We start from the raw sequence: 114,440 nt of genomic DNA on the forward strand, positions 1-114,440 counted from the left end.
GCGCCCACCGGTGGGGTAATCAGCCCGATGCCCAGGTTCACCAGCATGATCATGCCGAACTGCACCGGGTCCACGCCGATGCCGAGGATGACCGGCATCAGGATCGGCGTCAGGATCAGGATCAGCGGCGCCATGTCCATCACGGTGCCCAACAGCAGCAACATCACGTTGATGCACATCAGGATCACGTAACGGTTGTCCGACAGGGTCAGGAACATCGTGGTGATCTTCGCCGGGATCTGCATCAGCGTCATGATGTAGCCGAAACTGGCGGCAAAGCCGATCAGGATCATCACGATGGAGATGGTGCGCACCGTGCGGTGCATCAGCTTCGGCAGTTCGCGCCACTTGTAGTCGCGGTAGATGAACATGGTCACGAAGAACGACCACAGCACTGCGATGGCCGCCGATTCGGTGGCGGTGAAGATGCCCGACAGAATGCCGCCGAGGATGATCACCATCGCCATCAGGCCCCACAAGGCCTCGCCGACGATTTTCAGCGCCTGGCGCATCGGGATCACTTCGCCCTTGGGGTAGTTGCGCTTTTTCGCGAAGATCAGGCACAGCACCATCAGGCAGGCGCTCATCAGCAAGCCCGGTACGATGCCTGCCATGAACAGCGAGGCAATCGAGACCGTGCCGCCGGCGGCCAGGGAGTAGAGCACCGAGTTATGGCTTGGCGGGGTGAGCAGGGCTTGTACCGAACCACTGACGGTCACGGCGGTGGAGAAGTCCCGCGGATAGCCCTTGCGTTCCATTTCCGGAATCAGCACTGAGCCCACCGAGGCGGTGTCGGCCACCGACGAACCGGAGATCGCGCCGAAGAAGGTCGACGCGACGATGTTGACCAGCGACAGGCCGCCGCGCACGAAGCCCACCAGCACACCGGCACACGCCACCAAGCGGCGGGACATGCCACCTTCGGCCATGATCGCGCCAGCCAGCACGAAGAATGGAATGGCCAGTAGCGAGAACTTGTTCACCCCGCCCGCGACCTGGATCATCACGGCCTGGAACGGGATGTCGATCCACCATGCACCGATCAGGGCGGCAGCGCCCAAGGCGTAGGCGACCGGCATGCCGATCAGGATCAAAGCGATAAAACTGCCCAGCAGAATCAGAGCGTCCATTAAGCGGCACCTTCACTTTCTTCAACCAGGTCGAATTGCACGACCCGCCGTTTGCTCTGGTCACCGAGCAAGAGTTTTTCCAGGACAAAAACCAGCGTCAGCAAACCGCCCAGGGGAATCGGCAAATAGGTCACGCCAACTCGTAGACCCGGCAGGGAAGCCATGAACTGGTTCCAGGTGGACATGCACAGCTTGAAGCCCCAGACCGTCATGAAGATGCAGATCATGGCCATGAGCAATTGGGAAAAAATCGACGCCGCGGATTTCAGGTGCGGTGGCATGCGGTCGGTGGCCATGGCCACGGCCATGTGCGCACCGGCGCGGTAACTGGCGGCGGCACCAATGAAGGTGAACACCATCATCAGCAGGATCGCCGTGGGCTCGGGCCAGCTCGAGCCGGAACCCAGCACGTAGCGGGCGAACACGCCCCAGGGAATCATCAGGGAAATCGCCAGGACGGAAAGGCCGGCAACCCAGATGCACGTCATGTAGATCTTATCGTTGATACGCAGCAGCAAATTCTTCATCGGGTTCCACCGTAACCGGGCACGCCTTGGGCATCAGGCGCGCCGGGCCTTTTCATGAATACAGAACGGGAGGCGTTACTGAACGGCTTCGATACGCTTGATCAGGTCGGCGTAGGGCGCGCCGTACTTGGCCCGAACGGGGGCGGTGGCGTCGTAGAAGGGTTTCTTGTCGACAGCGATGAACTCGACACCCGCGGCCTTGAGTTTTTCTTCGCTGGCCGTTGATTTCTGGTCCCACAACGCGCGCTCTTCGGCCTGGGCAGCCTTGGCGGCCTTCCTGACCATCGCCTGTTGATCCGGGGTCAGTTTTTCCCAGGTGATTTTCGACATCACGATCGGCTCTGGCAGGATCAGGTGGCCGGTGAGGCTGTAGTACTTGGCGTTTTGGTAGTGGTTGTGTTCGAGCAGGGTCGGTGGGTTGTTTTCCGCGCCGTCGATCACGCCGGTCTGCAGGGCGCTGAAGATTTCACCGGTGTCCATCGCGATACCGTTGGCGCCCATGGCGTTCATCATCTCGATGAACATCGGGTTGCCTTGCACACGGATCTTCATGCCCTTGAGGTCTTCGAGCTTGCGCACTGGCTTCTTGGTGTAGATGTTGCGCGTGCCGCCGTCCATCCAGGCCAGGGCCACCAGGCCGAACTCGGAGTTGGTGATCCGGTCGAGGATCGCATCGCCCACATCACCATCGATGACGGCGCGCATGTGGGCCTGGTCGCGGAAGATGAACGGCATGTTGAACACGTTCACATCCGGCACCACAGGACCGACGATACCCAGGCTGACCCGGGACATCTGTATCGCGCCGACTTGCATCTGCTCGATGACTTCCTTCTCGGAACCCAGTACGCCGCCTGGGAAGTATTTGAAGGTCAGCTCGCCGTTGGTCTCTTTGGTCAGGGTCTTGCCCATGCTTTCTTCGGCCACCACGGTGGGGTAGCCCTTGGGGTGGATGTCGGCGATCTTGAGCTCAAGGGCATGGGCCGCCTGGGCCAGGAAGGCCAGGGGGAGGGCTGCGATCAGAAGCGTGCGTTTGAAATTCATGGTCAATCTCCAGTTTGTTGTTTTTTTTATGGCTCATTCAGCAAAGCGGTGAAGCAGATCATTTCGCGGCGTGTTTCAGCCCTCCGAAAACCGGTTCAGCCAGGCCTTTGACACCGGGGTTCAGCGCGAACACGCCACCGGCCAGGGATTGCGGGTCGTTGTCGTCACCAGGGCGGATCGAGGTCACGAAAAGGGTGTCCAGGCGGCTGCCACCAAAGGCGCACATCGTCGGTTTCTTTACCGGCACCGCCAGCGACCGATCCAGGCGGCCATCCGGGGTGAAGCGATGAATGAGGCCGGCGTCGTTGGCGCAGATCCAGTAGCAACCCTCGGCGTCAACCGCCGCGCCGTCCGGGCGCCCGGCCAACGGCATCATGTCGACGAACAACCGCCGGTTGGACGGCGTGCCGCTGTCGATGTCGTAATCGAAAGCCCAGATTTGCTGGACCAATGGGTGTGAATCGGAGAGGTACATCGTCCGCCCGTCCGGGCTGAATCCCAGGCCGTTGGGCACGATGAAACCGCTCAGTTGCGCCTCGACCGGGCTGCGTTGCCCGGCTTCATAGCGGTACATCCGGCCTTCGTCAGCGTTGGCACCCATGTTCAGCACCATGCTCCCGGCCCAGAAACGGCCCTGGCGGTCGCAGCGGCCATCGTTGAGGCGCATGTCGGTGCGGCTGTGCTCGACGCTCGCGCACAGTTCGCTGTCCAGGCTGCCGTCATCATTGGGGTGCAGGCGAAAGAAACCGCTCTCCATGCCCGCGATCCAACCGCCGTCCTGGTGACGGGCGATGCAGGCAAGCATTTCCGGCGTTTCCCAGCCCTTGAGCTGACCGGTCCCGGCGTTCCAGCACTGCAAGCCACCACTGGGAATGTCCACCCAGTACAGGGCGTTTTCCTCGGGGACCCACACCGGGCTTTCCCCGACGGCGTTGCGTGCATCGACAATCAATTCGGCTTGCATGGTGATTCCTTAATGCGTTCGTATCCCATGGAAAACAGGCGAATCAGTCATCGAACGGGCCGGCGGCGACAAAGGCACCACCCTGGTAAATCCTCGCCGGATCATCGGCGGCCGGCATCGGCTGGGCTTCGATCTTGGCGCGGAAAATTTCGGAGCTGTCCTTGGGCTGGTAGCCCAGGTGCGCGGCCTGGCTGTTGTCCCACCAGACGTCACGATTCGCAGACACGCCGTAGACCACGGTGTGGCCAACGTTCGGGGTGTAGAGCGAGCATTCGATCAGTTGGGTGAGGTCGTCGAAACTCAGCCAGGTGCTCATCATCCGGCGGTTTTGCGGTTCGGGAAACGACGAGCCGATGCGGATGCTCACGGTCTCGATGCCGTAGCGATCGAAGTAGAAACTGGCGACGTCTTCGCCGTAGGACTTGGACAGGCCGTAGTAGCCATCCGGGCGACGCGGGGAGAGGGCGTCGAGGGCCTGATCCTGCTTGTAGAAACCGATGACATGGTTGGAACTGGCGAAAATCACCCGCTTGACGCCGTGCTTGCGGGCGGCTTCATAGATATGAAACACGCCGCTGATGTTGGCACCGAGGATTTCTTCGAACGAGCGCTCAACCGAAACACCGCCGAAATGCAGAATGGCATCGACACCTTCCACCAATTGGTGCACGGCCTGTTTATCGGACAGGTCGCACGGCACCACTTCTTCGCTTTCATCGATGGCCGGGGCCATGTCGGCGATGTCCGACAGGCGAATGTGGCGGGCGAAAGGCTTGAGGCGTTCACGCAGGACTTTGCCCAGGCCTCCGGCGGCACCGGTCAGCAGCAGGCGATTGAGGGGGCGGCGAGTGTGTGTCGTAGTCATGAAGTTACCTGAGCAAACAGTGAGAGGTATTAGTTGTTATAGGTTGTCGTATGACTGTGGGGAATATCCTTATCCTTCCGCTACCTTGTCAACGTTTGATCGACGAAGCGCTCTAAACCGAGGTCCTTGCCGCGCTACGATCCCCTGTGGCGAGGGAGCTTGCTCCCGCTCGGCTGCGCAGCAGACGCCGTGTTTCGCAACCTTATGGGCCTGCTTCGCAGTCCAGCGGGAGCAAGCTCCCTCGCCACAGGTGATTCGGTTTATCTCAACAAAGCGCTTCGCCCCACGGTGCGCGCTTGCTGCTTACAACAGCGACAGCGGGTAGCTGATGAAGATACGGTTCTCGTCGAATTCGTTGGTGCTGTAATCCCGACGAATCGACGCGTTACGCCACTTCACGTTGAGGCTTTTCAGCGCACCGCTCTGCACGGTGTAGGCCAGTTCGGTTTCGCGGCCCCATTCCTTGCCATCGTCGACGGTGGCGGTGTGCACGTTGTCGCCGCTGATATAGCGGTTCATCAACGTCAGGCCCGGTACGCCGACGGCGGCGAAGTTGAAGTCGTGGCGTACTTGCCAGGATTTTTCCTGGGCGTTGTCGTAGCTGGAGTTGTAGCTGTCGTTCGCCAGCGTGCCGCCGCTGGTGCCGTTGACGCGCATCCAGGCGTCATCGCCGCTGAGTTTTTGCAGGCCGACGTAGAAGGTGTTGCCGCCGTACTTGGCCGAGAGCATGGCGAAGGCGGTTTTGTTGTCCAGGTCGCCGGCCAAGGCGTTGCCGTCTTCCTTGCCGATGAAGTAGCCGAGGTTGGCGCCCAGGGTCCAGTCGCCGATGGGCTGGCTGTGGGTCAGGTTGAAATACTTTTGCTGGTAGATGTCGGACAGTTCCGAGTACCAGACGCCGACCTGGGTGCGTTTTTCGTTGAAGGCGTATTCGCCGCCGCCGAAGTTGAAACGGTCGGAGGTGAACGCGCCCCGGCCGTTCATCGACATGTCTTCCATGCTCGCGTCGTTGCGCGGGCTGTTGGCGCGGAACTGGCCACCGTACAGGGTCAGGCCGCTGATTTCGGTGGAAGTCACCTGGCCGCCACGGAAGGTTTGCGGCAGGGAACGGCCATCATCGGAGCGCAGGATCGGCAGCACCGGCATCCACTCGCCGACCTTCAATTCGGTCTTCGAGACCTTGCCCTTGAGGGCCACGCCCAGGCGACCGAAGTCATCGGCAGGACGACCGTCGTCATGCACCGGCAGCAGCTGCGTACCCGTTGTGCCGCGCCCGCCGTCGAGCTTGACCGAGTACATACCCAGCACGTCCACACCGAAACCGACTGTGCCCTGGGTGAAACCGGACTTGGCGTCGAGGATGAAACTCTGGGTCCATTCCTCGGCCTTGCCCTGGGCATTGTTCGAGTTGGTGAAGTTGCGGTTGAAATAGGCGTTGCGCAGGTTCAGCGTGGCCTTGGCGTCATCGACGAAGCCTTCGGCGCTGGCGGTCATCGGCAGGAACAGGGACAGGCTGCTGCAACCGAGCAGGATCAGCGCGGGGCTGGTGTTGAGGAGGGTACGGCGGTTGGGACGGTTGTCGGGCGAAAAACGGACACGTGTGCTCACTATGACGCTCCCTACTTTTTTGTTGTTTTTATTTGTTATACGTCGTCGTACAACATGGAGGCGATTATTTGGAAGCCGCACGTCCTTGTCAACTGGCCATTATCGGAATTGTCCAACTCTTGAGTGCCTCGAAATGAGGCATTTCAATGGTTGCAGCTGAGCGAAGTGAAGATGGAAGGCTTTGAGGTCAGGCCAGTGCGGGACTTTGAGGATTAGTGATGTGGGGTTTAGTTGTGCGATGACTGGTCTAAGACATTAGTCGAATGCCGGCGATCTCATGGACGCTGAGGTCTTTTGTGGCGAGGGAGCTTGCTCCCGCTGGACTGCGCAGCAGCCCCAAAATGAACTGACGCGGTTCTTCCAGGAACACCGCTCCAGCCGGTTTTACGACTGCTGCGCAGCCGAGCGGGAGCAAGCTCCCTCGCCACAAGGGCACCGTGTACATCCGCTTGAACATACACGGTCAAATAGGGAGCGAGCCCCAGTGTTTTCGAAAGTGGGCGGATGCTAGTCTTGACCAACGCTGTTGCCAGGGAGCCCTCATGGGCAATCACAAGATCGAGATTCGTCGCAGTAACGTCGAGAAAATCCTGTTGGCCGCCGAGAAGGTCTTTGCCGAAAAAGGTTTCGGCAGCACCGCCATGGCCGACATCGCCGCCGAAGTGCAACTGCCCCGTTCCAACCTGCATTACTACTTCAGCACCAAGAGCGAACTCTACAGCGCCGTGTTGTTCGACCTGCTGGAGGTGTGGAAGCAGGACGCCTTGTGCTTCGAGATGTTCGACGACCCACGGGTAGTGCTCAGCAGCTACATCCGCGCCAAGATGAACCACTCCCGCAGCCGCCCCTACGGCTCGAAAGTCTGGGCCAACGAAATCATCCACGGCGCCCCGACCCTGGGCCAGGCGCTGGACGCCAGCCTCTATGACTGGGCCAAGATGAAGGAAGAAAAAATCCGCCAATGGGTGGAAGACAAACGCATCCTCCCGATAGAACCCTCGAGCCTGCTCTACATGATCTGGGCCTCGACCCAGCACTACGCCGACTTCGACCACCAGATCAACATCCTCAACGACCACCAGCCGCTGTCGGACATGCAGTTCGAACGGGCGGTGCAGACCGTGACCAGTGTGATTTTGCGGGGGATTGGGTTGGAGCCATGAAGTTTTGTGGTGAAGCTGATGGCCTCATCGCGAGCAAGCTCGCTCCCACACTGGATCTGTGCTGTACACAACATCTGTGAACGACACGATCCACTGTGGGAGCGAGCTTACTCGCGATGGCGCCAGTCCAGACACTCCAACCTTCAAGCTGTTACATGATAGGGATTGCGCGGATCATGGTTCCAATCCAGGAACGGCTTGCCGGTGTCCACCGTCACCATTTCGATGCAGTCCTGCACCGGGCAGGTGATCTGGCAGAGGTTGCAGCCCACGCACTCTTCATCGATCACTTCATATTTACGCGTGCCGTCCGCCTGTTTGAGACTGGCAATGGCCTGGTGTGAGGTGTCTTCGCAGGCGATGTGGCAGCGACCGCAACCGATGCACGCCTCTTGGTCGATTTTTGCGATGACCTGATAGTTGATGTCCAGGTACTTCCAGTCGGTGGTGTTGCCCACCGCGCGACCGGAGAACGCCTGGAGGTTGGCGTGGCCATGCTCGTCCATCCACCGCGATAGGCCGTCCTTCATCTCTTCGACGATGCGAAAGCCGTGCAGCATCGCCGCCGTGCACACCTGCACCGCGCCGCTGCCCAGGGCGATGAATTCCGCCGCGTCGCGCCAACTGCCGATGCCGCCGATGCCGCAGATCGGCAAGCCGTGGGTCTGCGGATCGCGGGCGATTTCGGCGACCATGTTCAGCGCGATCGGCTTGACCGCCGAGCCGCAATAACCACCATGGGTGCTCTGGCTGCCGACGCTGGGCAGGGCGACCATGCGGTCGAGGTCGACGCTGGTGATGGAGTTGATGGTGTTGATCAACGACACCGCGTCCGCACCGCCCCGATGAGCCGCCCGGGCGGCGACGCGAATGTCGGTGATGTTCGGCGTGAGCTTGACGATCACCGGCAGCGAACAATAGGTCTTGCACCAGCGGGTCACTTGTTCGACGTATTCCGGCACCTGGCCGACCGCCGCGCCCATGCCGCGTTCCGGCATGCCGTGGGGGCAGCCGAAGTTCAGTTCGATGCCGTCGGCACCGGTGGCTTCCACCAATGGCAGGATGCGTTTCCAGGACTCCTCGACGCAGGGCACCATCAGCGACACGATCAACGCCCGGTCCGGCCAGTCCTTTTTCACCTGGGTGATTTCCCGCAGGTTGATCTCCAGGGCGCGGTCGGTGATCAGCTCGATGTTGTTGATGCCCAAGACCTCGCGATTGGCGCCGTAATGGGCTGAGTAGCGCGACGACACGTTCACCGCCGCCGGATCCTCCCCGAGGGTTTTCCAGACCACGCCACCCCAACCGGCCTCGAAGGCGCGGACCACGTTGTAGGCCTTGTCGGTGGGCGGCGCGGAGGCCAGCCAGAACGGATTGGGGGCTTTGATGCCGGCGAAGACAATCGACAGATCGGCCATTTACGCAGCCTCCACGTTGAGCATGAGTTGGGCGTTGATCGCCTCGGCGGCGAGCTTGCCGTGCTGCACGGCCTGCACGGTGAGGTCCTGGTCGAGGCTGGTGCAATCGCCGCCGGCGTAGACACCGGGAATGCTGGTGCGCAGGTGTTCGTCCACCAGGATCCGCCCATCCTGGCGCTTGAGCTCCCGGGCCAGCGGGTCCGCCAGCGCGTTGTCGTCGAAGGCTTGGCCGATGGCCTTGAAAATACCATCGGCGGGGAGGTCGAAGGTTTCGCCGCTGGTGACCAGTCGACCGTTTTCCAGGTGGGTGCGGGAGAAACGCATGCCGCGCACATTCCCGGCGTCATCGAGCAAAACCTGTTGCGGCTGGGCCCAGGTCAACAGGCGCACCTGATTGGCCTTGGCGATGTCCTGTTCATGGCCGGTGGCGCCCATGTCTTCCAAGCCACGGCGGTACACCAGGCTGACGTCCCGGGCGCCGAGGCGGGCCATTTGCACGGCCATGTCGATGGCGGTGTTGCCGGCGCCGAGCACGATGCAGCGGTCGGCCAGGGGCAACTGGCTGAGGTCGTCGGCTTGGCGCAATTCGCGGATGTACTCGGTGGCGGCCAGTAGCCCGGGCGCTTGTTCATCGCTCAGGCCCAATTGCTTGCTGGCGGCCAGGCCAAGGCCGAGGAACACCGCGTCGAACTGCTGATGCAGGTCGCTCAGGCTCAGGTTTTCCCCGAGTTTCTGGCCGTGGCGGATTTCGATGCCGCCGATCTCCAGCAGAAAGTCCAGTTCGTGCTGGGCGTAATCGTCCACCAGTTTGTACTTGGCGATCCCGTATTCGTTGAGGCCACCGGCTTTCTCACGGGCTTCGAAAACCACCACGTCATGACCGTGCATCGCGCTGCGATGGGCGCAGGACAACCCTGCCGGGCCGGCCCCGACCACCGCGATGCGCTTGCCAGTGGCGGTGGCACGCTTGAACGGGTGTTCGCTGAAGTGCGCATTGTCCACGGCGTAGCGTTGCAGCTGGCCGATCAATACCGGCGCGCATTCATGGACGTTGTTGCGCACGCAGGCTTGCTGGCAAAGAACCTCCGTAGGACAGACCCGGGCGCAACTGCCGCCGAGGATGTTGGCCGAGAGGATTTTCTGTGCCGCGCCTTGGACGTTGTCCTGGTGGATGTTGCGAATGAACGAAGGAATATCGATCTCGCTCGGACAGGCGTTCACGCACGGTGCGTCGTAGCAATACAGGCAACGGGACGCTTCCAGGTGGGCCTGGCGCGCGTTGAGCGGCGGCGCCAGGTCGCTGAAACGGGCGGCGAGGGTAGCCGGGTCTTCCAGGGAATGGGGGAGGTGACTCAAGGGCTGGATCATGGAATGGGCCTCACGGTGTTTGAGGTGCTGCCTCTGGTGGGCAGTGGTTTTTTCGGTGTCTGGACTGGTCTCATCGCGAGCAAGCTCGCTCCCACAGGGGCTCTGCAGTGCCCATGGCTTTCGCATCCACCCAAATCCAGTGTGGGAGCGAGCTTGCTCGCGATAGGCCGAAGGCCTGGGTTCAGCGTTTCACGGCGGTTGGCTTATTCAACTCCGCCCGCTTGCTCAACAAATCGAACACCGCTGGGTACGCCGGCCGTTCGATGTAGCGCCCCGCGCCGCGCTCGGCCCGCAGGTCGCCGTCGGCCCACACCAGCCGACCCTGGCTGATGGTGTGGCTGGGCACGCCGCGTACGGTCTTGCCTTCGAAAATGTTGAAGTCCACCTGCTGATGGTGGGTCTTGGCGGAAATCGTGCGGCTGCCCTGCGGGTCCCACAGCACCAGGTCGGCATCGGCGCCGACGCGGATCGCCCCTTTGCGCGGGTAGAGGTTGAAGATCTTCGCGGTGTTGGTGGAAGTGAGGGCGACGAAGTCGTGCATCGACAACTTACCGCTGTTGACCCCCTCGTCCCAGAGCACGGCCATGCGGTCTTCGATACCGGCGGTGCCGTTGGGAATCTTGCTGAAGTCCTCGCGGCCGGCGGCTTTCTGCTCCGCGCAGAAACAGCAGTGGTCGGTGGCGGTGGTGTGCAGGTTGCCCGACTGCAAGCCATGCCAGAGCGCTTCCTGATGGCCGCGAGGGCGGAACGGCGGGCTCATCACGTAGCCGGCGGCGGTCTGCCAGTCCGGGTGGCGATAGACGCTGTCGTCCAGCAATAGATGCCCGGCCAGGACTTCACCGTAGACGGGTTGGCCCTTGCTGCGGGCATAGGTGATTTCGTCCAGGGCCTCTTTGGTCGACACATGCACCAGATACAACGGCGTGCCCAGGGTTTCGGCAATGCGGATGGCCCGGCTCGCGGCTTCGCCTTCCACTTGCGAGGGCCGCGACAGCGGATGGGCCTCGGGGCCGGTGATGCCCTGGGCCAGCAGTTTGCGTTGCAGGTGATAGACCAGCTCGCCGTTCTCCGCGTGCACCGTGGGCACCGCACCCAGTTCCAGGCAGCGCTCGAAGCTTGCCACCAGGGTGTCGTCGGCCGCCATGATGGCGTTCTTGTAGGCCATGAAGTGCTTGAAGCTGTTCACGCCGTGATGGTTGACCAGCTCGGCCATTTCTTCGCGCACCTGCTCGCTCCACCAGGTGATTGCCACGTGAAAACCATAGTCGCTGGCGCTTTTCTCGGCCCAGCCACGCCATTGGTGAAAGGCTTCCATCAACGACTGTTGGGGGTTGGGAATCACGAAGTCGATGATCGACGTGGTGCCGCCGGCGAGACCCGCCGCCGTGCCGCTGAAGAAGTCTTCACTGGCGACCGTGCCCATGAACGGCAACTGCATATGCGTATGGGGATCGATGCCGCCGGGCATCAAGTATTGACCGCTGCCATCGAGCACTTCGACAGCGGCCGGAACATCCAGGTTGTCACCGATGGCCTTGATCACGCCGTCGGCGCAAAACACATCGGCGCGATAACTTTCATCATGGGTAATAACGGTGGCGCCACGGATCAACAGAGACATTCCGAGTTCCTCGCAGGCATGACCGACTGTTGCCGGTTCTTTATGTTTTATCGATCACGGTAGGTAAAGTCGTGCCGGTTTATATTCTTGTCACGACTGTCAGGATTAGACGCTAGCTGGAGTTCGTGAAATGAGCAAGATTATTTTTTATAAGCTTATAAGTTAATTAACTTATTGAAATTAAACAGTTAATTTATAAATTCACCAAAATGGTGAGCCTGCTCACCATTTTGACGCACTTGACAGGATCGTTATTTGAGCGAGATTTGTCATGGTAAATCAGCGGCTTGAAAGCGTTGCAAGTGCGGTCTAGACACCTCCCGTTGATCCAGGGTGCACCACTTTGAATCTCCCCCTCGACAGAGCGCGAAGGTCATCTAGCCTCAAGGGCGGTAAGTAGAGAGTGAAACAAAGCAATAACGTGGCTTTAAAACGTTAAACATCAAAAGGTTGAAAGGGTTATATCGATCATCCGGTCAGCTCGGCGCATTATCCGGCACGGTTATTGAGTGCCGTCGTGGGTCTGGCGGGGTGATCGGTAGCACGCGTGCAAGTACTCCGGCCATCGCCCGTCGATGAGCAAAAATAATGAAAACAGTGGAGCGGACATGACCAGATCAACAGTGACTGAGCGCGACGGGTTGTTCGAGCTTGAAGCCGGCAACGACGTCCTCGACAGCCCCCGTTATAACCACGATATCGCGCCGACCAAGGTGCACGAGCGAACCTGGAACAAATGGCACATCACCGCGCTCTGGGTGGGCATGGCGATCTGCGTGCCGACCTACACCCTTGGCGGCGTGCTCACCGCTTATTTCGGCCTGACGGTGGGCGAGGCGCTGCTGGCGATCCTGTTTGCCAACATCATCGTGTTGATTCCCCTGACCTTGAACGCCTTCGCCGGGACCAAGTACGGCATTCCATTTCCGGTGCTGTTGCGCTCGTCCTTCGGCGTCATCGGCTCCAACGTCCCGTGCCTGATTCGCGCGCTGGTGGCGTGTGGCTGGTTCGGGATCCAGACGATGTTCGGCGGGCTGGCGATCCACCTGTTTCTCGGCTCGGTGTTCGAAGGCTGGAAGAGCCTGGGCGGCACCGGCGAAGTAATCGGCTTCATGGTGTTCTGGGTCATTAACCTGTGGGTGGTGTTGCGCGGTGCCGAGTCGATCAAGTGGCTGGAAACCTTGTCCGCGCCGCTGCTGGTGCTGGTGGGGGCCGGCCTGTTGGTGTGGGCGCTGCCCAACGTCTCCCTGACCGAACTGATGGCGGTCCCGGCCAAGCGTCCCGAGGGCGCCGGAGTGACCAGCTACTTCCTCGCCGGGCTGACGGCCATGGTCGGTTTCTGGGCGACCCTGTCGTTGAACATCCCTGACTTCAGTCGTTACGCCAAGAGCCAGAAGGACCAGATCGTGGGGCAGATCATCGGCTTGCCGCTGACCATGTTCCTGTTCGCCTCCCTCGGCGTGGTCATGACCGCAGCCTCGGAGAAACTGGTGGGCGTGACCGTCTCCGATCCGGTGACCTTGATCGGGCACATCCAGAGCCCGATCTGGGTAGCGCTGGCCATGGTGTTGATCATCGTCGCCACGCTCTCGACCAACACCGCCGCCAACATCGTCTCGCCGACCAACGACTTCCAGAACCTGGCGCCCAAACTGATCGGCCGGACCAAGGCGGTGATGCTCACCGGGTTGGTGGGGCTGGCGCTGATGGCCCACGAGTTGCTGAAAAAACTTGGCCTGATCGTGTCCGAGGTCAGTCTTGAATCGGTCTATTCCAACTGGCTGCTGGGCTATTCGAGCCTGCTGGGGCCGATTGCCGGGATCATGGTGGTGGATTATTTCCTGATCAAGAAACAGCAACTGGACCTGGCCGGACTGTACCGCGACGACGTGTATCCCGCGTGGAACTGGAACGGTTTCATCGCCTTTGGCGTGCCGGTGGTGCTGACCCTGTTGTCCCTGGGCAGCGACGCGTTCAGCTGGTTCTACAGCTACGGCTGGTTCACCGGCTCGGCCCTGGGCGGGGTGATTTATTACGGGTTGTGCAGTATGCAGGGGGCCAGCCCGGCTGTCGCCAAGTCACCTCTGCAATAACAGATGAATGCGGTTCCTGTGGGAGCGGGCTTGCTCGCGAATGCGGTGGGTCAATCAACATCAATGCGGGCTGATACACCGCCTTCGCGAGCAAGCCCGCTCCCACACTGGACCGCGTTGAAATGAGATAACTGCCTGAAGGAGATCCCCATGAACGCAGCCATCGACGTCCTGCAATCCACCCTCCCGCACATCAACCGCGACCGCCTGTGGCAGTCGCTCATGGACCTGGCCCAGCTCGGTGCTACGGTCAAGGGCGGTGTGTGTCGGCTGGCCCTGACCGACCTGGACCGCCAGGCACGGGACCTGTTCGTGCAATGGACCGAAGCCGCTGGCTGCACCGTCAGCATCGATGCGGTGGGCAACATCTTCGCCCGTCGTCCGGGGCGCAATCCGAACCTGCCACCGGTCATGACCGGCAGCCACATCGATACCCAACCCACCGGCGGCAAGTTCGACGGTTGTTTTGGCGTGCTGTCCGGGCTGGAGGTCTTGCGCACCCTCAATGACCTGAACGTTGAAACCGAAGCGCCGCTGGAAGTGGTGGTGTGGACCAACGAAGAAGGCTCGCGCTTCGCCCCGTGCATGATGGGCTCCGGCGTATTCGCGGAAAAATTCACCCTCGAAGAAACCCTGGCCAAGACCGACGCCGAAGGCATCACCGTGGGCCAGGCGCTGAACGCTACCGGCTACGCCGGTCCACGCCAGGTCAGCGGTCATCCAGTGGGCGCGTATTTCGAGGCGCACATCGAACAGGGGCCGATCCTGGAAGACGAGGGCAAGACCATCGGTGTGGTGATGGGCGCCCTGGGGCAGAAATGGTTCGACCTGACCTTGCGCGGCGTCGAAGCCCACGCCGGTCCGACCCCGATGCACCTGCGCAAGGACGCCCTGGTGGGCGCCTCGATCATTGTCGGTGCCGTCAACCGCGCCGCCCTCGGTCATCAGCCCCATGCCTGCGGCACGGTCGGTTGCCTGCAAGCCTATCCGGGCTCGCGCAATGTCATCCCCGGCGAAGTGCGCATGACCCTGGATTTCCGCCACCTGGAACCGGCACGCCTGGACTCGATGATCGCCGAGGTCAAGCAAGTGATCGAAGACACCTGTCGGCAACACGGCCTGACCCATGAACTGAAACCCACCGCCGACTTTCCACCGCTGTACTTCGACAAGGGCTGCGTCGAAGCGGTGCGCGGCGCTGCCGGGGGGCTGGGCCTGTCCCACATGGACATCGTCAGCGGCGCCGGCCATGACGCGATCTTCCTCGCCGAACTGGGCCCGGCCGGCATGATCTTCGTGCCCTGCGAAGGCGGCATCAGCCACAACGAAATCGAAAACGCCGCCCCCGACGACCTCGCCGCCGGCTGCGCGGTGCTGCTGCGAGCGATGCTGGCCGCCTCACAGGCTATTGCCGAGGGCCGCCTGGCGGCCTGAACGGCGTGGTGCACTATCGCAACTCCATGTGGTCGTAATCTTCAACGCATCCATGCCTGAAGCGCACCGACCACATGGAGACCCAATGAGCCAGGAAGTCCCGACCACCGATACCAATCGCCGTCAATTGCTGCAAATCATCGCCGGGTTGTCTGACGGGGTGATGTTGATGGAAGTCGACCAGACCATTGCCTGGGCCAACGAAGCGGCGTTGACCATGCATGGGGTCAAAGAGCTGAGTGAACTGGGCGCCAATGCCCAGGAATACGCCCAGCGTTTCAATTTGCGTTACCGCAATAACCACCCGCTGACCCAGGACAACTACCCCATCGCCCGGGTCGCCCGTGGGGATGAGTTCAGCGATGTGCTGGTGGAAGTCACCCCCGTGGCCGATCCGGACCGCACCTGGGTCCATCGGATCCGCAGCATGGTGCTGACCGACCGCAACGGCGAACCTGAGTCTCTGGTGCTGATTCTCAGCGACGCCACCGAATGGGCCAGCGCCGAACAGCGCTTCGAGAAAACCTTCGGCGCCAACCCGGCGCCAGCGGTGATCTGTCGCCTGAGTGACCTGCGCTACATCAAGGTCAACCAGGGTTTCCTGGAAATGACCGGCTACAGTCGCGAGCAAGTGATCGGGCGTTCGGTGTATGAATTGGACGTGCTCGAGGCTGCGGAGAGGCGAGACCTGGCCGTTGAGCGCCTGGGGCAGGGCGCGACCATTCCGCAAATGCAGGCCGAACTGAAATTGCCGGGCGGTGGCAGCAAGCAAGTGATTGTCGCGGGCCAGCCGCTGGATGACCTGCACGACGAGGACTGCATGCTGTTTTCCTTCATGGACATGGAGCCGCGCCGCAAGGCCGAAACGGCGCTGCGCCAGAGCGAGGAGCGCTTCGCCAAGTCGTTTCGTCTGTCGCCCGTGCCAACCCTGGTGTGCAGCGCCGAACAACTGTTGCTGGAAATCAACGAAGCGTTTCTCCAGACCAGCGGTTACTCCAGCGAAGAGCTGCTGGGTAAAACCGTGGAGGAGATTGGTTTTCTCGACAAGGACGCTGGCGCGGCACTGTTTGCCACGCTGGAAAAGACCGCGAATGTCTCCAGTGTCGACATCAAGGTTCACAAGAAAGGCGGGGAACAGATCGACTGCGAGGTGGCCGCCGATACCGTGGTCATTCAGGACAAGCCCTGCTACCTGCTGGTGTTGATGAACATCACCGAACGCAAGCGCTCGGAACTGGAACTGGTGGCGGCTATTGAGGAAGTGATGAAGGATGCTTCCTGGTTCAGCCGCACCCTGATTGAGAAACTGGCCAACGTGAAGAGCATCAATGCTCAGGTGCCCAGTACGTCATTCACCGAGTTGACGGCCCGGGAGCGTGACGTGTTGGGGCTGATCTGCGAAGGCCTGGCGGATAAGGAAATCGCCGCACGGCTGAAGCTGGCCCCCAATACAGTGCGAAATCACGTGGCGACGTTGTACTCCAAGCTGGATGTTCATAGCCGCAGCGAGGCCATAGTCTGGGCTCGGGAACGCGGCCTGTTCGCCAGCGAATGGCGTAAGAAGGCACCATGATGGCCAGTGCAAATGCACCGTTCGTACTGGTGCAAATTCGGGTTTTGCGTGGGCCTCTCGCTCCTTAGGCTGTGAGGGTGCGGCATGTTTGCGATGTCGCGTCCCCTCACGAAACAGTCAAGGAACAGGCACACAATGCGCAGTGCACCCATCGAATGTATAAACAGGAAGTCCGTTGAGGTCCTGACCCCGGCGTTGTCCATCCATCATTTGCGATCTCGGCGCTGAGGGAAAACGCATGACCCAACTGGCCCCCGTGCGCGCCCGCCTCGAAGAAAGCTTCCAGCCGCTAGCTTGCGAATGCAGCCTCAATGGCGACGGCACCCTTACGGTACGCCTCTATCATCGCGAAAGCGGAGAGGTGGACTTGGTTGTGAGTGGCATGAGTCTGGACAGCGTTCGCTCGGAGGAAAGCCTGGCGAAGCTGATCAATGAACTGCGTTATGAGCTTGAAAACACCCCGCTGCATCGCGGTGACCCGGTGTAAATGATCAGCTACAGCAACGTCGGTCGGCAATCGAGCACCAACCGCGCGCCGCCGCGCTCGCTGCTGCCTACCTCCAGTGTGAATCCGTGCAAACTGACGATCGCCGCGACAATCGACAGGCCCAGCCCGAACCCACCATGCTGGCTGCTGCCCTCGGCGCGATAGAAGCGGCGAAACACGGCCTTGCGCTCGGCCTCGGGGATGCCGGGGCCGGAGTCGAGTACTTCGATGCGGGTGCTGTCGCCCTGATCGACCCCGCGCAGGATCACTTCGCCCCCGGGCGGAGTGAACTTGATGGAATTGCTCAGCAGGTTCGACACCGCCTCGAACAGCAACGCCCGGTCACCATTGAGCAGGGGCAGGGTGTCGGGCATTTCCAGGGTGAAGGTCAGTTCGCCTTCCTCGGCCAGCGGCAGGTAAAAGTCGTGCAGTTCCTGTAATAACTGCAACGGATCGAGGCGCACGAACCCCGAGCGGCGCTGCTGGTCTTCCAATTCGGAAATCCGCAGCAAACCGCGAAACCGCGCCATCAGGGTATCGGTCTCGGCAATCACCTGGTCCATCTGCAACGCCTCGGGCGAACCGTCCGGGGCCTCCTGCTGGATGCGATACAGCTGGGCGCGCAGGCGCGTCAACGGGGTGCGCAGGTCATGGGCAATGTTGTCGCACACGCCCTTGACCTCGTTCATCAAGCGTTCGATGCGCTCGAGCATGGCATTGACGATGGCCGCCAGCATGTCCAGCTCATCGCGACGACTCGACAGCGGCAGGCGATGGGTCAGGTCGCCGGCGACAATGGCCTCGGCACTGGCTTGCAGTTTGCGAATACGCTGCAAGGGGCGCCGACGCAGCAGGTGCCAACCGGCAATGCCCGGCAAGATCGTCAGCGACACCCCCCAGAACAACGCGTGCAAGATGATCCGCGTCACGGCGAACAACGAGCCGTTGTCCCGCGCCAGGACCAGCCAGCGCCCGTCCTGGGTTCGGCTGGCCACCGCGTCGCAGCTGTCGGAAGGCACGCTGGGATCATCGGAGTCGACGCAGCCACCGAGCATGTGGATCTTGCCGTCGAGGGGAAGATCTGTAGGAATTTGCTGGATCGGTCCGCTCAAATGACGCAGCTGGGGATCGAACAGGCCGTAGGCATCGACGCCGCGTTCGTCCAGGGTCAGGCTGGCCATGAGGGCATCTTCCAACTGATCGCCGTGGATCCGGGCGAACAGATGCTGGCGCTGCATCAGGGAGTGCTTGGCCAGGCTGTCGAGGTAGCCGAACACTTCGTAATACATTACCCCCATCAGGATCGCGCTCCAGATCACGAACAGCGAACTGTACAGCGCCAGCAGGCGGCTGCTGGAGGAGCGCCAGCCCTTAGCAGGGTTCAGCAATGACATAGCCGGAACCCCGTACCGTACGAATCAGCGGTTCCAGGCCCGGTGGGTCGATTTTTTTGCGCAAGCGACCGATGTGGACGTCGATCAGGTTGGTGCCGGGGTCGAAGTGGTAGCCCCAGACCTCCTCGAAAATCATCATGCGCGAGAGGATCTGCCCGCTGTTGCGCATCAGGAACTCCAGCAACTTGTATTCGGTGGGCAGCAGGCTGAGCAATTGCCCGTTGCGGCTGGCTTCTCGGCTGATCAGGTTCAGCTCCAGGTCGGCCACCCGCAGCACGGTTTCCGGCTCCCGGGCGCCGTTGTTGCGCCGCAGCAGTACTTCGACCCGGGCGGCCATTTCGTCGGTGGCGAACGGCTTGGTCAGGTAATCGTCGCCGCCGGCCCGCAGGCCACGTACCCGCTCATCCACATCGGAAAGGGCGCTGATCATCAGGATCGGCGTGGCCACGCCCATGGTCCGCAGGGTGGTGACGATCACCAGGCCATCCAGTTCAGGCAGCATGCGGTCCAGGGTGATCAGGTCGTAATCGCCGCTTACCGCCCGTTCCAGGCCTTCGCGACCGTTGTCGACCCAGTCGACGTCCAGGCCGTTGCGGGTCAGTTCGGCGACGATTTCACGGGCGGTGACGGCGTCGTCTTCGATGGTCAGGATGCGGTTCATGGGCGGTACCGTGTTGGGAAGTTGGTGCTATTGCGCAGCATTCTGCCAAAGATTAGCTGTCGGCTTTCTGAAAAAAAGTTCATGAGCCGGCAAGCGGATTCGCTGGCCTGGATCAACACTTGGTCACAAATAATCCCTAACATAAAATTCCAGCGCACTATCCTGTTGCCTCTGAATGCCCCGCTATGGGGCGCTGATACACCAGGTGCTGACGCAAACGGTGAGGGTGTGCCGCAAGGAGCCTAGACCTCACAGAACCTTCAAGGAAGAGCAGTATGATTCAACCTCAAGACCTTCTACGCCGAAAATTCGATATCCAGCCGCTGGAACAGGCCGATATGACGGTGCGCCTGGACGGGCAGACCGTCAACGCCGCACAGGGTGAAACCGTCCTCACCGTCATCCAGTCCGTGGGCCAACGCCAGGTGGCCCGCAACGACCACGACCAGATCAGCGGTGCCTATTGCGGCATGGGCGTCTGCCAATGCTGCCTGGTCAAGATCGATGGGCGCCACAAGCGCCGCGCCTGCCAGACCCTGGTACGGCCCGGCATGCAGATCGAAACCCGAGCCAACCGCATGACCGAAACGGAGGCACCATGAGCCTCGATCCGGTGATTGTCGGCGGTGGCCCGGCAGGGATGGCGGCGGCCATTGAGCTGGCCACGCACGGGGTGCGCTGCACCGTGCTCGAAGAAGCGCCGCGCCTCGGTGGCGTGGTGTACCGCGGGCCGTTGCGCGATGGCGTGCGCCTGGATTACCTGGGGCCGCGCTACAGCGAAGCCCTGGAGAAACTCCACGGTGAATTCCGGCGCCACGCCGGGTTGATCGACGTGCGATTGGGCAGTCGCGTTATCGGCGCCGAAGGGTTCCGGGCGCTGATGTTGCTGGACGCCGACGAGCGCCTGCGTGAGATTGCCTATTCCCATTTGGTGTTGGCGGCCGGTTGTCACGAACGCAGCGTGCCGTTTCCGGGCTGGACCCTGCCGGGCGTGATGATGCTCGGCGGCCTGCAATTGCAGATCAAGAGCGGAGTGGTCAAGCCGCCGGGCCCGGTGGTGATCGCCGGCACGGGGCCGTTGCTGCCGCTGGTGGCCTGCCAACTGCACGCGTCAGGCGTGGCGGTGGCGGGTGTCTATGAGGCCTGTGGGTTCGGCAGGATCGCCAAGGAAAGCCTGGCCTTGCTGAACAAACCGCAACTGTTCCTGGACGGCCTGAGCATGCTGGCCTACCTCAAGCTCAATCGCATCCCCGTGCGCTATGGCTGGGGGGTGGTGCAGGCTGATGGCGAGGGTGAGTTGAGCACGGTCACCGTCGCGCCGTATTCCACGACCTGGGAGCCGGACCTGAAACGCGCCGAACCGGTGCCGGCCCAGACGCTGGCGGTCGGCTACGGGTTTATCCCGCGCACCCAATTGAGCCAGCAGATGGGCCTGGAGCACGGCTTCAGCGAGGACGGCTACTTGCGGGCCGTGTCCGATGCCTGGCAGCAAAGCAGCGAGGCACACATTCACCTCGCCGGCGACATGGGCGGGATTCGCGGTGGTGAAGCCGCGATGCTGAGCGGGCGCATCGCCGCGCTGTCGATCCTGCTGCAACGCAACGTACTGGATTCGTCCACCGCTCTCGAGCACCGCGAGCGCTACCAGGCGCAGCTTGACCGAATCATTCGCTTCCGCGCCGCCGTGGATCGCTACACCCAGCGCGGCGCCGGGCAAACCGCGTTGCCGGCTGCCGATACGGTGATTTGCCGCTGCGAGCACGCCACCCGCGCCGACATCGATCGAGCCCTGGAGCAGGGCGTGCAGGATATGGCCAGCCTGAAAATGCGCACCCGCGTGAGCATGGGCGACTGCCAGGGGCGGATGTGCGTCGGCTATTGCAGTGACCGATTGCGCGAAGCCACCGGGCGTGTCGACGTGGGCTGGCTACGACCGCGGTTCCCCATCGATCCGATTCCCTTTTCAGCGTTCCAGAACCTCGGCACGGAGGCCGTTTCCCATGATTAAGCACTATGACGTGGTCATCGCCGGTGGCGGTGTGATCGGAGCCTCCTGTGCTTATCAACTGTCCAAGCGCAAGCACCTGAAGATCGCCCTGATCGACGCCAAGCGGCCCGGCAACGCCACCCGCGCTTCAGCCGGCGGCCTGTGGGCCATTGGCGAGTCGGTGGGCCTGGGGTGCGGGGTGATTTTCTTTCGCATGATGTCGGCCAACCGCAAGCGCCAGACCCAGGGCGCCGCCGTGGCGGTGGACGCCAGCACGCCGCACATCCTGCCGCAGTCGTTCTTCGAGTTCGCCTTGCAGTCCAATGCGATGTACCCGCAGTTGCACCGCGAGTTGATCGACCGCCATGGCATGGATTTCAAGTTCGAGCAGACTGGACTCAAGTTCGTGATCTACGACGATGAAGACCGTTTGTACGCCGAGCACATCGTCGCCTGCATTCCTCACCTGGCCGATCAGGTGCGCTGGCTCGACCAGGCCACCCTGCGCGAGGCCGAGCCGAATGTCAGCCATGAAGCCCGGGGCGCGCTGGAGTTTCTCTGCGATCACCAGGTCAGCCCGTTTCGCCTGGCTGACGCCTACACCGAAGGTGCCCGGCAGAACGGCGTCGATATGTTCTTCAACACCAACGTGACTGAAGTCCTGCGCACGGGTGCGCGGGTTACCGGTGTGAGAACCGCCGAGGCTGGGACCTTCAACTGCCGCACCCTGATCAATGCGGCCGGGGCCTGGGCGGCGGACCTGAGCGAACAGGCCACTGGCGTGCGGATTCCGGTCAAGCCGGTCAAGGGGCAAATCCTGCTGACCGAGCGCATGCCGAAGATCCTCAACGGCTGCCTGACCACCAGCGACTGCTACGTGGCGCAGAAAGACAACGGCGAAATCCTCATCGGCAGCACCACCGAAGACAAAGGCTTCGACGTGACCACCACCTACCCCGAGATCGAAGGGTTGGTGCAAGGCGCGGTGCGCTGCATTCCGCAGCTGGCCGATATCAACCTGAAACGCACTTGGGCCGGCCTGCGCCCGGGCTCCCCGGATGAACTGCCGATCCTGGGGCCGATGCGAGGGGTGGAGGGTTACCTCAACGCGTGCGGCCATTTCCGCACCGGCATCCTGACCTCGGCCATCACCGGGGAGTTGCTGGACAAACTGGTGAACAACGAACCGTTGCCGCTGGACATCACGCCGTTCCTGGCGGATCGCTTCGAAGGGGCGCCAAGGGTCGTCGAGCCAAAGGAAGTGGAGCTGGCCTGAGCAAATCCTGTGTGGGATCAGTGGTGAATGCATATCCCACAGCCACCCGAAAACAAACTGTGGGAGCGAGCTTGCTCGCGATGGCGTCAGGTCAGTCAGTATCCATGTTGACTGGTACACCGCTATCGCGAGCAAGCTCGCTCCCACAGGGATCCAGGGTGAAGCAGAATCCTGTGCTCGACAGCCATGGCCGGTTATTCCATCGGCGTGCTGACAAACGCCTCCAGCCCTTCGGCATAGGCGGTGAACGCGCTGATCGATGGGAATGACTTGCCCTGCACCTGGTCCGGCACCACAAGGTTGGTGAAGCTCCAGGCCACTGCCACGGTGATGCCCGCCTGATCGAGAGTGCCATCGGTGGCCAGTGGCTGTTTTACCAGTTCCTGTTCGAGCATGTCATAGGCCGCCGCCAGTTGGCCTTCCACGCGTTCTACCCAAGGGGCGTGTTGGATTTCTGTCGGCCGCAGGTTGCGTTCGTAGTAGATCTGCACCGACTTCTCGCACGCAGCCAGGGCCAACCCGATCAGGCGCAAAGAGCGCAGCCGTGACCCGAGATCGGTGGATATCAGGCTTCTACCCGGCGCGGCCAAGGCCTCGAGGTAATCGATGATCAACGTGGAGTCCATCAGCACGGTGCCATCGTCGAGCACCAGGGTCGGCGCCTTGACCACCGGATTGATGCGCTGGAATTGCTCGAAATGCCTGAAGACCGAAACCGATTCATGCTCCAGGGCAATGCCCAGGCACTTGGCGGAAATCGCGACGCGTCGCACATAGGGCGAGTCCAGCATGCCGATCAGTTTCATGGCTTCTCCTTCAGCAATTCATAAGGGGCGAGGCATTAATCCTCGAACCCGACCTGTTCATGGATTTCATCGACCTTGAGCTCCAGCCGGTAAGCCACGGCGATGAACAGCGCCTGGCACAGGCACAGGGTGGCACTCAACGAACGGAAGGCGAACGAGCTGCCTTCGTTCACCAGCAGCACCGCATTGGCCCGCTTGGCCAGGGGCGACAGGTTGCTGTCGGTGATGATCAGCGTCTTGGCCTGGTGGTGCTGGGCGATGCGCAGGCAGTGCTGGGTTTCCTTGCCATAGGGCGTAAAGCTGATGGCGATCACCAGGTCGTTGGCCCGCACGCTGCGCATTTGCTCGCGATAACTGCCGCCCAAGCCGGACACCAGGTGAATGCGCTTGTTGGTGTGTTGCAGGTTGTAGACCAGGTAATCGGCGACCGCGAACGAGCGGCGCACCCCCACCACGTAGATGTTGTCGGCATTGACCACCAGGTCCACGGCTTTTTCGAACGCCTGGTCATCCAGCTCCAACCCCAGCCGCTCGATGCCCGACAGGGTTGCGTTGACGCATTCGCGGGCCAGGTCGCCGCCGCTGGCTTTCTGCGACTTGTTGGCGATCATGCTGCGGATGCGCTGCTGGTAGTTCTGCACCGGCGTGGTCTTGTGGGTGTAGGCCTCGCGGAACAACGCCTGCATTTCGCTGAACCCGCTGAAGCCGAAGCGTTGTGAGAACCTGACGATGGCCGACGGGTGTACTTCGCATTCCCGGGCGATGTCGCTGATGCGATCGACCATGATCCGGTCGCTCTGCTGGCTCATGTAGCTGGCGATGCGCTTGAGCTGGCGCGGCAGGCTTTCGTATTCGTCGGTGATCAGTTGCAGCAGGCGCTCGGCATTGATCGGTGGGCTCGGGAGGGCGGGTTCGGACGCGCTCTCGGACGGCGCCGGCAGATCATCGGGGCGGGTCATAGAAAATCCTTCTGGCTTGTTCTTTTAGGGCGGCCCGGAAAAAAGGCCGGCCCTCGACAATAGGTTGGCTGATCGCAGTCTACAGCTTAGGCGCAGGGAAAATCATGGGCAGACCGCGTTACGACATTGGCTGAAACGATGCACCGCGTCTGGCTCGCTTCGGTCATAGCGTATTGGAAAAAATATTCCACGTAAAAAATTTATAGAATAATTATTGATTGTTGCCCGCGGCTCGTTTTAGTCTGCATCCACCAAGAGCGTTGGCGCCGGTTCTGGCGGCAAGCGCAGGCTGATAAAAATAACAGGAGCCAGCATGGGCCAGACTCGTTTTGCCAGTGGGCGTCAATTGGATGTGATCTGCCTGGGACGCCTGGGCGTCGACCTTTACGCGCAGCAAGTCGGAGCGCGCCTGGAAGATGTGTCGAGCTTCGCCAAATACCTGGGCGGTTCGTCGGCCAACATCGCCTTCGGTACTGCACGACTGGGCCTCAAATCGGCGATGTTGAGCCGGGTCGGGGACGACCACATGGGCCGCTTCCTGGTGGAGTCCCTGGCGCGCGAGGGCTGCGATGTCCGCGGCATCAAGGTCGATCCTGCACGGCTCACGGCGATGGTTCTGCTGGGGATCAAGGACCGGGAAACCTTTCCCCTGGTGTTCTACCGAGAAAATTGCGCCGACATGGCGTTGCGCGCCGAAGACATCGACGAAACCTTCATTGCCTCCAGCAAGGCGCTGCTGATCACCGGCACGCATTTCTCGACCGAAAGCGTCTACCAGGCCAGCACCCAGGCCCTGGCTTACGCCGAGAAACACCACGTCAAACGCGTGTTGGACATTGACTACCGCCCGGTGCTCTGGGGCCTGGCGGGCAAGGCTGATGGAGAAACCCGTTTCGTCGCCGACCAGAAAGTCAGCCAGCACGTGCAAAGCATCCTGCCGCGTTTCGACCTGATCGTCGGCACCGAAGAAGAATTCCTCATCGCCGGCGGCAGTGAAGACCTGCTGACCGCGCTGCGTACCGTACGCTCGCTGACGCCGGCGACCCTGGTGGTCAAGCTCGGTCCGCAGGGTTGCACGGTGATCCACGGCGCCATCCCGGCCCGGTTGGAAGACGGCGCCCTTTATCCTGGCGTTCGGGTCGAAGTCCTGAATGTACTGGGTGCTGGTGATGCGTTCATGTCGGGCTTTCTCGCCGGTTGGCTGGAGGACGCCAGCGATGAACGCTGCTGCCAATTGGCTAATGCTTGCGGTGGCCTGGTGGTGTCGCGCCATGCCTGTGCCCCGGCGATGCCGACCCGGGCTGAGCTCGATTATCTGTTCAAGAGTCCGGTGCCGATTACCCGGCCGGACCAGGACGCCATGCTGCAGCGGCTGCACCAGGTCAGCGTGCCGCGCAAGGCCTGGAAAGAGCTGTTCATCTTCGCCTTCGACCATCGCTGGCAACTGGTGGAACTGGCCCAGAAGGGCGGTCGCGACCTGAGCTGCATCGGCGAACTCAAGCAATTGTTCATCCAGGCGGTGGAGCGGGTCGAAGCCGACCTGCAGCGCCAGGGCGTCGAGGCTGATGTGGGTCTGCTGGCCGATCAACGTTTCGGCCAGGATTCGCTGAACGCCGCCACTGGGCGTGGCTGGTGGGTGGCGCGGCCGGTGGAAGTCCAGAATTCGCGGCCGCTGGCGTTCGAACACGGGCGCTCCATCGGCAGCAACCTGATCGCCTGGCCCCAGGAACAGATCATCAAATGCCTGGTGCAATTTCATCCCGATGACGAACCGCTGCTGCGCCTGGAGCAGGAGGCGCAACTGATGGGGCTGTACAAGGCGTCCCAGGTCAGCGGCCATGAATTGCTGCTGGAAGTCATTCCGCCCAAGGACCACCCATCACCGCACCCGGACGTGCTGTATCGCGCCCTCAAGCGCCTCTACAACCTGGGTATCTTCCCAGCGTGGTGGAAGATCGAAGCCCAGAGTGCGGACGAATGGAAACAGCTCGATGAGTTGATTCAACAGCGCGACCCGTATTGCCGCGGCGTGGTGTTGCTGGGCCTCAACGCCCCGGCCGCCGCCCTGGCCGAAGGGTTCCGCCAGGCCAGCCAGAGCAGCACCTGTCGCGGATTTGCCGTGGGCCGTACGATCTTCCAGGAGCCAAGCCGGGCCTGGCTGGCCGGGGAAATTGATGATGAAACGCTGATCCGGCAGGTGCAGGGCCGGTTTGTGGAATTGATCGAGGCGTGGCGTGCTGCCCGGAGTTAGACATTGTGAATACTGAACCTGTGGGAGCGAGCTTGCTCGCGATAGCGGACTGATAGTTGACAACCAGTTGCCTGATCCACCGCTATCGCGAGCAAGCTCGCTCCCACAGGGTTTATCGCCGCCTTCAATGGTTATGAAAAAACAATAAAGGTGCAGCCATGCCCGCTATTCGAATTGGCATCAACCCGATTTCCTGGAGCAACGACGACCTGCCTTCCCTCGGCGGTGAAACGCCGTTGAGCACGGCGCTGAGCGAAGGCAAGGCCATCGGCTACGAAGGTTTCGAACTCAACGGCAAGTTCCCCAAGGACGCCAAGGGTGTCGGCGATGTGCTGCGGCCTTATGACCTGGCGCTGGTCTCCGGCTGGTATTCCAGCCGCCTGGCCCGGCGCTCGGCGGCGGAGGAGATCGATGCGATTGCCAGCCACGTCGAGCTGTTGGCGCAGAACGGGGCCAACGTGCTGGTGTACGGCGAGGTCGCCGATTCCATTCAGGGCCAGCGCATTCCATTGATCGAACGGCCGCGTTTTCACACCGACGCAGCTTGGCAAACCTACGCCGAAAAACTCACTGAGCTGGCGCGTTTCACCTTGTCCCACGGCGTGCGCCTGGCCTATCACCACCACATGGGCGCATATGTCGAGTCGCCCGCGGACATTGACAAACTGATGGCCCTGACCGGCAGTGAAGTGGGCCTGCTGTTCGACTCGGGTCACTGCTACATGGGCGGCGGCGAACCGCTGCAGGTCTTGCGCAAGCACATCGAACGGGTCTGCCATGTGCATTTCAAGGACGTGCGCAAACCCGTGGTGCAACTGGCGCGCAACAACCTCTGGAGCTTCCCCGACTGCATCATCAACGGCACCTTCACCGTGCCGGGGGACGGCGACATTGATTTCGCCGCGTTGCTGGACGTGCTGTTGGCCGCCGATTACCAAGGCTGGCTGGTGGTGGAAGCCGAGCAGGACCCCGCCGTGGCACCGAGTTATGCCTACGCCAAGAAGGGCTACGACACCCTGCGTGCCTTGCTGGAAAGGAGTGCGTCATGAGCCTGTTGATCAAAAGCCATCCCGACGGCCAGACCATGGTCCAGTTGCCCCATGGCGAATTGGAATACGTCGGGTTTGCCGCCTATCGCTTGAGCCTCGGTGAAACCCTGCCGGTGGCCGCCGGCGACAAGGAATTGTGCCTGGTGCTGCTCAGCGGGCGCATCAGCCTCAAGGGCGAAGCGCCGGGGCAGGGCGCGTTCGATTGGGACAACCTCGGGGATCGCCAGTCGGTGTTCGAGGACAAATCACCCTATGCTGCGTACCTGCCGCCCGGCAGCCAGGCCCAGGTGACCGCCCTCAGCGATGTACAGATCGCCGTGTGTGCCGCACCGAGTTCGGCCCAAAACAAATACGGCCCACGTTTGATCCGTCCCGACAGCATGAAGCGCAGTGTGCGGGGAAAAGGCGCCAACACCCGCTATGTCTGCGACATCCTGCCCGATAGCGAGCCGGCTCATTCGCTGCTGGTGGTGGAGGTGCGCACGCCGTCAGGTCACTCGTCGAGCTACCCGCCGCACAAACACGACACCGATGACCTGCCGCACCAGAGCTTCCTGGAGGAAACCTATTACCACCAGGTCAACCCGTCCCAAGGGTTCGTGTTCCAGCGGGTCTATACCGACGACCGCAGCATCGACCAGGCCATGGCGGTGGAGAACAGCGACCTGGTGGTGGTACCCAAGGGCTATCACCCGGTCAGCGTGCCCTATGGGTATGAGTCGTACTACCTGAACGTCATGGCCGGCCCGAAGCGCGTCTGGCAGTTCCATAACGACCCGCAGCACAGTTGGCTGCTCGACCTCTGAATGAATGCCACACCTTCCATGGAGAACAAGAACAATGAGTAACGCCCCGGTAGTAGGCCATTACATCAACGGTCGAGTGCAGGACAGCGACAGCGCACGCTTGAGCGATGTCTTCAACCCGGCCACCGGCGCGGTGCAGGCCCGGGTCGCCCTGGCCGAACCGGGCATTGTCGATGCGGCGGTGGCCTCGGCGCTGGCGGCATTTCCGGCCTGGTCCGAGCAGTCGTCCTTGCGCCGCTCGCGGGTGATGTTCAAGTTCAAGGAACTGCTCGATCGGCATCACGATGAATTGGCGCTGATCATCAGCCGGGAGCACGGCAAGGTGTTGTCCGACGCCCACGGCGAAGTCACCCGGGGCATCGAGATCGTCGAGTACGCCTGCGGTGCGCCGAATCTGCTCAAGACCGATTTCAGCGACAATATCGGTGGCGGCATCGACAACTGGAACCTGCGCCAGCCCCTGGGCGTGTGCGCCGGGGTCACACCGTTCAATTTCCCGGTGATGGTGCCGCTGTGGATGATCCCCTTGGCACTGGTCGCCGGTAACTGCTTCATCCTCAAGCCTTCGGAGCGTGATCCGTCCGCCAGTTTGTTGATGGCCCGGTTGCTGACTGAAGCCGGGTTGCCGGACGGTGTGTTCAACGTGGTCCAGGGCGACAAAGTGGCGGTGGATGCACTGTTGCAGCACCCGGACATCGAAGCGATTTCCTTTGTCGGCTCCACGCCCATCGCCGAATACATCCACCAGCAAGGCACCGCCAACGGCAAACGTGTCCAGGCCCTGGGCGGGGCGAAGAACCACATGATCGTCATGCCCGACGCCGACCTCGACCAGGCGGCGGATGCGTTGATTGGCGCCGCCTACGGCTCGGCCGGCGAGCGTTGCATGGCGATCTCCATTGCGGTGGCGGTCGGTGATGTAGGTGATCAATTGATTGCCAAATTGCTCCCCCGAATCGACCAGTTGAAGATCGGTAATGGCCAGCAGCCCGGTACCGACATGGGGCCGCTGGTCACCGCCGTGCACAAGGCCAAGGTGGAAGGCTTCATCGACGCCGGTGTCGCCGAGGGTGCCCGACTGATCGTCGACGGTCGTGGCTTCAAGGTGCCCGGCGCCGAGCAGGGGTTCTTTGTCGGGGCGACGCTGTTCGACCAGCTCACCGCCGAGATGAGCATCTACCAGCAAGAGATCTTCGGTCCGGTGCTGGGGATCGTTCGCGTGCCGGATTTCGCCAGCGCCGTGGCCCTGATCAATGCCCATGAATTCGGCAACGGGGTGTCGTGCTTCACCCGTGACGGTGGTATCGCCCGAGCGTTTGCCCGCAGCATCAAGGTCGGCATGGTGGGGATCAACGTGCCGATTCCGGTGCCCATGGCCTGGCACTCCTTCGGTGGCTGGAAACGCTCGCTGTTCGGCGATCACCACGCCTACGGCGAAGAAGGCCTGCGTTTCTACAGCCGTTATAAAAGCGTGATGCAGCGCTGGCCCGACAGCATCGCCAAGGGGCCTGAATTCAGCATGCCGACTGCCCAATAACCCGTTTTTCACAAGTGCCGGAGGGAGAACAACAATGAACAAGCCCCTGCGTTTTGCCTTGAACCGAATGGTTGCCCCGCGCCTGTCACTGCCCGAATTCATTGACCTGGCCCTGGCGTTGAAAACCGATGCCATTGAGATCCGCAACGATCTGAAGGGTGTCGAGATCGAAGACGGCATGCCGCCCGGCCGGGTGCGCGAGTTATGTGAGGAAAGGGGCATCAAGGTGCTGTCGATCAATGCCCTTTACCCTTTCGACGTGTGGAACGAGGAGCGTCGTGCCCAAGCGGTGAGGCTGGCCGACTATGCCCGCGAATGCGGTGCCGAAGGGTTGGTGATGTGCCCGCTCAACGACCGCACCGACCCGCGCAGTGAAGCTGAGCGCGCCGCAGGGCTGCGGTCGGCCCTCAGCGAACTGGCGCCGATCCTGCGGGCCTTCGGCATCTACGGTTTCATCGAACCCCTGGGCTTCGAAGAATGCTCGCTACGCCGCAAGCGCACCGCCGTGGACGCGATCCAGGCCATTGGCGGGCTGGATGTGTTCCGCCTGGTGCATGACACCTTCCACCACCATTTGGCGGGTGAGCAGGAATGCTTTCCCGAGTTGACCGGGCTGGTGCACATCTCCGGCGTCGAAGATGCCCAGGCGCCCTTGGCGACCATTCGCGACGGCCACCGGGTGCTGGTCGGCGAGGCTGACATCCTGGGCAATGCCAGGCAGATCGAGGCGTTGCGGGCCGGGGGGTATGAGGGCTACCTGTCCTTCGAACCGTTTGCCGAGAGCGTTCATGAACTGGCTGATATCCGCCAGGCGTTGGGGGCGAGTATGAATCACCTGCGCAATCCCCAGGCCTGACACGATTGTTGGTCTGGCGCAGACCCCATGTGGGAGCGGGCTTGCTCGCGAAGGCGGTGGCACATTCAACATCGATTTCGCCTGGCACACCGCTTTCGCGAGCAAGCCCGCTCCCACAGGAGATTTGGGCCAGCTGCAAGATGTGCATTCCAAAAAAGGTGCAAGCATGACCACAACACGACTGACCATGGCCCAGGCCCTGGTGAAATTCCTCGATAACCAATACATCGAGGTCGATGGCGTCCAGAGCAAATTCGTCGCCGGGGTCTTTACCATTTTCGGCCACGGCAATGTGCTGGGCCTGGGTCAGGCGCTGGAGCAGGACAGCGGCGACCTGGTGGTCCATCAGGGCCGCAACGAACAGGGCATGGCCCACGCGGCCATTGGTTTTGCCAAGCAGCACCTGCGCCGCAAGATCTACGCCTGCAGCTCGTCGGTCGGCCCTGGCGCGGCGAACATGCTGACGGCCGCGGCCACCGCGACGGCCAACCGGATCCCGTTGCTGTTGTTGCCCGGCGATGTCTACGCCAGTCGCCAGCCGGACCCGGTGCTGCAACAGATCGAGCAGTTCCACGACCTGAGCATCAGCACCAACGATGCGTTCAAGGCCGTGAGCAAATACTGGGATCGGATCAACCGCCCTGAACAACTGATGACTGCCGCGATTCATGCGATGCGCGTGTTGACCGATCCGGCCGAAACCGGCGCGGTGACCTTGGCGCTGCCCCAGGACGTGCAGGCCGAAGCCTATGACTACCCGGATTATTTCCTGCAAAAGCGCGTGCACCGCATCGACCGTCGCCCGGCCACCGAGGCGATGCTCGGCGACGCCCTGGCGTTGCTCAAAGGCAAGCGCCGACCGTTGATCATCTGTGGCGGCGGCGTGCGGTATTCCGGGGCCAATGCGGCGTTGCAGGCCTTCGCCGAGCGTTTCGACATTCCCTTCGCCGAGACCCAGGCCGGCAAGAGCGCCGTGGTGTCCAGCCATCCGTTGAACGTCGGTGGCGTCGGCGAAACCGGCTGCCTGGCGGCGAACCTGCTGGCCAAGGACGCCGACCTGGTCATTGGCATCGGGACGCGCTACAGCGACTTCACCACCGGCTCCAAATGGTTGTTCCAGCACCCGGACGTGCAGTTCCTCAATCTCAATATCAGCCCCTGCGACGCCCTGAAGCTCGACGGTGTGCAGTTGCTGGCCGACGCCCGCTCAGGCCTGGAGGCGCTGTCTGCGGCGATGGGCGACTACCGCGCCGAGTGGGGCGGGCAGATTGCCGATGCCAAGGCTCGCTTGGACGCTGAGGTGGACCGCGTCTACCAGGCCGATTACCGCGTCGAGGCGTTCCTCCCGGAAATCGACGACCACATGGACCCGGCGGTGTTTCGCGAATTCATCGAACTCACCGGTTCCTGCCTGACCCAGAGCCGCGTGCTGGGCACCCTCAACGAAACCCTGGCCGACGATGCGATTATCGTCGCCGCCGCCGGCAGCTTGCCCGGCGACTTGCAGCGCGCCTGGCGCAGCAAGGGCGTGGACACCTATCACGTCGAGTACGGCTATTCGTGCATGGGCTACGAAGTGAATGCGGCCCTGGGGGTGAAACTCGCCGAGCCCGACAAAGAGGTGTACGCCCTGGTCGGCGATGGCTCCTACATGATGCTGCACTCGGAACTGGCGACCTCGATCCAGGAGCGTCGCAAGATCAACGTGGTGGTGCTGGACAACATGGCCTTCGGCTGCATCAACAATCTGCAGATGGGAAATGGCATGGACAGCTTCGGCACCGAGTTCCGTTTCCGCAACCCGGACACCGGCAAGCTCGACGGCGCCTTCGTGCCGGTGGACTTCGCCATGAGTGCCGCGGCCTATGGCTGCAAGACCTACAAGGTGACGACCCTGGAGGAGCTGCGCGCGGCCCTGGCGGATGCGCGGCGCCAGACGGTCTCCACCCTGATCGACATCAAGGTCCTGCCCAAGACCATGATTCACAGCTACCTGTCGTGGTGGCGGGTGGGCGTGGCGCAGGTCTCTACCAGTGCCCGCACCGATGCCGTCGCCAAAACCCTCAATGAACGACTGGCCCAGGCCCGTCAGTATTAATTGCCCCAACCCTACGAAAGGAGTTCTACATGTCTTTGAAGCTGGGCGTCATCGGCACCGGGGCCATCGGCCAGGATCATATACGTCGTTGCAGCCAGACCTTGCTCAACAGCCAGGTGGTGGCGGTGACCGACATCAACCTCGCCCAGGCGGCGAAGGTGGTGGCCGATTTGAAACTGACCGCCGAGGTGTATCCCGACGGTCATGCGTTGATCAAGGCGCCGGACGTGGAGGCGATCCTTGTCACCTCCTGGGGCCCGAGCCATGAAGAGTTCGTGCTGGCGGCGATCGCGGCTGGCAAACCGGTGTTTTGTGAAAAGCCCCTGGCGGTCACGGCCGCAGGCTGCCGCAAGATCGTCGACGCCGAAGTGGCCTACGGTAAGCGACTGGTACAGGTCGGTTTCATGCGCCCTTACGATGAAGGTTATCGGGCACTCAAGGCGGTGATCGACAGCGGCCAGATCGGCGAGCCGTTGATGCTGCACTGCGCCCACCGCAACCCGAGCGTGGGTGAGAACTACAAGACCGACATGGCGATCACCGACACCCTGATCCATGAGCTGGATGTGTTGCGCTGGTTGTTGGCCGATGACTACGTCTCGGTGCAGGTGGTCTTCCCGCGCAAGACCAGCAAGGCCCATGCCCATTTGAAAGACCCGCAGGTCGTCCTGCTGGAAACTGTCCGAGGCACACGCATCGACGTGGAGGTGTTCGTCAACTGCCAGTACGGTTACGACATCCAGTGCGAAGTGGTGGGGGAGACCGGCATCGCCAAGCTCCCGGAACCGTCCCAGGTGCAACTGCGCAGCGGCGCCAAGCTGTCTAACGCGATCCTGATGGACTGGAAGGACCGCTTTATCGCGGCCTACGACGTCGAATTGCAGGCCTTCATCGACGGCGTGCGCGCCGGGCAGGTGGGAGGACCGTCGGCCTGGGACGGCTTTGCCGCAGCGGTGGCGGCGGATGCCTGTATTGAGGCGCAGCAGAGTGGGCAGATCGTCAAGGTCAGCCTGCCCGAGCGCCCGCGTTTCTACGGCTAACCCCAATCCCCTGTGGGAGCGGGCTTGCTCGCGAAAGCGGACTGACATTCGACATTGATGTCGACTGATACACCGCTTTCGCGAGCAAGCCCGCTCCCACAGTAGACCGTGTTTACCTGAAGCTACCCGGTCAAGTGTTGGGACTGAATTCAATCCGTAATCTAAGGAGCTTTCATGCGAATCGGGCTAGTCGGCTACGGCAAGGGTGGGCGGTTCTTTCACGCGCCGCTGATCAGCAGTCTGCCGGGGGCTACGTTCGTCGGCGTGGTGACCCGGTCCGCCGAGCGCCGCCAACAATTGGCCAGCGATCACCCGCAGGCCCAGGCCTTCGACACCCTCGAACAATTGGTGGCGGCCGGGGTTGATGCGGTGGTGGTGTCCACGCCTTTGGACGGTCGCCCGGCCATTGTGATGCACGCCATCGAACTCGGCGTGGCGGTGGTCAGCGACAAACCGTTCGCCCCTGACGCCGCGCAGGCCGAGGCGATGGTGTTGGCCGCCGAACGTCGCAACGTGCCTTTGAGCGTGTACCAGAACCGCCGCTGGGATTCGGATTTCCTGACCCTGCGCAAGCTGCTGGCCTCCGGGGCTCTCGGGCAAGTCATTCGTTTTGAGTCGAGTGTCGAACGTTATTCGCCAACCTCGGTAGGCAAAGGCAGCGGTGGCGGATTCCTGCGCGACCTCGGCAGCCATCTGGTGGACCAGGCACTGCAATTGTTCGGGCCGGTGACCAGGGTCTACGCCGAACTGGACTACCGGCAGCCAGGCCAGGTGTTCGACAACGGCTTCTTTATGTCTTTGACCCATGCCAGTGGCGTGATCTCCCACCTGAGCGGCAATTGCGTGCAAAACGCGCCGCGCCCACGTTTCCGGGTCAACGGCACCCAGGGTTGCTACACCGTCGAAGGTTTGGATGGCCAGGAAGCCCAGGCGCTGGCGGGGTTGAGCCCGGCGACCGAGGGCGAGCGCTGGGGCGCCGAAGAACATCGGCGCTGGGGCTGGTTCGAACACGGCACCGAGCGCGAGCGGGTGACCTCGGAGCGGGGCTGCTGGATCGAGTTCTACCAACGTCTGCAAACCGCGTTGCAGAGCGCCGGCCCTCTGCCGGTGGAGGCCCGTGATGCACTGGCGACCACGCGCATTCTGGACGCGGCCAGGCAGAGCGCCGAGCAGCGCGAAGTGCTGCTATTGACCACGCCTGTGGGTCATGGAATAAAAAACGAATAAAATTCTAAAATCAGTTGATATGGAAAATATTTTCCAATAAAGTCGATTCCAGGTTACCGACAATCCTGTCCGCCTCCCGCCAAGCGCGCCTTGAACGGATGAAGGACGAAACAAAAACAAGAAACACAGCTAGGTACCGTCGATGAAAACCTTCAGCCGTTCTGCGTTTCACCTGCCACATCTGCTGCGCCTGTCCGCAATCCTTCCCCTGTTCGAATCCCTGTGCATCCAGCGCAAGGGCGCCATCGTGTGTTGCATGCCCGGCGCGCCCATCGTGCGTTTGCCGCGTTCCTGATCCGCTGCGCCTTATCCATAAAACCAACAACAAAGTGGAGAAAGACCGTTCATGAAGACCAAGACCCGTATCGCCTCGCTGGCCCTGTCGTTGATGCTCACCAGCGGCGCTGCCCTGGCGGACTTGAAGATCGGTGTCAGCATGTCCCAGTTCGATGACACCTGGCTGACTTACCTGCGCGAATCCATGGACAAGAAAGCCAAGTCCCTGCCGGACGGCGTCACCCTGCAGTTCGAAGACGCCCGCAGCGACGTGGTCAAGCAACTGAGCCAGGTGGAAAGCTTCATCAGCCAGAAGGTCGACGCGATCATCGTCAACCCGGTGGACACCGCCGCGACCCAACGCATCACCAAGGCCGCCGTCGCCGCCGGTATCCCGTTGGTCTACGTCAATCGCCGCCCCGACGATCTGAAACTGCCGGCAGGCGTGGTCACCGTTGCCTCCGACGACCTGGAGGCCGGTCGCATGCAGATGCAATACCTGGCTGAAAAAATGGGCGGCAAGGGCGACATCGTGATCCTGCTGGGTGACTTGGCCAATAACTCCACCACCAACCGCACCAAGGGCGTCAAGGACGTGCTGGCCAAGTACCCCAACATCAAGATCGAGCAGGAGCAGACCGGCACCTGGTTGCGCGACAAGGGAATGACCCTGGTCAACGACTGGCTGACCCAGGGGCGCGAGTTCCAGGCGGTGGTGGCCAACAACGACGAAATGGCCATTGGCGCCGCGATGGCCCTCAAGCAAGCGGGCAAGGAGAAGGGCAGCGTATTGATTGCCGGGGTCGATGGCACGCCGGATGGCTTGAATGCGATCAAGAAAGGCGACATGGCAGTCTCGGTGTTCCAGGACGCCAAGGGCCAGGCCGATGGATCGATCGACACGGCGGTGAAAATGGTCAAGAAACAGCCGGTCGAGCAGGCCGTCTGGGTGCCGTACCGCTTGATCACGCCGGAAAACGTCGATCAGTTCAAGTGACGTTCAACGCGTCCTCGGTCCCACCACAACAATAAACAGGCAAGGTCGCACGCCGACCTTGCCGAGGGAGTACCTGATCATGTTCGCTTCAGCGACTGCTTCGAGCGCCCCGGCGAGGATTGTCCCGCCGGACGTATTATCTGAAGAACCGTACCTGCTGGAAGTCGCTAATGTCAGCAAAGGCTTTCCCGGCGTGGTGGCCCTGTCCGATGTACAACTGCGGGTCCGTCCAGGCTCCGTGCTGGCCTTGATGGGTGAAAACGGTGCCGGAAAATCGACCCTGATGAAAATCATCGCCGGCATCTACCAGCCGGACGCCGGCGAACTACGCCTGCGGGGCAAACCGGTCACGTTCGACACGCCCCTGGCGGCGTTGCAGGCCGGCATTGCGATGATCCATCAGGAGCTGAACCTGATGCCCCACATGAGCATCGCCGAGAACATCTGGATTGGCCGTGAACAACTCAACGGCCTGCACATGATCGACCACGGCGAAATGCACCGCTGCACTGCCAGGTTGCTGGAACGCCTGCGTATCAACCTCGACCCCGAGGAGCAGGTGGGCAACCTGAGCATTGCCGAGCGGCAGATGGTCGAGATCGCCAAGGCCGTGTCCTACGACTCCGACATTCTGATCATGGACGAACCGACCTCGGCCATCACCGAGACAGAAGTCGCCCATCTGTTCTCGATCATTGCCGACCTCAAGTCCCAGGGTAAGGGCATCATCTACATCACCCACAAAATGAATGAGGTGTTTGCCATCGCCGATGAAGTGGCGGTGTTTCGCGACGGCGCCTACATCGGCCTGCAACGGGCCGACAGCATGGACGGCGACAGCCTGATTTCGATGATGGTCGGGCGCGAACTGAGCCAGTTGTTCCCGGTGCGGGAGCAACCCATCGGCGATTTGGTGCTGTCGGTGCGCGACCTGAGCCTGGACGGCATCTTCAAAGGGGTGTCGTTCGACCTGCATGCCGGGGAAATCCTCGGCATCGCCGGGTTGATGGGCTCGGGCCGGACCAACGTGGCCGAGGCGATTTTCGGCGTGACCCCGAGCACGGGCGGTGAAATCTTCCTGGACGGCCAACCGGTGCGCATCAGCGACCCGCACATGGCCATCGAGAAGGGTTTTGCCCTGTTGACAGAGGATCGCAAGCTCAGCGGCTTGTTCCCCTGCTTGTCGGTGCTGGAAAACATGGAAATGGCCGTGCTGCCCCATTACGTCGGCAACGGCTTCATCCAGCAGAAAGCCCTGCGCGCCTTGTGCGAGGACATGTGCAAGAAACTGCGGGTCAAGACGCCGTCCCTGGAGCAGTGCATCGACACCCTGTCCGGCGGCAACCAGCAGAAGGCGCTGTTGGCGCGCTGGCTGATGACCAACCCGCGCATCCTGATCCTCGACGAGCCGACCCGCGGCATCGACGTCGGCGCCAAGGCCGAGATCTACCGACTCATTTCCTACCTCGCCAGCGAAGGCATGGCGGTGATCATGATTTCCTCGGAGCTGCCGGAAGTACTGGGCATGAGCGACCGGGTCATGGTGATGCACGAGGGCGATCTGATGGGCACCCTCGACCGCAGCGAAGCGACCCAGGAACGAGTGATGCAACTGGCTTCGGGCCTGTCCTGATGCTCGTCAGTCCAGATAAAAAAGGTAAGTGGATATGAACGCGATATTGGAAAACAAACCCGCGGCAGCACCGACCAGGCCCCGGCGGCGTCTGCCGACGGAGCTGAGCATCTTCCTGGTGCTGATCGGCATCGGCCTGGTGTTCGAAATGTTCGGCTGGATCATGCGCGACCAGAGTTTCCTGATGAACTCCCAGCGCCTGGTGCTGATGATCCTGCAAGTGTCGATCATCGGCTTGCTGGCCATCGGCGTGACCCAGGTGATCATCACCACCGGTATCGACCTGTCGTCCGGCTCGGTGCTGGCGCTGTCGGCGATGATCGCCGCCAGCCTGGCCCAGACCTCGGACTTCGCCCGGGCGGTATTTCCTTCCCTGACGGACCTGCCGGTGTGGATCCCGGTGGTGGCGGGGCTTGGCGTGGGGCTGCTGGCCGGCGCGATCAACGGCAGCATCATCGCCGTGACCGGCATCCCACCTTTTATTGCCACCCTCGGCATGATGGTCTCGGCCCGTGGCCTGGCGCGTTACTACACCGAAGGCCAGCCGGTGAGCATGTTGTCCGATTCCTATACCGCCATCGGCCATGGCGCCATGCCGGTGATCATCTTCCTGGTGGTGGCGGTGATTTTTCACATCGCCCTGCGCTACACCAAGTACGGCAAATACACTTACGCCATTGGCGGCAACATGCAGGCAGCGCGCACGTCGGGGATCAACGTCAAGCGCCACTTGGTGATTGTCTACAGCATCGCCGGTCTGCTGGCGGGGCTGGCCGGGGTGGTGGCCTCGGCGCGGGCGGCGACCGGTCAGGCCGGCATGGGCATGTCCTATGAGCTGGACGCGATTGCGGCGGCGGTGATTGGCGGGACCAGCCTGGCGGGCGGTGTGGGGCGCATCACCGGCACGGTGATCGGCGCGCTGATCCTTGGAGTGATGGCCAGCGGCTTTACCTTTGTCGGCGTCGACGCCTACATCCAGGACATCATCAAAGGGCTGATCATCGTGGTGGCGGTGGTCATCGACCAGTACCGTAATAAACGCAAACTCAAGCGCTGAACGCCTTGGTATTGCGACAATGCGCCACGCCTGACCCGCGTGGCGTTGCCATTTGTCTTCTTAATACAGCTATTACACCGAATTTCTTGTTATAAACGCACTCCGATGACCACCAAAAGCCTGTCAGAGAACATTTGCAGGGGTTGTCGGACATTTTCCCTATGTTTTCAGTTGCTGAGGCCTCGACTCGGCCTTAGACTGCCGCCCCTCGTAAATTGAGTGCCGGGTGGCGCTTGGAAGAGACGGCGCCTTCCCGATGAGCGTGGCAGCTGCGCTGCGGGACGCTCCATAATTCGCCTTAATGCACGTTTTTCTATAGAGATATCAATGACAAAGGAAAAGTTGCTGGCCATGCCGGCGGATGACTACATGAATGCCGAGCAGCTGGCTTTCTTCACCAAGCTGTTGCAGAACATGAAAGTCGAAACCCACGAGCGCATCGAACAGAACCGAATCGCCATTGAGAGCCTGGACACCCCGGCTGACCCAGCGGACGCTGCTTCCGTAGAAGAAGAGCGTACCTGGCTGGTCAACGCCATTGATCGCGACCAGCGCATGCTGCCTCAACTGGAGCAGGCCCTGGACCGTATCAACGATGACAGCTTTGGCTGGTGCGACGACAGCGGCGAGGCCATTGGCCTCAAGCGCCTGCTGATCAGCCCGACCACCAAGTACTGCATCGAAGCCCAGGAACGTCACGAGCAGATCGACAAGCACCAGCGTCAGGCTTGATTCGCGCCTCAAGAAAAAAATCGCAGCCTTCTTGACGAAGGCCGCGATTTTTTGCTTTCGCCTGCGCCTGTTTCTCTACTTCCGTTGACCTGCTGCAAGACCACGACTAATGGACCATGGATAATGGCTCGGTAGTGGCGTTTAATGCGGGCATAACAACGAGAAGTGTGGGTGACGAACATGGCGACAGACGGATCTCTGGCGGGTGCGGTGCCGGCCTCGGTGCCTGTGACAAAAAGCATGGCGCGTTGGTTGACGCCGACCTTGCAGAGTCTCGCCCTGTCTTTGCTGCTGTGCGGCATGGCCTTGGGCGGCTGGTCGCTGTACCTGGGCCTGCCCTTGGTGATGCTCATCGTCTGGTTGCCGCGCCTGCGCTCGCGCATGAGCGCGACCTCTGCGCCGGCCACGGTCGACAAACTGGCTGAGCTGACCCGCGACTTGTCCTACACCACTAGTCATAACGCGTTGTCGGCGGCCGGCGTTGCCTATTCGGTCAAGCAACTGGCCGGCAAGGTCCAGTCGCAACTCGATGCGGCGGCGCAAATCGTCAGCAATGCCGAATCGATGATCGCCACCGAACAGGCCACCTCGCAACTCAGCCAGCAAGCCCTGGGCGCCGCCAGCGAGGCCCATCGCAGCAGCGTGGCCGGGCGCAGTGAACTGGTGGAGTCCATCAGCCGCATGCACCAGCTCAGCCAGCGCGCCAACGACAGTCGCGAGTTGATCGAGGCCTTGAGCGTGCGCAGCGATGAAATCCAGCGGGTCAGCCTGGTGATCCAGTCGATCGCCAGCCAGACTAACCTGCTGGCACTGAACGCGGCCATCGAAGCGGCGCGGGCCGGTGAGCATGGCCGTGGGTTCGCGGTGGTGGCCGATGAGGTACGCGGCCTGGCCGGGCGCACGGCGGCGGCCACTGGCGAGGTGGGGGTGATGGTGGCGGATATCCAGCAGCGCACCGCGCAGGTGGTGGAGCAGATCCGTCAATTGGCCACCGACCTGGACAGCGGAGTGCAACAGGTCGAGCACACTGGCCAGCATCTGGAAAACATTGCCCGGCTCGCAGAAGGGGTCGAGAGTCAGGTCAGCGCCATCGCCCAGGGCACCGATACCAACCGCGAACAACTCGACAGCCTGTTCCATGCCATCGAGCAAATGCGCGGCGACCTGTCCATCAGCGATCAGCAGACCCAGCGCCTGGCCGAAGCGGCGGTGCAGATGGAAGGCCAGGCCGAAACCATCAGCGAACGCCTGGCCGAAGTGGGCCTCGACGATTATCACCAACGGGTCTATGACCTGGCCCGGGAAGGGGCGAGCCAGATCGCGGCGCAGTTCGAAGCGGACATCGACCAGGGCCGTGTCAGCTTGGAAGATCTGTTCGACCGTAATTACCAGGCCATCCCCAACACCCAGCCCGCCAAGTACCAGACCCGTTTCGACCGTTACACCGATCAGGTGTTGCCGGCGATCCAGGAACCGTTGCTCGCCCGGCACGAGGGCCTGGTCTTCGCGATTGCCTGCACCCAGCAGGGTTACGTGCCCACCCATAACAAGGTTTTCAGCCAGCCACTGACTGGCGATCCGCAGGTGGACACGCTGAATAACCGGACCAAGCGCAAATTCTCCGATCGCACCGGGATTCGCTGCGGCAGCCACCAACAGCCGGTGCTGCTGCAGACCTACACCCGCGACACGGGGGAGTTGATGCACGATCTCTCCGTGCCGATCATGCTCAAGGGGCGTCATTGGGGTGGTTTGCGGCTGGGCTACAAACCCGAGAAGCCGCGCTAGGCCCTGTGGCGAGGGAGCTTGCTCCCGCTGGGCTGCGCAGCAGCCCCAAGGCTGGACGCAGCCAGCAGCCTGAGAGACGAGCCGGCAGCGTTCAGGGGCGACTGCTGCGCAGTCGAGCGGGAGCAAGCTCCCTCGCCACAAGAGCTGTCTTGCACTCAGCCAAGGTCCTGGCTGCTATTTACCGTCATGCAGCCGCACGTTGAGTTGATCCACCAGCACCGCTTCTTCACCGTCGGCGAGCAACCATTCGCTCAGTAGGTCTTTCTGCTGATCCGACCAGAAGTCAGCCTCCACCAGTTTGATCTCCGGGGCCAGTGGGTGCGCCATGATGAAATCGTCGATGGCGTTGCCGTCTGAAGGCAGGCCTAGTTGGTCGAACAGGGTGCTGAGTTCGTGCGAAGGCTGTTCCATGGGGTTCTCCTTGAGGTGGGCGCCGTGATGGCGCCTCGGTTGCTTCCCTTTATCTGAGGCAAGCGCTCGTCAGGAGTTCGATCGGACTCAGGCTTTCAAGGCCCCTTCGTCCACCGCCGCCTTCAAAGCCTTGGCTGCTTCCCGGGCGGCCTCGGCCGCGATCTCCGAGGTCTTGAACCAGCGATCCTTTTCCACTTGGTGCCAACTGACCGTAGTCAGGGGCGGTTTGGCGCGCATCACGATGACGGCCTGGAACTCGCCTTCGACCTCTCTGGCTTCGCCCCGGATAAAAAATTCGCCGATATCAAATTCCGTCACGTCGCGCCTTCTCTTCAAAAAGTCATAGTGTTGGTGCACGATCCGCCGATAGGCGACGGTCTTCGCAGGCAGGCAGTATGGCAGCAGTTGCCTGTCGGCGGCTGAGTTAAGTCATGGGCGGGCGTATATGAGCTCAGGCGCTTCGTTCGAGATGCCTGGCCAGATAGCAGGCCTCGTTATGATCGGTGCGGAATCCTCTTACACGTCCAGTGGATGTTTCCTCAATATGGAAAAAACACTTACCGGCCAGGACGACCCGATAACGCGGTTGAATCAGCGAGACTGGAAGGCAATCGACCCCGTTGAACGTGTCGTGTGTCTCCACGATGCAAGGGGCAACAGGAGGGTTCAGGGTTGTGAAAGTGGCCATGTGAATTCCTTTTCTATGGTTTACCGACGAATTGTCGAGTAGTTCGGGTAGTCTCCACGCCTCTGGCTGCTCTAGAATCGGCAGCACCGTGTGGACCGCATGCCTATCTAAAGCAATTTTTTTTGGGCTCGATGTCAGAAAAATGCTTTTTTAAGTGGGAAATTTCCCTAAAGTTAGTAGTCCCACCTTTTCCGATGCTCAGAGTGGTGTTTTCCTTCAGCCTCTGACGACCTTCGGGAAAGACGGTGAGAGTGGCAATCCTTTAGTCTTCTCTCGCCCCGGGGCAGGGCGCGCCGTTCACTTCGAATTTCAGTTACAGGTCCATTGCGACACTACAGTCGGCACGGGTTCTCGTGGTCCGTCCTTTTTAGGGGGCGGACCGTTTTCAAAGATGGGGATGTTTCCTTGGCAGTAAGTAATCTCGACATGCATGCGTTATTTGTACTTGGTGACCTGCGGGCAAAACTGGTCAAACAATTCCAGTCACGTTTCGTCTACATCACCGAGCAGACCGCCGAAGGTATCTATGTTGCCGAAATCGACACCGAGTCGGCCCTGGTGGTCGACGACAAGCCCAGGCTTGAACTCAAGGTGGGGGATCATTTTCGTGCAGCGGTATTACCCAGTCGCGAAGGCGGCAAGTTTGAAATCAAGTTTCGCGAAATCAAGCTGACGGTCTATGGACTGGGCGACTACGCGTTCGTCACGACCCCCGGTGGTCAGGCGATCCTGTTCAAGGAAGGCCACAGCGTGGTGACCGTGTTCGCGGCCAACGAACAATTGCAGGAAGGCTTGACCAAGACCCTGAAGGCGGTCACCGCCAAAGCCGCCAAGTGGCGCAAGGGCGAGCTGGTGACGTTCAAGGCCAGTGAATGAGGCGGGTAGTGCCGATGAGCGCGGGGGCTACGGTCGCCCTGGACCGGTTACAGTTTTAACGAGATATCGCTGGAACCTCGGCTACAGTCAATTGACTGAACTATTCAGAGGCTTGCGTTCGGTGACGCAGGGCCGTTCAGCCATTGCTGTGTCTGGTACGAGGTAAAAAAGCATGAAACGAGTTCGACAGTGGCTGGCTGCCTGGGCCGCCTTCGCTGTGTTGGTTTCGCCATTCCCGACGTCGGCCGCTTCAGCGCCGATTCACTTCGCCGACTTGAACTGGGAAAGCGGCAGCCTGATCACCGATATCCTGCGGATCATCGTCGAAAAGGGCTACGGATTGCCGACTGACACATTGCCGGGTACCACCATTACCCTGGAAACCGCCTTGGCCAATAACGACATACAGGTGATCGGCGAAGAGTGGGCCGGTCGCAGCCCTGTGTGGGTCAAGGCCGAGGCTGAAGGCAAGGTGGTCGCCCTGGGCGATACGGTCAAGGGCGCGACCGAAGGTTGGTGGGTGCCGGAATACGTGATCAAGGGTGACCCCGCCAAGGGCATCAAGCCCCTGGCGCCGGACCTGCGCAGCGTCGAAGACCTGGCGCGCTACAAGCACGTGTTCAAGGACCCGGAAAGTCCTGACAAGGGGCGTTTCCTCAACAGCCCCATTGGCTGGACGTCCGAAGTGGTCAACAAGCAGAAGCTCAAGGCGTACGGGCTGTCGGACAGCTACGTGAACTTTCGCAGCGGTTCGGGGGCGGCGCTGGATGCGGAAATCACCTCGTCGATTCGCCGCGGCAAGCCGATCCTGTTTTATTATTGGTCGCCCACACCGTTGCTCGGGCGTTTCAAACTGGTGCAGTTGCAAGAGCCGCCGTTCGATGCCGAGGCCTGGAAAACCCTGACCGACGCCGACAATCCCAATCCGAAACCGACCCGCTCATTGGCCTCGAAACTGTCAATCGGTGTATCGGTACCGTTCCAGAAACAACACCCGGACATTGCCGAGTTCTTCAGCAAGGTCGACCTGCCCATCGAACCGTTGAACAAGGCCCTGGCCGACATGGGCGAGAAGCGCACGCCACCCCGCGAAGCCGCCGAGGCGTTCCTCAAGGCTCATCCGCAGGTCTGGCAGGCCTGGGTGCCCAAGGAGGTGGCAGACAAAGTGTCTGCCGGCCTGTAGGAGGGTTTGCGTGCCAGCGAGTTGAACACTTGATCCTGAGCAAGGCGTCATTCGCGCGAATCGGGCAGTCTGCGCTGGTCCAGCGAAATACCAAATTCCAGCTAGGATGATTGTTCAACTCTTTTCAGGAGGCTGGCGAATGACGCTTTTATTGGCTCGGTCGCTGGTCGCAGTGTTTGCGACCATCAGCTTGATTCACTTGTATTGGGCCCTGGGCGGGCGATGGGCGGCCCTGGCGGTGGTGCCTCAGGTGCCGGTGAGGCAGGGCGGTTCGTTGCGTCCGGCGTTCGAGCCATCCGGCTGGTTGACCCTGCTGGTGGCGATGGCGCTGCTGATGATTGCGGTTCTGGTGTGCCTGCGAGTCGGCCTGTTGGCACCGCCTGTCACCCATCGGGCGTTGCAATGGCTGATCAGCGCGATTGCCTTGCTGATGTTCGCCCGGGCCATTGGCGAGTCGAACCTGGTGGGCTTCTTCAAGGAGGTCAAGGACTCGACATTCGCCAAGCTCGACACTTGGGTCTATTCGCCGTTATGTGTCGTGCTTGGGGCTGGGTTACTGGCGGTGGCCTGGGCCTGAATGGCGGTGCGGTGTAAACGGGGTGACACAAAACGACCGCTTTTGTGGCGAGGGAGCTTGCTCCCGCTGGAGGGCGCAGCCCTCCCAAAAGCTGAACACAAACAGCCTGACACTCCGAGGTGGCAGGTTTCGGGGCTGCTGCGCAGCCCAGCGGGAGCAAGCTCCCTCGCCACAATGGTGTTCTGCTCAAGCGGCGGTCAGCCGTCGTTCTCGGCTCTACGGCTGCTCACTTCCGCCGGCACATCATCCCCAGCCATGCGCTTGCGAAACAACGCCGCCCGGGCCAGCAGCAGGGTGGTCACCGGAACGGTGATGGACAGCAGGATCGGTATCAGCCAGGCATGCAGCACCGGCCCGGACTTGAGCGCCGAAAAATAGATGATCGAAGCCAGCGCCACGCACCAGGCTCCCAGTGTAGAAGCCAGGGCCGGCGGGTGCATGCGCTGGAAATAGTCCTTGAGTCGCACCAGGCCAATGGCCCCGACCAGGGCGAAGAGGCTGCTGAGCACCAGCAGGATCGCTACCGGGATTTGCACCCACATCGACAGTTCGCCAGTCATTCGATCACCTCGCCACGCAACAGGAACTTGGCCAGGGCAAACGAGCCGACAAAGCCGAACAGGGCGATCAGCAGCGCCGCCTCGAAATAAGTGTCGCTGGCGTAGCGGATGCCCAGCACCAGCATCATCAGCATCGCCACGATGTACAAATAGTCCAGGGCCAAGACCCGGTCCTGTGCCGAAGGCCCCTTGAACAGCCGCAGCAGGGTCAACACCATCGCCAGGGAAAACAGGAACAGGCTCAGCAGGATCGCATTGGACAGCAACGGGCTCACTGGAAAATCTCCATCAAGGGGCGCTCATAGGTGGCCTTGAAGTGCGCAATGAAGGACGCCTCGTCCTCCAGGTCGAAGACATGCATCAGCAGGATGCTGCGATCCAGGGCCAGTTCCGACCAGACCGTCCCCGGAATCACCGTGGTGATCATCGACAGGGCTGCCAGGCCGTTGGCATCGTGCAGCTCCAGCGGCACCTTGATGAACCGCGAGCGGGGCGGGCGGCGCCCGGCGTTCAGCACACCCCAGGCCACCGTCAGGTTGGAGAGCACCACGTCGCGGCCCACCAACAGGAACAACCGCAGCACCACCCACGGTCGCCGGATGCGGATCGGCCGCGGACGCAGCGGGCGCATCATCAGGGGGGCCAGGAAACCCAGCGCAGCCCCCAGCAGCAGATGGCCGGCGCTGAGGGACAGGTTCAATACCAGCCACAGCAACCAGAGCGCCAGGGATAGCCACGGTGCGGGAAACAGGCGTTTCATGGCTGCACCTCCTGCAATGCGGCGCTGGCCTCGGGGTTCGGGACGGCGCGGGTGGCGAGCACTGACATCACGTAGTGTTCCGGATTGTTCAACGCATCGGCAGCGGATTGGGTGTAGCGCAGCAACGGCTCGGCCTTGAACGTCAAGGCGATGCCCAGGCCCAGCAACAGGATGATCGGCAGGCACTCGAAAGGCCGCAGCAACGGCGACGGTCGGTCTTGCGGCGTCCAGAAGCGTTGGACACCCAGGCGCGAAAACGCAATCAACGAGGCCAGCCCGGACAGGATCAGCAACGCCAGCAGCCCCCAGGCCTGATTCGACACCGGCGCCCCGGCGCTGGCCCCAAGCCCTTGGGGATTGAGCAAGGCGCTCAGCAGGCTCAACTTGCCGATGAACCCCGACAGCGGCGGCATGCCGATAATCAACAATGCACAGAAGATGAAACTCAAGCCGAGGAAGGCCATGGTCCAGGGGATCACTTGCCCGACCACGGCTTTCTGTTCGTCATCGAGGTTGATGCCCTTGGGCGGTTCCAGGGACTCCATTGGCCGTGGCAAGGTATCCAGGTCATCGTCCAGGGACATGTCGTTGGCCGAGCGCGAGCGTTCGATCAGTTCGGCCAGCAAGAACAGCGCACAGAGTGCCAGGGTCGAACTCACCAGGTAAAACAGTGCCGCCCCCACCAGGTTGGGTTGGGCGAAACCAATCGCTGACAGCAGGATTCCGGCCGAAACCAGAATGCTCAGGCTGGCCATGCGCTCCAGCCGTTGGGCCGCCAGAATGGCGATGGCCGCGCAGACGATGGTCGCCATGCCGCCGTAGATCAGCCAGTCGGCGCCAAAAAACGCCGAGGCACCGGCCTGGCTGGAGAAGAGCAGCGTCCACAGGCGCAAAATCGTGTAGACGCCGACCTTGGTCATGATCGCGAACAACGCCGCTACCGGCGCGCTGGCCGCGCTATAGGCCGGCACCAGCCAGAAGTTCAGCGGCCACATGCCGGCCTTGGCCAGGAACGCCACCGCAAGGATCCCGGCCCCGGCGTGCAGCAGGCCACGGTCGGCTTCCGGCACCAGGGGCACCTTCAAGGCCAGGTCGGCCATGTTCAACGTGCCGGTGACGCCATAGATCAGCGCCGCGCCGATCAGGAACAGCGACGAGGCCAACAGATTGATGGAAATGTAATGCAGCCCCGACGACACTCGCGCCCGGCCCGAACCGTGCAGCATCAACCCGTAGGAGGCCGCCAGCAGCACTTCGAAGAACACGAACAGGTTGAACAGGTCCGCCGTCAGGAAGGCCCCATAGAGGCCCATCAGTTGGATCTGGAACAGCGCATGGAAACTTGCTCCGGCGCGGTCCCAACGGGCGGTGGCGAACAGCAGGGCGCTGACGCCGATGATGCCGGTCAGCACCAGCATCAGCGCCGACAGCCGATCGACCACCAGTACGATGCCGAACGGCGCCTGCCAGTTGCCAGGCAGATACACGCCAATGGACGCGGGCAGGGCCTGGTCCTGGGTCCAGTGCAGCAGCAACACAGCGATGCCCAGGCCCAGCACGCTGGAGAGCAGGTTGATCCGAGCCTTGAGCGGGCGGTGTTTCTCACCCAGCATCAGCATCAACGCGGCGGTCAGCAGCGGCAGCAGGATGGGCGCGGCGATCAAGTGGGGCGTCAACATCATTCCTTGGGCTCCCGACCGTCCACATGGTCAGTACCAGTCAGGCCCCGGGAGGCGAGCAGCACCACCAGGAACAGCGCGGTCATGGCGAAGCTGATCACGATGGCGGTCAGCACCAGGGCCTGGGGCAGTGGGTCGGTGTAGTGCAGCAGATCCTGGGGCACGCCGTCCTTGATGATCGGTTCTTTGCCGATGAACAGGCTGCCCATGCTGAAGATGAACAGGTTGACGCCGTAGGACAGCAGGCACAGGCCCATGACCACCTGGAAGGTCCGTGGCCGTAGCACCAGCCAGACGCCCGAGGCGGCCAATACGCCGATTGCGATTGCGATGACTTCTTCCATCAGACGGTGGCTCCTTTGACGGGGGCGATGGGTTTGGCTTGCAGGCCCGGTTTATGGGCCCGCACCGATTGGTGCGCCAGGGCGGTGAGGATCAACAGCGTCGAGCCGACCACCACGGCGTACACGCCAATGTCGAAGAACAGCGCGCTGGCCAGGTGAATGTCTCCCAACAGCGGCAATTCGAAATGCCAGGTGTGGGTGGTCAGGAACGGATAACCCACGGCCATCGCCCCCAGGCCGGTGGCGGTGGCGAACAACAGCCCGGTGCCCATCCAGCGCAGCGGCCGCAGGCTCATTTGTGCCTCGACCCACTGGGTGCCGGCGACCATGTACTGCAGGATGAACGCCACCGACATCACCAGCCCGGCGACGAAGCCACCGCCCGGTTGGTTGTGACCGCGCATGAACAGGTAGAACGATACCACCAGGGCGATCGGCAGCAGCAGGCGCACCAGCACCGACGGCACCATCATGAAGCCCAGCGCGGTGTCGCTGGCATGCCGCGGGTTGACCAGGTCGGTGACCACGTCCGGCGCCAACTGACGCTGTTGCGCCGGCAGTTGTATGCTTTCCTTCGGCGGCCGGAAGCGTCGCAGCAGGGCAAACACCGTCAGGGCCACCGCCACCAGCACAGTGATTTCCCCCAGCGTATCGAAGCCACGGAAATCCACCAGCATCACGTTCACCACGTTGCTGCCGCCGCCTTCGGGCAGGGCGCGGCTGAGGTAGAACGAAGAAATATCGTTGGGCGTCTGGCGGGTCAGCATGGCGTAGGACAACAGCGCCATGCCACCGCCCACCGCGATGGACAAGAGCAAGTCCCGCAGGCGCCGGATGCGTGCGCGTCGTTCGCTGTTGGGCAACGGCGACGCGTCCTCGATCCGCCGTGGCAGCCAGCGCAGGCCCAGCAGGATCAGCACCGTGGTCACCACTTCCACCACCAGTTGCGTCAAGGCCAGGTCGGGCGCGGAGAACCAGACGAAGGTCACGCAGGTCATCAGGCCGCAGACGCTGACCATGGTCAGGGCCGCGAGCCGGTGATACTTGGCCTGCCAGGCCGCGCCCAGGGCACAGGTGATCGCCAGCAACCACAGGCTGACGAACACGATGGAGCCGGGGATCTTCGGCCGGTCGCCCCAGACCAGCGTGCTGTGCAGCATCGGGATCAACCCGGCGAGTACCGCGGCCAGCACCAGCAGGAACAACTGGGCCTGCAGGCGGCGGGTGCTGATCCGGCGTTCCAGTCGTCGACCCAGGCGCATCATCAGCACCAGGCAACGCTCGAACAGCCGCTTGCCACTGAGTCGACCAATGAACGGTGGGTGTTTGATGTGCCCCTGGCGGAACTGATTACGCAGCAGCAGGTACAGCACGATGCCGCCGGACATCGCCACCAGGCTCATGATCATTGGCGCGTTCAGGCCGTGCCAGATCGCCAGGCTGTACTCTGGCAGCGTACCGCCAACCACCGGCAACGCGGCTGCCGCGAGCAACGAACCGACCACCTGGGCCGGGAAGATCCCCACCAGCAGGCAGGTGAACACCAGCAACTCCACCGGGGCGCGCATCCAGCGTGGTGGCTCGTGGGGCGTATGGGGCAGGTCGGTGGCGGTGGGGCCGAAGAACACGTCCACGGTAAAGCGCAGGGAGTAGGCGACGCTGAAGGTCCCGGCAATGGTGGCGATGATCGGCAGCGCCAGCTCGACCCAGGCCGTGGCGGAAATGAACACGGTCTCGGCGAAGAACATTTCCTTGGAGAGGAATCCATTGAGCAGCGGCACCCCGGCCATCGCCGCGCTGGCCACCATGGCCAGGGTGGCGGTGAACGGTATCAGTCGGACCAGGCCACTGAGCTTGCGGATATCCCGGGTGCCGCTTTCGTGGTCGATGATCCCGGCGGCCATGAACAGCGAAGCCTTGAAGGTGGCGTGATTGAGGATATGAAACACCGCCGCCACGGCCGCCAGCGGACTGTTCAGGCCCAGCAGCAGGGTGATCAGCCCGAGGTGGCTGATGGTGGAGTAGGCCAGCAACCCCTTGAGGTCGTTCTGGAACATCGCGCAATAGGCGCCCAGCAACAACGTACAGGCCCCGCGCCACTGACGATGTAGAACCATTCTTCGCTGCCCGACAGCGACGGCCACAGCCGCGCCAGCAGGAACACCCCGGCCTTGACCATGGTCGCCGAGTGCAGGTACGCCGACACCGGCGTCGGAGCAGCCATGGCGTGAGGGAGCCAGAAGTGGAAAGGGAATTGCGCGCTTTTGCTCAAGGCGCCGATCAGGATCAGCGGCAGCAGGATGGGGTAGAGGGCATGCGCCCGGATCAGGTCGCCGGCGGCCAGGACCTTGTCCAGGTCATAGCTGCCGACCACATGGCCGAGCAGCATCACCCCCGCCAACAGGCACAGCCCGCCGGCACCGGTCACCATCAACGCCATGTAGGCCCCGCGCCGAGCGTCGGCGCGGTGGTGCCAGTAGCCGATCAGCAGGAACGAGAACAGGCTGGTCAGTTCCCAGAAAAATACCATCTGCACCAGGTTGCCGGAAATCACCAGCCCGAGCATGGCGCCCATGAACGCCAGGAAAAAGGCGAAGAAGCGCGGCACCGGATCGTCCGGCGACATGTAATAGCGGGCGTACAGCGACACCAGCGTGCCGATGCCCAGCACCAGCAACGAAAACAGCCAGGCGAAACCGTCCAGGCGCAGCACGAAATCCAGGCCCAGGCTGGGCAGCCAGGAATACGTTTCACGAATCACGCCGCCGCCGGCGATCTGCGGGTACAGCAAGGCCACCTGAACAGTGCCGGCCAGGGCCACGAGGCCAGCCAGCAAGGATTCGGCGTTACGGGCGTTATGCGGCAGCAGCGCCGCGACACAGCTGCCGATGAAGGGCAAAAGCAATAGAACTATCAGTGACATAGGCTTCTATTCGGCGGGAGGTTGTGAGGGATCATACGTGGCGTATTCCAGATCACCAACCGCGAGGGTGTCGCAGAATCCTACAAGGTAGGTGGAGTTTTCCTGCCTTGAGTTGTTTCAGGAGGATAGAAGAACAACGATTTCTCGATGGACTTAACGCTCACGCTCAAGCACCTCATCTTCCACGACCACACCTTTGCCCCGAGTCTTCAGCTCACTGACAATCACCGCCGCCACGATCAGCGCCGCGCCAAACAAGGCAATCGCCGGCAACCGTTCGCCCGCCAGGCGCCCGGCGATGCCGGCCCACACCGGCTCGCCGGCATAGATCAGCGTGGCACGGGTGGGCGAGACACTTTTCTGTGCCCAGTTCATCGCCACCTGAATGGCTGCACTGGCGGCCCCCAGGCCGACGGCGCTGACCAGCAGCAGCCAGGAAAAGTCTGGAATCGCTTCCTGGGTCGGCACCACCATCAGGAACGCCAGCACCGCCGTGCTTGCCAGTTGCACCACGGTCACCCGGCGCACGTCGACCTGGCCGGCATAGGCGCTGATCAGGATGATCTCGGCGGCAATCGCGATGGCGCTGATCAGCGTGGCGATTTCTCCGGGGCTGAAGTTCAGCGATGCCCCGGCGGGCCCCGATACCAGCATCAGCCCGGTGAACGCCAGCATGATGCCAAGGCTGGGCATCAGCCCAGGCCGCCGGCCCAGCACCAGCCACTGCAACAGCGGCACGAACGGCACGTAGAGCGCGGTGATGAACGCCGACTGGCTGCTGGGGATGGTTTGCAGGCCGACGGTCTGCAAGCCGTAGCCGAGCATGATCGCCACGCCGATGAAGCACCCGGCCTTGAGTTCGAACAGGGTCAGGTCCCGCAGGTGGCGCCAGGAGAACAGCGCGACAAACGCAGCCGCGGCGGCGAAGCGCAGGCCAACGAAAAACATCGGCCCGCTGACCGTCATGGCGTGCTGCACCAGTAGGAAAGTCCCACCCCAGATCATGGTGATCAGCACCAGCACACATTCGGCCTTGCTGAACCGGGAGAAACGGGAGGAAGCTTGGGGGGAGTTCACCGATGCCATGACCTTGCGCGCCACTTGAGGCGGACGCACAATGCGTCCGAACAGTTGGGCAGTATAATGCGCAACCCCAACAGATGAGCCATACAGTGCACAAAGAAAATGGCCAGCGGGCCTCCGTCCTGCAACACGTCAGCCAGAATGTCCGACGCCTGCGGCACGCCGCGCAGCTCAGCCAGACCGCGCTGGCGGAACGCTCCGGGGTCAGCCGGCGGATGCTGGTGGCCATCGAGGCCGGGGAAAAGAACGTCAGCCTGACCACGCTTGACCGGGTCGCCGAAGCCTTGGACGTGGCCTTCAGCGACTTGATCCAGGCCCCCGACGCCCGCGATCCGAGCCGCATCAACGAACTGGCCTGGGCCGGCATTATTCCCGGCAGCAAAGCCGTATTGCTGGCCAAAGCCACCGCCAGCCGCGAAGTCGAACTTTGGGAATGGCGCCTGGAACCCGGCGAGCATTACCCTAGCGAACCCGACGCCGACGGTTGGAGCGAGCAGCTCTATGTCTTCGAGGGCTGCCTGACCCTGCTGTTGGGCAGCGAGGAGCGCCGCATTGGCGCCGGTGAGTTTTTCATGTTCGCCAGCAACCAGCCCCATGCCTATCGCAACGATGGGCCGGTGGCGGCGAGATTCGTCCGCAACGTGGTGATTTGATGCCTGGGGAGAACGGTATGGACACAGCGCTGGAGCGACGGGGCCGCGGCCTCATCCGCGAAGCCGATATCCTGATCATTGGCGGCGGCCTGAGCGGTGCCATGCTGGCCGCGCAGTTGCTGCGCCTGCCGGGTCGGCGCGAGGTGCTGATCGTCGAGCCGCGCAGTGAACTGGGCCGGGGCGAAGCCTACAGTGCCGTGGAACTTGGCCACACCTTGAACGGCAACGCGGCGCGCATGAGTGTCGACCCGGACAACGCCGATGACCTTACCCAATGGCTCACCGCGTTCATCGAAGCCGGCGGCTGGCCCGAGTCGGATCAACAGCACGTGCCGATCAGCGAGTTGTTCCCGCCCCGGGGGATATTCGGCCTCTACGTGCAGCAACGCCTGGCCGAGGCTCGCGAGTTGGGCGCACAAAACGATTCGACCGCCGAGCACGTGTGCGGGGAAGCCGTGGACCTGCGGCTTGCCGACGATGCCGTGATGGTGACGCTGGACGACGGCCAACTCTTGCGTGGCCGTTTCGCGGTGCTCGCCACCGGCATGTTCCCGGCGGCGCGCACCCCGCAGACCGAATCCAGCGGCTTGAATGCCGCGGCCCTGGATCCTTGGGATGTGGCTGCGATGCGCCAGCTCGACCCGCAGTCGACGGTGCTGATCATCGGCTCGGGGCTGACCATGGTCGACGCCGTGGTGTCCCTGGAGCAGGCCGGGCACCGCGGGCCGATCGAAGTGTTTTCCCGCCATGGCCTGCTGCCCCACGTGCGCCGCCAGCCACCGGCCTGGGTGGATTTCCTCGCTGAAGATCACAGCCTGCGTTCGCCCCGCCAACTGATGCGTGCCCTGCGTGAGCAATGCCGCCAAGCCCACGCCCTGGGGATCGATTGGCAAGCGCCGCTGGACACCGTGCGCGCGCACATCGGGCGCTTGTGGAACCAGGCCAGCGACGTGCAGCGCCGACAGTTCGTGCGGCATGTGCGGCCGTGGTGGGAGAGTCATCACCATCGCTCGCCACCGTTGAGCGCGGAGCTGGTGGCGCGTTTGCATGGGGAAGGGCGGTTGCGGATTCAGGCGGCGTCGTTCAAGGGGCTGGCGGCGTCCCCCGATGGCTCGGTGGGTATTCGCATCCGTCGCCGGGGTGAGGCAGGACTGGAAGTGGTGCTGGGCGCCGCGCTGATCAACTCCAGTGGCATTGAATATGACTGGCGTCGGGTTGCACGGCCGTTGCCGCAACAACTGCTGGCCCGCGGTCTGATCCAGCCGGGGCCGCTGGCCCTGGGTATTGCCGCCCGTGCTGACGGTGCGGTGCTGGACGCTGAAGGCAAGCCAGCCAGCCGCCTGTTCGCCATGGGCCCGCCGCTGCGGGGGATGTGGTGGGAAAGCACCGCCGTGACCGACGTGGCGAGCCAGGCCAAGGCGCTGGCGGCGCGGTTGGTTGAGTTGTAAACCCAACATTCAGATTGACCCCGTCCCCCGTGGCGAGGGAGCTTGCTCCCGCTGGGTTGCGAAGCAACCCCAAGAGGCTGAACGCAATCAACCTGGCACACCAAGGTGAATGGTTTTGGGGCTACTTCGTAGCCCAGCGGGAGCAAGCTCCCTCGCCACAAAAGCGGATCAGCGGCGGGCAGTGACTATTCACTGATTTTCACCCAACGCTGCTCCCTCGCCGCCACCCGAATCGCCGCCGCCAGCCGCTCCACCTCCCAGGCCTCGTCGAAGTCCGTCCCGCTGCCGCCTTCGCCGGCAAGCGTCATGATCAGTTCCTGCACTTCCAGCGTCTTCAATTCGTTGTAGCCCAACTGGTGTCCGGCGGCCGGGCTGAATGCGGCATAGCCGGGCAAGTCCGGGCCGGCCAGCAGACGCTGGAAGCCTGACTGGCCGACGCGACACAGGCGCAGCTCATTGAGCCGTTCCTGATCGAAGGCCAATGTGCCCAGGGTGCCACTGATCTCGAAACTCAGATGGTTCTTGTAGCCATGCTTGAGCCAACTGCTGCTCACCGTGCCTCGGGCGCCGTTGGCGAAACGCAGCAGGGCGTGGATCTGGTCGTCCACGGCGATGGCGCGTTGTTCGGCATTGCCGGCGCTGGCAGGGCGTTGGTGATGCACGGTCTGACTGTCGGCGCACACCGCCTCGACATCGCCCAACAAATGCCGGGCCATGGCCAGCAAATGGCTGCCCAGGTCGGCCAGTGCGCCGCCAGCGTGGGCCGCTTCGCAACGCCATGACCACGGCGAGGTCGGGTCGGCCATGAAGTCTTCGCTGAATTCGCCCTGGAAGCTGATGATCTGCCCCAGTTCGCCGCGTTGGATCATGTCCCGCGCCAGTTGGATGATCGGATTGTGCTGATAGTTGTAGCCGACCCGCGTCACTACGCCGGCGGCCCTGGCCGCCTGGCGCATCTGCTCGGCTTGCTCCAGGGACACCGCCAGGGGCTTTTCACAATAGACCGGTTTCCCCGCCGCCAGCGCCGCCATGGCCATCGGGAAGTGCAGGTGGTTGGGGGTGGTGATGGCGATCAGGTTGACCTTGGGGTCGTCGATCAGCTGTTGCCAGTCACTGTGGGCGGTCTCGAATCCCCAGCTTTGGGCGCACTGTCGGGCACGCTGAGGATCGGCGTCGGCCAGGGCCGCGAGTGTCAGGTTCAGGGGGAGGTCGAACACCGCCTTGGCATTGTGGAACGCCAAGGCATGGGCACGGCCCATGAAGCCGGTGCCAATCAGACCGATGCCGAGTTCACGCATGAGAAAGAGCCCTTTGAATTTTTATTTTCAGAAGGGCTATTTATGGAATAAATATTCTCTAATTGCAAATGGTGGAATAAATATTCATTTTTGTCGTCACTACATATCCCCTGTGGGAGCGGGCTTGCTCGCGAATGCAGTGGGTCAGTCACAGCTGTATCAACTGGTCCACCGCATTCGCGAGCAAGCCCGCTCCCACAAGGGATTTCACAGGTATGTCATGGCGCTCGCTGTCAGGACAGGAACCCACCATCCACATTCAACGCCACGCCCGTGGTGTAGCTCGACGCATCACTGGCCAGGTACAACACCGCACCGGCCATTTCGCTCGGGTCGGCCACGCGCTTGAGGGGGATCTGCGCCAGGGCGGTTTTCAGGATGGCGTCGTTCTTGACCAGCGCCGAGGCGAACTTGGTGTCGGTCAGGCCCGGCAGCAAGGCGTTGCAGCGAATGCCGAACTGCGCGCATTCCTTGGCGAAGACCTTGGTCATGTTGATCACCGCGGCCTTAGTCACCGAGTAGATGCCCTGGAAGACCCCCGGCGAGATGCCGTTGATCGACGCCACGTTGATGATGCTGCCGCCGCCGTTCTCGCGCATCAGCTTGCCGGCTTCCACCGACATGAAGAAGTAGCCGCGAATGTTCACGTCCACGGTTTTCTGGAATGCACCCAGGTCGGTGTCCAGCACATTGCAGAATTGCGGGTTGGTGGCGGCGTTGTTCACCAGGATGTCGAGGCGCCCGAACTGTTCGCGGATGCCAGCGAACACCTGGCTGATCTGCTCCATTTCCCCGATGTGGCAAGCGATGGCGGTGGCCTTGCCGCCGGCGGCGATGATGGCGTCGGCCACATGCTGGCAACCGTCGAGCTTGCGGCTGGACACGATCACATGGGCGCCTTGCTGGGCCAGCAACTTAGCGATGGCCTCGCCGATGCCGCGGCTGGCGCCGGAAACGAAAGCGATTTTACCGTCGAGGTCGAACAACTGGGTCTTGGACATGCTGTTTCCTTGTTATAGGTGCGCTCAGAGCGTGGATTTGCCGATGACCTGCAGGCTCATCTGCTCCAGCAGTTTGTTCATCTGAACGAACTGCGCGAAGCGTTTGTCCTGGGTCTGGCCGTGGAAGAAGCGGTAGTAGATCTGCTGGACGATGCCGGCCAGGCGGAACAGGCCGTAGGTGTAATAGAAGTCGAAGTTGTCGATGCGGATCCCGGCGCGCTCGGCGTAGTAATCGACGAACTCGCGGCGGGTCAGCATGCCAGGCGCGTGGCTGGGCTGGCGGCGCATCAGTTGCACCGGTGCCGGGTCGCCGGCCTCGATCCAGTAGGCGAGGCTGTTGCCCAAATCCATCAATGGATCGCCAAGGGTGGTCAGTTCCCAGTCCAGCACGCCGATGATCTGCATCGGGTTCTCGGGGTCAAGGATGACATTGTCGAAGCGGTAGTCGTTGTGGACGATGCTCGACGTGGGATGGTCGGCGGGCATCTTGTCGTTGAGCCAGGCCTTGACCGTCTCCCATTTCGGCGCGTCGGGGGTCAGGGCTTTTTCGTAGCGGTCGCTCCAGCCACGGATCTGCCGGGCCACGTAGCCTTCGGGCTTGCCCAGGTCGGCCAGGCCGCAGGCGTTATAGTCGACCCGGTGCAATTCAACGAGCCTGTCGATGAAGCTCTTGCACAGCGTTTCGGTGCGGGCGGCGTCGAAACCCAGCTCCGGCGGTAGCTCGGAGCGCAGGATGATGCCCTTGACCCGTTCCATCACGTAGAACTCGGCGCCCATCACCGAATCGTCGGTGCAGTGCACATAGGCCTTCGGGCAGTAGGGGAAAGCCTCGCGCAGTTGATTGAGAATGCGGAATTCGCGGCCCATGTCGTGGGCGGACTTGGCCTTGTGACCGAACGGCGGACGGCGCAGGACGAATTCCTGTTCGGGGTATTCCAGCAGGTAGGTCAGGTTCGACGCGCCACCGGGAAACTGGCTGATCCGTGGCAGGCCGGTGAGGCCTGGAATGTGGGCCTTGAGGTACGGGTCGATCAGGTTGGCATCGAGTTCTTCACCGTCGCGCACGCGGGTGGACTGATCAGTAAACGCCATGCTTATCCCTTCTGCTTATTTTGGAGACCATCGATCATTGGCTAATCTAATGGCGCGTGGGAGGCGTCACAAGCGCGCCCGGGTCTTATAGGTTAGCGTGTTGCCGGATAATCAGCGGGCCTGATGCACGCTGGCGTGCGCGGTGGCGGTGCACGGGCTAAGGTTTGAAGGTCTGTCGCTTTCAGGGAGCAACCGCGATGGGATGCCCGCAAGTCTGTGGCACCGCAACCTTGCAATGCAGCTTTGGCGCGGCCCCGGCGGTGCTCAATGTGTTGCCGGTCAATCGCCTGCTGACCGGCGGGATGCCGGCGGCGAACATCATGGATCACATCCCGCTGGTGAACATCACCACCTTCGGCATGTGCCAGAGCCTGGCGAACCCGACCGTGGCCGCGGCGACTGCGGCAGCCTTGGGCGTACTGACCCCCATGCCGTGCATTCCCGCCACCGCCACCCCATGGATCCCCGGCGGCGCGCCGACCCTGTTGCTGGGCAACATGCCGGCCATCGACGCCAACAGCACCTTGATGTGCACCTGGGCCGGAGTGATCAAGATCGTGGTGCCGGGGCAGGTGCAGATGTTGATTCCCTGATAGGTCATCCGGCAGCGCTCGCATTGTCTGAAGTGGGCGCAGAATGGCGTTTCACCACAAACCCTTGTGGGAGCGGGCTTGCTCGCGAAGGCGGAGTGTCAGTCGATACTAATGTTGCTGACCCACCGCTTTCGCGAGCAAGCCCGCTCCCACACTTTTCCCAGTGGCCCCTCAAATATGAGGTCCACTCCAGATGCCATCGTCACGCCTGCGCCGGATCATTCCAGCGCCTGAACCACCAGCGCACCCGGGAGATCGGCTTGCCGTCGGCATCCAGTGGCCGGCCGTCTTCAGCGTAGGTGTGGGCCGGTTCCAGCAGTTGGCCGTTGAGGTAGCGAGCTTCGACCGCGGGGTTGCCATTGGCGTGCAGGCGGCGATAGCGGCCGTCGCGCACGCCGTCGCGATAGAACTCGGCTTCGGCCAGTTGCCCGTCGGGGAAGTAGTTGTTCGCCTCACCGTGCAGTAACCCGCGACGGTAAGAGGCCTGGCGCTGCAATCCACCTTCGGCCGCGTAAAAGCTCGCCACGCCCTGCAACTTGCCTTTCACGAACGGCAACACTGCCGAGACCTTTCCATTCGGGTGATACAGGGTGCTGGTGCCTTGCAGTTCACCCTGGCTGTAGTTGAGTTTTGCCTGCGGTCGTTGTGCTTCTTCGATCTGCAGTGCGCCGTCGAGCCGGCCATCGACCAATTGCCCGCTCAGCCGGCTGTCGTCATGCTCCAGGTCCAGTCTTTTCAAGGCCATCGCTGCGCTCCTGTCAGTTGACCTTCACCAGGCCGCCCTTGATCGTCAGCATGCCGCCGCCGTCCACGGTCTGTTCGGCGGCGGCCTTGTTCACCAGGCTGATACCGGCATCGTTGGTCAGGGTGGTGCCGGCCTTGTTTTCCAGCGACGTACCGGCCTGGTTGCTCAGGGCCGTGCCGGCTTTCTGGCTGATCGATGTGCTGGCCTGGGCCGCCAGGTCCGCGCCGCTCTTGATCGCGAAACTGCCGCCGCTTTGCAGGGTCAGGGTGCCGCTGACCTTGATGGTCAGGTTGCCGTCCACCGTCAAGTCGTAGTTGCCAGTGACCTTGTGCGCGAAGTTGCCGCCCGTGCTGTGGTTCTGGTCCGAGCCCACGGTGACGGTGCGGGTGTCTTTCACATCGAGGCTGTCGCTGCCGGTCTGGAGGGTCACGCTGCGCTTGCCTTTCTCCAGGATGATGGTCTCGTCGCCTTCCTTGACCGTGCGGGTGCGGGCGTTCTGCACGGTGAGGGTTTCGTCATGGCCGACGGTGGCGGTGGTGTCGTTGAGCACGTTGATGTTGAAGTCCTTCTGGGCCTGGAGAAACACCTCCTCGGCGTCCTTCTTGTCTTCGAAACGCAGTTCATTGAAGCCGCCGCCGCCCTTGGATGAATTGGTCTTGATTCCGGACTGGGTCTGGTTCGCCGGCAACGCATAGGGCAAGGCGTTGTCGCCGTTGTAGACGCAGCCGGTTACCAGCGGTCGGTCCGGGTCGCCGTCGATGAAGGTTACGATGACCTCCTGGCCAATGCGCGGCACGAACTGCATGCCAAAGCCCTTGCCGCTCCAGGGCAGGACCACGCGGACCCAGCAGGACGAGGTTTCGTCGTTCTTGCCGGTGCGGTCCCAGGGGAACTGCAACTTGATCCGCCCGTATTCGTCGGTCCAGATTTCTTCACCGGCCTTGCCCACCACCAGTGCCGTCTGGGTGTGCATGCGCGGTTTTGGCGTGGTGCGGGCCGGTCGATAAGCGGTGGCCTTGGGGATCGCTTCGAAGCGGTTGCGATAGTGCTCGTGGCTGGCTTCGTGGCTGACCGAGGTCACCACCCAATCGATATTCAGCGTCGTGTCTTCATGGCCAGCGAGGGTGAACCAATACCCCGGTACCAACCAGCGGCAGTCGCTCTCGCCGACAAAACGCTTCTCCTGGCTGCGCAGGCCATCCACCCGCTGCTTGGTCAACGCGTCGCCTTGACCCTTGACGGTATAACCGCCCGGATGCTCGTACATCGAGCTCGGTCCGGCCACGGCTTCGGCCTGGCTGTAGAGCGACGTCGTCGGTGTGGTGAATTCGTAATCGGTCGCTTGGTAAACCCCGGCCACCGCTTGCAGGCACACTTGCCCCGAGCGGATGCCGTGCAGTTCCCGCTCGCCCATTCTCTGCCCGAGATAGTTCACTGTCGGCCCATTGGGGATGGGCGCGAACGCGTCGTTGCTGTCGGCCAGTACCAGGGTGTGCTTGCCGTCTTCATGGGTGAAGAACCAGAAGATCCCGTCCTCTTCCATCAGGCGCGAGACGAACGCCAGATCAGTCTCGCCGTATTGCACGCAGTATTCGCGCGGGCTGTAGCTGCCGGTGAGTTTGAGCTGGAAATCGGTGAAGCCATGGGCCTTGAAAATCGTGGTGACGATGTCCGCCGTGGCGAGGTTCTGGAACACGCGGTTGTTGCTGGCAAGGCTCAGCCACCAGAGCCAGGGACGCAGTACCAGTTGATAGCGTTCGGCGGTGGCATCAGCTGGAAGCTGACGGATTTCAGCCACCAGAAAATCCAGCGGGCGCAGCAGCGCATCCTTGTGCAGGGTGGTGGTGACATGGCTGGCGACGGCGCTGGTGAGTGTCAGGGACGCACCGTCGTTGATGCCGTTGAGGATGTGCGAGCCCAATGCATTGAGGCTTTCTTCGCCCGACAGTGATTCAGGGTACAGCGCCGACAGCGAGGCGGCGGTGAGGGAGAGGGTGGTATTGCTGTCGGTGAAGCGGGGCATCGAACATCCTCAGCAAAGGCGGCTGCCTTTCAATCGGCGACGTTTGAACAGGTGACCCTACGGTTCGGGTATCGATTTCGGTTCATTTGTAATTGGTTTTTTGGGGGGCTTTATTTTTTTTCGAGCGATATTTGGCTTCAAATGCCCCCCAGACCAACCGGATGTCATACCAGGGCTGTGTGGTTTTGAGCTCAGTCGCTTTGCTATGCAGTAAAGTGGGGATCGCACCTAGATTGTCGTTGTCATTGATTATCTGGATCAGCGTTTCGGTCTGGCTCAGGCTCTTCTTTTGGAGATGATTCATGCTCCTGGTTTTCTTTTCTTCCTGGGCAATCGTTGGCTTGTTCAGCTCCAGATAGGCAATAGCCTTGTCCAGGTTGATAGTTGCCGCGGGGGATTCCGGCCCACCTGCAGGGCCTGATTCATGACCGTGGTACTCATCTTTTCCGCTATAGCCTTCCAGGCATTCAATTATTTTATGTTGCGATATGAAGATTCGATCCAAGTCCTGAGCCTTGCTCGTACGGTACGACTGGATACAGCTCCAAACGGTTATCGCAGACATTTAATAAACCTCGTTGATAGATTGGGTTGCGTATTCATGGGAAATCATTCCAACACCCACTCCGCCAGTTTTCCCGTCACTTGTGTCATCAACACATTCTCGACATCCCGTGCCCCCGCCGCGCTGCACTTGGCCAACACAGCCTTGACGATTCCGGCATCGAACTCGAACTGCTTGCCCGTCGCGGCCTTGTAGCGCCCGCGCAATTTCTCCAGTTTCGCCAGGACAATCCCCTCCAGCGTCGCTTCATCCAACGGTCGATACGCCACCACGGTCATGCGTGCCAGGAACGCCGGGCGAAACGCTTGCAGCAGGACTTTATGCAAGGATTCGTTGAAGGCATCAGTGCCCAGTTGCGCGGCCGGTGTGTCCAGCAGCAGTTCGGCGCCGACGTTGCTGGTGGCGAGCATCACGGTGTTCTTGAAGTCGACCACCAGGCCGGTGCCGTCTTCCATCAGGCCTTTGTCGAAGACGTTGTAGAACGCCTCGAGCACATCCGGGTGGGCTTTTTCGATTTCATCCAGCAGCACCACTGAATAGGGTTTGCGCCGCACCGCCTCGGTGAGCACGCCACCGCTGCCGTAGCCGACGTAGCCGGGCGGGGCGCCTTTGAGTTGGCTGACGGTGTGGGCTTCCTGATACTCGGAAAGGTTGATGCTGATCAGGTTGCGCTCGCCCCCGTACAAGGCATCGGCCAAGGCGTAGGCGGTTTCGGTCTTGCCCACGCCGGTGGGCCCCACCAGCAGGAACACCCCGACCGGTTTCTGCGGGTCGGTGAGGCCGGCGCGGTAGGCTTGCAGGCGTTGGGCGATGGTGTTTAGCGCCGTGCCTTGGCCCATGACTCGCTGGCCCATGCGCTGGCCGAGGGTGCGTACGGCGTGGGCTTCGTCGGCGAGCATCTTGCCCACCGGGATGCCGGTCCAACCGGCGATCACGGCGGCGACGGTCTTGCTGTCCACCTGTTCCGGCACCAGCGGATCGTCCTGGCGAATGGCATCGAGGCCGGCTTCCAGGCGCAACAGTTCGGCGGCCAGGTGGTCGATGCGGTTATCGATCTCGGTGTCGGGTTTTTCACTGTCGGCGCGTTCGCTCAGGGCGAGCAGTTCGCGCCGGGTGTCGAGCAATTCGCGCACCGCTTCGCGCTCTTCGCCCCAGCGGGTTTCCAGCTCGCGAATGGCCTGCACGTTGCTGGTCGATTCGCCTTCCAGCAGGGTGATGCGTTCGCGATGATCCAGGCCAGTGGCCTGTTCCCGGCGCAGGCGTTCGACTTCGTCCTTGAGGCTGTTCTGGCGGTGGCGCAGGCTTTCCAGGGGCGGCGGTACATCATGCTGGCCGAGGGCGACCCGGGCGCAGGCGGTGTCGAGCACGCTGATGGCTTTGTCCGGCAACTGTCGTCCGGAGATGTAGCGGTGGGACAGTTTCACCGCTTCGTGGATGGCTGCGTCCAGCACTTGCACACCGTGGTGCTGTTCCAGCTTGGTCGCTACGCCACGGAGCATTTCCACGGCGGTGAGTTCGTCCGGTTCTTCGACTTGCACCAATTGGAAACGCCGGGCCAGGGCCGGGTCTTTCTCGAAATATTTTTTGTACTCAAGCCAGGTGGTGGCGGCCAGGGTGCGCAGCTCGCCCCGGGCCAGGGCCGGTTTGAGCAGGTTGGCCGCGTCGCTGCCGCCCTCTGCGCCGCCGGCACCGATCAGGGTGTGGGCTTCGTCGATGAACAGAATGATCGGTTTTTCCGCGCTGCGTACCGCGTCGATCACACCTTTGAGGCGCTGTTCGAATTCACCTTTGACGCCGGCGCCGGCCTGTAACAAGCCGAGGTCAAGCACCCGCAGCGTAACCTCCTGCAAGGATGGCGGCACATCCCCCGCCGCGATGCGCAGGGCCAGGCCTTCCACCACCGCCGTCTTGCCGACACCTGGCGCGCCCACCAGGATCGGGTTGTTCTGTCGGCGCCTGAGCAGGATATCGATGCACTGGCGAATCTCGCCGTCGCGCCCGACGATGGGGTCGATGCGTCCGGCCCGGGCGTCGGCGGTCAGGTCCTGGGTGTATTGGTCGAGGACCGGGTCCTGTTTCTGCGGCGCCTCACCGGGTTTGACCGCACGCACGCCGCCGACATGTTCGCGGGAGCTCTCAGTCCACTCCAGTAAATGGGCGCGCAGGGCGTCCCGGGGAATGCGCAGCAATGACGAGGCGCTGTTGAGCAGCAGGCTGCGACGCTCGTCACGGTCCAGCAGCGCCAACAGCAACAGTCCGGAGCGAATGCTGTCCAGGCCCAACACACTGGCCTGGACCACGGCGTCTTCCAGCAGGCCGATGGTTTGCGCCGACAGGGCGGGCGTACGGGTGCTGCCGGATTTGAACAGGTCCAGGGCCTTGTTGGTTTCCGCCGCCACCGCATCACGTTCCAGGCCAAAGCGCGGCAGCAGGCAAGCGAAGTCGCCGCCTTCGATGTCCAGCAACTCCAGCAGCAGGTGTTCGATTTCCACGTAGTGATGGCTGCGCTGCATGCAGCGTTGCGCGGCTCGTTCCAGGGCGCGACGGTTGTCCGGGTTGAGGCGTCCGATCAGGCTGGCCAGTTCCATTTCAGGCGATCTCCGGCTGACGAAGGCGGGTGACGATCCGTTGCACGGTCAGGTTGGATTGACGTTGCAGACCGCCGTTCCAGTTCAACCGTGGCGGCGCTTGATGGCCCAGTTGCAGAGGGCCGGCACCACGGACCAGTAGCACCAGGGTGCAGTCCAGGTCGGGGCCGAAATACAAGGCATACAGGCTGGCGAGTAACGGATGGGTCTCGCCGTTGGGCAGTAAGCCATTGGCCTGGGCGGCGCTCAGCGGGCCAAGGGTCAGGCGCACACCGGCATGTTCGTCCCAGACCCGGGTGCCGGCCACGGCGCTGCGGCCCAGGCGCAGGTTGCGGCCGCCCGGCTGCAAGCGGCTGCGGCTGGCGGACGGGATGTCCCGCCAACCCCCTTCGTAGGCCGTCAGCTCCACCGGCAGCCCGAACTGCTCGCGGACAATCGCCGCAAACCCGGCCAGGGAGCGCCGGCCATCGGCGTACAGTGCGGTGCAGGCCAGCACGGCGGAATCAGGCGCGGCCTGGCGCTCCTGCAAAGCCTTGGGCAACAGGCCGGTCAGGGCTCGCAATTGCGCGTGCACCGCAGAGGCACCAGGCGCGGTGAAGCCCAGGGCGATGCGATGCTTGCGCATCACCTTATAGAGCAGGCTGAGCAAGCGATGCTGGAACAGATCGAGAAATTCCGCGGGCGCATGATCCCGCGCCCGCGCCCGTTGTTGCAGCCACTCCTGATAAGCGTAGGGTAGGGGACCGTCGGGGCCGCCGAGGCCAAAGATCGGCGTGGTCAGGACCGGTTGCGAACCGGGTTCCTGGCTCAGGCTTTCGACTTCACTGGCGGCGAACAGCGGCGTCAACGGCCCGCGCAGGCGCAAGGCTTCGGCGTGCGGCGCGGTGCCGCTGCCCAAGGGTTCGGCCTGGGGATGTTCGCGTTCCAGCAGCAATAAGGCCTGGAGCCATTCGAAGCGTTGTGGGTCACGCCGCAGCCGTTGACTCAGGTTCAGAGCGTCAGGGGTTTGCCGGCTTGGGGTTGCCATGTTTTCACCTCCTTGTCGGACTGAACCAGCGCTGTGCGCACGAAGCGATTGGCGGTGGCATAAAGGGAAAAGAACTGCGCCAGTACCCCGGAGAACAGCACGGCGCTGCTGCCGACGAAATGCTGCGGATCCAGTTGCAGGCGCACTTCCAGCCCGTTACGCCAGCCACGCCAGGCGTCTTCGCCGACGTGGGCGATGACGCGCTCGCAGCCCAGCCCCGATACCCCTTCGATCTGGCGACGGGCACTGGCCTCGTCGCGCAAATTGTGCAGTTCGAGAATCTCGCGCAGCGCGTCCAGCGCCTGGGGACCTTCGACCAGTGATAAATGGTTCAGCGTCAATTGCGACACCAACCGCCAGCGCGACTCACCGTCCAGGCGCGGCAGGCTTTGGGGGCTGGGAGGGTTGCGCAGGCGGGCCCAGGCCACCGGCCCCGGACGCTCGAACCCCAGCGGGGTGCCGGCCGGCAGGCTCTGGGCCAGGTGTCGGTTGGTGCACAGCAGTTCGGCTGTGAGGCTGTAGTCCCCGGTTTCGGCCAACGGGTCGAGCTGGGTATCCACCAGGCTGACCATCAAATCGGTGCCCAGCCGGTTCGGGCTCATGCCGCTGACCCGCCGTGCATGCCAGTAGCACGGCTGGGCGCTGCCGTGCTGGCTGCCGTAATAGGCCGGCACCTTGCGCACGCCTTGGCTGGACGTGGCGCGCATGCCTCGGATGCTGTGGATCTCGACGCTGTTTTCCCGATGACTGTCGGCCACCAGCCGGTATTCGCTGCGGGTGCCGTTCGGACGCAGCGGCTCGGAGGTCCTGGGGAACAGGTTGATCACCGGCGCGCAGCCCAGGGCGATGTCGCTGGCTTGCAGTGGTAGACGGCTGGCGGGGGCACGGTCGAACACGATGTACAGGTACAAGGATGGGCTGTCGCTGGTGGCCCCGGTCAGTGGCAGGTCGAAAAAGCCGAATTTGTCGGGAAAGGCAAAGTACTCCGCCAGCAGGCGCATGCCGGGATGTACGCCGTCTTCGTCCGGCAGCAAGGTTTCGTCACTGGCGAAACCGACGATGTGTGGCAAACCCACCAGTGGCTCCGGCACGCTACCCGGCGGGCCGGCCAGGACCTTGACGGCATGGGCGCCCAGCAAGTCGTACAGCCAGGCGTTGATCATCGGTGAGGCCGCCAAGTGCACCCGCAGTTGATCGATGCCCAGGCTCGACCATTGGCTTTCCCCCAGGCAACGCAGGTTCAGGCGCAAGGCCGAGCGGGCCTGGACTACGCCGGTCAGCGCCTGGGCCTCGTCACTGCCCAGCAGCAGCGCTTCGCTGACTTCAATCGGCCACAGGTGCACGGCGGCCGTGGTGCGGAAATGAATGCTCTGGCCCTTGTCGGTGGTGACGAACAGCGGTGTATCCCGGGGCAGCGGGTAGCCCTCGTTGAGGTTGCCTTTGCTCGGGTCGGGTTCGAACTGCACGATTGCGCACGATGGCAGCGGGCGCATGGCCAGTGGGTAAAGCTGTTCGAGCAGGGCGTCGCTGAACTCGGCGTAATCGTCATCGAGCCTGCGTTGCAAGCGCGCGGCCAACAGCGCGAAACCTTCCAAAAGGCGCTCGACGTGCGGATCGGGGCATTCACCGGGGGACAACTCCAGGCGCCTGGCGACCTTGGGGTAACGTTCGGCGAACAGGCTTCCGGCATGCCGCAGCCAGGTCAATTCGCGCTGGTAATAGTCCAGCAGTTGCGGGTCAATCGAGTCGCTCATGTCGTACCTCAAGGCCGTCGCCGGCGTGCTCGATGACAAAGGCCACGGGCCATGCGTGCAGGTCGCCGCGCAACTCGCCCAACAGCCGTATGCTCAGTCGCTGCGGATGGCCCGGTACCGGGCTGACCTGCACCTCGCCCAAGCGCAGGCGAGGTTCGAAGTGGGTGATGGCCTGGCGAATTTCCCGGGTCAGTTGGCGCCGGTCATCGCTGCGCTGCTGTTGCAACGCGGTCCAATCGGCGATGCCGTAGTCCAGGATGCTCGGGGGCTCGGTCAGTGCCCGTGGGCCACGTCGGGTATTGAACAGGCGTTGCAGTTCGGCATGGACCGAGTCCTGCAACGCCTGGCGATCGAACGTCCGGCCCGAATCGTCTGCCGGGTTGGCCAGGCGATCGAACAGAGGCGGGCGAAGCCCGAAGCCGGCCATGGGCGCGCTCCGTCACTTGGTCATTTTGTTGGCCGCCAGGTCCCAGGTCGTGCCCGCCGTGCCTTCCTTGGTGCCGTCGTCTTTCTGGGCCGTGAGTTCCCATTTGATCTTGGTGAAGTTCAGCGACAGGGTTTCCACCGGTTTGCCGCCCGTGCCGCCGCTGACGCTGACGTTGGATAGCACGACGTTGGTCAGGGTGTAGATAATGAACGGCATGAGTTTGCCGCTGCCCTCGGCGGCGTTGCGACCAATGGTGATGACGGCCTGCGGGATGGGTTTACCGGCGCAGCAATACTCGTTGAGCGTGGGGGTGGAACTGTCGATGAATTTTGTCAGGGTGAATTCACCGATGTGGGGCCGGCCGGAGGTGCGCTCCGAGTTGCTGACGTCGTTGGTGACTTGCATTGCCACGTTGTGGCTGTAGGACATGACCTCGATCTTGTCCGTGAAACCCTCCAGCAGGCTGTCGCCCTTGATGTCGCCGCCGAGGTCGAGAATGATCGCATCCATTGTGTGGAACTCCTGAAGAAGACAAGTGGGGCAATGCCCGATACCGATTCGTTAAGACGAACGCCGAACCCTGTGGCGAGGGAGCTTGCTCCCGCTGGGCTGCGCAGCAGCCCCAAAAAACAGGGCCGCTTCGCGCCCCAGCGGGAGCAAGCTCCCTCGCCACATAGCCACATAGCCACGAGCAATCAGGCAGCTACCGGTGGCGGCAGCGTCGCCACCAGGCGGATCGAGGCGGTCAACTCCTCCAGCTGGAAGTGCGGCCGCAGGAACACGGTGGCTTTATAAGCCCCAGGCTTGCCGGCCACCTCCGTCACGTCCACCCGGGCTTCGCGCAACGGGTATTGCGCCTTGATCTCTTGCGGCGCGTTGTCGTTGATCAGCACGTAGTCGGCGATCCAGTTGTTGAGGTAGGTCTGCACGTTGTCGCGGGTCATGAAGCTGCCGACTTTGTCGCGCATGATCACCTTCAGGTAATGGGCGAAACGCGAGGCTGCGAGGACATACGGCAACATCGCCGAGATCCGCGCGTTGGCGTTGGCCTCGTTGGTGTTGTAGACCTTGGCCCGGTTGGTGGTCTGGCCGCCGAAGAACACCGCCACGTCGCTGTTTTTCTTGTGGCACAGGGCGATGAAGCCCAAGTCGTTGAGTTCTTTTTCGCGGCGGTCGGTGATCGCCACTTCGGTCGGACATTTGAGCGACAGATCCCCGGAACTGGTGCGGAAGGTATGGGCCGGCAGGCCTTCGACCGCGCCACCGCCCTCGGCCCCGCGAATCGCCGCGCACCAGCCATATTTGGCGAAGGCTTCAGTGATGCGTTGCGACAGTGCCCAGGCGGCGTTGCCCCACAGGTATTTGCTGTGGTCGGTGCCGTTGACGTCTTCGACGTAGTTGATGCCTTCCACCGGCAGCGTGTCCGGGCCGTAGGGCAGGCGCAGCAGGAAGTGCGGCAGCACCAGGGACACATAACGCGAGTCTTCGCTTTCACGGAACGAGCGCCACTTGATCAGTTCCTGGCTCTCGAAAATCTTCGACAGGTCCCTCGGTACCGCCAGTTCGGTGAAGCTGGTCATGTCGAACAATCGAGGGCTGGCGGCGGCAATGAACGGCGCGTGTGCGGCGGCGGCGACGTTCGAGAGTTTTTCCAGCAGGCCGATGTCCTGCGGGTGCCGGCCGAAGGTGTAGTCGCCCACCAGCAGGCTGAACGGGTGCCCGCCGAAGGTGCCGTATTCTTCTTCGTAGATTTTCTTGAAGAGTGCGCTCTGGTCGAATTCGACGGCTTTTTCCAGATCGTTCTGCAGCTCTTTCTGGGTCACGTTGAGCAGGCGCAATTTGAGCCGGGTGCTGGTCTCGGTGTTCTGCACCAGCAGGTGCAGGCCGCGCCAGGAGGCTTCGAGTTTCTGCAGGTCGGGGTGGTGCAACACTTCGTTGAGCTGGGCGCTGATCAACTGGTCGATCTGGCTGATGCGGTCGTTGATCATCGCCACGGTGTCCTTGTCGATGGCCATGCCTTCGTCGAGGACCTGGGTGGCAAATTCGGCCAGCATGTCGCGGGCGTAGTCCTGCTGGCTGTCGTCGTGGGCCATGCGGCCTTCGGCGATGATCTTGTCCAGCAGGGACAGGGTCTGGGTCGTGCTCTCGCTGGTTTGAGCGCTGGATGAAGCAGGCATGGCTGTATCTCCCTTGAGTGATGAGCGCGATCAGGCCTGGGGTTCGGTCGGGGCCGGGTCATCGTTGGCGGCCACGGTCGGCAGCTCTGGCGGTACGTCCTGGGGCCGGGCCGACTTGATCTCTTGCAGGCCTTCGGTGTTGGCGATCACGTCCCGTAGCAGCTTGTCCAGGTCGTCGTTGCCATCGAGTTTGGTCAACAGGTCCCGCAGGCGCTGGCGCGCCTCGAACAACCGGCGCAGCGGCGTGACCTGCTCCACGACCTTGACCGGGTCGAAGTCATCGATGTGGCGGAAGTTGAGTTCGATGTTGAGCTTGCTGTCATCGCCGCTGAGGGTGTTGTTCACCTGGAGGGTGGCGCGGGGGGAGATGGAGGCCAGGACCTCATTGAAATTATCCCGATCGATTTCCGTGAAGCGCCGCTCATTGAGCTTGGGCAGCGGGTCCAGGGGCTTGCCCGAAAGGTCGGCCAGAATGCCGACCACCAGTGGCAATTCTTTTTTCTCGATGGCGTTGCCGATTTCCACGTCATAGGTGATCTGGACGCGGGGAGGACGGACTCTGTCGAGCTTGTGCTGGGTACTTTCTGCCATGGCGGCCGACTCCGATGCAGGTGTGGAAGCAATGCATCGGGAGTCCCGCTCATCGCATTCCCTTGCTGATCCACAGGTTGCAAATGGAGGGCAGAAAACCTGTCATTCCCTTGACGAACCTGGCGCATTCGACCGTGCTGGTCGAACTATCCAAGACGCTAGAACAGGTCTATAAAAATGCAAGCAAAAACAATTTCTGACCGCTGAGAAAAGGAAAATTCATTTTGCGTGTCTTTTTTTTCGGATTTTTTTTGAGCCTGGCACTCACCGGTTGCTCGTTCTTCGCCCCCAGTGTCGACCTGGACAGCCTGACCCTGGACGTCGCGCCGCGGGCCAATGACGACACACCGATCGCCGTGGATTTCATCGCCGTGAATGACCCGGACCTGCTCAAGCAACTGTCGGGTATCACCGCCAGCCAGTGGTTCGCCGAGCGCGAACAGTTCCAGCGCGACTATCGTCAACGCATGTCGGTGTGGGGGCTGGAGCTGGTCCCGGGGCAATTTATCGACCGCCAACCCTTCCCGTTGGAGGGCCGGCGCGCCGCTGGACTTTTGGTCTTCGCCAGCTATAACACTCCCGGAGCCCACCGGCTTCGGCTGGACGATCAGCGCAAGGCCTGGCTGAAGTTCGACAGTCGTGAGATGACCCTCGTGAATGACGGGTCAGCGCAGTGACAACCAGCCTTGAGTGACCGCGGGCCGCCAAGCGCGGCGACATTGGGATGTCGAAGGGAGTCGTATGAGTCTGTTACCTGACGCGGTGTGCTGGCATGAGGGCATGCAGTTACTGCCCCAGCATTTTCAATTGCAAGGCCTGCGCGCCGAGGCCCTGGCCGCGCATTTTGCCGGGGCCTGCAATCCCTGGTTCTGGGGTGTCAGTCAACTGGAAGTCGATCCCTCGGCCCTCAGCGCCGGCCAGGTTCGACTGCTGCAACTGCAAGGCACCTTGCCGGACGGCTTGCCGGTCAACCTGCAGGCCGGTGTCGGGCCTGTCCTGGAGCTGGACATCAGCGAGGCGGTGAACAAGACCGACGACGCCACCGTGACCGTGTACCTGGCCATCAGTCCGCTCTGGCGCGCCGGACAATTGCTGCCACTCAAGGGCCGCCTGCAATCGGTGGTCGGCGATGCGTTGCCGGATCTCACCAGTGGCGAATTCCCCGAATCCATCACCGTCTGGCGACCCAATCCAAGGCTGTGCACGCAACTGAGCAAGGCCGACTCGATCTGCCTGCCGCTGCTGCGCATTCGCAAGGAAGGCGGCGGCTTTTTGCGCGTGCCCTACACGCCACCGACGCCTGTGTTGCTGCCGGAGTCGATGCTCGGTCGGCGAGTCGCCGGACTGTGCGCTCGGGCGCGGGAAAAATGCCTGTTCCTTGCCGGTCGGTTGCGCCAGGCCCAGGCGGCGGGCAACCAGGACGATGCCATGGAGATCCGTCGGCAACTGACTGCATTGTGGTCACGCTTGCCGGAGGTAGAAGGCGCGCTGAACGCCCGGGTCGCGACACCCCAGGCGCTCTACGGTTTGCTGCTGGGGCTGGCCGGTGCCTGGTCGGCCCTCGATCCGCTGGCCGGCGTGCCGGCTTTCGCGCCCCTGGATTTTCTGGAGTTGCAGCGCGGCTACGAACCGTTGCTCGACTGGCTGGAAGACACCTTGGAACTGGTTCGCGCCGGCTATCGCAGCCTGGCCTTCGAGCGCAATGATCAGGTCTTCTCGATCCAGTTGCCCGACGATCAGCCGAACCAACGCCTGGTGATCGGCCTGCGCATGCCCAACGGCGCCAGCGAGCAAGCGGCGGCCGAGTGGTTACGCGGGGCAATCATCGCGTCTGCACCGCACGTCGCGCTCTTGAGTCGGCAGCGCATGAGCGGTTTGCCCCATCAGGCCATGAGCCGCAACGAACAGGTGGCCTACAGTGTGGGCGACGACACTCGATTGTTTGTGGTGAGCGCCAGCGGGCAGTGGTTCGACGGGCAGTTGCCGCTGTACATCGTGGCGCCGGCGTCGGCCCAGGCCAGCAGCCCGTGGCAAGTGGTGTTGTTCGTGGCGCAAACCGGTGAAAGTGCCTGATTGCAAAAGGGGAGTCGTATGCCTGACGGAAGTGGCGGTGCGGTTCGGGGTCTGCATGAGGCGCCGCTGAGCAGCGCTTTTCGTCAGGCCTGGCTGAAGTGGTCCCAGGAGTGGCAGGACTTGCCCAGGGACAGCGACCCTGCGGTACTGGTCAATCGGGTGGTGGAGTTTTCCGGGCGCAGCGCCCAGCGCTTGTGGCGGGTGGCCTTTGCCACCGTCGGCGATGCCGCCACCGAACAGGTCAAGGCACTGGTCTACGCCTTCGTGGCGCTGGTGGACGAAACCTTGCTGTTCACCCCGTGGCCGGGGCAACTGGCCTGGCAGCAGCACCCGCTCGAATCGCGCATGTATGCCAGTCGCCAGGCCGGCGAGCGGCTGCCTGCCGCCATCAAGAAACTGCTGGATGAGCAGATGCCCGGCACTCGGGACCTGGCCAATGTCTACCTGCAATGCCTGGTCCTCGGCTTCCAGGGCCGGCTGCGCGGCGAGCCCGGACAGATCCAGCATGAAAAATGGCGCCTGGCGCTGTTCACGTTTGCCTGGCAGCACGATCCTGATTATGTCGATGTCAGTGAGCGCCTGGCGATGTCTTCGGCGGCAGTGCCGGTGCGCATGCCAGTGCAGCAGTCACTGCCGGACGGGGTGCGCCTGGGGTTGGCGATCCTGGCGATGGTGGTGTTGCTGACCGGGTTGGGGCAGGTGTTCTGGCGGGACATCGTTTCGGCGCTCGAACCGGTGCTGCAACTGAACGAGTCGGCGGTCCAGGAGCAGGACTCATGAGCCCCTTGAGCATCATCGCCCTGGTGTTGCTCGCCATCGTCCTGCTGCTGTTGATTACGGTCGTGATCTGGTGGCTGCGGACCCAGGGTGGCGCGGCGATCCGCAGTTTCTATGGGGCGGTGCGCCACATGGAGCAGGAGCAGGGCACCCGGGACCGCTATCAGATGCCCTGGTTGTTGATGCTCGGCAATGAAACGGACGGCGCGCAGCTGTGTGCCCAATGGCGTTTGCAACCGACGGACAAGGCCGCATGGTTCGGACGCTGGTGGTCGGATGCCGAAGGCGCGGTGCTGGTGGTGCCCCAGGCGTTGTTCCTGCCCGATGAAGGCATGAACCGGCAACGGGGCAACTGGTGGCGCTTATTGGGACTGATCCTGCGGTTGCGCAGCAAACGGCCGCTGGACGCGGTGATCTGGACCGTCCCGTTCGGCAAGCTCGACGACATCGAGCACACCACCGAGTTGAGCCTCAAGGTCCGGCGGTGTTTTATCGACCTTCTGCAACGGTTCAGTCTCAGCTTGCCCGTGTACGTGGTGATCACCGGGATGGAGGAGCTGCCAGGCTTCCAGGAACTGGTCAGCGCACTGCCCGCCGAGGCCCGGGAATCGACATTGGGCTGGTCGTCGCCTTACCTGCCTGATGCGGCGTGGCAATCGCATTGGAGTGATCAGGCGCTGGATCAGGTCAACGCCGCGCTGTCGCAATCGATCATCGAAATCGGTGCACTGGCGGGCCAATTGAGCACCGATCTATACGGTTTGCCCGAGCGCTTCGAAGGCTTGCGGCGGGCCTTGCAGATCCTCCTGGAGCCGGTGTTCCAGGGTAATGCCCAAGGCGAAGCGCCGCGTTTTCGCGGCGTGTATTTCACCGCCAGCCAGGCGCCGGCGGTCAGTGTGGACGGGTTCGCCGCCACCGACAGCGTCCTGCGGCAAACGGTGTTCGCCCGCCAATTGTGGGCGCGACGGCTGGTGGCCGAACGTGGCCTGGCCCAGCCTGTGCCCCGCCTGCTGCGCTTGCGCCAGCGCTGGCATCGGTTGGCCGGTGCGGTGGCGCTGGTGGTCGGGCTGGTCTGGTTGGGGGGCATGTTGTGGGTCTGGCACTATTCGGTGGAGGAGGCCGAGGGGCTCTCGCGGCTGATCCTCAGTGCCCATAAGAACCACCTCGCGGTCGACCCTGACGAGCCGCAACTGGAGCCGACCCGGCACAACGTGCAGAACTACTGGAACGTCCTGGAAAAAGCCCCGCGCTGGCGTTTTGTCTCGGTGGTGTTCCCCACTTCCTGGTTCTCCTCCGTGGACACGCAACTTGAGGAGGGCTTGCGCCTGACCGCGCGGCACCACTGGGTACTGCCCCTGCGTGACTTGCTGGAGTCGGACCTGGAACAGCTCAAGGCCATCCGCAACACCGAGCGCCGCGGCAATGTGCAAAGCGAAGACCCGGCGCAATGGCAGAGCTACGTGAAAGCCAAGCAGTTGGTGGAGCTCGCCGTGCGCCTTGAGCAGCACAATCAGCTGTTCAGCCAGGTGGTGAACAACCCCAAGGCGCCGCTGGACGAGCTGGTGCAACTGAGTAACAACGCCTTGTCGTTGAGCCTCAACACCGGCACCTTGAGTCGGGCACGGTTCTACAACCGGGTGCTGTTCGATTCGCAAAACACCGATCTGCAAGGACTGGACCTGAACGCCGCGCGCCCGGTGATCTCCGATAACTTCACCGGCCTGATGCAGCGCTGGCTCGATCATTATTTCCTGGCGGACAACTTCGTGCGCCAGGCCGGCTATCTCAAGTTGCATCTGCAACGCCTGGAGTCGGGCAGTGGAAACTCCTTGAGCGAACTCGAAGACCTGATGGCGCTGATCGATGATTTGCAGACCCTGGTCAGCCTGACCAATTCGGCCTGGGGGCGGGGCAAGGGCCAGGACCTGGTGCCCGGATACTCCCAGATGATGGACAAGGTCAGCCACAGCACCTTGCTGGGGCCGGACATCGAACAGGACCTGGAGAGCCAGGCGGCGAAGCTGCAGCAGAGCTTTCGCGACCAGTGGATCGTTCAGAGCGGTTCCCGGGACAATCTGCTGGTGCAGCAGGGCAGTGGCTTGCTGGTGTTGCAAGACCATGTCACGGCGCTGGACGGTGCGGTGCAAGCCCTGTTCAAACGTGATTTCGTGGCGTTGGCCATGCAGAAAGACCCCTTGGACAGCAATTCCGATTCGATGGGCCAGGGCGACGGCAGCGATGATTTCAGTGGCGCCCTGAACTACTTCGCCAGCTACAAAAGCTATGCCAACGATGAGCTGCCGCGCATCCCGCCGGATTACCGTGACGCGTTGATGCAGGCCGCTGAAGGCGCTGCGGCGCGGGCCATGTGGTTGAGTTTGGATGAGCGCGACGAGCCGTTACCCGGCATGGGCTTCAATGTGCAGACATCCCAGGCCGTGGCGCTGCAAAAAGCGTTCATGGACGTGCACCGCAGCGATCTGGCGGTGCGTTTCCAGCGCCTGCTCAATCGCCGGGCATTGGCGCAGATCAAGAGCGGCCTGGACGAAATCGATGCCCAGCCGCTGTTCAGCCAGCGGGCCGATGTCCAGCGTTGGGACGGTTCGAAAAACTTCGGCTTGCAGCTGTACGGCGCCAGCGACCCACAAGATCTGAAGCTGAACCTGAACCAGCAGTTTGGCGCCATGCTGCAGATCGCCGAGCAGCGCATGCCGGCCCTGGAATGGCTGATTGTCCAGCAGGACAACCTGTCGGCCTTGGAGCACGATCAGGTGGCGCGGTTCATGGCCCTCAACGATGAATTGCTCAAGTACAAGAATCAGAACCCGGCCAGTTCCGCCGCTCAACTGGAGCAGTTGGTGAGCCGGGATTTCATCGAGATGGACACCACGTCCTGCGCGCAGATTTTGCAAACCTCCAGCCTGTCCGGTGGCCGCGGTGACCTGGCCCAGCGCACGGTCGCGCTACAGCAGAGCGCCCTGCAACGTTGCCTGTACCTGCAACAGAACCAGGCGGCGACCGCCTGGAATGACCTGGCCAACTATTTCAATCAGTACCTGGCCGGGCGCTTTCCGTTTTCCCAGGATGTGCGGGCCAGCGATGCCGACCCGGCGCGGGTGCAGCGCCTGCTGGAGTTGATCGACACGCGCTTGCCCCTGGCCCAGGCCGGGTTGACGCTGAGCCAGACGCCGGAGCGGCTGGCGGCGGAAGATTTCCTCAACCGTTTGAAACAGGCCGGCACTTGGCTCGGGCCGCTGTTCGTGCGAGACAAGAGCGGCATTCTTGGCGTGGAAATGGACGTGCGCTGGCGCACCGACCGCGATGAAGAGCGTGGCGCCGACCAAGTGATTGCCTGGGGCTTGAACGCCGGTAACCAGCAGATCAGCTACCCCGGTGCAGCCCAGCAGAACCTGCGCTGGATGGTCGGCCAACCCGTGCGCCTGACCTTGCGCTGGGCCCGCAACGGCTACCAGCGGCCGGCCAACGATCCCTTGCAACCGAACCTGGTGGTGCGCGACCTGGAAGCCGGCTGGGAGTATCAGGGACCCTGGTCGTTGTTGCGGCTGATGCGTTCGTTGGTGTCGGCGCAACGCCAGCCCAATATCGACTACACCGATTTCCCGCTGGCCCTGCAACTGCCGGTGACGGCCCAGGCCCAGGCCCGCACGGCGCAGCAAACGTTGATGTTCGTGCGCCTGTCGTTGATGAGCCAGGGCTCGAAGCTGCCCCTGTCGATCCCGCCGCTGCCGACGCGGGCACCCCGTTCACCGTTTATGGCGACCTCAACGAGTCCCGCCATCGCCACTCGTGAGGAAGGCCCGTGAGCTTGTCGATATCCCCCTTGCCCGACCGGGTCAGCCAGCTGCTCGAACCGCTCAGCGTCGAATCGCCCTGCGGCCAGGACCTGCGCTACGAACCGGAATACGATCTGCTGCGCGAGTTGCGTCGCGAGGACGACACCAGCCTGCCCACCGGCGTGTGGCAGTCTTCGATCAAGCGCGGCCAATGGCCGGAGCTGGAAAGACTCGCCACCACGCTGTTGCTCGAGCGCAGCAAGGACTTGATGATCAGCGCCTGGCTGGGGGAGGCGTGGTTGCACCTGGCGGGGCTGGAAGGCTTACCGGGCAGCCTGGCCCTGGTGACGGGCCTGTGTGAACGCTACCCCGAGCAGTTGCACCCCCAGGCCGACGAAGGTGATCAGTCGTGGCGGGTGATCCCGCTGGAGTGGCTGGCCCGCCGCTACAGCGAAGTGTTGCTGACGCGAGTGCCGTTGTTCGATGGTCGGGACCAGGCGTTCGCGGGATTTTGCCTGGATGACTGGCAACGTCTGCAGCGCCAGCAAGTGCTGGGCAACGACAGCAAGAACGCCAAGGCCTCGGCCGAAGCGGCGCGCAACGATCAAAAGAAACTCAGCGAGCTGATTCGCACCACGCCGCTGTCGTTCTGGTTGCATCGCCAGGGCAGCCTGATGCTGAGCTTGCAGCATCTGCAACGGCTCGACGCCTGGAGCGACGCTTACCTGGGCAACCAGGCCCCGGGCTACCGATCCTTGCAGGACGTGATACAGGCCTTGCTGACACTGGTAGAGGAGTTCATCGCGATGCACCCACAGCAACCCGCCTTCATTCCAGTGCCAACGTCTCCCGAGGCTACGACGTCGACGTCTCAGCCGCAGGCTGCACCTGTCCAGGTCTTTCAAGAACCGGCCAGCCGCGAAGAAGCTTATCGACAGCTGCTGGTCATCGCCGGTTACCTGGCCCGCACCGAACCCCACAGCCCGGTGCCTTACCTGATCCGGCGCGGCGTGGAGTGGGGCAACAAACCGTTGAGCGAGCTGTTGGGCGAACTGATCAGCGCCGATGCCGAATCCCGGCGGTTGTGGACGTTGCTAGGGGTTCTTTAATCCTGGGCATCGGGTAACGGCACAGGTGTGAGCAGCGGTTTGCCGGAAAAGAAGGCCGAGAGGTTCTGGCCCACCAGCTCCACCGTGCCACGGGTCGCCTCCGGCGACAGGCCGGCCACATGGGGCGTGAGGACGACGTTGGGCAGGTTCTTCAGCGCCTCTGGCACTTCGGGCTCGTGATCGAACACATCCAGGGCCGCGCCGGCGATTCGTCGGTGCTCCAAGGCGTTGACCAGGTCGGCGGTCGCGACCACGCTGGCACGGGCGATGTTCACCAGGAAACCGTTGGGCCCCAGCGCATCAAGGGCCTGTTTGTTGATCAACTGCCGGGTATCCAAGCCACCGGGTGTGGCGATGATCAGGAAGTCCGAGGCCCGGGCCAGTTCCGTCGGCGTGGCGCAGAACGTGTAGGGCACGTCGTTGCGCACCCGGCGATTGTGGTAGCTGACGCTCATGTCGAAGCCGAGTGCGGCCCGTTTGGCAATCGCCATGCCCACTGCGCCGAGGCCCAGCACGCCCAAGCGCTTGCCGGCCAGGGAGGGGCGCATGATCTTCGCCCATTCACCCCGGCGTACACTCGCGTCTGCCCGGGGAATGTCGCGCACCAGCGCCAGCAGCAGCGCCATGGCATGGTCGGCCACCGACGAGGCGTTGACCCCGGCGCCGTTGGTCACTGCGATGCCGCGGTTACTGGCGGCCTGCAGGTCCACCTGTTCGTACCCGGCGCCGATCACGCAGATGATCCGCAGGTTGGGCAGGGCGGCGATTTCTTCCGCCGTCAACCCGAGGGGACCGCGTGTCAGCACCGCGCTGAACCGCTCACCGTGTTCAAAAATCGCCGTCTTGCGTTCGGCAGGCGTTGGCGCCAATTCCAGGTGATAGCCCTGACGTTCAAGAATCGGCAGGTATTCATTGACGGTTTCAACCAGTACCAGAACGGTTGCGGTCATGCTGTGCTCCTGTGGGCAATCGGACTGACGGAAAAATTGTGGGGCGAGCCCTGGGCACGACGGTGGGGCGTATGGATGCAGGCCGATCCGTCGCTGTCTCGAGCAGGGTGTTATTTCTGTCCTGAGTGTAGGAGCTGGAGCGAAAGGGCGGTAGCCCGGCTCTCCCTGCCAGGCGATATTCGCAATAAATACACTGTCCTCAGCGGCGCAGGTTCAGGTGTGGATCTTTTTTGGGAGCATGTACAAAGCGACCCGGCGCTGCAAGAGCGCTGGGCAGGTGACTATTCTGACGTTCCATCGAGTATCGGCTTATTAAACTGTCGTACCGGAGACCCTTATGCCGACCACATTGGACCAGCTTTTCAGATCCGGCGTTACAAGCAGTGCAAACATGCCGTTGTTTTTACCCGGCGTGGGTTGTAGATCAGCGTTGGGCATCATTATCCAGTTGCCATAGGCATCCACGATTGTATTGCCCCATTCGCGCCCTCCGACATTGGCTTCGTAGAGCGTAATTCCAGTATTGGCGGGGCCTGTCCCGGCGATGTAGGGGCGGGCGGAGGTGGGCGTGTTCTCCCGGGGGCTCAGGATCGCCAGTGGTTGGTTCGGGTTAAATGGCGGCGTGGTGGCGATGTTGATGGAAGCAACATTGGACCAGCTTTTCAAATCAGGGGTTACAAGCAGTGCAAACATGCCGTTGTTTTTTCCCGGCGTGGGTTGCAGGTCCGCGTTGAGAACTATCTCCCAGTTGCCAAACTCGTCGGCGGTTGTCTTCCCCCATTCTTTTCCGCCAACGTTGGCTTCGTAGAGTGTTATCACGCTATTGGCTACGCTTGTTCCGACAATGCGCGGACGGGCATAGGTCGTAGCGCCGTCGGCAGGGCTGAGTATCCTTAGAGGTTGATTTGGAGTGGGGGGTGGCGTTCTGGCTATATTGACGAAAATGACGTTGGACCATCGGTTCAAGTCAGGCGTTACGACCAGTCCAAACCTGCCATTGTTCTTGCCGAGAGTCGCTTGTAGATCAACGCTGGGGGTCAGCGTCCAGTTGCCGAAGGCGTCGACGACAGTGTTCCCCCATTCAGGGCCTCCGACATTGGCTTCGTAAAGCGCTATGCGCTCATTGGCGGGGCCTGTCCCGGTGAGGCTGTGCCTAGGGAATATCGTACCGTTCTGAATAGGTGTGTTGATGATCAAGTCGGCCATTTCGCTTCTCCAGAAAATTATCGAAAGATGACCGGAGAATGAGGAAATACGAAAAGCTCTCATACCACCTTCGGCCTTGTGTCTAGATTAAAAACCAGCGGTGGGTATGGCTACTGTCAGGGATGACAGGTCGCGATTGTATGTCTCTATCGGAGCGCACTCAGGCACCGCTCTCGTGGTAGATCGGGAAGATTGATGTCGGTCATTGGTGAATATTTTTAACCAGCTCGTTCGTATGGGAGCGGCTTATTGGGGGTTGTCCTGGCTCATATACTCAGGGGAAATCTCAAGGGGAAGCTCACGATGAAAACAGGGTTGATCACAGGTGTGTCGTCCGGAATTGGGTGGGTCATGACCACAAAGCCGCTGGAGCGGGGCGATCGCGTGGTCGCGTGGGCGCTGACCCTGACGGCGGACAAGGTATGAAGTGGCTGCCCATACTTCTTCTCGCCATTTCCAGCGTGGGAGGGGCCAGCGAGACCCGGCTGCCTATCGCTGGGCCCAATCAGATTGCCGGCACGTGGCGTATGGTTAGCGCGACGCTTGAGCGCGATGGCCAGATCGATCGACCCTATGGCGAGAATCCCCAAGGCATGCTCGTCTTCACGCCCGACATGCACTTTGTCGAGGTGTTGACCAATGGCGACACTCCCCGTTTCCAGTCTGACGCACGCGGGGGCGGCACCGACGATGAGAACAGGCGCGCCATGGCATCGAGCATTGGATTTTTCGGTACATACACCGTAGACAAACACGGTCAATTCTCGGGCAACCGCGTCGAAGGCTCCACGTTTCCTAACTGGGTGGGAAGCGTTCGAACGGAGCAGCAACTGCAGCTCAAAGTTGAGGGTGAACGGATGTATGAGGCATTCACGCGCCCGGACGGAGGACGCGTGAACATTGAGTTTGTGCGGGTTCGATAGTGGGCATGGGCACTCATTGACGGGCTGCGACCATTTCCCCAATGCGTCGGTACCACCTGTGAAGGTGACAACCGCTCCTCAGCTAAGTCTTTGCTTCTGATCATGAATCCCGGACAATCGCGCCCCTGTTTCGGCCAGGGCGCTGCCTGTCGGGTTTTTCCGACTCGTCCCGGCCGGGTGCATGTGACCGGAAAACGGAGATCCGACCGGATGAATGATCAGGCCAATAGCGTCGAAGAGCGCTTTGAAACGACAGCCCCCGCCACCCTTAGCCAATGGAGTCGTCATGACACCACCTGGATGCTGGGTCTGTTTGGCACCGCCATCGGTGCAGGTACGCTGTTTTTACCGATCAATGCGGGCCTGGGTGGTTTTTGGCCACTGATGATCCTGGCAGTGCTGGCGTTTCCCATGACGTTCTACGCCCACCGGGGACTGACTCGCTTTGTGTTGTCCGGTCGTGACGGCGCGGACATCACCGAGGTGGTGGAAGAGCATTTCGGCCTCAAGGCCGGTGCGCTGATCACGCTTTTGTACTTCTTTGCGATTTTCCCGATCCTGCTGATCTACAGCGTGGCGTTGACCAATACCGTGGGCAGCTTCCTGGAGCATCAGCTGCATATCCAGCCGCCCCCTCGGGCGGTGCTGTCGCTGGTGCTGATCCTGGGGCTGCTGGCCGTGGTGCGTTGCGGCGAACAGGCGATCGTCAAGGCGATGAGCCTGATGGTCTATCCGTTCATCGTTGCGCTGCTGTTCCTGGCGGTGTTCCTGATCCCGCACTGGAACGGCGGCATCCTGACCACGGCGTCGACGCCGCCTGAGCCATCGGCCCTGCTGCATACCCTGTGGCTGGCAATTCCGGTGATGGTGTTTTCGTTCAACCACTCGCCGATCATCTCGGCGTTTGCGGTGGACCAGAAGCGTCGCTACGGCGCCAACGCCGAGGAGCGCAGTTCGCAGATCCTGTCGCGGGCCCATGTGCTGATGGTGGTGATGGTGCTGTTCTTCGTGTTCAGTTGCGTGTTGACCCTGTCCCCGGCGCAACTGGCCGAGGCCAAGGCGCAGAACCTGTCGATCCTGTCGTACCTGGCCAACCATTTCAGCAACCCGACCATCGCCTTTGCCGCGCCGTTGATTGCGTTCGTGGCGATCTCCAAATCCTTCCTTGGCCATTACATCGGCGCCAGCGAAGGCCTCAAGGGCCTGATCGTCAAGAGCGGCCGCCGCCCGGCGCCCAAGACCCTGGACCGCCTGACGGCGGCGTTCATGCTGGTGGTGTGCTGGATCGTCGCCACGCTCAACCCGAGCATCCTGGGCATGATCGAAACCCTGGGTGGCCCGATCATCGCAGCCATTCTGTTCCTGATGCCGATGTACGCCATCCGCAAAGTCCCGGCCATGGCCCGCTATCGCGGCCAGGCGTCCAATGTGTTTGTAGCGTTGGTGGGCTTGGTGGCGATTACAGCATTGGTCTATTCCCTGATGGCCTGACCACCACCTTGTGGGAGCGGGCTTGCTCGCGAAAGCGGTGGTTCAGCTGGCAGGGATGTTGGATGTGCCGCCGTCTTCGCGGGCAAGCCCGCTCCCACATTGGTTTCGGGTGTTCACAGCACTTACATCCACCACAACTCCCCTGTGGGAGCGGGCTTGCTCGCGAAAGCGGTGGTTCAGCTGGCAGGGATGTTGGATGTGCCGCCGTCTTCGCGGGCAAGCCCGCTCCCACATTGGTTCCGGGGTGTTCACAGAACTTACATCCACCACAAATCCCCTGTGGGAGCGAGCTTGCTCGCGATGGCGGTGGGTCAGTTGGCAGAGATGTTGGATGTGCCGCCGTCTTCGCGGGCAAGCCCGCTCCCACATTGGTCCCGGGTGTTCACAGCACTTACATCCACCACAACTCCCCTGTGGGAGCGGGCTTGCTCGCGAAAGCGGTGGTTCAGCTGGCAGAGATGTTGGATGTGCCGCCGTCTTCGCGGGCAAGCCCGCTCCCACATTGGTCCCGGGGTGTTCAAAGAACTCACATCCACCACAAATCCTCTGTGGGAGCGAGCTTGCTCGCGATGGCGGTGGGTCAGTTGGCGGGGATGTTGGATGTGCCGCCGTCTTCGCGGGCAAGCCCGCTCCCACATTGGTTTCGGGTATTCACAGAACTTGCATCCACCACAACTCCCCTGTGGGAGCGGGCTTGCTCGCGAAAGCGGTGGGTCAGTTGGCAGGGATGTTGGATGTGCCGCCGTCTTCGCGGGCAAGCCCGCTCCCACATTGGTCCCGGGGTGTTCAAAGAACTCACGTCCACCACAAATCCCCTGTGGGAGCGGGCTTGCTCGCGATAGCGGTGGTTCAGTTGGCAGGGATGTTGGATGTGCCGCCGTCTTCGCGGGCAAGCCCGCTCCCACATTGGTTTCGGGTGTTCACAGAACTTACATCCACCACAACTCCCCTGTGGGAGCGAGCTTGCTCGCGATGGCGGTGGTTCAGCTGGCGGGGATGTTGGATGTGCCGCCGTCTTCGCGGGCAAGCCCGCTCCCACATTGGTTCCGGGGTGTTCACAGAACTTACATCCACCACAAATCCCCTGTGGGAGCGGGCTTGCTCGCGAAAGCGGTGGGTCAGTTGGCATCGAAATGACAGGCATAAAAAAACGCCGCCCCTCGCAAGAAGGGCGGCGTTTTTAGTCGGGCGTTTTAAGCTTTAGGCTTGAACGACCGGGATGTTGGCGTTTGCAGCTGCTTCACGGAACTCGGCGATCTGATCGAAGCTCAGGTAGCGGTACACGTCCGCTGCCATGCTGTCGATCTTGCCGGCGTATTCCATGTACTCCTCGACGGTCGGCAGGCGACCCAGGATGGACGCAACGGACGCCAGTTCGGCCGAAGCCAGGTAGACGTTCGCGCCGTCGCCCAGACGGTTCGGGAAGTTACGGGTCGAGGTCGACACCACGGTGGAGTTCGGCTCGACGCGTGCCTGGTTACCCATGCACAGCGAGCAGCCTGGCATTTCCATCCGTGCACCGGCCTTGCCGTAGATGCCGTAGTAGCCTTCTTCGGTGAGCTGGTGAGCGTCCATCTTGGTCGGCGGCGACAGCCACAGACGGGTTGGCAGCTGGCCCTTGACCTGCTCCAGGAGCTTACCGGCAGCGCGGAAGTGACCGATGTTGGTCATGCACGAACCGATGAACACTTCGTCGATCTTCTCGCCAGCAACGCTGGAGAGCAGACGGGCATCGTCCGGATCGTTCGGTGCGCAGAGCACAGGCTCGCTGATGTCGGCCAGATCGATTTCGATGACTTCGGCGTATTCGGCGTCGGCATCGGCTTCCATCAGTTGCGGGTCGGCAATCCAGGCTTCCATCGCTTGGGCGCGACGTTCCAGGGTGCGTGCATCGCCGTAGCCTTCGCCGATCATCCAGCGCAGCAGGGTGATGTTCGACTGCAGGTACTCGGTGATCGACTCTTTCGACAGCTTGATGGTGCAACCGGCAGCCGAACGTTCGGCCGAGGCGTCGGACAATTCGAAAGCCTGTTCAAGGGTCAAGCCTTCCAGGCCTTCGATTTCCAGGATGCGGCCGGAGAAGGCGTTTTTCTTGCCTTTCTTCTCCACGGTCAACAGACCGTTCTGGATAGCGAAGTATGGAATGGCATGAACCAGGTCACGCAGGGTGATGCCAGGTTTCATTTTGCCTTTGAAACGCACCAGGATCGATTCCGGCATGTCCAGCGGCATGACGCCGGTGGCAGCGGCGAACGCGACCAGGCCAGAACCGGCCGGGAACGAGATGCCCATCGGGAAACGTGTGTGCGAGTCACCACCGGTACCCACGGTGTCTGGCAGCAGCATGCGGTTCAGCCACGAGTGGATGATGCCGTCGCCCGGACGCAGGGAAACGCCGCCGCGGGTCATGATGAAGTCAGGCAGGGTGTGGTGGGTGGTCACGTCGATCGGCTTTGGATAGGCCGCGGTGTGGCAGAAGGACTGCATCACCAGGTCAGCCGAGAAGCCCAGGCACGCCAGGTCTTTCAGTTCGTCACGGGTCATCGGACCGGTGGTGTCCTGGGAACCCACGGTGGTCATTTTCGGTTCGCAGTAGGTACCAGGACGGACGCCTTGGCCTTCTGCCAGACCGCAAGCCTTGCCGACCATCTTCTGCGCCAGGGTGAAACCCTTGGTGCTTTCGGCGGGTGCTTCCGGCTTCTTGAACAGATCGAAAGGTGGCAGGCCCAGCTCGGCGCGAGCCTTTTCGGTCAGGCCACGGCCGATGATCAGCGGGATACGACCGCCGGCACGGACTTCGTCCAACAGGACCGGGGTCTTCATTTCGAAGGTGGTCAGGACTTCATCGGTGCCGTGCTTGCAGACTTTGCCAGCATGCGGGTACAGGTCGATCACGTCGCCCATGTGCATGTTGGACACATCGAATTCGATCGGCAGGGCGCCGGCGTCTTCCATGGTGTTGTAGAAAATCGGTGCGATCTTGCTGCCGAAGCAGAAACCGCCGGCACGTTTGTTCGGAACGAAAGGAACGTCGTCGCCGAAGAACCACAGCACCGAGTTGGTCGCCGATTTACGCGACGAACCGGTACCGACCACGTCACCGACGTAGGCGATCGGGAAGCCTTGGCCACGCATCTCTTCGATCTGCTTCATCGGGCCGGTCTTGCCTTGTTCATCAGGCACGATGCCGTCACGGGCCATTTTCAGCATGGCCAGGGCGTGCAGCGGGATGTCCGGGCGGGACCAGGCGTCAGGGGCAGGGGACAGGTCGTCGGTGTTGGTTTCGCCAGTGACCTTGAACACCCGCAGGCTGATCTTGTCGGCCAGTACCGGGCGGTTCTTGAACCACTCGCCGTCGGCCCAGGATTGCAACACGGCCTTGGCGTGGACGTTGCCGTTCTTGGCTTTTTCAGCCACATCGTGGAACGCATCGAACATCAGCAGGGTGTGCTTGAGTTCCTTGGCCGCCACCGGCGCCAGCTCGGCGTCGTCCAGCAGGTCCACCAGGGTCACGATGTTATAGCCGCCCTGCATGGTGCCGAGCAGTTCAACGGCGCGCTTCTTGTCCAGCAGAGGGGATTGGGCTTCGCCCTTGGCCAGGGCGGACAGGAAACCGGCCTTGACGTAGGCGGCTTCGTCGACGCCAGGCGGAACGCGATTGGTGATCAGGTCAACGAGGAAAGCTTCTTCGCCAGCCGGAGGATTTTTCAGCAGCTCGATCAGGCCTGCGGTTTGTTCGGCGTTAAGCGGCTGGGGAACGATACCCAGGGCTGCGCGCTCTTCGATATGTTTGCGGTAGGCTTCAAGCACAGTTATTACCCTCATCAGTGGTCCCAAATGGGTGTCCGGGACGCTCATCCAGAAACCCGCGGTACTCATGCGCGTCGGGGGCTTTTTGGGCCTCCACGCCAGGGTTTCCGGGGTTCCTCACAGAAGCTGCTTTCAAAGTTTTACGCCTGCAGAACGGGGAGCTGATGAGGGTTGGCGTTGGGCTTTCCCCGCTGGAAAGACCCTTCGCCAACACCGCTCTGAAGGAACGACTGTGCTCGTGACGCTTTGAAAACAGCTTCTAACGGACATTGGCGCCTTAAAAGGCTGGCTGATTCTACGGGAAAAAAAAATTAAAGGTAAGTTGGACCGTGAAGTTTGAAGGGGTGATCAATCTTAGACAAAGGGCTAACATGCCGGCCTGTCCTGCTTTTGCGTGTGCTTTTCCTTATGCCCAACCAGCTCATCAAGACCCCCTGTGTCGGCCTCTGCTCCACTGTCTACGGTGACTTGGTGTGCCGTGGCTGCAAGCGGTTCCACCATGAAGTGATTCACTGGAACGGCTACAACGAGGACGAAAAGCGCGCGGTGTGGATGCGCCTGGAGCAACTGCTGGTGCAGGTGATGGTGGCCAAGTTGGAGGTTTTCGACCCGCAATTGCTGCGCCAGCAGCTGGAGTCGCGCAAGATCCGCTTTGTGCCGCATCAGTCGGAATATTGCTGGGCCTACCAATTGATCGCCCGGGGCGCGCGCGTGATCAACAACCTGGAAGCCTACGGCATGGTGCTGATGCCGGAGTTTCGCGACTGGGACCTGCCGGACCTGCGCGACGCCATTGATCGGGAATTTTTCCTCCTGTCCGAAGCCCACTACCAGCGCTACATCGCGCCGGGGTTCCTGAAGGATGCGATTGGCGGCTGATCGCCGGCCATTTGTGCAAAGGAGCTCTTGTGCCAGGGAGCTTTTGTGGCGAGGGAGCTTGCTCCCGCTCGGCTGCGTAGCAGACGCCTGGGTTTTTCAGGACCAGAGATTTTTTAGATCAAGAGCGAGGGTCGCTTCGCAACCCAGCGGGAGCAAGCTCCCTCGCCACAAAGAGCTCATTCGCTTTATTCCTTGATCGCCAACTCCACCAGATGATCCTCGACCTCCTGCGGCTTGAGCACCAGCACGTCACTTTCGAGCGCATCAAGCACCGCTTCGGCGGTATTGCCGATCAGCACCCCTGACAACCCCGACCGCGCCACGGTGCCGATCACCGTCACGGCTGCCTGCAGCTTGCGCGCCATGAACGGGATCAACACGTCCGCCGGGCCTTCTTCGATGTGCAGGTGCTGGTCGTCGATGTCGAATTCAGCCTGGAACGCCCGGCATTGTTCGCGGTAACGGGCCTCGATGGTTTCCTTGAGCTGGAAGGTCGGGTCGGCGGACGAAAGCATCGGTGTGGGATGGGCGCTGATCACATGCAGGTGCGCCTTGGCCAGGGTGGCAATGTCGTAGCCGTGATCGATGATGGTGTTGTGCAGGTGACGGTGCTCGCCGTCGGCATTGCCAACGTCCACGGCCGCCAGAATCACCTTGTCCTTCCAGGAGCCTGCGGTTTTCACCAGCAGCACCGGGGTCGGGCAGTGGCGCAACAGTTTCCAGTCCGCCGGGGTCAAAAGGGCTTTTTTCAGCGGACTGTCGGGGAAGTGTTGCTTGATCACCAGGCCGCAACCCTCGGCCTGCTGCACGTCGATGATAGTTTCGTAGAGGCTTTCATTCCAGGCCTGCTCGGTGGTGACGCTGTAGCCGTCCGCCAGCAGCGCGGCCTTCAGTACGCCGAGCATGCCGGCATGGTCGTGCTTTTTGTCGCACACCAGCAGGTGCAGGTGGGCCTGGGTCACCCCGGCGATCAACTTGGCGCGCTTGAGCGCCAGGCTTTCCGAATGTTCGGGTTCTATGACCACCAGAATGCTGCGAATGGCTTGCATGATCGGCGTTCTCCTGCAATGAAAAGGCTGGCGTTGCTCAACTATAGTTGTTGTGGGGCAGTCTAGTTGCTATGGGGGAGTCGTTGACTTGATGCATATCAACAGCGGTGACTGGTGGTCTGGGGGCAGGCCGGTATAATCGGCGCCCTTCGCTCGACTACCTTTTCCCGTGAGCCCCATGATCCTTCCCGAAATTCACGAATTCCTTGGTTGCCGCACCCCCGATGCCTGGGTCCAGGCCGCGCTGGCTGACCAGGAAACCTTGCTGATCGACCACAAGAACTGCGAGTTCAAGGCCGCCAGCACCGCCCTGAGCCTGATCGCCAAGTACCATTCCCATGTCGACCTGATCAACCTGATGTCGCGCCTGGCCCGGGAAGAGCTGGTGCATCACGAGCAGGTCATGCGCTTGATGAAAAAGCGCAAGATCGGCTTGCGTCAGCTCTCCGCCGGGCGTTACGCCTCGGGGTTACGCAAGGTGGTACGCAGCCATGAGCCGGTCAAACTGGTGGACACCCTGGTGGTTGGCGCCTTCATCGAAGCCCGCAGTTGCGAGCGTTTCGAGGCCTTGGTGCCGCATCTGGACGAAGAACTGGGCAAGTTTTATTTCGGCTTGCTCAAAAGCGAGGCCCGGCACTTTCAGGGTTATTTGAAATTGGCGTACCAGTACGGTGATGCCAAGGACATTGCCCAGGTGATCGACAAGGTGCGTGAGGCCGAGCGGGAATTGATCGAATCACCGGATGTGGAGTTTAGGTTCCACAGTGGTGTGCCTGCTCGATAGTGCAGAGGTGTCGGTACTGACGTCATCGCGAGCAAGCTCGCTCCCACAGGGGATTTTCTGTGTACACATTATTTGTGAACACTGAAGAGTCAAATGTGGGAGCGAGCTTGCTCGCGATGGGGCCTTATGCAGCACTGCATCTCTAAGTGACCAGCCCCAGGCGTTCATGCCACTGGGCAATGGACTCCTTGGGATAGACCTCGAACTGCTGGTCGCCCTTATGCGCCTCGACCTCCACCCACGGCGCCTTGGAACCGAGCATCAGGTGGGTGTGCTCCGGCGGTACCGGCAGCGGTGTGTCGATGGCCGAGGCAAACGGGTGGATCAGCTCCGGCCATTCGGGGCTGAACAGCCATAGTCCCGAGCCGCACAGGGAACAGAAATGCCGTTCGGCGCTGCTGCGATGGGCGCGTTTTTCACCTTCGTCCTTGAGCCGCGCATGGTAGATCGAGATGTATTTGCGACCGCGCACCTTCAGGCTCTGGGCATCGCCCCCCAGGTTGATCGCAAAACCACCACCGCCCTGGGTCTTGCGACAGATCGAGCAGTAGCAGCGTTGATAAGGGTAGGGATGGGCACAGGCCAGGCTGAATGAAACCGCGCCGCAGTGGCAGGATCCTTCGAGCTGCATGGAAACCTCCAATCAGGGTTGGAATGATTCTGGGCAGTCTAGACGGTCAATGTTTTACCGTTGGATTGAGAGTGCCCCTGCAATCGCTTTCGCGAGCAAGCCCGCTCCCACAGGGGATTTGTGTCGTTCGCCAATTTCCTGCCCGTTTGCGGTCAGTGTGGGAGCGGGCTTGCCCGCGAAGGCGTCAGTACAGGCAATGTCACTTAGGCACCCGCCACAAATACCACGCCGCCACCGTTCGGTAAGGGCTCCAGGCCAGGCCAATATCGATCATCTGCCTGCGGCTGGGCTGCTGCTCCAGCCCCTTTAACCGTCGATACCCTTCGCGCACGCCAAAGTCATCGGCCGGCAGGATGTCCGGCCGCTCCAGGCTATAGATCAGCAGCATTTCCACGGTCCAGCGGCCGACGCCGCGCAACGCGGTCAAACGCTCCACCAGCGCTTCATCCTCCATGACCAGCGCCGTGGCGTAATCCGGCACCCGCCCGTCCAGGGCCGCCTGGGCGATGCCCTGGATGGTCGCGATCTTGCTGGCGGAAAACCCACAACTGCGCATTTGTTCAAAGTCAGTCGCCAGGATCTGCGCAGGCCTGGGGAATGTCAGCGCCGGGAACAGGGCCAGCAACCGACCCAGAATCGCATCGCCGGCCCTGGCGTGCAGTTGCTGATAGGCAATCGCCCGCACCAGGGCTTCATAGGGATCGCGGGCCGGCTTGGGTTGCAGCAGGCAGGGGCCGGTCGCCTCGACATGACGGCGCCAATCTTCGTCCAGACCCGCCAGAAAAACACTGGCGTCATGGTAGGGCACAGGCATCAGGTGCTCGTTCTCCAGGCCGATCAAAACGCCAGCGGCAGCGAAACCTGCACGGCGGCTTTTTCCAGCCGCAACAGAAACGCCTTGCGCGGCTGTCCGCCACCATAACCGGTCAACGAGCCGTCCGCACCGATCACCCGGTGGCAGGGAATGACGATGGCCAGGCGATTCTGCCCATTGGCCAGGCCCACGGCGCGGCTGGCGCCGGGGCTGCCGAGCAGGGTGGCGATGCCGCCGTAGCTGCGGGTTTCGCCATAGGGGATGTTCTGCAACTCGGCCCAGACTCGTACGGCGAAGGCGCTGCCGGGCATGTGCAGCGGGACGCTGAACGCAGTCAGTTTCCCGGCGAAATAGTCGGCCAGCTCGGTTTCGATCTGTTGCAAATGAACGTTGTGCCCCGGCGCGACGGTGTAGCCGTAGCGCTGCTGCAACTCTTCGATTTCCCGGGTCAGGGCCGGACGGTCGAGGAACTCCAGCAGCACCAGGCCACGCCGTTCGGCCATGGCCAGCATCGGCCCCAAGGGCGTGGTCAGGCGGGTGAACAACAAGGGTTCGCTGAGGGCGGCGCGGCCCGGCGTGATATGGAAGGATTTGACGAACGCGTCACGAAAACCGCTCAGTGACTCATAGCCGGAATCGAAAGCCGCATGGTCGATGGAGGCGCCCTCCTTGATGCCGCCCAGGGCGATACCCAGGCGGCGGGTACGCAAATACGCGTGAAAGGTCATGCCGAAATGTTGCTTGAACCAGCGCCGCAGTTTCAGCGGTTCGATGCCTTGTTCCAGCAGCAGGGCGTCGGTCCAGCGTAGATCGGGTTCGGCGTCCACGGCGTTGAGCAAGGTCTGGATCCAGTCCGGCGCGATGGCGGCGGCGTCCAGGGGTTTGCAGCGCAGGCAGGCCCGGTAGCCGGCCGACATGGCTTCGTCGGCATGGGCGAAGAACTCCACGTTTTCCGGTTTCGGCTTGCGCGCCGTGCAACCGGGACGACAGAAGATGCCAGTGGTCTTGACCGCAGTGAAGAACACCCCCTCGTAGGCGGTGTCTCGTTCGAGCATGGCGCGGACCATCTCGGCATGGGGCGGGAGCAGCGAGTCTTGTCGGTTCATGGGGCTGAGCATAAAACCATGGCTGGGACGGCTCCACCGAAAAATCGACAGTGAATTTTCCGCTCACTTGGTCGGATGCTCGCGAACAAAAATTGAACCATTGAGTCTTAAAGGTTCAACCGCTGTTTTTGTCTTTCGGAGACATCATGTCCAAACATAAGAAATCCCTCATTGCCGTTGCTGTCTGTGCCTTGATGCTGGGTGCCTCGGCCTTGCTGCCCGCCGACCTGTCGCCCATTGGCGCGAGCTACGCCGCCGGCGGTGGCAATGGTGGCGGTCATGGCGGTGGCGGTGGTGGTGGCAATGGCGGCGGTAACGGTGGCGGCAAGGGCAGTGGCAAATCCGGCGAATCCAGCGGCCTTGGCAAGGGCCTGGATAGCGACCACGTCGGCACCGCTACGCGCGATCATGGCGTGAGCGGCAAGCACATCGGAACCACCCGCACCGACCGCACCAGCAAGGCTTCGCTCACGTCGGGCATCGCCAAGGACCGTGATACTCGTGGCTTGACCAAGGCCTCCGCGATTTCTACGGCTACTCCGGGAACCCACAACACCAAGGGTCTGACCAACGCGACCAGTTCTTCGATCAAGAACGACCGCTGATCCCCAAAAAAAGCCGCGATGCCTGATTCAGGTGTCGCGGCTTTTTCACGTCTTGCAGTCGCGAAGCGTTCAATACTTCCAGAACACCGGGGTGAACAACACCAGCACCGTCAGGATTTCCAATCGACCCAGCAGCATACCTATGGTCAGCAGCCACTTCGCAGCGTCCGGCAAGGTCGAGAAGTTACCCGCTGGCCCGATGATCGTACCCAGTCCCGGGCCTACGTTGCACACTGCGGTGGCCGCGCCGGTCAAGGCGGTGGTCCAGTCCAGGCCGATCAACGCCAAGCCGAGGGCGATACCGCCAATGGTAATGGTGAAGAAAAACGAAAAGGTCAGCAGCGAGCGGGCGATCTCTTCGTCGATGGGATGGTTGTTGTATTTTTTTCGGATCACCGCCCGGGGATGAATCAGTTGTTTCAAGCTGCCCATCAGCAAGGCGCTGGCGACCTGGAAGCGAAATATCTTCAGTCCACCGGCCGTCGATCCCGAGCAACCGCCGACGAACGTCAGGTAGAAAAACAGCAGCAGGGCAAAACTGCCCCATAGCGTGTAGTCCCCCAGCGCCACGCCTGTGGTGGTGACCACCGACGTCACGTTGACCGCCACGATGCGGAGCGCGTCCCACCAGATGTAATCGCTGTTCAGGCTCAGCCAGGTCCCCACGATGAGCCAGGTGATGACCAGGAACCCGACGAACCCCCTGACTTGTTGGTCCTTGAACAGCGCGCGCGTGTTGCCGCGCAAGGTGGCGACATACAAGGTGAAGGGCAGCGAGCCGGCCATCATGACGATCACTGACACCCAGTGAATGGCCGGTTGAGGCCAATGCCCCAGGGATGCATCCGAGGTGGAAAAGCCGCCCGTGGAAATCAACGACATCGCATGGTTGATCGCCTCGAAGGGCGTCATGCCGGCCAACCACAAGGCCAGGGTGGCGAGGGCGGTCAAGCCGACGTAGATCCACAGGATGTAATTTGCCGCGACATGGGAGCGCGGTGTGACTTTCTCCGACCAGTCCGACGACTCGGTCTGGAACAGTCGCATGCCGCCGACCCGCAGCAGTGGCAGGATCGCCACCGCCATGCCGATAAAGCCGATTCCGCCGAGCCAGTGCAGCATCGAGCGCCAGATCAGCAGGCCGGGTGAGGCATTGTCCAGCCCGGTGAGGATGGTCGAACCGGTGGTGGTGATGCCCGACATGGTCTCGAAAAAGGCGTCGGTGTAGCTGATGTGCTGGATGAACACCATGGGCAGGGCGGCGAAGCTGCAGACGATGACCCAACTGGCGGTGGTCAGCAGGTACATGTCTCGCGGGCGCATCTGGGTGTGCGCGGGTCGACCGCGCGCCACCAGCGCGATGCCACAGACAAACGTGATCAGGCTCGACCACAGGAACGCCGACAGGTCATCGTTACGCTGGTACATGACAAGCGTCAAAAGCGGGATCGCCATACTGGCGGCTAGGGTGATCAAGAAAATGCCGAGGATGAAGCCGATGAACCGCACTACCGCAAGGGACATGGGACGCGCCTGAATAAATGAGCCGCACAGTATTGTTTTCGTGGAGCGACCGCTGCGTAAAGTTTGCGTAAAAAGAGCTGGAAGTGATGCCGCTTCGCGAGGTGGTGATTGGCCCTCTTCATTGGGCAGTTTTGTTCAATACCTACAGTGATTGGCCGTTTACCTTGATCGCCACCTCACAGACATGAAGAAGATATGCGATGAGTCTGATTCTTTCCATGGCGGCATTTGCCTTGGTCGCCTCCATCACGCCTGGGCCGGTCAACATTGTGGCCCTCAGTTCCGGGGCCCGGTATGGATTTCGAGCAACCTTGCGTCATGTGGCGGGGGCGACCCTGGGGTTTGTCTTGTTGCTGGTGCTGATGGGGCTTGGGTTGCATGAAGTGCTGCAGCGCTGGCCTGGGCTCACGCGGGTGGTGCAACTGGGGGGCGTGGCGTTTCTGTTGTTCATGGCGTGGAAGCTGGCGATGGACAACGGGCATTTGAGCGCCAAGGACGAGGACCGGGCACCGTCGATGTTCTACGGCGCGCTGATGCAATGGCTCAATCCCAAGGCCTGGTTGGCCTGCGTGGCGGGGATGGGCGCGTTCGTGGCCGATGGCGAGGCACGGCTGGTGTGGCAGTTTGCGGCAGTTTATCTGGTGATCTGTTACGTCTCGGTGGGCTGCTGGGCTTATGCCGGCAGTTTTCTGCGTACCTGGCTGGGCAATCCGGCGAGCATGCGCCTGTTCAACCGAGCGATGGCGGTGTTGCTGGTGGCAAGCGCGGTGTATTTGCTCTTGCCTTGAGTCAAACGCCGCTGTTGTGGCGGCAACCGCCATTTTTCAGACCGGAGCGCTGTTGTGGCGAGGGAGCTTGCTCCCGCTCGACTGCGCAGCAGTCGCCCAGAATCAAGGGCTACTGCGTAGCCTAGCGGGAGCAAGCTCCCTCGCCACAGAGGTATGTGGGGAGTCGGCATCAACCGCGATACTGGCCCGGCGTAGCCGCCAGGTGTTGCTTAAAGGCTCGCTGGAAATGCGCCTGGTCGGCAAACCCGCTGTCCAGCGCCACGTCGGCGATCAGCTTGCCTTCGCGTAGTTGGCGGCGGGCGAACTGGATCCGGCGGTTGACCAGGAAGGCATGGGGCGTCATCCCGTAATGACGCTTGAAGGCGCGGCTCAGGTAAGACGGCGAGAGTTGTGCCGCGGTGCAGATATCTTCGAGCTTCAACGCTTCGGTGCAGTGGTCGTGGATGAACTGCGCCGCGCGCATCAAACCCGGATGGCTGCCCCGGTCCGGACGGCCGGCAGGGTTGAGCCGTTGTTGCAGATCGGTAAAAAACGCCTCGGCGGCGGCGCGCTTGCGGTCGGTGTCGAGCCGCTCATCCACCAATTGTTCATACAACCCTTGCAGCGCGGCAAATAGCTCGACGTCGCGACTGTGGGTCGTGGAGAAACTCTGGAACTCCAGGGTTTCATCGAAGCCGATACGGCGTTGCAAATCCCTGAGCCACTGGGTATCGACGTACAGCATTACATACGACCATGGCTCATCGTCGATCGGGTTGCACGCATGGACATCGCCGGGGTTCATCAGCACCACCGTGCCGCTCTGCACCTGGAAATTCGACCGCTCGTGAATATACGTGCTGCGCCCGGCGGTGATCGCTCCGATGGAAAAGTGGTCATGGGAGTGGCGGGAATAGCAGACCTTGCGCCCATCGGCGATGGCCCGGGCTTCGATGAAGGGCAGGGCCGCGTCGCGCCAGAAGCGTGGGGCGGCATCATGGGTGGCGTGCTTCATCGCTCAACGTCCTCGTCTTGAACCTGTGAAGCAGTGTATTAGCCCTCGCCGGCAAATGCCCGATTGATTTGGCCATTGGGTTTGAAGGGGGGTGGGCCTGGACTAGACTTCAAGAAGTCCCGCCCATGGAGTTCCCGATGCTTGCGCCAGGTAAACCGGACAACGAAGCCGTTCGCCTCAAGAATTTGCACTCGCTCAAACTGCTCGACACCGCGCCCGAGGAGCGGTTTGACCGCCTGACCCGGCTTGCCCGGCGCTTGTTTGATGTGCCTATTGCGCTGGTATCCCTGGTGGACAGCAACCGGCAATGGTTCAAGTCCCGTACCGGCCTGGATGCCTGCGAAACCTCGCGGGAGATTTCCTTCTGCGGGCATGCGATTTTGCAGGATCAGATCCTGGAGATCCGCGACGCGAAACAGGATGAGCGGTTTCACGACAACCCGCTGGTCACGGATACGCCTGGCATTCGCTTCTACGCGGGGTATCCATTGGGGCTGGCGGATGGCAGCAAGCTCGGTACGTTGTGCCTGCTCGACACCCGACCGCGCACGCTCAATGATGAAGAGCGCGAGTTGCTGCGTGACCTGGCGCGCATGGCCGAGCAGGAAATGATTGCCGTGCAGATGGCGAGCATGGACGAACTGACCCTGCTGTCCAATCGACGCGGCTTCAAGATGCTGGCCCAGCACGCATTGAGCGTTTGCGACCGCCTGTCGCGCCCGGCGACGTTACTGTTCTTCGATCTCAATGATTTCAAATCCATCAATGATCGCTTCGGGCATGCCGAGGGCGACGCGGCGCTGAAGACATTCGCCGATGTGCTGCGCATCGCCTTTCGCGAAAGCGATGTGATCGGCCGTTTGGGCGGCGATGAGTTCGTGGCATTGCTCACCGGCTCTTCCCATGTTGAGACTTCGACGATTGTGGCGCGGCTCGAGGAAATCCTCGATGAGCGAAATGCGATGCTGCATCGCGGCTATGACATCCACTTCAGCGTGGGCCAGATCGAATACGACCCCCGGCGGCATTCGTCAATCGACAGCCTGCTGGCCGACGCGGATGCGGCCATGTATGCCCAGAAACAGGCGCTACGCCGCTGACTGTGGAGTCGGGTTGACGGCGTACATTCAGCATTGATGCCAGCTGACCCACCGCTTTCGCGAGCAAGCCCGCTCCCACAGGGGATTTGTGGTGGATGTGAGTTCTTTGAACACCCCGGGACCAATGTGGGAGCGGGCTTGCCCGCGAAGGCGTCAGCACAGCCAACATCCCTGCCAGCTGACCCACCGCTTTCGCGAGCAAGCCCGCTCCCACAGGGGATTTGTGGTGGATGTAAGTTCTGTGAACACCCCAAACCAATGTGGGAGCGGGCTTGCCCGCGAAGGCGTCAGTACAGCCAATATCCCTGCCAGCTGACCCACCGCTTTCGCGAGCAAGCCCGCTCCCACAGGGGATTTGTGGTGGATGTGAGTTCTTTGAACACCCCGGGACCTGTGGGAGCGGGCTTGCCCGCGAAGACGGCGGCACATCCAACATCCCTGCAGATTGACCCACCGCCATCGCGAGCAAGCTCGCTCCCACAGGGGATTTGTGGTGGATGTGAGTTCTTTGAACACCCGGGATCAATGTGGGAGCGGGCTTGCCCGCGAAGGCGTCAGTACAGCCAATCTCCATGCAGATTGACCCACCGCCATCGCGAGCAAGCTCGCTCCCACAGAGGAGTTGTGGTGGATGTGAGTTCTTTGAACACCCCGGGACCAATGTGGGAGCGGGCTTGCCCGCGAAGACGTCAGCACAGCCAATATCCAGGCTGGCGCAGACTTCGGGAACCGACTGTCCCTCGTCCAGCACCATGCTGGCCGCTTTGAGTTTGAACTCACTGGAGTAAGATTTACGCATAACCAAAACACCTCAGATTTGGGCGCCATCATAGCGCCCGAATGAAGTGTCCAAAATCATTAGGCCAGTTCAAGCTCGCTCCCACAGAGGATGTGTGGTGGGCGCGACTTCTATGAACACCTGGAACCAATGTGGGAGCGAGCTTGCTCGCGATGACGGCGGTATATTCAGCATTAATGCAAGCTGACCCACCGCTATCGCGAGCAGGCTCGCTCCCACAGGGGATTTTTGGTGGGCATAAAAAAACGCCGCTTGTCCTTTTCAGGGCAAGCGGCGTTTTTACGCAGGGCCGAAGTGAAGATTACTCTTCGAGGTTACCCATGGCCGTGGTGTTGAAGCCGCCGTCCACGCACATGACTTCACCGCTGATGCCAGAAGCAACGCAATAAATATGTACCGCACCAAGGGTATGGGAAATACGCAGAATGAGTTTTTCGCATCGTGTGATGCGGATTCATAACTGCAGTGTTATCCATTACTCACTTGGCGAGTACCCGTATGAATACCGAATTACCCCCGACATTTGTTTACCCCGATGATTTCGGAACCTCACGTGGAAGTGGTAGAGGTCTTCCAAACCCTGCGCCAATGGCGATGATTGGAAAAATGATTCAAGAGCGAAACTCGGCTTACGCAAGAGGCCACTGGCCTCAAATGTTGCAGCGTCATCTCAAAGCCATGGTTAATAACCGTCCCATTCGCTACGGATTGGACGGCATTATCATAGGTGAGTTGAAAGTCGCCCACGGCGCTGATTTAGTCATGTTGAGGAATTCAACACTCAACACCGCTGACGCCTGGAATCTCGGGATCAAGGAAGGGGCAAAGATCAAGAATACGGGCCAGTTGGCCATTGAGCAGGAATTCTCGGGTGGGATCTTTACTCCCTTCAAAGCGTTTAGTCATTGGCTTCTGGGGAAGGGCAAGCCTGTCAGCGTCCGGCTGGATAGAATTGGTATCAGCCCTACGCCAAGCAAAATTCCAGATTTGATGGCGATTATTAATACGGCGGGTGTAGGAGTTACCAGCGTCAATCTCAAGATGCCTTATTCCACGGCCCAGGACTCAAACGTCGCACGGATCTACCTTGGAAACATTACGCTTCAAATTACTGGAGACGTTACTCGATATGCATCAGGTACTCTCAAGTTCTCCGGAAAGATCAAAGCGTACTCGGATCGTTATGATGCTAATGCCAGCAGTCATAGGGCTGCCTTTGATGAGCAAGCCACGAGCGCGCTCCGTGAAGTGGGAAGGGTCGCCAACGCACGGGATTATGAAATTCGAATCACTGGCGAGCTGCCAATCAATTTCTCTAGGTAAGTAGCCATGGCAGCAGGAAGAAACACATTAAGTCTCGCCGCCATTGCTTCAGTGATGGGCGCATGCGCATTGTTGTTCTTTTTTGCGCTGGAGGGTGTCTCGGAAAATCCCAATGATTTAAGTGATACCCGGGGTATTCCCGCGGTAGCGATGTACACGGTCATGCTGATCATCTTGACCGCCGCTTCGGTGGCCCTGACGGGGTTGGGTTATCTGTTTCAAAGGCTTCTAAGGCGACGTGCTTTCAAATGGCGCATTGGCATGTATGCGTTGACCAATGTCCTGCTTTTCCTTACGTCGCTCATGGGGACGTTCGTCGCCGCCATCTACACGTACGACACCATCGCAGGTGTATTGGGGGGGCTGCTGTTTGTGTTCTCCCTTGTGTTGGTTCTGATTGGTTTTCCACGGAAATCGGGATAAAAAAAGCCGCGGGCCCTTTGCAGGGCCCGCGGCTTTTTTATGCGCGGTGAAGATTACTCTTCGAGGTTACCCATGGCGGTGGTGTTGAAGCCGCCGTCCACGTACATGATTTCACCGCTGATGCCCGACGCCAGGTCCGAGCACAGGAAGGCGCCGGCGTTGCCGACTTCTTCGATGGTGACGTTGCGACGCAGCGGGGTTTGCGCTTCGTTGGCGGCCAGCATCTTGCGGAAGTTCTTGATGCCAGAAGCGGCGAGGGTGCGGATCGGGCCGGCCGATACGCAGTTGACGCGGGTGCCGTCCGGGCCCAGGGAGCCGGCCAGGTAGCGCACGCCAGCTTCCAGGGAAGCCTTGGCCATGCCCATGACGTTGTAGTTCGGCATGGTGCGCTCGGCGCCCAGGTACGACAGGGTCAGCAGGCTGCCGTTGCGGCCTTTCATCATTTCGCGACCGGCCTTGGCCAGGGCTACGAAGCTGTAGGCGCTGATGTCGTGGGCAATGCGGAAACCTTCGCGGGTGGTGGCTTCGGTGAAGTCGCCGTCCAACTGGTCGCCCGGGGCGAAGCCCACGGAGTGCACGATGCAGTCCAGGCCGTCCCACTTCTTGCTCAGTGCTTCGAAGACCTTGGCGATTTCTTCATCGCTGGCCACGTCGCACGGGAAGCACAGTTCAGGGCTCGAGCCCCAGCCTTGTGCGAACTCTTCGACACGACCCTTGAGTTTGTCGTTCTGATAAGTGAAGGCAAGCTCAGCGCCCTCGCGATGCATGGCGGCGGCGATGCCGGATGCGATGGACAGCTTGCTGGCGACACCGACGATCAGTACGCGCTTACCGGCGAGAAAACCCATGTGTTGCTCCTCTTTCAGGTTATTCGGCAGCTGTTGGGGCCAGGAAGGCGGCCTCCAGCAACTGCTGTGTATAGGGGTGTTGCGGCGCGGCGAATATGCTGCGGGCATCACCTTGTTCGACCACTTGGCCATGCTTGACCACCATCAACTGGTGGCTCAGCGCTTTGACGACAGCCAGGTCATGGCTGATAAACAGGTACGTCAGGTTGTACTTGGTTTGCAATGACCGCAACAGCTCCACCACCTGGCGTTGCACGGTACGGTCCAGGGCCGACGTCGGTTCATCCAGCAGAATCAACGCCGGCTTGAGCACCAGGGCCCGGGCAATGGCGATACGCTGCCGTTGCCCTCCGGAAAATTCATGGGGGTAGCGGTTCCGGGTTTCCGGATCCAGGCCTACCTCCTTCAATGCCGCGATTATCGCCTGTTCCTGTTCGGCTTCGCTGCCGATTTTGTGGATCCGCAGGCCTTCACCGACGATCTGGCTCACACACATCCGTGGGCTCAGGCTGCCGAACGGGTCCTGAAACACCACTTGCATCTCCCGGCGCAGCGGCCGGACCTGTTGCTGCGTCAGGCTATCGAGCTGCTTGCCTTCGAAACGAATCCCACCCTGGCTGCCGATCAACCGCAAGATCGCCAGGCCCAAGGTGGACTTGCCGGAACCGCTTTCGCCGACGATGCCCAGGGTCTGGCCCTGGGGCAGGCTGAAGCGGATCCCGTCCACGGCCTTGATGTAGTCCACCGTGCGCTTGAACAAACCTTTCTTGATCGGGAACCAGACTTTCAGGTCCTCGACCTGCAACAGCGGCGGGCCGACGACGTTGGTCGCCGGGGTGCCGCTGGGCTCGGCGGCCAGCAGTTCCCGAGTGTACGGATGCTGCGGCGCGCGGAACAACTCTTCGCACGATGCCTGTTCGACGATGCAACCGCGCTGCATGACACATACGCGGTGAGCAATTCTTCGCACCAGGTTCAAATCGTGGCTGATCAGCAGCAGCGACATGCCCAATCGCGCCTGCAATTGCTTGAGCAATTCGAGGATTTTCAGCTGGACGGTGACGTCCAGGGCCGTGGTCGGCTCGTCGGCGATCAGCAGTTCCGGCTCGTTGGCCAGGGCCATGGCGATCATCACCCGCTGGCGCTGGCCACCGGACAATTCGTGGGGCAGGGCCTTGAGGCGCTTATGGGGCTCGGGAATGCCAACCAGCTCCAGCAACTCAAGAGTCCGGCGGGTCGCGACCTTGCCGGTCAGGCCCTTGTGAATGCCGAGCACTTCATTGATCTGCTTCTCGATGGAGTGCAGCGGGTTCAGGGACGTCATCGGTTCCTGGAAGATCATCGCGATCCGGTTGCCCCGGATATGACGGATGGTTTTTTCTTTCAGTCCCAGCAAATTCTGCCCGGCATACTGGATGGTCCCGGTTGGATGATGGGCCAGCGGGTAGGGCAGCAGTCGCAGGATCGAGTGGGCAGTGACCGACTTGCCTGAGCCGCTTTCACCCACCAGGGCCAGGGTTTCGCCGCGCTTGATATCGAAGCTGACGCCCTCGACCACCCGCTGGCGGCGTTCGCCGACAATGAATTCTACCGCCAGGTCGCGCACTTCGATCAAATTGTCCTGGTTCATTTCACTTCCTCGGATCGAAGGCATCGCGAGCGGACTCGCCGATGAACACCAACAGGCTCAGCATCAGGGCCAGCACGGCGAACGCACTCATGCCCAGCCATGGCGCCTGGAGGTTGGATTTGCCCTGGGCCACCAGCTCGCCCAGGGACGGCGCGCCGGGAGGCAAGCCGAAGCCGAGGAAATCCAGGGCGGTGAGGGTGCCGATGGCGCCAGTGAGGATGAACGGCATGAACGTCATGGTCGAGACCATGGCGTTGGGCAAGATGTGGCGGAACATGATCGCCCCGTTCTGCATGCCCAGCGCCCGCGCCGCACGCACGTATTCCAGGTTGCGCCCGCGCAGGAACTCGGCGCGCACCACGTCCACCAGGCTCATCCAGGAAAACAGCAGCATGATCCCCAGCAGCCACCAGAAGTTCGGCTGCACGAAACTGGCGAGGATGATCAGCAGGTACAGCACCGGCAGCCCGGACCAGATCTCCAGGAAACGCTGGCCGGCCAGGTCGACCCAACCGCCATAGAAGCCCTGCAAGGCGCCGGCGATCACGCCGATGATCGAGCTGAGCACTGTCAGCGTCAGGGCGAACAGCACCGAGATGCGAAAGCCGTAGATCACCCGCGCCAGGACATCGCGGCCCTGGTCGTCGGTGCCCAGCCAGTTCATGGCGGAGGGCGGTGCCGGGGCCGGGACCTTCAGGTCGTAATTGATGCTCTGGTAGCTGAACGGAATTGGCGCCCACAGCACCCAGGCGTCCTTGGCCGCCAGCAGTTCACGGATGTACGGGCTCTTGTAGTTGGCTTCCAGCGGGAATTCGCCGCCGAAGGTGGTTTCCGGGTAGCGCTTGAGGGCCGGGAAATACCAGCCATCGTCGTAATGCACCACCAGGGGCTTGTCGTTGGCGATCAACTCGGCGCCCAGGCTCAGCCCGAACAGGATCAAAAACAGCCACAGTGACCACCAGCCACGCTTGTTGGCCTTGAACAGTTCGAAGCGGCGGCGATTGAGAGGCGACAGGTTCATCTCAATGCTCCCGGCTTTCGAAGTCGATGCGCGGATCGACAAAGGTGTAGGTCAGGTCGCCGATCAGCTTCACCACCAACCCCAGCAGGGTGAAGATGAACAGGGTGCCGAACACCACCGGGTAATCGCGGTTGATGGCCGCCTCGAAACTCATCAGCCCAAGGCCGTCGAGAGAGAAGATCACTTCCACCAGCAAGGAACCGGTGAAGAAGATCCCGATGAACGCGGAGGGGAAACCGGCGATCACCAGCAACATGGCATTGCGAAACACGTGGCCGTAGAGCACCCGATGACGGGTCAGGCCCTTGGCCTTGGCGGTGACCACGTATTGCTTGTTGATTTCGTCGAGGAAGCTGTTCTTGGTCAGCAGGGTCATGGTGGCGAAGTTGCCGATCACCAGGGCGGTCACGGGCAAGGCCAGGTGCCAGAAGTAATCGAGGATCTTGCCGCCCGTGCTCAGTTGGTCGAAGTTATTGGAGGTCAGTCCGCGCAACGGGAACCAATCGAAATAACTGCCGCCGGCAAACACCACGATCAGCAGGATGGCGAACAGGAACGACGGGATTGCATAGCCGACGATGATCGCCGAACTGGTCCACACGTCGAAATGGCTGCCGTGTCGCGTGGCCTTGGCGATCCCCAGCGGGATCGACACCAGGTACATGATCAGCGTGCTCCATAGCCCGAGGGAAATGGAGACCGGCATCTTTTCCTTGATCAGGTCGATGACCTTGGCATCGCGAAAGAAACTGTCGCCGAAATCCAGGTGGGCGTAGTTCTTGATCATGATCCACAGGCGTTCGGGGGCCGACTTGTCGAAGCCGTACATGCGCTCGATTTCCTTGACCAGCCCCGGGTCCAGGCCCTGGGCGCCGCGATAGGAAGACCCGGCCACCGAGACTTCGGCTCCACCGCCGGCAATTCGGCTGGTGGCGCCTTCGAAACCTTCGAGCTTGGCGATCATCTGCTCCACTGGCCCGCCGGGCGCGGCCTGGATGATGACGAAGTTGATCAACAGGATGCCGAACAGGGTGGGGATGATCAGCAGCAGCCGCCTAAAGATATAAGCCAGCATCGGGTTACTCCACGCTCACTGGAGCGGTGTTGATCTGTTGTTCCATGACTTGTTTTTCTACCTCGATGGCCGGCTTGGTGTCCGGCTTGACCCACCAGGTGGTGGTGCCGATGTCATAGGTCGGCGTGATTTTCGGATGGCCGATGTGGTTCCAGTAGGCGACGCGCCAGGTCTTGATGTGCCAGTTGGGAATCACGTAATAGCCCCATTGCAGCACCCGGTCCAGCGCCCGGGCGTGGGCCACCAGGCTCTTGCGCGAATCGGCGTTGATCAGTTGCTCCACCAATTGGTCCACGGCCGGATCCTTCAGGCCCATGGTGTTGCGGCTGCCGGGCTTGTCGGCGGCGGCCGTCATCCAGAACTCACGCTGCTCGTTACCCGGCGAGCTGGATTGCGGGAAGCTGCCCACCACCAGGTCGAAATCCCGGGAGCGCACACGGTTGATGTACTGGGACACGTCCACACGGCGAATCACCAGTTCAATGCCCAGGTCGCTCAGGTTGCGCTTGAACGGCAGTAGCACTCGCTCGAATTCGGTCTGGGCCAGCAGGAACTCCAGCACCACCGGTTTGCCTTGGGCGTCGACCATTTTGTCGTCGACGATGCGCCAGCCGGCTTCTTGCAGTAATTGGTAAGCCTTGCGCTGGTGGTCGCGGATCATGCCGCTGCCGTCGCATATCGAGGGTTGGAAGGCTTCGCTGAACACCTGCTCGGGAATCTTGCCGCGCAGGGGTTCGAGAATCTTCAGCTCGTCTTCGCCGGGCAGGCCGGTAGCGGCCATTTCCGAATTTTCGAAATAGCTGCGAGTGCGGGCGTAAGCGCCGTTGAACAGTTGCTTGTTGGTCCACTCGAAATCCAGCAGCAGGCTCAAGGCCTTGCGCACCCGCACGTCCTGGAAGATCGGGCGGCGCAGGTTGTAGACAAAGCCCTGCATGCCGGTGGGGTTGCCGTTGGGGATCTGTTCCTTGATCAACCGACCCTCGGCCACGGCCGGGATGTTGTAGGCGTTGGCCCAGTTCTTGGCGGTCATTTCCAGCCAGAAATCGAATTGCCCGGCTTTCAGGGCCTCGACCGCGACAGTGTTGTCGCGGTAGTAGTCGGTGGTCAGTACGTCGAAATTGTAGAAACCGCGATTGACCGGCAGGTCCTTGCCCCAATAGTCCTTCACGCGCTCATAGCGAATCGAGCGTCCGGCCTTCACCTCGGCGACCTTGTAAGGGCCGCTGCCGAGAGGGATCTCCAGGTTGCCTTTGTTGAAGTCGCGCTCGGCCCACCAGTGTTTTGGCAATACCGGCAATTGGCCGAGGATCAACGGCAATTCGCGGTTGTTGGTGTGCTTGAACTTGAACAGCACTTTGAGCGGGGTTTCGGCGATCACTTCGGCGACGTCGTTGTAATAGCCGCGGAACATCGGGGCGCCGTCCTTGGTCAGGGTCTGGAAGCTGAAGACCACGTCTTCGGCGCGCACCGGATGACCATCATTGAAGCGGGCTTCGGGGCGCAGGTAGAAGCGCACCCAGCCATTGTCGGGGGCTTTCTCGATCTTTTCGGCGATCAGGCCGTATTCGGTGAAGGGTTCGTCCAGGCCCTGCTTGGCCAGGGTGTCGTAGATCAGGCCGATGTCATCGGCCGGTACACCTTTGCTGATGAACGGGTTGAGGCTGTCGAAGCCGCCAAACCCGCCCTGGCGGAACACGCCGCCCTTGGGGGCGTCGGGGTTCACGTAGTCGAAGTGCTTGAAGTCGGCCGGGTATTTCGGTGGTTCGTTGTACAAGGTCAAGGCGTGCTGCGGCGCGGCGCAGGCCAGCCCGGCGAATAACAGGCTGCTGGCCTGCAGGAGCAGGGCGCGAAAAGGCTTCATTGATCTTTCTCCGAAGATTTCAGCCACCACGCGCTCAGGCCCAGGGTGTAGGGCGGCGTGGTGACGAAGGCGAACCGGTTGCGGTACGCCAGGCGATGATAATTGAGATACCAGTTGGGGATGCAGTAGTGCTGCCACAGCAACACACGGTCCAGGGCCTTGCCGGCGGCGACCTGTTCGTCGCGGGTTCGGGCGGCCAGCAGCTTTTCCAACAAGTGATCGACCACGGGGCTGGCGATCCCCGCGTAGTTTTTGCTGCCCTTGACTCCGACCTGGCTGGAATGGAAGTACTGCCATTGTTCCAGGCCCGGGCTGAGGGTCTGGCCCAGGGTCAGCAGGATCATGTCGAAGTCGAACTGGTCCAGGCGCTGTTTGTACTGGGCGCGGTCCACCGTGCGCAGCCGGGCCTGGATGCCGATGCTGGCGAGGTTTTCAACGTAGGGTTGCAGGATGCGCTCCAGGTTCGGATTCACCAAGAGGATCTCGAAGGTCAGGGGCTGGCTGTCGGCGTTCACCAGTCGTTGGCCGTTGAGGGTCCAACCGGCGTCCTTCAAGAGTGCCAAGGCTTTGCGCAGGGTTTCCCGGGGAATGCCGCGACCATCGGTTTTGGGCAAGCTGAAGGGTTCGGTGAGCAGTTTGGGCGGCAATTGTTCACGGTAGGGCTTGAGCAGCAGCCATTCGTGGCCCACCGGAAGGCCGCTGGCAGAGAATTCGCTGTTGGGGTAATAGCTGAGGGTGCGTTTGTAGGCGCCGCTGAACAGCGTGCGGTTGGTCCACTCGAAATCGAACATCAGCCCCAAGGCCTCGCGAACCTTGACCTCGGCGAACGTGCTGCGCCGGGTATTCATGAACAGGCCCTGGGTCTGGGTCGGGATCTGGTGAGGGATCTGAGCCTTGATCACGTCGCCGCGCTTGATCGCCGGGAAATCATAGCCGTTGGCCCAATTCTTGGCCTGATGCTCGATGTAGATGTCGAATTCACCGGCCTTGAAGGCTTCGAAGGCGACTTCGCTGTCGCGGTAGAACTCCACGTCCATTCGGTCGAAGTTGTATTTGCCGCGATTGACCGGCAGGTCCTTGCCCCAGTAATCCTTGACCCGTTCGAACACCAGTTGACGACCCGGCTGCACTTTGGTGATGCGATAGGGCCCGCTGCCCAGCGGCGGCTCGAACGTGGTGGCCTTGAAGTCGCGGCCTTTCCAGTAATGCTGGGGCAGCACCGGCAACTCGCCCAGGCGCAGGATCAGCAGCGGATTGCCTGCGCGCTTGAAGACAAAGCGGATTTTCAGCGGGTTGAGAATGTCGACCCGCAGCACTTCCTGCAGGTTGGTGCGGTATTGCGGGTGACCGTCCTTGAGCAGGGTTCTATAGGAGAACGCCACGTCATAGGCGGTAATCGGCACACCATCGTGAAATCGCGCTTCGGGCCGCAGGTTGAACACCACCCAACTGCGGTCTTCGCTGTACTCCACCGATTGGGCGATCAGGCCGTAGCTCGACGTCGGTTCATCACCGGACGGTGCGTACTGGCCGGTGCCGATCATCAGCGGTTCGTTCAGCTCGTTGATGCCGTATTGCAGGAAATTCGGCGTGGAGACCGGGCTGCTGCCCTTGAACGTGTAGGGGTTGAGCGTATCGAAGGTGCCAAATGCCATGACCCGCAAGGTACCGCCCTTGGGCGCTTGCGGATTGACCCAATCGAAGTGGGTGAATCTGGCCGGGTACTTGAGCGTGCCGAACTGCGCATAGCCATGGCTTTCGCTGATGGTTGCGCTGGCGGGAGAACTCAAGGCCAGGCTGATCAGGAGCAGGAGGAGGGGACGTATCAAGTCTGAGATTCGATCCAGGCGGCTTGGGCTTTTATGGCCTGTACAGTAACAGCTTGTATCGGCAGGAAAAAGGCGGGTTTTAGCGGGGAATGTCAGTAAGGTGGTGGATATCCGTCGAGCACGGAACCTGTGGCGAGGGGATTTATCCCCGCTGGGTTGCGAAGCGACCCCATCCCAACTTCCTTAAACACCGTGGTGCCTGGCTTTAGGGCTGCTTCGCAGCCCAACGGGGATAAATCCCCTCACCACAAAAATCCCCTCGGCCACCGCGAGGCTTAGTGGGGGGAGTAAACCGTCAGCATCTGCCCAGGCTTGAGCGCCTTGCCCATCCGTGGATTCCAGCGCTTGAGGTGCTGCATTTCGACGTTGAAGCGCTTGGCCACTACGTACAACGAGTCACCCTGCTTGACCTTGTATTGGGTCTGCTTCTTTTGATCCTTGCTGTTGGCGGCGACCACGGTGCTGATGCGCTTGCCGGTGGCCTTGGTGGCTTTGGTGTCCTGCATCACCAGGGTTTGGCCGACCTTGAGTTTATTGCCGCTGAGCTTGTTCCAACGTTGCAGGTCCTTGGTCTGGACATTGTTGGCCTTGGCGATCTGGGCCAGGTTGTCGCCGCGCTTGACGCGGTAGTTGCGCCTGGCGCCTTCCACGTCGCTGTCATCGACGCTCTCGAACACCGGCTTGAGCGAGCGCTGGCTGATCAACTCTTCCGGACGCATGGTCGACAGGCTGGCGGTCAGCAACTGGGCCTTGGACGTGGGCACCAGCAGGTGTTGCGGACCGTCGATGGTGGTGCGTTGCTTGAAGGCCGGGTTGAGCTGGAACAGTTCGTCTTCGTCGATGTTGGCCACCGCCGCGACCTTGGAAAGGTCCATGCGCTGGTTGATTTCGACGACCTGGAAATAGGGTTCGTTGGCGATCGGGTTGAGGTTCACGCCATAGGCATCGGGGGAGAGCACCACCTGGGACAAGGCCAGCAGCTTCGGCACGTAGGCCTGGGTTTCGCTGGGCAGCGGCAGGTTCCAGTAATCAGTGGGCAGGCCAAGCTTTTCGTTGCGCTCGATGGCGCGGCTGACCGTGCCTTCGCCTGCGTTGTACGCCGCCAACGCCAGCAGCCAGTCGCCGTTGAACATGTCGTGCAGGCGCGTCAGGTAGTCCATCGCGGCCGTGGTGGACGCGGTGATATCGCGACGCCCGTCATAGAAGCGGGTCTGGCGCAGGTTGAAGTAACGCCCCGTGGACGGGATGAATTGCCACAGCCCCACCGCATTGGCCCGGGAATAGGCCATCGGGTTGTAGGCGCTCTCGATCACCGGCAGCAGCGCCAGTTCCAACGGCATGTTGCGTTCTTCGAGGCGTTCGACGATGTAATGGATGTACAGGCTGCCGCGCTCACCGGCGTTTTCCAGGAAGGACGGGTTACTGGCGAACCACAGGCGCTGTTGCTCGATACGTGGATTGACGCCGGCGGTTTCCTGCAACTGGAAGCCCTGGCGCATGCGTTCCCAGACGTCCTGGGGCACTTGAGGGGTAGGTTTTTCAGTGAGCCAGATAGGTTTTTGCTTGGCGCGAGCGGCGATATTCGGCGTGTGGGCCGCGTCGCTTTGCGGAACCTGGCCCGTGCTCTGGCAGCCCGCCAGGGTGGCGGACACAGCCACCGCAATGGCTTGAGCCAAGCGGGTCAATGTGTCTGACTGGACGGACCTTCGTATAGATGACGACATTGGCTGGAAGTAAGTTCCGGGCAAAAATGTCGGCCGATTCTAGGAAGCGCACCCCAACAGGTCAACCTTTCAGAATTTTTGTATCAATGGATAGCTCCCTTAGAACTTATCTTTCCAAGCCCTCAAGGCCGCAAAAACCTCGGTCGGCGTCTCGTTACGCTGGCCATTCCGTTCGTCTGCTTTTTGTTTAACAGATGTTTCGGCGGTACGCAGGAAGGGATTGGTGAGCTTTTCCAGGGCCAGGGTCGAGGGCAGGGTAATGACGCCTTCGTGGCGTTGCCGGCTGACTTTTTCCAGACGGGCGGCGATGTCCGGATTGCCCGGTTCCACCGCGGCGGCAAACTTCAGATTGCTGAGGGTATATTCATGGGTGCAGTAGACCAGCGTATCTTCGGGCAGGGCGGCGAGGCGGCTGAGGGAGTGGTACATTTGCCCAGGCGTCCCTTCGAAGAGTCGGCCGCAACCGGCGGCAAACAGCGTATCGCCACAAAACAGCAGGCCGTGGTGGTAGTAGGCGATATGCCCCAAGGTGTGTCCGGGCACGGCGTAGACCTCGAAGTCCAGGCCGAGCACGCTGAGCGTGTCGTTGTCACTGAGCGCCACATCCCGCGCCGGGATGTTTTCACTGGCCGGGCCATGGACGGTGGCGTGCGTTGCGTTTTTCAGCGCCTCGACGCCGCCGACATGATCATGGTGATGGTGGGTGATCAATATGTCGCTCAAGGCCCAGCCTGGATGGGCGACGAGCCAGGCTTGCACGGGCGCGGCGTCACCCGGGTCGACCACGGCGCAGCGTTGGGTCGCGTGATCCTGTAACAACCAGATGTAGTTATCGGTGAATGCGGGCAGGGCACTGATCTGTATCATCGCGGAATTCGCCAAGCGGAAAACAAAGGCGCATCTTAGAACTTCCTGACGCGTTGGAGAATGCAATGACCGATGAAGCGTTCGCTCAGGCTGATCCTGACTGGCTGGCGTTGATCAGCGCGGCCCGTGAATGGCTGTCCGGCCCTGTCGGGCAATTTTTGCTGGAAGAAGAGCGGCGCATGCTCGAAGACGAGCTGGGCCGGTTCTTCGGCGGCTACCTGGTGCATTACGGGCCTTCGGCGCAGACGCCGCCGTCGGCACCGCAGGTCCAGCGCAACGTCCGCCTGGGAGCGCCATTGCCCGGAGTAGAGATTGTCTGCGAAGAGCAGGCCTGGCCCTTGAGCGAGCACGCCGCCGACGTGGTGGTGATGCAGCACGGCCTGGATTTCTGCCTGTCGCCCCACGGCTTGCTGCGTGAAGCCGCCAGCAGCGTGCGTCCCGGCGGGCATCTGTTGATCATCGGCATCAACCCCTGGAGCAGTTGGGGGTTGCGTCACGTGTTCGCCCACGATGCCTTGCGCCAGGCTCGCTGCATCTCGGCCTCGCGGGTCGGCGACTGGCTGAACCTGCTGGGCTTCGCGCTGGAGAAACGCCGCTTCGGGTGCTATCGTCCGCCGCTTGCGTCGCCCAAGTGGCAGGCCCGCCTGGCCGGTTGGGAGCGCAAGGCCGGTGACTGGCAGTTGTCCGGCGGTGGTTTCTATTTGCTGGTGGCGCGCAAGATCGCGGTCGGGCTGCGTCCGGTTCGTCAGGCGCGACGCGAGCCGATGGGCAAGCTGATCCCTTTGCCAATGGCCAAGGTCAATCGTCGCCACATCGAGCCGTAACCCCTTTTCTGATGGCCTGCCGATATTTCGGCTTCGGGCGTTGTCGCCCCGATCGGCAGGCCTTTGCATTTTTTCTGGATAGATTGGCATGAGCGATAGCGTAGAACTCTTCACTGATGGCGCCTGCAAGGGCAATCCCGGCCCCGGCGGCTGGGGCGCGTTGCTGGTGTGCAAAGGGGTGGAGAAGGAGCTCTGGGGCGGTGAAACCAATACCACCAACAATCGCATGGAACTGATGGGCGCCATCCGTGGCCTGGAGGAACTCAAGCGTTCCTGCGACGTTCTGTTGGTCACCGACTCGCAGTACGTGATGAAGGGCATCAACGAGTGGATGGCCAATTGGAAGAAGCGCGGCTGGAAGACGGCCGCGAAGGAACCGGTGAAAAACGCCGACCTCTGGATGCTGCTGGATGAGCAGGTCAACCGTCACAACGTCACCTGGAAGTGGGTGCGCGGTCACATCGGCCACCACGGTAATGAACGGGCCGACCAACTGGCCAATCGTGGGGTGGATGAGGTGCGGGGCTTCAAGCAGGCTTGATGCAATCCTGTTCAGTTGGGCATGCACACTTTGTGGCGAGGGGATTTATCCCCGCTGGGCTGCGAAGCAGCCCTAAAGCCAGGCACTACGGTGTGTCAGGAAGCTTGAATGGGGTCGCTTCGCAACTCAGCGGGGATAAATCCCCTCGCCACAAAAGCTGCGGCCAGCAACTCCCTCGGAGCGTGTTAACATCCGCGCTTTTGCAAGCATGCCCGTTGAGAGCTGAACACTGATGGCCAACAGATCTGTTGTACTGGATACCGAAACCACCGGCATGCCGGTGACCGATGGTCACCGGATTATCGAAATCGGCTGTGTCGAGCTGATCGGCCGGCGCCTGACCGGTCGCCATTTCCACGTTTACCTGCAACCGGACCGCGAAAGTGATGAAGGCGCCATCGGCGTCCACGGCATCACCAACGAGTTCCTGGTGGGCAAGCCGCGTTTCGCCGAAGTGGCCGATGAGTTCTTCGAGTTCATCCAGGGCGCGCAGTTGATCATCCATAACGCGGCGTTCGACGTTGGTTTCATCAACAACGAATTCGCCCTGATGGGCCAGCACGACCGCGCCGACATCACCCGGCATTGCACCATCCTCGATACCCTGATGATGGCTCGGGAACGCCATCCGGGGCAGCGCAACAGCCTCGATGCCTTGTGCAAGCGCTACGATGTCGACAACTCCGGCCGGGAACTGCACGGCGCCTTGCTCGACTCCGAGATCCTGGCCGACGTCTACCTGACCATGACCGGCGGCCAGACCAGCCTGTCCCTGGCCGGCAACGCCTCGGACGGCAACGGTACCGGCGAAGGCTCGGGCAACCAGGCCTCGGAAATCCGTCGTTTGCCCGCTGACCGCCAGCCATCCCGGATCATCCGCGCCAGCGAAAACGACCTGGCCGAACATGCCGCGCGTCTGGAAGCCATCGCCAAGTCCGCCGGTGCTCCGGCACTGTGGACGCAGTTGGTCGAGGCGCAGGCCCCGGCGAACGGATGAAGCTCAAGGCAAATAAAGAGCCTGTGGCGAGGGAGCTTGCTCCCGTCTGAGTGCGAAGCGCTCACAAAAAGGGGCTGCTTCGCAGCCCAGCGGGAGCAAGCTCCCTCGCCACAGTGATTCCGGCAAACCATGGGCGAACGGCTGCATCCACGTTCATTTCTCGCCACAATCGCCAGTACCTTCTAACCTGAGGTAACGGGCAGGCTACGGATCCCGCTTGATGTGTGAAGATTTGCAAGGCAAGGGCAATGGATGGCGATGCGCCGTTGGTTGTCTCAAGGAATGAGGACTTTCCCCAGTATGCAACCGGTCATGAATCCCAAACACCCCGGTCTGTCGGTACGCGTCGTCGATGATGGCTTTGCCGCCTACATCTGGGGCAGTGATTTCAGTTTCGAGGTCAGCGACTACGGTACGGCGCAGGTGGGCCGGCCCGTGAGCCAATGGGCGGTGACGCCCATCGTGCCCTATCGCAAGTGCTATGGCATCGACCCAGAAGAGTTCAGCAGCTTTCGCAATGCCCCGGACAGCGAGATCTTCATGGCTTATCTCGACGACCAGCCGGTAGGGCACCTGGTGGTCAGTACCAACTGGAACGGTTTCGCCCATATCGACGAACTGGCAGTGCATGCTCCGGCCCGTCGCCACGGGGTGGCCAAGGCGCTGCTCGACGTCGCTCACTTCTGGAGTCGCAAGAAAAAACTGCCGGGGATCATGCTGGAAACCCAGAACAACAACCTGGGGGCCTGCCGACTCTATGAGCGTTGCGGGTACGTGCTCGGCGGCATCGACCATTTGCGCTATCGCGGCATCGACCGGCATACCGCCGAAGTGGCGTTGTTCTGGTATCGGTTGTTCGACGATCCGCTGGGCATGTCGATCAGTGGCTCAGCAACGCCTCGGCTTGTTCCGTAAGCCGCTCCAGCAACGATTGGACGGCGGGCGAGGGTTGCGTGCCGTTCAGGCTCAGGGCATAGAGACCAATCGCAATCGCCGGTGACACCGGGCAGACATCCAGCTCACCGCCCTTGGCACCTGAGGCGGTGAACGGGTCGACAATGGCCAGGCCTTCGCCGGCCTCGACCATGGCGCGCATCATCTGATGGGTCTGTACGCGGATCTGGATCACCGGCGCCGGCCGCAGCGCCGCCAGTTTATGTTCGAACGCGGGGCTCAGCGGGTCGTGGCCATCGAGCCCCACCAGCGACTGGCCCGCCAGATCCTGAAGCGAAATGTATTTTTGCCGCGGTTGCAGCCAGCCGTGGGGCGCCAGCAATTGCAGTTTGCCCTGGGCAATCATCTGGCAATGGATGTCGGGGTGTTCCGGGTCGTGCAAGCTCAGGCCCAGGTCACTTTCACGCAATAGCAGGCTTTGGACGATGTCGCGGGTCGGTTGGCTGAGCAGGGTGCAAGGCACATCCGGATGCCGTCGACGCAGTGCGGCGATGCTCTGGGGCAACAGCTGTTGGGCCAGCGGCGGGGT

The 114,440-nt window shown here is 61.7% G+C and carries 98 protein-coding genes and 4 pseudogenes (2 of these 102 cut by a window edge); 46 read left to right on the plus strand and 56 right to left on the minus strand.

Annotated features, from left to right (window positions below; translation table 11 throughout):
• From CD58_RS11725 to CD58_RS11750, 6 genes are all read right to left on the minus strand, one after another.
• Positions 1-1,130, minus strand: the 5' portion of a protein-coding gene (locus tag CD58_RS11725; RefSeq protein WP_025213188.1) for a TRAP transporter large permease. Its footprint begins 151 nt before the window's first position; 1,130 of the gene's 1,281 nt are visible here — the first part of the coding sequence; the start codon lies at positions 1,128-1,130; its stop codon lies off the left edge, out of view.
• The gene (locus CD58_RS11730) at positions 1,130-1,657 is read right to left on the minus strand and encodes a TRAP transporter small permease (protein WP_025213189.1); all 528 of its coding nucleotides are present in this window, start codon (positions 1,655-1,657) and stop codon (positions 1,130-1,132) included. Before CD58_RS11730 ends, CD58_RS11725 begins: the two co-directional genes overlap by 1 nt.
• Positions 1,658-1,732: 75 nt before the next feature.
• Entirely contained in the window at positions 1,733-2,701 is a 969-nt protein-coding gene (locus CD58_RS11735; protein WP_025213190.1) for a TRAP transporter substrate-binding protein, read from the minus strand.
• 58 nt (positions 2,702-2,759) lie between these two features.
• Positions 2,760-3,665: an SMP-30/gluconolactonase/LRE family protein gene (locus CD58_RS11740; protein WP_025213191.1), complete on the minus strand. Its 906-nt coding sequence runs from the start codon at positions 3,663-3,665 to the stop codon at positions 2,760-2,762.
• Between the two features lie 43 nt (positions 3,666-3,708).
• Positions 3,709-4,530: an NAD-dependent epimerase/dehydratase family protein gene (locus tag CD58_RS11745; protein ID WP_025213192.1), complete on the minus strand. Its 822-nt coding sequence runs from the start codon at positions 4,528-4,530 to the stop codon at positions 3,709-3,711.
• Between the two features lie 303 nt (positions 4,531-4,833).
• Entirely contained in the window at positions 4,834-6,021 is a 1,188-nt protein-coding gene (locus CD58_RS11750; RefSeq protein WP_419178835.1) for an OprD family porin, read from the minus strand.
• A gap of 656 nt (positions 6,022-6,677) precedes the next feature.
• On the opposite strand from CD58_RS11750, the gene CD58_RS11760 reads away from it, so the two are divergent.
• On the plus strand, positions 6,678-7,298 hold the full coding sequence (locus tag CD58_RS11760) for a TetR/AcrR family transcriptional regulator (RefSeq protein WP_025213194.1): 621 nt from the start codon (positions 6,678-6,680) through the stop codon (positions 7,296-7,298).
• Positions 7,299-7,441: 143 nt separating this feature from the next.
• Here CD58_RS11760 and preA read toward each other — a convergent pair whose 3' ends face one another.
• The 3 genes from preA to hydA all read right to left on the minus strand — a co-directional run bounded on the left by preA (position 7,442) and on the right by hydA (position 11,705).
• A complete protein-coding gene (preA, locus tag CD58_RS11765; RefSeq protein WP_025213195.1) occupies positions 7,442-8,716 on the minus strand; it encodes an NAD-dependent dihydropyrimidine dehydrogenase subunit PreA in 1,275 nt (424 codons plus the stop codon).
• Positions 8,717-10,084: an NAD(P)-dependent oxidoreductase gene (locus CD58_RS11770; RefSeq protein WP_025213196.1), complete on the minus strand. Its 1,368-nt coding sequence runs from the start codon at positions 10,082-10,084 to the stop codon at positions 8,717-8,719.
• 181 nt (positions 10,085-10,265) lie between these two features.
• Positions 10,266-11,705: a dihydropyrimidinase gene (gene hydA / locus CD58_RS11775; protein ID WP_025213197.1), complete on the minus strand. Its 1,440-nt coding sequence runs from the start codon at positions 11,703-11,705 to the stop codon at positions 10,266-10,268.
• 608 nt (positions 11,706-12,313) lie between these two features.
• Here hydA and CD58_RS11780 point away from each other — a divergent pair.
• The 4 genes from CD58_RS11780 (at position 12,314) to CD58_RS11795 (ending at position 17,292) form a co-directional block, all read left to right on the plus strand.
• Positions 12,314-13,798, plus strand: a complete 1,485-nt coding sequence (locus CD58_RS11780; protein ID WP_025213198.1) for an NCS1 family nucleobase:cation symporter-1 — start codon at positions 12,314-12,316, stop codon at positions 13,796-13,798.
• 150 nt (positions 13,799-13,948) lie between these two features.
• Positions 13,949-15,232 carry a Zn-dependent hydrolase gene (locus CD58_RS11785; RefSeq protein ID WP_025213199.1) on the plus strand — a complete coding sequence of 428 codons (1,284 nt, stop codon included), beginning with the start codon at positions 13,949-13,951 and terminating at the stop codon, positions 15,230-15,232.
• Between the two features lie 85 nt (positions 15,233-15,317).
• On the plus strand, positions 15,318-16,805 hold the full coding sequence (locus tag CD58_RS11790) for a helix-turn-helix transcriptional regulator (RefSeq protein WP_025213200.1): 1,488 nt from the start codon (positions 15,318-15,320) through the stop codon (positions 16,803-16,805).
• Between the two features lie 238 nt (positions 16,806-17,043).
• Complete coding sequence (locus CD58_RS11795) at positions 17,044-17,292, plus strand: DUF1652 domain-containing protein (RefSeq protein WP_025213201.1); 249 nt, start codon at positions 17,044-17,046, stop codon at positions 17,290-17,292.
• A gap of 8 nt (positions 17,293-17,300) precedes the next feature.
• On the opposite strand, the gene CD58_RS11800 is transcribed toward CD58_RS11795, so the two are convergent.
• Complete coding sequence (locus CD58_RS11800) at positions 17,301-18,686, minus strand: sensor histidine kinase (RefSeq protein ID WP_025213202.1); 1,386 nt, start codon at positions 18,684-18,686, stop codon at positions 17,301-17,303.
• On the minus strand, positions 18,664-19,347 hold the full coding sequence (locus tag CD58_RS11805) for a response regulator transcription factor (RefSeq protein WP_003202897.1): 684 nt from the start codon (positions 19,345-19,347) through the stop codon (positions 18,664-18,666). Before CD58_RS11805 ends, CD58_RS11800 begins: the two co-directional genes overlap by 23 nt.
• 275 nt (positions 19,348-19,622) lie before the next feature.
• Between CD58_RS11805 and hcnA the strand changes: the two genes are divergently transcribed.
• From hcnA to hcnC, 3 genes are read left to right on the plus strand one after another with little or no spacing between them, the layout of a single operon-like run.
• Positions 19,623-19,949: a cyanide-forming glycine dehydrogenase subunit HcnA gene (gene hcnA / locus CD58_RS11810; RefSeq protein ID WP_038436626.1), complete on the plus strand. Its 327-nt coding sequence runs from the start codon at positions 19,623-19,625 to the stop codon at positions 19,947-19,949.
• Entirely contained in the window at positions 19,946-21,355 is a 1,410-nt protein-coding gene (gene hcnB / locus CD58_RS11815) for a cyanide-forming glycine dehydrogenase subunit HcnB (protein WP_025213204.1), read from the plus strand. The genes hcnA and hcnB overlap by 4 nt, the downstream gene beginning before the upstream one ends.
• On the plus strand, positions 21,348-22,610 hold the full coding sequence (hcnC, locus tag CD58_RS11820) for a cyanide-forming glycine dehydrogenase subunit HcnC (protein WP_025213205.1): 1,263 nt from the start codon (positions 21,348-21,350) through the stop codon (positions 22,608-22,610). The genes hcnB and hcnC overlap by 8 nt, the downstream gene beginning before the upstream one ends.
• 194 nt (positions 22,611-22,804) lie before the next feature.
• Here hcnC and CD58_RS11825 read toward each other — a convergent pair whose 3' ends face one another.
• Both CD58_RS11825 and CD58_RS11830 read right to left on the minus strand, forming a co-directional pair.
• Entirely contained in the window at positions 22,805-23,416 is a 612-nt protein-coding gene (locus tag CD58_RS11825) for a glutathione S-transferase (RefSeq protein WP_025213206.1), read from the minus strand.
• A gap of 35 nt (positions 23,417-23,451) precedes the next feature.
• A complete protein-coding gene (locus CD58_RS11830; protein WP_003202885.1) occupies positions 23,452-24,375 on the minus strand; it encodes a MurR/RpiR family transcriptional regulator in 924 nt (307 codons plus the stop codon).
• 313 nt (positions 24,376-24,688) lie between these two features.
• Here CD58_RS11830 and CD58_RS11835 point away from each other — a divergent pair, with 313 nt between their 5' ends.
• From CD58_RS11835 to CD58_RS11895, 14 genes are all read left to right on the plus strand, one after another.
• Positions 24,689-26,626, plus strand: coding sequence for a bifunctional 5-dehydro-2-deoxygluconokinase/5-dehydro-2-deoxyphosphogluconate aldolase (locus CD58_RS11835; RefSeq protein ID WP_025213207.1), 1,938 nt, complete (start codon positions 24,689-24,691; stop codon positions 26,624-26,626).
• Positions 26,627-26,784: 158 nt separating this feature from the next.
• Positions 26,785-27,675, plus strand: coding sequence for a myo-inosose-2 dehydratase (gene iolE / locus CD58_RS11840; protein WP_025213208.1), 891 nt, complete (start codon positions 26,785-26,787; stop codon positions 27,673-27,675).
• Positions 27,672-28,481 carry a 5-deoxy-glucuronate isomerase gene (gene iolB, locus CD58_RS11845; RefSeq protein WP_025213209.1) on the plus strand — a complete coding sequence of 270 codons (810 nt, stop codon included), beginning with the start codon at positions 27,672-27,674 and terminating at the stop codon, positions 28,479-28,481. Before iolE ends, iolB begins: the two co-directional genes overlap by 4 nt.
• 34 nt (positions 28,482-28,515) lie before the next feature.
• Positions 28,516-30,018 carry a CoA-acylating methylmalonate-semialdehyde dehydrogenase gene (locus tag CD58_RS11850; protein WP_025213210.1) on the plus strand — a complete coding sequence of 501 codons (1,503 nt, stop codon included), beginning with the start codon at positions 28,516-28,518 and terminating at the stop codon, positions 30,016-30,018.
• Between the two features lie 34 nt (positions 30,019-30,052).
• Positions 30,053-30,874, plus strand: a complete 822-nt coding sequence (locus tag CD58_RS11855) for a TIM barrel protein (RefSeq protein WP_025213211.1) — start codon at positions 30,053-30,055, stop codon at positions 30,872-30,874.
• 166 nt (positions 30,875-31,040) lie between these two features.
• Entirely contained in the window at positions 31,041-32,972 is a 1,932-nt protein-coding gene (gene iolD, locus CD58_RS11860) for a 3D-(3,5/4)-trihydroxycyclohexane-1,2-dione acylhydrolase (decyclizing) (protein ID WP_025213212.1), read from the plus strand.
• Between the two features lie 29 nt (positions 32,973-33,001).
• Positions 33,002-34,012, plus strand: coding sequence for a Gfo/Idh/MocA family protein (locus CD58_RS11865; RefSeq protein ID WP_025213213.1), 1,011 nt, complete (start codon positions 33,002-33,004; stop codon positions 34,010-34,012).
• Between the two features lie 174 nt (positions 34,013-34,186).
• Positions 34,187-35,239: a Gfo/Idh/MocA family oxidoreductase gene (locus CD58_RS11870; RefSeq protein ID WP_025213214.1), complete on the plus strand. Its 1,053-nt coding sequence runs from the start codon at positions 34,187-34,189 to the stop codon at positions 35,237-35,239.
• Between the two features lie 142 nt (positions 35,240-35,381).
• Positions 35,382-35,534, plus strand: a complete 153-nt coding sequence (locus tag CD58_RS31210; protein ID WP_200868912.1) for a hypothetical protein — start codon at positions 35,382-35,384, stop codon at positions 35,532-35,534.
• Positions 35,535-35,585: 51 nt separating this feature from the next.
• Positions 35,586-36,512 carry a sugar ABC transporter substrate-binding protein gene (locus tag CD58_RS11875; RefSeq protein ID WP_025213215.1) on the plus strand — a complete coding sequence of 309 codons (927 nt, stop codon included), beginning with the start codon at positions 35,586-35,588 and terminating at the stop codon, positions 36,510-36,512.
• 79 nt (positions 36,513-36,591) lie between these two features.
• Positions 36,592-38,145 (plus strand): sugar ABC transporter ATP-binding protein, encoded by a 1,554-nt coding sequence (locus CD58_RS11880; RefSeq protein WP_025213216.1) that lies wholly within the window; start codon positions 36,592-36,594, stop codon positions 38,143-38,145.
• 34 nt (positions 38,146-38,179) lie between these two features.
• On the plus strand, positions 38,180-39,202 hold the full coding sequence (locus CD58_RS11885; protein WP_025213217.1) for an ABC transporter permease: 1,023 nt from the start codon (positions 38,180-38,182) through the stop codon (positions 39,200-39,202).
• 327 nt (positions 39,203-39,529) lie between these two features.
• A complete protein-coding gene (locus tag CD58_RS11890; protein WP_003180518.1) occupies positions 39,530-39,934 on the plus strand; it encodes a TraR/DksA family transcriptional regulator in 405 nt (134 codons plus the stop codon).
• Positions 39,935-40,114: 180 nt separating this feature from the next.
• On the plus strand, positions 40,115-41,722 hold the full coding sequence (locus CD58_RS11895; RefSeq protein WP_025213218.1) for a methyl-accepting chemotaxis protein: 1,608 nt from the start codon (positions 40,115-40,117) through the stop codon (positions 41,720-41,722).
• Between the two features lie 174 nt (positions 41,723-41,896).
• On the opposite strand, the gene CD58_RS11900 is transcribed toward CD58_RS11895, so the two are convergent.
• From CD58_RS11900 to CD58_RS31835, 3 genes are all read right to left on the minus strand, one after another.
• On the minus strand, positions 41,897-42,133 hold the full coding sequence (locus CD58_RS11900) for a DUF2789 family protein (protein ID WP_025213219.1): 237 nt from the start codon (positions 42,131-42,133) through the stop codon (positions 41,897-41,899).
• An 87-nt stretch (positions 42,134-42,220) separates the two neighbouring features.
• A complete protein-coding gene (locus CD58_RS11905; RefSeq protein WP_025213220.1) occupies positions 42,221-42,451 on the minus strand; it encodes a hypothetical protein in 231 nt (76 codons plus the stop codon).
• A 133-nt stretch (positions 42,452-42,584) separates the two neighbouring features.
• Positions 42,585-42,821, minus strand: a complete 237-nt coding sequence (locus CD58_RS31835; RefSeq protein ID WP_144238552.1) for a hypothetical protein — start codon at positions 42,819-42,821, stop codon at positions 42,585-42,587.
• Between the two features lie 426 nt (positions 42,822-43,247).
• Here CD58_RS31835 and CD58_RS11910 point away from each other — a divergent pair, with 426 nt between their 5' ends.
• From CD58_RS11910 to CD58_RS11920, 3 genes are all read left to right on the plus strand, one after another.
• The gene (locus tag CD58_RS11910) at positions 43,248-43,697 is read left to right on the plus strand and encodes a hypothetical protein (protein ID WP_038436629.1); all 450 of its coding nucleotides are present in this window, start codon (positions 43,248-43,250) and stop codon (positions 43,695-43,697) included.
• A gap of 172 nt (positions 43,698-43,869) precedes the next feature.
• Positions 43,870-44,880 carry an ABC transporter substrate-binding protein gene (locus CD58_RS11915; RefSeq protein ID WP_025213222.1) on the plus strand — a complete coding sequence of 337 codons (1,011 nt, stop codon included), beginning with the start codon at positions 43,870-43,872 and terminating at the stop codon, positions 44,878-44,880.
• A 139-nt stretch (positions 44,881-45,019) separates the two neighbouring features.
• Complete coding sequence (locus CD58_RS11920) at positions 45,020-45,457, plus strand: DUF3995 domain-containing protein (RefSeq protein ID WP_025213223.1); 438 nt, start codon at positions 45,020-45,022, stop codon at positions 45,455-45,457.
• Between the two features lie 197 nt (positions 45,458-45,654).
• Here the strand turns inward: CD58_RS11920 and CD58_RS11925 are convergent, their stop codons facing one another.
• From CD58_RS11925 to CD58_RS11955, 7 genes and pseudogenes are all read right to left on the minus strand, one after another.
• Positions 45,655-46,017, minus strand: coding sequence for a Na+/H+ antiporter subunit G (locus CD58_RS11925; RefSeq protein ID WP_025213224.1), 363 nt, complete (start codon positions 46,015-46,017; stop codon positions 45,655-45,657).
• Positions 46,014-46,292, minus strand: coding sequence for a K+/H+ antiporter subunit F (locus tag CD58_RS11930; protein WP_024780040.1), 279 nt, complete (start codon positions 46,290-46,292; stop codon positions 46,014-46,016). The genes CD58_RS11925 and CD58_RS11930 overlap by 4 nt, the downstream gene beginning before the upstream one ends.
• Positions 46,289-46,777, minus strand: coding sequence for a Na+/H+ antiporter subunit E (locus CD58_RS11935; protein ID WP_025213225.1), 489 nt, complete (start codon positions 46,775-46,777; stop codon positions 46,289-46,291). The genes CD58_RS11930 and CD58_RS11935 overlap by 4 nt, the downstream gene beginning before the upstream one ends.
• Positions 46,774-48,459, minus strand: a complete 1,686-nt coding sequence (locus CD58_RS11940; protein ID WP_025213226.1) for a monovalent cation/H+ antiporter subunit D — start codon at positions 48,457-48,459, stop codon at positions 46,774-46,776. Before CD58_RS11940 ends, CD58_RS11935 begins: the two co-directional genes overlap by 4 nt.
• Entirely contained in the window at positions 48,456-48,800 is a 345-nt protein-coding gene (locus CD58_RS11945; protein ID WP_003202835.1) for a Na+/H+ antiporter subunit C, read from the minus strand. The genes CD58_RS11940 and CD58_RS11945 overlap by 4 nt, the downstream gene beginning before the upstream one ends.
• Positions 48,800-51,723 (minus strand): annotated as a pseudogene (locus CD58_RS11950) (monovalent cation/H+ antiporter subunit A). The gene CD58_RS11945 and the pseudogene CD58_RS11950 overlap by 1 nt, the downstream one beginning before the upstream one ends.
• A 153-nt stretch (positions 51,724-51,876) precedes the next feature.
• Positions 51,877-52,892: pseudogene (locus CD58_RS11955) on the minus strand (DMT family transporter).
• A gap of 3 nt (positions 52,893-52,895) precedes the next feature.
• On the opposite strand from CD58_RS11955, the gene CD58_RS11960 reads away from it, so the two are divergent.
• Positions 52,896-53,459 (plus strand): helix-turn-helix domain-containing protein, encoded by a 564-nt coding sequence (locus CD58_RS11960; RefSeq protein ID WP_025213228.1) that lies wholly within the window; start codon positions 52,896-52,898, stop codon positions 53,457-53,459.
• A gap of 17 nt (positions 53,460-53,476) precedes the next feature.
• On the plus strand, positions 53,477-54,907 hold the full coding sequence (locus CD58_RS11965; protein WP_025213229.1) for an FAD/NAD(P)-binding protein: 1,431 nt from the start codon (positions 53,477-53,479) through the stop codon (positions 54,905-54,907).
• 185 nt (positions 54,908-55,092) lie between these two features.
• Here CD58_RS11965 and CD58_RS11970 read toward each other — a convergent pair whose 3' ends face one another.
• The 3 genes from CD58_RS11970 to CD58_RS11980 all read right to left on the minus strand — a co-directional run bounded on the left by CD58_RS11970 (position 55,093) and on the right by CD58_RS11980 (position 58,298).
• On the minus strand, positions 55,093-56,205 hold the full coding sequence (locus CD58_RS11970; RefSeq protein ID WP_025213230.1) for a Gfo/Idh/MocA family protein: 1,113 nt from the start codon (positions 56,203-56,205) through the stop codon (positions 55,093-55,095).
• 233 nt (positions 56,206-56,438) lie between these two features.
• A complete protein-coding gene (locus tag CD58_RS11975) occupies positions 56,439-57,206 on the minus strand; it encodes an SDR family oxidoreductase (protein WP_025213231.1) in 768 nt (255 codons plus the stop codon).
• A 24-nt stretch (positions 57,207-57,230) separates the two neighbouring features.
• Complete coding sequence (locus tag CD58_RS11980; RefSeq protein WP_025213232.1) at positions 57,231-58,298, minus strand: phosphotransferase family protein; 1,068 nt, start codon at positions 58,296-58,298, stop codon at positions 57,231-57,233.
• A 197-nt stretch (positions 58,299-58,495) separates the two neighbouring features.
• On the opposite strand from CD58_RS11980, the gene CD58_RS11985 reads away from it, so the two are divergent.
• The gene (locus tag CD58_RS11985) at positions 58,496-58,891 is read left to right on the plus strand and encodes a DUF4280 domain-containing protein (RefSeq protein WP_025213233.1); all 396 of its coding nucleotides are present in this window, start codon (positions 58,496-58,498) and stop codon (positions 58,889-58,891) included.
• Positions 58,892-59,093: 202 nt separating this feature from the next.
• On the opposite strand, the gene CD58_RS11990 is transcribed toward CD58_RS11985, so the two are convergent.
• The 10 genes from CD58_RS11990 to tssB form a co-directional block, all read right to left on the minus strand.
• On the minus strand, positions 59,094-59,636 hold the full coding sequence (locus tag CD58_RS11990; RefSeq protein WP_025213234.1) for a toxin-antitoxin system YwqK family antitoxin: 543 nt from the start codon (positions 59,634-59,636) through the stop codon (positions 59,094-59,096).
• A 13-nt stretch (positions 59,637-59,649) separates the two neighbouring features.
• Positions 59,650-61,659: a type VI secretion system tip protein VgrG gene (gene tssI, locus CD58_RS11995; protein ID WP_025213235.1), complete on the minus strand. Its 2,010-nt coding sequence runs from the start codon at positions 61,657-61,659 to the stop codon at positions 59,650-59,652.
• A gap of 82 nt (positions 61,660-61,741) precedes the next feature.
• Positions 61,742-62,224 carry a hypothetical protein gene (locus CD58_RS12000; protein WP_025213236.1) on the minus strand — a complete coding sequence of 161 codons (483 nt, stop codon included), beginning with the start codon at positions 62,222-62,224 and terminating at the stop codon, positions 61,742-61,744.
• Between the two features lie 44 nt (positions 62,225-62,268).
• Positions 62,269-64,812: a type VI secretion system ATPase TssH gene (gene tssH / locus CD58_RS12005; protein ID WP_025213237.1), complete on the minus strand. Its 2,544-nt coding sequence runs from the start codon at positions 64,810-64,812 to the stop codon at positions 62,269-62,271.
• Between the two features lies 1 nt (position 64,813).
• The gene (gene tssG, locus CD58_RS12010) at positions 64,814-65,839 is read right to left on the minus strand and encodes a type VI secretion system baseplate subunit TssG (RefSeq protein ID WP_025213238.1); all 1,026 of its coding nucleotides are present in this window, start codon (positions 65,837-65,839) and stop codon (positions 64,814-64,816) included.
• Positions 65,803-67,593 (minus strand): type VI secretion system baseplate subunit TssF, encoded by a 1,791-nt coding sequence (gene tssF, locus CD58_RS12015; RefSeq protein WP_025213239.1) that lies wholly within the window; start codon positions 67,591-67,593, stop codon positions 65,803-65,805. The genes tssG and tssF overlap by 37 nt, the downstream gene beginning before the upstream one ends.
• Positions 67,577-68,020, minus strand: coding sequence for a type VI secretion system baseplate subunit TssE (gene tssE / locus CD58_RS12020; protein ID WP_025213240.1), 444 nt, complete (start codon positions 68,018-68,020; stop codon positions 67,577-67,579). Before tssE ends, tssF begins: the two co-directional genes overlap by 17 nt.
• A 12-nt stretch (positions 68,021-68,032) precedes the next feature.
• Complete coding sequence (locus CD58_RS12025; RefSeq protein ID WP_025213241.1) at positions 68,033-68,530, minus strand: Hcp family type VI secretion system effector; 498 nt, start codon at positions 68,528-68,530, stop codon at positions 68,033-68,035.
• 185 nt (positions 68,531-68,715) lie between these two features.
• Positions 68,716-70,197 carry a type VI secretion system contractile sheath large subunit gene (tssC, locus tag CD58_RS12030; RefSeq protein WP_025213242.1) on the minus strand — a complete coding sequence of 494 codons (1,482 nt, stop codon included), beginning with the start codon at positions 70,195-70,197 and terminating at the stop codon, positions 68,716-68,718.
• 30 nt (positions 70,198-70,227) lie between these two features.
• Positions 70,228-70,788: a type VI secretion system contractile sheath small subunit gene (gene tssB, locus CD58_RS12035; RefSeq protein WP_025213243.1), complete on the minus strand. Its 561-nt coding sequence runs from the start codon at positions 70,786-70,788 to the stop codon at positions 70,228-70,230.
• 224 nt (positions 70,789-71,012) lie between these two features.
• Between tssB and CD58_RS12045 the strand changes: the two genes are divergently transcribed.
• The 5 genes from CD58_RS12045 (at position 71,013) to tssA (ending at position 78,541) form a co-directional block, all read left to right on the plus strand.
• Entirely contained in the window at positions 71,013-71,465 is a 453-nt protein-coding gene (locus tag CD58_RS12045) for a hypothetical protein (protein WP_025213244.1), read from the plus strand.
• A gap of 64 nt (positions 71,466-71,529) precedes the next feature.
• The gene (tssK, locus tag CD58_RS12050; protein WP_025213245.1) at positions 71,530-72,861 is read left to right on the plus strand and encodes a type VI secretion system baseplate subunit TssK; all 1,332 of its coding nucleotides are present in this window, start codon (positions 71,530-71,532) and stop codon (positions 72,859-72,861) included.
• An 18-nt stretch (positions 72,862-72,879) separates the two neighbouring features.
• Positions 72,880-73,641, plus strand: a complete 762-nt coding sequence (locus tag CD58_RS12055) for a DotU family type IV/VI secretion system protein (RefSeq protein ID WP_025213246.1) — start codon at positions 72,880-72,882, stop codon at positions 73,639-73,641.
• Positions 73,638-77,462 carry a type VI secretion system protein gene (locus CD58_RS12060; RefSeq protein ID WP_025213247.1) on the plus strand — a complete coding sequence of 1,275 codons (3,825 nt, stop codon included), beginning with the start codon at positions 73,638-73,640 and terminating at the stop codon, positions 77,460-77,462. Before CD58_RS12055 ends, CD58_RS12060 begins: the two co-directional genes overlap by 4 nt.
• The gene (tssA, locus tag CD58_RS12065; protein WP_025213248.1) at positions 77,459-78,541 is read left to right on the plus strand and encodes a type VI secretion system protein TssA; all 1,083 of its coding nucleotides are present in this window, start codon (positions 77,459-77,461) and stop codon (positions 78,539-78,541) included. Before CD58_RS12060 ends, tssA begins: the two co-directional genes overlap by 4 nt.
• Here the strand turns inward: tssA and CD58_RS12070 are convergent.
• A complete protein-coding gene (locus CD58_RS12070; RefSeq protein WP_025213249.1) occupies positions 78,538-79,491 on the minus strand; it encodes a 2-hydroxyacid dehydrogenase in 954 nt (317 codons plus the stop codon). The genes tssA and CD58_RS12070 overlap by 4 nt on opposite strands.
• A gap of 312 nt (positions 79,492-79,803) precedes the next feature.
• Positions 79,804-80,697 (minus strand): hypothetical protein, encoded by an 894-nt coding sequence (locus tag CD58_RS12075; RefSeq protein WP_025213250.1) that lies wholly within the window; start codon positions 80,695-80,697, stop codon positions 79,804-79,806.
• A gap of 422 nt (positions 80,698-81,119) precedes the next feature.
• Here CD58_RS12075 and CD58_RS12080 point away from each other — a divergent pair, with 422 nt between their 5' ends.
• Positions 81,120-81,620, plus strand: a complete 501-nt coding sequence (locus CD58_RS12080; RefSeq protein WP_025213251.1) for a lipocalin-like domain-containing protein — start codon at positions 81,120-81,122, stop codon at positions 81,618-81,620.
• Between the two features lie 210 nt (positions 81,621-81,830).
• Positions 81,831-83,111 carry a serine/threonine transporter gene (locus CD58_RS12085; RefSeq protein ID WP_025213252.1) on the plus strand — a complete coding sequence of 427 codons (1,281 nt, stop codon included), beginning with the start codon at positions 81,831-81,833 and terminating at the stop codon, positions 83,109-83,111.
• A 1,200-nt stretch (positions 83,112-84,311) separates the two neighbouring features.
• Here the strand turns inward: CD58_RS12085 and acnB are convergent.
• Positions 84,312-86,921, minus strand: a complete 2,610-nt coding sequence (gene acnB, locus CD58_RS12090) for a bifunctional aconitate hydratase 2/2-methylisocitrate dehydratase (RefSeq protein WP_025213253.1) — start codon at positions 86,919-86,921, stop codon at positions 84,312-84,314.
• A gap of 408 nt (positions 86,922-87,329) precedes the next feature.
• On the opposite strand from acnB, the gene CD58_RS12095 reads away from it, so the two are divergent.
• Positions 87,330-87,800, plus strand: a complete 471-nt coding sequence (locus CD58_RS12095) for a DUF1289 domain-containing protein (RefSeq protein WP_025213254.1) — start codon at positions 87,330-87,332, stop codon at positions 87,798-87,800.
• Between the two features lie 185 nt (positions 87,801-87,985).
• Here CD58_RS12095 and CD58_RS12100 read toward each other — a convergent pair whose 3' ends face one another.
• Complete coding sequence (locus tag CD58_RS12100) at positions 87,986-88,849, minus strand: universal stress protein (protein ID WP_025213255.1); 864 nt, start codon at positions 88,847-88,849, stop codon at positions 87,986-87,988.
• Positions 88,850-89,027: 178 nt separating this feature from the next.
• Between CD58_RS12100 and CD58_RS12105 the strand changes: the two genes are divergently transcribed.
• Entirely contained in the window at positions 89,028-89,633 is a 606-nt protein-coding gene (locus tag CD58_RS12105) for a tRNA-(ms[2]io[6]A)-hydroxylase (protein WP_025213256.1), read from the plus strand.
• 142 nt (positions 89,634-89,775) lie between these two features.
• On the opposite strand, the gene CD58_RS12110 is transcribed toward CD58_RS12105, so the two are convergent.
• The 3 genes from CD58_RS12110 to CD58_RS12120 all read right to left on the minus strand — a co-directional run bounded on the left by CD58_RS12110 (position 89,776) and on the right by CD58_RS12120 (position 92,184).
• Positions 89,776-90,264 (minus strand): GFA family protein, encoded by a 489-nt coding sequence (locus CD58_RS12110; protein ID WP_025213257.1) that lies wholly within the window; start codon positions 90,262-90,264, stop codon positions 89,776-89,778.
• 199 nt (positions 90,265-90,463) lie between these two features.
• Positions 90,464-91,078, minus strand: a complete 615-nt coding sequence (locus tag CD58_RS12115) for a DNA-3-methyladenine glycosylase family protein (protein WP_025213258.1) — start codon at positions 91,076-91,078, stop codon at positions 90,464-90,466.
• Between the two features lie 23 nt (positions 91,079-91,101).
• Positions 91,102-92,184, minus strand: coding sequence for a bifunctional transcriptional activator/DNA repair enzyme AdaA (locus tag CD58_RS12120; protein ID WP_025213259.1), 1,083 nt, complete (start codon positions 92,182-92,184; stop codon positions 91,102-91,104).
• Between the two features lie 146 nt (positions 92,185-92,330).
• Between CD58_RS12120 and CD58_RS31125 the strand changes: the two genes are divergently transcribed.
• Positions 92,331-92,789 (plus strand): hypothetical protein, encoded by a 459-nt coding sequence (locus CD58_RS31125; RefSeq protein ID WP_025213260.1) that lies wholly within the window; start codon positions 92,331-92,333, stop codon positions 92,787-92,789.
• Positions 92,790-92,858: 69 nt separating this feature from the next.
• Here CD58_RS31125 and CD58_RS12130 read toward each other — a convergent pair whose 3' ends face one another.
• Positions 92,859-94,313 (minus strand): TrkH family potassium uptake protein, encoded by a 1,455-nt coding sequence (locus tag CD58_RS12130; RefSeq protein ID WP_025213261.1) that lies wholly within the window; start codon positions 94,311-94,313, stop codon positions 92,859-92,861.
• Between the two features lie 200 nt (positions 94,314-94,513).
• Here CD58_RS12130 and CD58_RS12135 point away from each other — a divergent pair, with 200 nt between their 5' ends.
• Positions 94,514-95,101, plus strand: coding sequence for a LysE family translocator (locus tag CD58_RS12135; RefSeq protein WP_025213262.1), 588 nt, complete (start codon positions 94,514-94,516; stop codon positions 95,099-95,101).
• 169 nt (positions 95,102-95,270) lie between these two features.
• Here CD58_RS12135 and CD58_RS12140 read toward each other — a convergent pair whose 3' ends face one another.
• A complete protein-coding gene (locus CD58_RS12140) occupies positions 95,271-96,095 on the minus strand; it encodes a helix-turn-helix transcriptional regulator (RefSeq protein WP_025213263.1) in 825 nt (274 codons plus the stop codon).
• A gap of 137 nt (positions 96,096-96,232) precedes the next feature.
• Here CD58_RS12140 and CD58_RS12145 point away from each other — a divergent pair, with 137 nt between their 5' ends.
• Positions 96,233-97,195 carry a sensor domain-containing diguanylate cyclase gene (locus CD58_RS12145; protein WP_025213264.1) on the plus strand — a complete coding sequence of 321 codons (963 nt, stop codon included), beginning with the start codon at positions 96,233-96,235 and terminating at the stop codon, positions 97,193-97,195.
• Between the two features lie 697 nt (positions 97,196-97,892).
• On the opposite strand, the pseudogene CD58_RS31840 reads toward CD58_RS12145, so the two are convergent.
• Positions 97,893-97,994, minus strand: a pseudogene (locus CD58_RS31840) (transposase); the annotation flags it as partial.
• A gap of 301 nt (positions 97,995-98,295) precedes the next feature.
• Positions 98,296-98,376, minus strand: a pseudogene (locus CD58_RS31845) (enoyl-ACP reductase); the annotation flags it as partial.
• Between the two features lie 116 nt (positions 98,377-98,492).
• On the opposite strand from CD58_RS31845, the gene CD58_RS12150 reads away from it, so the two are divergent.
• Positions 98,493-99,317, plus strand: a complete 825-nt coding sequence (locus CD58_RS12150; protein WP_025213265.1) for a lipid II-degrading bacteriocin — start codon at positions 98,493-98,495, stop codon at positions 99,315-99,317.
• A gap of 6 nt (positions 99,318-99,323) precedes the next feature.
• On the plus strand, positions 99,324-99,740 hold the full coding sequence (locus CD58_RS12155; RefSeq protein ID WP_025213266.1) for a hypothetical protein: 417 nt from the start codon (positions 99,324-99,326) through the stop codon (positions 99,738-99,740).
• Between the two features lie 53 nt (positions 99,741-99,793).
• Here the strand turns inward: CD58_RS12155 and fabI are convergent, their stop codons facing one another.
• From fabI to gloB, 8 genes are all read right to left on the minus strand, one after another.
• Complete coding sequence (gene fabI, locus CD58_RS12160) at positions 99,794-100,588, minus strand: enoyl-ACP reductase FabI (RefSeq protein ID WP_025213267.1); 795 nt, start codon at positions 100,586-100,588, stop codon at positions 99,794-99,796.
• 19 nt (positions 100,589-100,607) lie between these two features.
• A complete protein-coding gene (locus CD58_RS12165; RefSeq protein WP_025213268.1) occupies positions 100,608-102,218 on the minus strand; it encodes an ABC transporter ATP-binding protein in 1,611 nt (536 codons plus the stop codon).
• Between the two features lies 1 nt (position 102,219).
• A complete protein-coding gene (locus CD58_RS12170; protein WP_025213269.1) occupies positions 102,220-103,239 on the minus strand; it encodes an ABC transporter permease in 1,020 nt (339 codons plus the stop codon).
• A gap of 1 nt (position 103,240) precedes the next feature.
• Positions 103,241-104,314, minus strand: coding sequence for a microcin C ABC transporter permease YejB (locus CD58_RS12175; protein ID WP_025213270.1), 1,074 nt, complete (start codon positions 104,312-104,314; stop codon positions 103,241-103,243).
• Between the two features lie 4 nt (positions 104,315-104,318).
• Positions 104,319-106,175 (minus strand): extracellular solute-binding protein, encoded by a 1,857-nt coding sequence (locus CD58_RS12180; protein ID WP_025213271.1) that lies wholly within the window; start codon positions 106,173-106,175, stop codon positions 104,319-104,321.
• Positions 106,172-108,004: an extracellular solute-binding protein gene (locus CD58_RS12185; RefSeq protein WP_025213272.1), complete on the minus strand. Its 1,833-nt coding sequence runs from the start codon at positions 108,002-108,004 to the stop codon at positions 106,172-106,174. The genes CD58_RS12180 and CD58_RS12185 overlap by 4 nt, the downstream gene beginning before the upstream one ends.
• A 275-nt stretch (positions 108,005-108,279) precedes the next feature.
• Positions 108,280-109,728 (minus strand): transglycosylase SLT domain-containing protein, encoded by a 1,449-nt coding sequence (locus CD58_RS12190; protein WP_025213273.1) that lies wholly within the window; start codon positions 109,726-109,728, stop codon positions 108,280-108,282.
• Positions 109,729-109,827: 99 nt separating this feature from the next.
• Complete coding sequence (gene gloB / locus CD58_RS12195) at positions 109,828-110,595, minus strand: hydroxyacylglutathione hydrolase (RefSeq protein ID WP_025213274.1); 768 nt, start codon at positions 110,593-110,595, stop codon at positions 109,828-109,830.
• Between the two features lie 65 nt (positions 110,596-110,660).
• Between gloB and CD58_RS12200 the strand changes: the two genes are divergently transcribed.
• The 4 genes from CD58_RS12200 to CD58_RS12215 all read left to right on the plus strand — a co-directional run bounded on the left by CD58_RS12200 (position 110,661) and on the right by CD58_RS12215 (position 113,872).
• Complete coding sequence (locus CD58_RS12200; RefSeq protein WP_025213275.1) at positions 110,661-111,419, plus strand: class I SAM-dependent methyltransferase; 759 nt, start codon at positions 110,661-110,663, stop codon at positions 111,417-111,419.
• An 88-nt stretch (positions 111,420-111,507) separates the two neighbouring features.
• A complete protein-coding gene (rnhA, locus tag CD58_RS12205; RefSeq protein WP_025213276.1) occupies positions 111,508-111,960 on the plus strand; it encodes a ribonuclease HI in 453 nt (150 codons plus the stop codon).
• Positions 111,961-112,192: 232 nt separating this feature from the next.
• Positions 112,193-112,957, plus strand: a complete 765-nt coding sequence (dnaQ, locus tag CD58_RS12210) for a DNA polymerase III subunit epsilon (protein WP_025213277.1) — start codon at positions 112,193-112,195, stop codon at positions 112,955-112,957.
• Between the two features lie 300 nt (positions 112,958-113,257).
• Positions 113,258-113,872 (plus strand): GNAT family N-acetyltransferase, encoded by a 615-nt coding sequence (locus tag CD58_RS12215; RefSeq protein WP_025213278.1) that lies wholly within the window; start codon positions 113,258-113,260, stop codon positions 113,870-113,872.
• Here the strand turns inward: CD58_RS12215 and CD58_RS12220 are convergent.
• Positions 113,838-114,440, minus strand: the 3' portion of a protein-coding gene (locus tag CD58_RS12220; RefSeq protein WP_025213279.1) for a LysR family transcriptional regulator. Its footprint extends 291 nt past the window's final position; only the last 603 of its 894 coding nucleotides appear in the window; its start codon lies off the right edge, out of view — the gene reads right to left on this strand; the stop codon is at positions 113,838-113,840. The genes CD58_RS12215 and CD58_RS12220 overlap by 35 nt on opposite strands.

The sequence above is a fragment of the Pseudomonas brassicacearum genome, from assembly GCF_000585995.1.
Lineage (GTDB): Bacteria > Pseudomonadota > Gammaproteobacteria > Pseudomonadales > Pseudomonadaceae > Aquipseudomonas > Aquipseudomonas brassicacearum_A.

Coding starts and splice junctions, on each gene's coding strand:
- CD58_RS11730 (WP_025213189.1), bottom strand. CDS start 1,657: ATGAAGAATTTGCTGCTGCGTATCAACGATAAGATCTACATGACGTGC.
- CD58_RS11735 (WP_025213190.1), bottom strand. CDS start 2,701: ATGAATTTCAAACGCACGCTTCTGATCGCAGCCCTCCCCCTGGCCTTC.
- CD58_RS11740 (WP_025213191.1), bottom strand. CDS start 3,665: ATGCAAGCCGAATTGATTGTCGATGCACGCAACGCCGTCGGGGAAAGC.
- CD58_RS11745 (WP_025213192.1), bottom strand. CDS start 4,530: ATGACTACGACACACACTCGCCGCCCCCTCAATCGCCTGCTGCTGACC.
- CD58_RS11750 (WP_419178835.1), bottom strand. CDS start 6,021: ATGACCGCCAGCGCCGAAGGCTTCGTCGATGACGCCAAGGCCACGCTG.
- CD58_RS11760 (WP_025213194.1), top strand. CDS start 6,678: ATGGGCAATCACAAGATCGAGATTCGTCGCAGTAACGTCGAGAAAATC.
- preA (WP_025213195.1), bottom strand. CDS start 8,716: ATGGCCGATCTGTCGATTGTCTTCGCCGGCATCAAAGCCCCCAATCCG.
- CD58_RS11770 (WP_025213196.1), bottom strand. CDS start 10,084: ATGATCCAGCCCTTGAGTCACCTCCCCCATTCCCTGGAAGACCCGGCT.
- hydA (WP_025213197.1), bottom strand. CDS start 11,705: ATGTCTCTGTTGATCCGTGGCGCCACCGTTATTACCCATGATGAAAGT.
- CD58_RS11780 (WP_025213198.1), top strand. CDS start 12,314: ATGACCAGATCAACAGTGACTGAGCGCGACGGGTTGTTCGAGCTTGAA.
- CD58_RS11785 (WP_025213199.1), top strand. CDS start 13,949: ATGAACGCAGCCATCGACGTCCTGCAATCCACCCTCCCGCACATCAAC.
- CD58_RS11790 (WP_025213200.1), top strand. CDS start 15,318: ATGAGCCAGGAAGTCCCGACCACCGATACCAATCGCCGTCAATTGCTG.
- CD58_RS11795 (WP_025213201.1), top strand. CDS start 17,044: ATGACCCAACTGGCCCCCGTGCGCGCCCGCCTCGAAGAAAGCTTCCAG.
- CD58_RS11800 (WP_025213202.1), bottom strand. CDS start 18,686: ATGTCATTGCTGAACCCTGCTAAGGGCTGGCGCTCCTCCAGCAGCCGC.
- CD58_RS11805 (WP_003202897.1), bottom strand. CDS start 19,347: ATGAACCGCATCCTGACCATCGAAGACGACGCCGTCACCGCCCGTGAA.
- hcnA (WP_038436626.1), top strand. CDS start 19,623: ATGATTCAACCTCAAGACCTTCTACGCCGAAAATTCGATATCCAGCCG.
- hcnB (WP_025213204.1), top strand. CDS start 19,946: ATGAGCCTCGATCCGGTGATTGTCGGCGGTGGCCCGGCAGGGATGGCG.
- hcnC (WP_025213205.1), top strand. CDS start 21,348: ATGATTAAGCACTATGACGTGGTCATCGCCGGTGGCGGTGTGATCGGA.
- CD58_RS11825 (WP_025213206.1), bottom strand. CDS start 23,416: ATGAAACTGATCGGCATGCTGGACTCGCCCTATGTGCGACGCGTCGCG.
- CD58_RS11830 (WP_003202885.1), bottom strand. CDS start 24,375: ATGACCCGCCCCGATGATCTGCCGGCGCCGTCCGAGAGCGCGTCCGAA.
- CD58_RS11835 (WP_025213207.1), top strand. CDS start 24,689: ATGGGCCAGACTCGTTTTGCCAGTGGGCGTCAATTGGATGTGATCTGC.
- iolE (WP_025213208.1), top strand. CDS start 26,785: ATGCCCGCTATTCGAATTGGCATCAACCCGATTTCCTGGAGCAACGAC.
- iolB (WP_025213209.1), top strand. CDS start 27,672: ATGAGCCTGTTGATCAAAAGCCATCCCGACGGCCAGACCATGGTCCAG.
- CD58_RS11850 (WP_025213210.1), top strand. CDS start 28,516: ATGAGTAACGCCCCGGTAGTAGGCCATTACATCAACGGTCGAGTGCAG.
- CD58_RS11855 (WP_025213211.1), top strand. CDS start 30,053: ATGAACAAGCCCCTGCGTTTTGCCTTGAACCGAATGGTTGCCCCGCGC.
- iolD (WP_025213212.1), top strand. CDS start 31,041: ATGACCACAACACGACTGACCATGGCCCAGGCCCTGGTGAAATTCCTC.
- CD58_RS11865 (WP_025213213.1), top strand. CDS start 33,002: ATGTCTTTGAAGCTGGGCGTCATCGGCACCGGGGCCATCGGCCAGGAT.
- CD58_RS11870 (WP_025213214.1), top strand. CDS start 34,187: ATGCGAATCGGGCTAGTCGGCTACGGCAAGGGTGGGCGGTTCTTTCAC.
- CD58_RS31210 (WP_200868912.1), top strand. CDS start 35,382: ATGAAAACCTTCAGCCGTTCTGCGTTTCACCTGCCACATCTGCTGCGC.
- CD58_RS11875 (WP_025213215.1), top strand. CDS start 35,586: ATGAAGACCAAGACCCGTATCGCCTCGCTGGCCCTGTCGTTGATGCTC.
- CD58_RS11880 (WP_025213216.1), top strand. CDS start 36,592: ATGTTCGCTTCAGCGACTGCTTCGAGCGCCCCGGCGAGGATTGTCCCG.
- CD58_RS11885 (WP_025213217.1), top strand. CDS start 38,180: ATGAACGCGATATTGGAAAACAAACCCGCGGCAGCACCGACCAGGCCC.
- CD58_RS11890 (WP_003180518.1), top strand. CDS start 39,530: ATGACAAAGGAAAAGTTGCTGGCCATGCCGGCGGATGACTACATGAAT.
- CD58_RS11895 (WP_025213218.1), top strand. CDS start 40,115: ATGGCGACAGACGGATCTCTGGCGGGTGCGGTGCCGGCCTCGGTGCCT.
- CD58_RS11900 (WP_025213219.1), bottom strand. CDS start 42,133: ATGGAACAGCCTTCGCACGAACTCAGCACCCTGTTCGACCAACTAGGC.
- CD58_RS31835 (WP_144238552.1), bottom strand. CDS start 42,821: ATGGCCACTTTCACAACCCTGAACCCTCCTGTTGCCCCTTGCATCGTG.
- CD58_RS11910 (WP_038436629.1), top strand. CDS start 43,248: ATGCATGCGTTATTTGTACTTGGTGACCTGCGGGCAAAACTGGTCAAA.
- CD58_RS11915 (WP_025213222.1), top strand. CDS start 43,870: ATGAAACGAGTTCGACAGTGGCTGGCTGCCTGGGCCGCCTTCGCTGTG.
- CD58_RS11920 (WP_025213223.1), top strand. CDS start 45,020: ATGACGCTTTTATTGGCTCGGTCGCTGGTCGCAGTGTTTGCGACCATC.
- CD58_RS11925 (WP_025213224.1), bottom strand. CDS start 46,017: ATGACTGGCGAACTGTCGATGTGGGTGCAAATCCCGGTAGCGATCCTG.
- CD58_RS11935 (WP_025213225.1), bottom strand. CDS start 46,777: ATGAAACGCCTGTTTCCCGCACCGTGGCTATCCCTGGCGCTCTGGTTG.
- CD58_RS11940 (WP_025213226.1), bottom strand. CDS start 48,459: ATGATGTTGACGCCCCACTTGATCGCCGCGCCCATCCTGCTGCCGCTG.
- CD58_RS11945 (WP_003202835.1), bottom strand. CDS start 48,800: ATGGAAGAAGTCATCGCAATCGCAATCGGCGTATTGGCCGCCTCGGGC.
- CD58_RS11965 (WP_025213229.1), top strand. CDS start 53,477: ATGGACACAGCGCTGGAGCGACGGGGCCGCGGCCTCATCCGCGAAGCC.
- CD58_RS11970 (WP_025213230.1), bottom strand. CDS start 56,205: ATGCGTGAACTCGGCATCGGTCTGATTGGCACCGGCTTCATGGGCCGT.
- CD58_RS11975 (WP_025213231.1), bottom strand. CDS start 57,206: ATGTCCAAGACCCAGTTGTTCGACCTCGACGGTAAAATCGCTTTCGTT.
- CD58_RS11980 (WP_025213232.1), bottom strand. CDS start 58,298: ATGGCGTTTACTGATCAGTCCACCCGCGTGCGCGACGGTGAAGAACTC.
- CD58_RS11985 (WP_025213233.1), top strand. CDS start 58,496: ATGGGATGCCCGCAAGTCTGTGGCACCGCAACCTTGCAATGCAGCTTT.
- CD58_RS11990 (WP_025213234.1), bottom strand. CDS start 59,636: ATGGCCTTGAAAAGACTGGACCTGGAGCATGACGACAGCCGGCTGAGC.
- tssI (WP_025213235.1), bottom strand. CDS start 61,659: ATGCCCCGCTTCACCGACAGCAATACCACCCTCTCCCTCACCGCCGCC.
- CD58_RS12000 (WP_025213236.1), bottom strand. CDS start 62,224: ATGTCTGCGATAACCGTTTGGAGCTGTATCCAGTCGTACCGTACGAGC.
- tssH (WP_025213237.1), bottom strand. CDS start 64,812: ATGGAACTGGCCAGCCTGATCGGACGCCTCAACCCGGACAACCGTCGC.
- tssG (WP_025213238.1), bottom strand. CDS start 65,839: ATGGCAACCCCAAGCCGGCAAACCCCTGACGCTCTGAACCTGAGTCAA.
- tssF (WP_025213239.1), bottom strand. CDS start 67,593: ATGAGCGACTCGATTGACCCGCAACTGCTGGACTATTACCAGCGCGAA.
- tssE (WP_025213240.1), bottom strand. CDS start 68,020: ATGGCCGGCTTCGGGCTTCGCCCGCCTCTGTTCGATCGCCTGGCCAAC.
- CD58_RS12025 (WP_025213241.1), bottom strand. CDS start 68,530: ATGGATGCGATCATTCTCGACCTCGGCGGCGACATCAAGGGCGACAGC.
- tssC (WP_025213242.1), bottom strand. CDS start 70,197: ATGCCTGCTTCATCCAGCGCTCAAACCAGCGAGAGCACGACCCAGACC.
- tssB (WP_025213243.1), bottom strand. CDS start 70,788: ATGGCAGAAAGTACCCAGCACAAGCTCGACAGAGTCCGTCCTCCCCGC.
- tssK (WP_025213245.1), top strand. CDS start 71,530: ATGAGTCTGTTACCTGACGCGGTGTGCTGGCATGAGGGCATGCAGTTA.
- CD58_RS12055 (WP_025213246.1), top strand. CDS start 72,880: ATGCCTGACGGAAGTGGCGGTGCGGTTCGGGGTCTGCATGAGGCGCCG.
- CD58_RS12060 (WP_025213247.1), top strand. CDS start 73,638: ATGAGCCCCTTGAGCATCATCGCCCTGGTGTTGCTCGCCATCGTCCTG.
- CD58_RS12070 (WP_025213249.1), bottom strand. CDS start 79,491: ATGACCGCAACCGTTCTGGTACTGGTTGAAACCGTCAATGAATACCTG.
- CD58_RS12075 (WP_025213250.1), bottom strand. CDS start 80,697: ATGGCCGACTTGATCATCAACACACCTATTCAGAACGGTACGATATTC.
- CD58_RS12080 (WP_025213251.1), top strand. CDS start 81,120: ATGAAGTGGCTGCCCATACTTCTTCTCGCCATTTCCAGCGTGGGAGGG.
- CD58_RS12085 (WP_025213252.1), top strand. CDS start 81,831: ATGAATGATCAGGCCAATAGCGTCGAAGAGCGCTTTGAAACGACAGCC.
- CD58_RS12095 (WP_025213254.1), top strand. CDS start 87,330: ATGCCCAACCAGCTCATCAAGACCCCCTGTGTCGGCCTCTGCTCCACT.
- CD58_RS12100 (WP_025213255.1), bottom strand. CDS start 88,849: ATGCAAGCCATTCGCAGCATTCTGGTGGTCATAGAACCCGAACATTCG.
- CD58_RS12105 (WP_025213256.1), top strand. CDS start 89,028: ATGATCCTTCCCGAAATTCACGAATTCCTTGGTTGCCGCACCCCCGAT.
- CD58_RS12110 (WP_025213257.1), bottom strand. CDS start 90,264: ATGCAGCTCGAAGGATCCTGCCACTGCGGCGCGGTTTCATTCAGCCTG.
- CD58_RS12115 (WP_025213258.1), bottom strand. CDS start 91,078: ATGCCTGTGCCCTACCATGACGCCAGTGTTTTTCTGGCGGGTCTGGAC.
- CD58_RS12120 (WP_025213259.1), bottom strand. CDS start 92,184: ATGAACCGACAAGACTCGCTGCTCCCGCCCCATGCCGAGATGGTCCGC.
- CD58_RS31125 (WP_025213260.1), top strand. CDS start 92,331: ATGTCCAAACATAAGAAATCCCTCATTGCCGTTGCTGTCTGTGCCTTG.
- CD58_RS12130 (WP_025213261.1), bottom strand. CDS start 94,313: ATGTCCCTTGCGGTAGTGCGGTTCATCGGCTTCATCCTCGGCATTTTC.
- CD58_RS12135 (WP_025213262.1), top strand. CDS start 94,514: ATGAGTCTGATTCTTTCCATGGCGGCATTTGCCTTGGTCGCCTCCATC.
- CD58_RS12140 (WP_025213263.1), bottom strand. CDS start 96,095: ATGAAGCACGCCACCCATGATGCCGCCCCACGCTTCTGGCGCGACGCG.
- CD58_RS12145 (WP_025213264.1), top strand. CDS start 96,233: ATGCTTGCGCCAGGTAAACCGGACAACGAAGCCGTTCGCCTCAAGAAT.
- CD58_RS12150 (WP_025213265.1), top strand. CDS start 98,493: ATGAATACCGAATTACCCCCGACATTTGTTTACCCCGATGATTTCGGA.
- CD58_RS12155 (WP_025213266.1), top strand. CDS start 99,324: ATGGCAGCAGGAAGAAACACATTAAGTCTCGCCGCCATTGCTTCAGTG.
- fabI (WP_025213267.1), bottom strand. CDS start 100,588: ATGGGTTTTCTCGCCGGTAAGCGCGTACTGATCGTCGGTGTCGCCAGC.
- CD58_RS12165 (WP_025213268.1), bottom strand. CDS start 102,218: ATGAACCAGGACAATTTGATCGAAGTGCGCGACCTGGCGGTAGAATTC.
- CD58_RS12170 (WP_025213269.1), bottom strand. CDS start 103,239: ATGAACCTGTCGCCTCTCAATCGCCGCCGCTTCGAACTGTTCAAGGCC.
- CD58_RS12175 (WP_025213270.1), bottom strand. CDS start 104,314: ATGCTGGCTTATATCTTTAGGCGGCTGCTGCTGATCATCCCCACCCTG.
- CD58_RS12180 (WP_025213271.1), bottom strand. CDS start 106,175: ATGAAGCCTTTTCGCGCCCTGCTCCTGCAGGCCAGCAGCCTGTTATTC.
- CD58_RS12190 (WP_025213273.1), bottom strand. CDS start 109,728: ATGTCGTCATCTATACGAAGGTCCGTCCAGTCAGACACATTGACCCGC.
- gloB (WP_025213274.1), bottom strand. CDS start 110,595: ATGATACAGATCAGTGCCCTGCCCGCATTCACCGATAACTACATCTGG.
- CD58_RS12200 (WP_025213275.1), top strand. CDS start 110,661: ATGACCGATGAAGCGTTCGCTCAGGCTGATCCTGACTGGCTGGCGTTG.
- rnhA (WP_025213276.1), top strand. CDS start 111,508: ATGAGCGATAGCGTAGAACTCTTCACTGATGGCGCCTGCAAGGGCAAT.
- dnaQ (WP_025213277.1), top strand. CDS start 112,193: ATGGCCAACAGATCTGTTGTACTGGATACCGAAACCACCGGCATGCCG.
- CD58_RS12215 (WP_025213278.1), top strand. CDS start 113,258: ATGCAACCGGTCATGAATCCCAAACACCCCGGTCTGTCGGTACGCGTC.